18 protein-coding genes (1 of these 18 running past the window's edge) are annotated in these 115,343 nt (G+C 68.7%); 11 read left to right on the forward strand and 7 right to left on the reverse strand.

Going from position 1 to position 115,343, the window contains the following annotated elements:
• Positions 1–14,527: non-ribosomal peptide synthetase (locus tag HH308_RS02470; protein WP_170192597.1), on the forward strand; the 14,527-nt coding region annotated here is incomplete at its 5' end.
• A gap of 518 nt (positions 14,528–15,045) precedes the next feature.
• On the opposite strand, the gene HH308_RS02475 is transcribed toward HH308_RS02470, so the two are convergent.
• The 3 genes from HH308_RS02475 to HH308_RS02485 are packed head-to-tail and all read right to left on the reverse strand — an operon-like array spanning position 15,046 to position 18,021.
• On the reverse strand, positions 15,046–15,885 hold the full coding sequence (locus tag HH308_RS02475) for an ABC transporter permease (protein WP_170192598.1): 840 nt from the start codon (positions 15,883–15,885) through the stop codon (positions 15,046–15,048).
• The gene (locus HH308_RS02480; RefSeq protein WP_312870295.1) at positions 15,882–16,682 is read right to left on the reverse strand and encodes an ABC transporter permease; all 801 of its coding nucleotides are present in this window, start codon (positions 16,680–16,682) and stop codon (positions 15,882–15,884) included. The genes HH308_RS02475 and HH308_RS02480 overlap by 4 nt, the downstream gene beginning before the upstream one ends.
• 7 nt (positions 16,683–16,689) lie before the next feature.
• The gene (locus HH308_RS02485; RefSeq protein WP_376767155.1) at positions 16,690–18,021 is read right to left on the reverse strand and encodes an ATP-binding cassette domain-containing protein; all 1,332 of its coding nucleotides are present in this window, start codon (positions 18,019–18,021) and stop codon (positions 16,690–16,692) included.
• A 1,146-nt stretch (positions 18,022–19,167) separates the two neighbouring features.
• Here HH308_RS02485 and HH308_RS02490 point away from each other — a divergent pair.
• From HH308_RS02490 to HH308_RS02525, 8 genes are all read left to right on the forward strand, one after another.
• Positions 19,168–27,144, forward strand: a complete 7,977-nt coding sequence (locus tag HH308_RS02490; RefSeq protein WP_312870297.1) for a non-ribosomal peptide synthetase — start codon at positions 19,168–19,170, stop codon at positions 27,142–27,144.
• 65 nt (positions 27,145–27,209) lie between these two features.
• The gene (locus HH308_RS02495) at positions 27,210–75,602 is read left to right on the forward strand and encodes a non-ribosomal peptide synthase/polyketide synthase (RefSeq protein ID WP_170192600.1); all 48,393 of its coding nucleotides are present in this window, start codon (positions 27,210–27,212) and stop codon (positions 75,600–75,602) included.
• A gap of 56 nt (positions 75,603–75,658) precedes the next feature.
• Positions 75,659–108,505 carry a non-ribosomal peptide synthase/polyketide synthase gene (locus tag HH308_RS02500; protein WP_170192601.1) on the forward strand — a complete coding sequence of 10,949 codons (32,847 nt, stop codon included), beginning with the start codon at positions 75,659–75,661 and terminating at the stop codon, positions 108,503–108,505.
• 81 nt (positions 108,506–108,586) lie between these two features.
• Positions 108,587–108,820, forward strand: a complete 234-nt coding sequence (locus tag HH308_RS02505) for an MbtH family protein (protein WP_170192602.1) — start codon at positions 108,587–108,589, stop codon at positions 108,818–108,820.
• A 268-nt stretch (positions 108,821–109,088) separates the two neighbouring features.
• Positions 109,089–109,391, forward strand: coding sequence for a hypothetical protein (locus HH308_RS02510; protein ID WP_170192603.1), 303 nt, complete (start codon positions 109,089–109,091; stop codon positions 109,389–109,391).
• Between the two features lie 218 nt (positions 109,392–109,609).
• A complete protein-coding gene (locus HH308_RS02515; protein WP_170192604.1) occupies positions 109,610–109,798 on the forward strand; it encodes a hypothetical protein in 189 nt (62 codons plus the stop codon).
• A 404-nt stretch (positions 109,799–110,202) separates the two neighbouring features.
• Entirely contained in the window at positions 110,203–110,409 is a 207-nt protein-coding gene (locus tag HH308_RS02520) for a hypothetical protein (protein WP_170192605.1), read from the forward strand.
• Positions 110,410–110,543: 134 nt separating this feature from the next.
• Positions 110,544–110,732, forward strand: coding sequence for a hypothetical protein (locus HH308_RS02525; protein WP_170192606.1), 189 nt, complete (start codon positions 110,544–110,546; stop codon positions 110,730–110,732).
• A gap of 48 nt (positions 110,733–110,780) precedes the next feature.
• On the opposite strand, the gene HH308_RS02530 is transcribed toward HH308_RS02525, so the two are convergent.
• The 3 genes from HH308_RS02530 to HH308_RS02540 all read right to left on the reverse strand — a co-directional run bounded on the left by HH308_RS02530 (position 110,781) and on the right by HH308_RS02540 (position 112,960).
• Positions 110,781–111,509, reverse strand: coding sequence for a cutinase family protein (locus tag HH308_RS02530; protein ID WP_170192607.1), 729 nt, complete (start codon positions 111,507–111,509; stop codon positions 110,781–110,783).
• A 307-nt stretch (positions 111,510–111,816) separates the two neighbouring features.
• Positions 111,817–112,308, reverse strand: a complete 492-nt coding sequence (locus HH308_RS02535; protein ID WP_170192608.1) for a DUF4190 domain-containing protein — start codon at positions 112,306–112,308, stop codon at positions 111,817–111,819.
• A gap of 148 nt (positions 112,309–112,456) precedes the next feature.
• Positions 112,457–112,960 carry an MTB12 C-terminal domain-containing protein gene (locus HH308_RS02540; protein WP_170192609.1) on the reverse strand — a complete coding sequence of 168 codons (504 nt, stop codon included), beginning with the start codon at positions 112,958–112,960 and terminating at the stop codon, positions 112,457–112,459.
• A 158-nt stretch (positions 112,961–113,118) separates the two neighbouring features.
• Here HH308_RS02540 and HH308_RS02545 point away from each other — a divergent pair, with 158 nt between their 5' ends.
• Together HH308_RS02545 and HH308_RS02550 are read left to right on the forward strand one after the other, a co-directional pair.
• Complete coding sequence (locus HH308_RS02545; protein ID WP_170192610.1) at positions 113,119–114,216, forward strand: LLM class flavin-dependent oxidoreductase; 1,098 nt, start codon at positions 113,119–113,121, stop codon at positions 114,214–114,216.
• Entirely contained in the window at positions 114,213–114,860 is a 648-nt protein-coding gene (locus tag HH308_RS02550) for an FMN reductase (RefSeq protein WP_170192611.1), read from the forward strand. The genes HH308_RS02545 and HH308_RS02550 overlap by 4 nt, the downstream gene beginning before the upstream one ends.
• Positions 114,861–114,866: 6 nt before the next feature.
• Here the strand turns inward: HH308_RS02550 and HH308_RS02555 are convergent, their stop codons facing one another.
• Positions 114,867–115,343, reverse strand: the 3' portion of a protein-coding gene (locus HH308_RS02555; protein ID WP_170192612.1) for a cutinase family protein. 234 nt of this gene lie beyond the right edge of the window; 477 of the gene's 711 nt are visible here — the last part of the coding sequence; the start codon falls outside the window, past its right edge; the stop codon is at positions 114,867–114,869.

The following is a 115,343-nucleotide window of genomic DNA, read 5'->3' on the forward strand; positions in this document are numbered from 1 at the left end:
CCCGTTCATGGTGGTGCACGCCGCGTTGGCGGTGGTGTTGGCGCGGTTGAGTGCGACCGACGACATCGCGATCGCGACGCCGATCGCCGGTCGCGGCCAGGCGGTGCTCGAGCCGCTCATCGGGATGTTCGTCAACACGCTGGTGCTGCGGACGCACGTAGACCTGTCCGAGTCGTTCGCCGACCTGCTCGCCCGGGTCCGCAGGGTTGATCTAGACGCCTTCGCGCATTCGCAGGTGCCCTTCGAGTCGGTAGTCGACGCCGTGGATCCGGTTCGCTCGCAGGCATTTTCGCCGCTCGCGCAGGTGGCGCTGTCCTTCGACCCGGCTGCGTCGGTCAGCGACGCCGGCACCGTCGCATCGGTGGCAGGCGTCACCTTCGAGTCGGTCTCGGCGCCCGACGTCGCGGCACAGCTGGATCTCACCGTCGTCGTCGCTCCGGGGGCCGACGGAGCGCCGTGGTCCGGCTCGGCGATCTTCGCCACCGACCTGTTCGACGAGACGACGGCAGCGTCGATGATGATCCGATTCGCCCACGTACTCGACGCGCTGACTCGTGATCCAGCCGTCGTCGTCGGCGACGTCGGCCTGCTTCACGACGACGAACGGGCGCAGTTGGCTCGGCGAGCACACGGGCAGCTCGTCGAGTCGGAAATGTCATGCGCCGCAGAGCTGCTCGCCGCCACGGCGTCGAATACGCCGGACGCGGTGGCGATCAGCTTCGAGGGACGACGAGTGTCCTATCGCGAACTCGACATCCGAGTGTCGACGCTCGCGCGGACCCTGTCGTCGATGGGTGTCGGCCCCGACGTCGCCGTCGGACTCGGTGTCCCGCGTTCCATCGAAATGGTCATCGGTCTGCATGCGATCGGGCGTGCCGGTGGACAATTCGTGCCGATCGCCGTCGACGCACCGGCCGAGCGGATCGCCTCCATCGCCGACACCGCCGATCTGCGTGTCATGGTCGTGCGGTCCGGGGCGCCGACTACCGCCGAGGCCGTCGCGCGCGGACGCGGTATCCCGATCGTCGACGTCGACGCGACGGCCGCCGTCGGAGTCGGAGGTGACATCGGCGAGGAGCCCTTGCCGCGGGTTCGGCCGGACAACGCCGCGTACACGATCTTCACGTCGGGCTCGACGGGAACGCCGAAGGGAGTGACCGTATCTCACGGCGCGCTGATGTCGCGGATGTCCGCCGACGCGCGTCGGTACGGCTTCACCGAATCCGATGTATTCCTGCAGATGCTGGAGTACACATTCGATCCCGCGATCCTCGAGTTCCTCCGGCCGGTGATGGTCGGTGCGCCACTCGTGTTGCTCGCGCCCGGTGACAACCGGGATCCACAGCGCATCGTCGGCGTCGTCGAACGCCACCGCGTCACGTCGATTCAACTGGTTCCGTCGATGCTCGCCGCGGTCCTCGACACCGTGTCCGACGCCGCGTGGGCGTCGAGCCTCACGCGTGTGCACACCGGTGGGGAAGCCGTTGCGCGCGCGCTCGCCGACGCGGTGCTCGATGCGTGGCCGCAGGTCGACCTGTACAACCAGTACGGCCCGACGGAGACCGTGATCTATTCGACGCTGGCGCAGATCCGTTCCGGGCGCGGCACCGTCGCGATCGGCGGGCCGGCGGCCAACGCGACGGCGTACGTCCTCGACCGCCGACTCGGGCTGGTGCCCGACGGCGTCACCGGCGAGTTGTACCTCGGCGGCGCAGCGGTCGCACGCGGATACGTCGGGCGACCCGACCTGTCCGCGGAGCGCTTCGTGGCCGATCCGTTCACGGCGGGCGGACGGCTCTACCGGACCGGCGACCTGGTGCGGTGGACGACGGCCGGCGAGTTGGAATACGTGGGGCGCAGCGACTTTCAAGTGAAGGTCCGCGGGCAGCGGATCGAACTCGAAGAAGTCGAGGCCGCCCTGATCGGAGCTCCCGGAGTGACGCGAGCGGCAGCCGCGGTGGCGTCGGCGCCCGGTGGTGTCCAGCATGTGGTGGGCTACGTGTCGCCGGCGTCGACCGATGTCGCGCGGGTGAAAGCTGCTGCGGCGCAATCCTTGCCGGAGTACATGGTGCCTTCGGTATGGGTGGTGCTCGACGCAGTGCCGCTGAATTCGGCGGGCAAGATCGACCGGCGCGCCCTGCCCGCCCCGGACTTCACGACCCGCACTGCCGAGATCGTCGAACCGGTCGGCGAGCGCGAGTCGGCGGTGGCCGAGGTCGTCGCCGCGGTGCTCGGGGTCCCTCGGGTGTCGGCGACCGAATCGTTCTTCGAGCTGGGCGGCAACTCGCTGTCGGCGATGCGCCTGGCGGCCCGAGTGGCAGCGGTGCTCGGGGTGGCCGTATCGGTCCGCGACGTGTTCGACGCGCCGTCGGTGCGCGCCCTGGTCGCGCGTCTCGTCGGGAATGCCCCGGCGACGACGACGGTGAGTTCCGTGGCGCCGCGACCGAGGTGGATTCCACTGTCCTTCGCGCAGCAGCGCATCTGGTTCATCAACCAGTTCGATCCGTACGACGGCGCGTACAACATCCCGGTGGTACTGCGACTGTCGGGGACCGTCGACGTCGATGCGCTGCGGGCGGCCGTCGTCGACGTCGTGATGCGCCACGAGGTGCTGCGGACGACGTTCCCCGCCGACGACGGTGTGCCGCGGCAACTGATCGCCGACGTCGACTTGGTTGCGGCGCAGCTGGATTGGGCGCTGGTGACCTCGGCGGATGAGCTGTCGGCCGCCATCGCTCAGGGCTTCGAGGTCACCGCGCACTGGCCGCTGCGGGTCCGGCTGTGGCCCGCGGCCACCGACGAACTCGTGGTCGCGCTGGTACTTCATCACATCGCCGCCGACGGAGAGTCGCTGCGGCCGTTGGTAGCCGACCTGGTGACGGCGTATTCGGCGCGGCTGGGGGGCTCGGCGCCCGAGTTCGAGCCGCTGCCGGTGCAATTCGCCGACTTCGCCTTGTGGCAGCATGCCGCGCTCGGATCGGTCGCCGACGCGGCCTCGGTCGTCGGTCGGCAAGTGGGCTACTGGGTCGGGCAGCTGTCCGGCGTCCCGGATGTGCTGGAACTGCCCGCTGATCGGCCGCGGCCCGCCGTCGCCTCGCACGACGGCGCAGTCCTGGATTTCACGTTCCCACCGGATACCGGCGCGCGGGTTGCGGCGGTCGCCTCCGCGCACGGGGTGACGTCGTTCATGGTGGTGCACGCGGCGCTCGCGGTCCTGTTGGCTCGGTTGAGCGCGACCGACGACATCGCGATCGCGACGCCGATCGCCGGCCGTGGCGATGCGGCGCTGGAACCGCTGGTCGGAATGTTCGTCAACACGCTGGTGTTGCGGACGCGAGTGGATCCGTCGGCGTCGTTCGCGGAGTTGCTGACGAGAGTACGCGACGTCGACCTGGACGCCTTCGCGCATGCCGACGTACCCTTCGAGTCGGTGGTCGAGGCGGTGGATCCCGCTCGGTCACAGGCATTCTCGCCACTGGCCCAGGTGATGCTGTCCGTCGACCCGATCGGATCGGTGACCGATACGCCGGTCGAGATCGACGGGCTGGGCATCACCGCCGTGCGTTCGTCGAGGGTGCCCGCACAGTCCGATCTGTCCGTCGTCGTCAACACGGCATCGCCCGACGGATGGTCCGGATCGGTGGTGTTCGCCACCGACCTGTTCGACGAGTCCACCGCACAATCGATGGTCGACCGGCTGGTCAACCTCGTGGCTGCGTTCACCGCCGATACTTCGGTGCCGGTCGGCGATGCGCCGATCGTCGGCCCGGCGGAACACACCGCGCTGCACGCCTATTCGGACGGACCCGCGGTCACGGTGCCCGCGGTGACACTCGCGGACCTGCTGACCGGGGGTGGCGTCGGAACCGGGATCGCCGTGATCGACGGCACCCGTGCGGTCTCGCGTACCGAGTTCGCCGCTCGGGTGAATACCCTTGCGCGGGAATTGATTTCGGCGGGGGTGGCGCCGGAGTCGGCGGTGGCGATATGCATCGAGCGCAGCGTCGACATGCTGGTGGCGATCCATGCCGTGGTGGTCGCGGGTGGACAGTACGTGCCGATCGCTGTCGATGCGCCAGCGGATCGGGTCGCCTACCAGCTGGCGACCGCGGGTGTTCGAGTCGTGGTGGTGTCGGCGGCGTCGAATCCGCTCGCCGCCGTCACCGCCGACGGAGTTGTGACGATCGCTGTCGACTCCACCGCCGAGGTGAACCCGGCGACGCCGCCGGTGACCGATGCCGATCGACGCTCGCCGCTGCTGCCCGCACATCCGGCCTACACCTTGTTCACGTCGGGATCGACCGGTAGGCCCAAGGGTGTCACGGTGTCACATGCGGCCGTTGTGAACCGACTGTGGTGGATGCGTGACGATTTCGGGTTGTCCGCCGAGCACGTGTTCCTGCAGAAGACACCGGTGACCTTCGACGTCTCGGTATGGGAATTGTTCGAGCCGTTCGTCATCGGCGCACCGTTGGTAGTGGCCGCACCCCAGCGGCACGGCGACGCGGTCTATCTGGCCGATGTGATTGAGCGCCACTCGGTTTCGGTCGTGCATTTCGTCCCGTCGATGCTTTCCGCATTCACCGACACGGTGGGTGAGCGGCTCGGTGAACTCGGCAGCCTGAAGTTCGTGTTCACCTCGGGCGAGGCTCTGCCGGTTGCACCGGCCGCGGCGATCGCGGCGCTGCCCGGGGTGCGCCTGATCAATATGTACGGCCCGACGGAGGCCGCTGTCGAGGTGAGCGCCTACGAGGTGACCGGACGCGAGTCGCTCATTCCGATCGGTCGAGCCGTGGCGAATACGACCACGCGGGTACTCGATCGACGGTTGCGCCCGGTGCCGGTCGGGGTGCCGGGTGAGTTGTATCTGGGCGGTGTGCAGGTAGCGCGGGGATACGCCGCCGCAGCAGCGTTGACGGCGGAGCGATTCGTCGCTGATCCCGGTGCGGCACAGGCGGGTTCGCGGTTATATCGCACGGGTGATGTGGTGCGGTGGAACTCTGTGGGTGACCTGGAGTACCTCGGGCGGTCGGATTTCCAGGTGAAGTTGCGTGGGCAGCGGGTGGAGTTGGGGGAGGTCGAGGCGGTGCTGGGCAGTGTGCCTGGCGTCGTGCATGCGGCTGCGACGGTGGTGTCGGCGCCGGGTGGGGATCAACATCTGGTGGGTTATGTGGCACCGTCGAGTGTTGACGTGGATCGGGTGAAAGCGATTGTGGCTCAGGCGCTTCCGACCTACATGGTGCCGACGGTGTGGGTACGGCTCGACGATGTCGCGCTGACCGCGTCGGGCAAGCTGGATCGTCGAGCGTTGCCCGCTCCGGATTTCGGCGCGGCAGGAGAATTCGTCGCAGCCGACACCGAGGTCGAACGCGCGCTGGCGGGTGTGTTCGCGGATGTGCTTGGGGTGGACGAGGTTTCGGTTCTCGCGTCGTTCTTCGAGTTGGGCGGCAACTCGTTGTCGGCGATGCGGTTGGCGGCGCGGGCGTCGGCGGTGTTGGGGGTCGAGGTGTCGGTGCGCGAGGTATTCGACGCTCCGTCGGTGCGTGCGCTGGCGGCGACGGACATCGCGTCGGGCGCGAAGCCGGTAGCGGTCGAGGCTGTTCCGCGCCCGGATCGCGTTCCGTTGTCCTTTGCCCAGCAACGCATCTGGTTCATCAGTCAGCTCGATCCGGCGTCGTCGGCGTACAACATTCCGGCGGTCTTGCGGCTGGTCGGCGAGTTGGACGTCGCGGCATTGCGCGCGGCCGTTACCGACGTGGTGACCCGGCACGACATACTGCGGACCACCTTCCCCAACGTCGACGGCGTCGGCTATCAGCTGATCGGCGATAGCACCGAATTCGGTGAGCGAGACGTATGGCGGCTCGTCGCCTCCGAGACGGAGTTGTTCGCCGCGTTGTCCGAGGGTTTCGACGTCACCGTGCAGTGGCCCATCCGGGTCCGGTTGTGGCGGCTCGCCGACGACGAGGTGGTGCTGGCGATCGTGGTCCATCACATCGCCGCCGACGGCGAGTCGTTGGGTCCGCTGGTCGCCGACCTGGTCGGCGCGTACACGGCACGGGCGTCGGGCGGCGTTGCGGACTTCACGCCGCTGCCGGTGCAGTTCGCCGATTACGCGATCTGGCAGCACCACGTGCTCGGCTCCCCAGACGACGCGGATTCCATTGCGGGGCAGCAGCTTTCCTATTGGCGCAGGCAACTGGCCGACGCGCCGCAGGTGCTGGAGCTGCCGACCGATCGGGCACGCCCGCCCATCGCGTCACATCGCGGGGCGGTACACGACTTCGTCTTCCCGGCCGGGGTCGGCGAGCGGGTAGCCACAGTCTCGGCGGCGCACGGTACGACACCCTTCATGGTGCTTCACGCCGCCCTGGCGGTGCTGTTGGCGCGACTGGCCGCGACCACCGACATCGCAATCGCTACGCCGATTGCCGGTCGCGGCGACGCCGCGCTGGAGCCGCTGGTCGGAATGTTCGTCAACACGCTGGTACTGCGGACCCAGATAGCGCCGACCGACACGTTCGGGGACGTCCTGGCGCACGTGCGGGCGATCGACCTGGACGCGTTCGCGCACGCGGAGGTGCCGTTCGAGGCGGTGGTCGAGGCGGTGGATCCGGTCCGGTCGCAGGCCTTCGAACCGCTCGCCCAGGTGATGTTGTCGTTCGCCCCGGGTGCGTCGCTCGCCGGAGTGAACGTCGAGGTCGACGGGCTGACGGTCAGCGGTGTTCCCGTCCCGTACTCGCCCGCACAGCGCGACATCACGGTGACGATTGTTCCGGACGGACCCGAATGGTCGGGCACGGTGAACTACGCCACCGACCTGTTCGACGAGTCCACCGTCGAGTCGATGATGACCCGGTTCGTCGATGTGCTGGCGGCGTTGACGCGCGATCCCGCCATGACGATCGGCGACGCGTCGATCCTCGACCCGGCCGAATATGCGGCGTTGCAGGCGAATTCGACCGGGCCGGTGGTCGCGGTGCCTGCGGTGACGCTTGCTGATCTGATCGGTGGGGTGGGGCGTGGTGATGGTGTTGCGGTGGTGGACGGGGTGCGGGTGGTGTCTCGTCGGGAGTTTGCGGCGCGGGTGAATTGTTTTGCGCGGGAGTTGATTTCGGTTGGGGTGGGGCCGGAGTCGGCGGTTGCGGTGAGTGTTGAGCGTGGCGTGGATATGTTGGTGGCGGTTCATGCGGTGATTGTTGCGGGTGGGCAGTATGTGCCGGTGGCGGTGGATGCGCCGGTGGAGCGGGCGGGGTATCAGGTGGAGTCCGCGGGTGTGCGGGTGGTGGTGGTGTCTGCGGGGGATGTTGTGCCGCAGTGGGTTTCGGCAGTCTCTGGTGTGCGGGTGGTGGTGGTCGATTCGTCGGTGGTGGTGGATGTCGCGGTGGCGCCGGTGGCCGATGTCGAGCGGCGTTCGCGGCTGTTGCCTGGGCATCCGGCGTATACGTTGTTTACTTCGGGGTCGACGGGGCGGCCGAAGGGGGTGACCGTCTCGCATGCTGCGGTGGTGAACCGGCTGCTGTGGATGCGTGACGATTATGCGTTGGGTGCTGATGAGGTGTTTTTGCAGAAGACGCCGGTGACGTTCGATGTGTCGGTGTGGGAGTTGTTTTTGCCGTTTGTGGTGGGTGCGCGTGTGGCGCTGGCTGCGCCGGGTCGTCATGGTGATGCGCGGTATTTGGCGGATGTGATTGTGCGGGAGTCGGTGTCGGTGGTGCATTTCGTGCCGTCGATGCTGTCGGCATTCATCGACGTGGTCGGCGAGCGGCTCGGCGAACTGACCAGTCTGAACTTCGTATTCGCCTCGGGTGAGGCGTTGACGTCCGTACCCGCAGCGGCGGTGCGTTCAGCGCTTCCGTCCACGCGCGTCGTGAACATGTACGGTCCGACGGAGGCCGCCGTCGAGGTGACCGCGTATGAGGTGTGCGGTGGTGAGTCGATCGTTCCGATCGGTGGTCCGGTGGCGAATACGACGACGCGGGTGTTGGATGAGCGCCTGCGTCCGGTGCCGGTCGGGGTGCCGGGTGAGTTGTATCTGGGTGGGGTGCAGGTGGCGCGCGGATATGCCGCCGCAGCAGCGTTGACGGCGGAGCGATTCGTCGCTGATCCCGGTGCGGCACAGGCGGGTTCGCGGCTGTATCGCACGGGTGATGTGGTGCGGTGGAACTCTGTGGGTGACCTGGAGTACCTCGGGCGGTCCGATTTCCAGGTGAAGTTGCGTGGGCAGCGGGTGGAGTTGGGGGAGGTGGAGGCGGTGTTGTCGTCGGCTCCGGGCGTGGTGCATGCGGCCGCGGCGGTGGTGTCGGCGCCGGGTGGGGATCAGCATTTGGTGGGGTATGTGGCACCGTCGAGTGTTGATGTGGATCGGGTGAGAGTGCTTGCGGCTCAGGCGCTTCCGACCTACATGGTGCCGACGGTGTGGGTGGGGCTCGATGATGTGGCGTTGACGGTGTCGGGGAAATTGGATCGTCGGGCGTTGCCGGCTCCGGATTTCGGTTCGGTGGCGGTGGAGTTCGTTGGGGCGGCGTCGGATGCCGAGCGTGCGCTGTCTGCTGTGTTCGCGGGTGTGCTTGGGGTGGAGCGGGTTTCGGTTGTCGAGTCGTTTTTCGAGTTGGGTGGAAACTCGTTGTCGGCGATGCGGTTGGCGGCGCGGGCGTCGTCGGTGTTGGGGGTCGAGGTGTCGGTGCGTGAGGTGTTCGATGCTCCGTCGGTGCGGGCCTTGATTGCGGCGGTTGCGGGTAATGCGGTTGTGTTGGCGCCGATCACGGCTGTCGTGCCGCGTCCGGATCGTGTTCCGTTGTCCTTTGCCCAGCAACGGATGTGGTTCATCAATCAATTCGACGTGTCGTCGCCGGCTTACAACATTCCGACGGTGCTCCGCGTGAGCGGTGACCTCGACGTCGAAGCCCTGCGTTACGCGGTGTCAGACCTGCTGAGCCGCCACGAGGTGCTGCGAACGACGTTCCCGGCCGACGACGGCGTCGCGTTCTGGCAGATCGGCGATCAGAGTGAGATGATCGAGCGCGGCGTGTGGCGGGAGGTGACCTCGCGCGACGAGATCGAGTCGCTCGTGATGGCAGGCTTCGACGTGACCGCGCAATGGCCGATCAGGGTGGTGGTCTGGCGCGACGCGACCGGGCCGACGGAGCACCTGCTCGCGGTGGTCACCCATCACATCGCCGCAGACGGTGAATCGGTCCTGCCGCTGGTGACCGACCTCGTCGGTGCGTACACCGCGCGTGCGGCCGGTCACGCGCCCGAATTCGCTCCGCTGCCAGTGCAATTCGCCGACTACGCAATCTGGCAGCATGACGTGTTGGGCTCGCCGACCGATCCGGAATCGGTCGCCGGGCGGCAGGTGGGCTACTGGGTCGACCAGCTCGCCGGGTTGCCGGACGTGCTGGAACTGCCGGTCGATCGCCCGCGCCCGCACGTGGCGTCGCATCGTGGTGGTGTAGTCGATTTCACGGTCGCGGCTGACGTCGGTGACCGGGTCGGGTCCGTCGCAGCGACATACGGTGTCACGCCGTTCATGGTGGTGCATGCCGCATTCGCGGTGTTGCTGGCTCGGTTGAGCGCGACCGACGACATCGCGATCGCGACGCCGATCGCCGGCCGCGGCCAGGCGGTGCTCGAGCCGCTGATCGGGATGTTCGTCAACACCCTGGTGCTACGGACCGACGTGGATCCGTCGGCGTCCTTCGCCGAGTTGCTGACGCGAGTGCGCGACGTCGACCTGGACGCGTTCGCGCACGCCGACCTACCGTTCGAATCGGTGGTCGAAGCGGTCGATCCCGTTCGGTCGCAGGCATTCTCACCGCTTGCTCAAGTTGCCCTGTCGTTTGACCCGGCGGCGTCGATGGCCGAGTCCGGGCCGGTCTCGGTGGCCGGTGTCTCGTTCGAATCCGTTGCGCCACCAGGAGTTTCAGCTCAGATCGACCTGACCGTCGTCGTATCCCCGGGTGCTGGCGGCGAAGCGTGGACCGGCTCGGCGGTATTCGCCGCCGATCAATTCGACGCCACGACCGTGGCATCGATGATGGACCGGTTCGTGGCGTTGCTGGGGGCATTGACGTCGAATCCGTCGACGTCGCTGGGCGATGTGTCGGTGGTGGATGCCGACGAACGCGAGCGACTGACGCGGTTCGGACGAGGCACAGAGCTGACCGTCGCGCAACCCACCGCCGCGCAGATGCTCGTCGGGGCGGCGCTGCGCACGCCGGATGCGGTCGCGGTGCGCTACGGAAACCGCGTGGTGACCTACCGCGAGCTGGCCGCCCGGGCGTCCGATCTTGCGCGGCAACTGATTTCGCTCGGCGTGGGACCCGACGTCGCGGTCGGCGTGTGCGCCGACCGGTCGGTGGAGATGGTCATCGCGCTGCATGCGGTGGTCCTGGCGGGCGGGCATTTCGTGCCGATCGCCGTCGACGCACCCGCTCGGCGCGTCGGGTACATCACCGATACCGCGGCCTTGCGGGTGATCGTCGTGTCGCCGGGCACCGACGGCGGGATCGGTGCCCAGGTGGCGGGCGAACGCGGCATCCCGGTGGTGCTCGCCGACGCCTCCGACGATGTGGATCCGGCGATGTCGTTGGTCGGCGACGGAGATCGGCTGGGACCGTTGTCGCCCGAGCACGCCGCGTACACGATGTTCACGTCCGGGTCGACGGGGCGGCCGAAGGGCGTGACGGTGCCCCACCGGGCGCTGATGGCGCACATCACCGCCGACGAGGTGTACTACGGATTCTCGGCGTCGGACGTATTTCTGCAGGTGTTGGAGTACACCTTCGACCCGTCGGTGCTGGAGTTCTTCCGCCCGGCGAATGTCGGTGCGGCGCTTGTCCTGCTCGGCCCGGGCGAACATCGGGATCCGCTCCGGATCGCCGACGTCGTCGAGAGTTGCGCGGTGACGTCGGCGATCTTCGTGCCGTCGATGCTGTCGGTGCTGATCGATGTGCTGCGGGCGCGCGGCAGCGCGTGGGCGTCGACGTTGCGCTGGATTCACACCGGTGGCGAGGCGCTGTCGCCGGCACTGGCGGACGCGGTGTGCTCGGCCTGGCCCGACGTCGAGTTGCACAACCAGTACGGTCCGACGGAGACGTCGATCTATTCGACCGTGTCGCACGTGCGGTCGGGACGCGCCGTCGTCCCGATCGGTCGCCCGGTGCCGAACACCTACGCCTACGTGCTCGACGGACGGCTTGGGTTGTCGCCCGTCGGCGTCGTCGGCGAGTTGTACATCGGCGGTGACTTCGTCGCGCGCGGTTACGCATCGCAGCCGGGACTGACCGCGCGGCGGTTCGTGCCGGATCCGTTCGCGCCGGGACATCGGATGTACCGGACCGGTGATCTGGTGCGGTGGAGCGCGGCGGGCGAGTTGGAGTACTTGGGGCGCAGCGACTTTCAAGTCAAGGTGCACGGACAGCGCATCGAGCTCGAAGAGATCGAGGCGGTGCTCGCCGGTGCGCCGGGGGTGGTGCACGAGGCCGCCGCGGTCGCGACCGCCGATGACGGGGCACAGCATCTGGTCGGCTATGTCTCACCCGCGACCGTCGACCTCGAACGAGTGAAAAGTGTTGTGGCGCAGGCCTTACCGGAGTACATGGTGCCGTCGGTGTGGGTGGTGCTCGACGATGTGCCGCTCAGCTCGGCCGGCAAGATCGATCGGCGCGCGTTGCCGGTACCGGATTTCGCGACATCGGCGGGTGAGTTCGTCGAGCCTGCCGGCGATGTCGAGGCGCGAGTCGCGGGAGTCGTCGCGTCGGTGCTCGGTGTGCCGCGAGTGTCGGTGGTCGACTCGTTCTTCGCGTTGGGCGGCAACTCGTTGTCGGCGATGCGGCTGGCGGCGCGAGCGGGCGCGGTGCTCGGCGTCGACGTGTCGGTGCGCGACGTCTTCGACGCGCCGTCGGTGCGGCAGCTGGTCGCCCGGACGTCGACGCGGACCGCGAGGGCGGCGATCCCGGCCGAACGGATTCCGCTTTCCCTTGCGCAGCAACGGATGTGGTTCATCAATCAGTTCGACCCGGCCGATGCGACCCACAACATCGTGCTGACAATGCGTGTCCACGGCGATCTCGACGTCGGTGCGCTTCGCGCGGCGGTACTCGATGTGATTGCGCGCCAACAGGTGCTGCGCACGTCGTTCCCCAGTGAAAACGGTCTCGCTGCCCAGCGGATCGGATCGCCGGACGAGTTCGAGGACCGCGGGGTGTGGCGGGTCGTCGACGCCGAGTCCGACCTGGAGGCCGCCGCGACTCAGGGGTTCGATCTCGCGGCCGCCTGGCCGGTCCGGGTACGACTGCTCGGTGTCTCGCCGTCGGAGTTCCGCGTCGTCGTCGTGCTGCATCACATCGCCGCCGACGGTGAATCACTGCGACCGTTGGTGAACGACCTGGCGAGCGCGTACGCCGCGAGGAGTGCCGGGGTTGCCCCCGAATTCGCCGCGCTGCCACTGCAATTCGCCGACTACGCGGTGTGGCAACGCAGGGCCGTCGACGGTCCGGACGACGGCGACGATGCGCTCGACCCGCTTCCCGACGCGACCGAGGCCATCGGTCGGCAGCGTGACTACTGGCGCGAGCAACTGGCCGGACTGCCGGCGTTGGTGGAGTTGCCCGCCGACCGCCCGCGGCCCGCAGTCGCCGCCCATCGCGGCGCGACGGTGTCGATCGACGTGGCACCGGCACTCGGCGCTCGCGTCGACGAGTTCGCCGCCGCCAACGACGCCACTCCGTTCGCCGTCGTGCACGCCGCGCTCGCGGTGCTCATCGCACGATTGACCGGCGCCGAGGACATCGCCGTCGGCGCGCCCGTCACCGGTCGGCGCCACGGCGGCCTCGAACCACTCGTCGGCCCGCTGATGAACTCACTGATCCTGCGTACTCGGGTCACCGGTGGGATGACGTACGACCAACTCCTGGCAATCGCGCGGAATATCGGCGCCGAGGCACTCGACAACGCCGATGTCCCCTTCGAGGCCGTCGCCGACGCGGCCGGAGTCGCCAGGTCCGCAGCCTACGCGCCGTTCGCGCAGATCTGGCTCGCCTTCGACACCGGACTGCTCGCCGAGTTCGCGGGCAGTCGCGCCGTCGGGGGTGAGATCGCGGGTGTGACGTTCACGCCGATTCCATCGTCGGAGACGGTCGCCGAAGTGGACCTTCTCGTCGCCGTCGACCGCCGCGACGGCGGGGCCTGGACGATGACGCTGCTCTACGCCACCGACCTGTACGACGAATCGACCGTGCAGACCTTCGGCGCGCAGCTGCTCGCCATTCTGAGCGGAGTGCTCGCCGACCCGTCGACGGCCGTCGGCGACGTCGCCATGTCCACCCGGCCGGTGCGACGGGCGTCGACGCTGGTCGCGCGGCCCGTCGTCGACGAAGCCGCAGGCCTGCGCGAGCTGTTCGCCCGCGCGGCCCACAGATGGGGTCCGCGCCAGGTGCTCGTCGACGCGCACGGCGTCGCCATGACCTACGCTCAGCTCGACGCCGCGTCGAATCGATTGGCGCGCTGGCTGATCCGCCGCGGAGTCGGCCCCGAATCGGTGGTCGCGACTCGCCTCTCGCGGTCGTCGTGGCAGGCCGTCGCGATCGTGGCCGTCGCAAAGACCGGCGCAGTGCAGCTGCCGTGCCGCGACGACACCGTGGTCGACGCGGCGGTCCGGCTCACGACTTCGGGGCTGGCCGGGCCGGAATGGTCGGTGCTCGACGCTGCACCGGTTGCCGATGAACTCGAGGCACTGTCGGACGCGCCGCTGACCGACGCCGAACGGCTCGGTCGCGGCTATGCCGACAGCGCCGCCTGCTTGCTCGACGTCGGCACAGGTGGACGGCGGGTCGTGGTGACCAATCGTGCGCTCGCCGACGTCGGCGCGGAACTGGCGCGCCGCGGCGGCGTCGACGAGTACAGCCGCATTCTGTGGCGCGCGCCGTCGGAGAGCTCCACCGCACTCGTCGAATTCCTGACCGCGCTGGGCGCCGGCGGACTGCTCGTCTGCCCGCCCGACGACGTCGTCGGGGGACAGCCGCTGCAAGACCTCATGATGCGGCAGGCGGTCTCGCATCTCATCGCCGACGAGGCGACGCTCGACACGCTCGACCCGTTGGGTGTGCCCGCGCTGCGCACGGTGCTGGTCACCGAGAACCCGCTCGACGACGATGAGAAGGATGGCTGGGCCGCGATCCGCCGCGTGCAGAGCGTCCTCTGCTGGGCCGAGGCGCTCGCGGTCAGCGTCTCCGACCCGCTGCGGGTGGGCGAGCCCGTCGTCGGCGGCATGCCCCTCGACGGTGTCGCGGCGCTCGTGCTCGACGCTGCGCTCAGGCCGGTCGCCGATGGCGAGTTCGGAGCGTTGTACGTGGTCGGAGACGTCGTCGGGCGCGGTTACGTCGGCGACCCGGCGTCGACGTCGGGTGCGTTCGTCGCCAATCCGTATGGGCGTCCGGGCACGGTCATGTTCGCTACCGGGACGTCGGGGCGGTGGACTGTCGATGCGCGTGGACAGCGGGTACTGGAATTGCGGCGCGACTAGGGTCGTTCGGGTCGCCGGCCCCTCGATACACCGAAGCTCGTTCCTCGCTTCGGCACTCGGGGAGCGGGGTGGGCTGTGGGTCGTTCTCGAGCGGGGTTCTTGGGGTCGCCGGCCGCTCGTTACACCGAAGCTCGTTCCTCGCTTTGGCACTCGGGGAGCGGGGTGGGCTGTGGGTGTCGAGGATCCTGGGTCGTGTTGGGTTGTTCGGGTCGCTGGCCCCTCGTTACACCGAAGCTCGTTCCTCGCTTCGGCACTCGGGGAGCGGGGTGGTGGCGTCTGTCGGGGAGCGGGGTGGTCGCGTCTGTCGTGTGGCGGGGTGGTGGCGTCTGTCGGGGAGCGGGGTGGTCGCGTCTGTCGGGGAGCGGGGTGGTCGCGTCTGTCGTGTTGCGGGGTGGTGGCGTCTGTCGGGGAGCGGGGTGGTCGCGTCTGTCGTGTTGCGGGGTGGTGGCGTCTGTCGGGGAGCGGGGTGGTGGCGTCTGTCGTGTGGCGGGTGCCGGGGCGGTCGCGCTACGGCGCCGCTACCGGTCGGTCGCTGCCTTTCGATAACCGCGCAGCGCGGGATAGGTCGTGAGGGCGAGAATCGCGACGGCCCAGCACACGACGATGATGAGGTTCTTCGTCACCGGTCCGCCCATCGACAGCGCCCGCATCACTTCGATCGCCGGTGACATCGGCTGGTACCGAACGATCGGCTGCAGCCAGTCCGGGTACATGTCGACCGGGACGAAACCGGAGTTGAAAAACATCATCAAGCTCGACAGCAGGCCGATGTAGGGCACCAGGGGGGCGCCCGGTTTCGCGCTGACGGCAAGCGCCAACACGAGCATCGAGAACGCCGCGCCGTACAGCAGCGCCACGCCGACCAGGGCGATCGCCGCGATCGGGCCCTGCGTGAACCGGAATCCGATGAGGTGGCCCGCGGCGAGTAGCACCAGGGTGGTGAGCAGGATGCGGACGAGTTCGGCGGAGATGCGCGAGGTGATGTCGGCGCCGCGATTGATCGGCATGACGTACAGCCGACCCAGCAAACCGGAACTGCGTTCCTGATTGAGCCGGACCGCCGCCGCCGTCGAACCGAACATCGCGCCAACGAGAATGACGAGTGGGACGGTTCCGTATGCGCTGTTCTGGCCGGTGGTCGCCGCGATCGACGATCCCAACAGGATCTTGAACAGGATCATCGACAAGGCGGGCATGAGCAGGCTCTGCGTCATGGTCACCGGATCGCGGAACCAGACGAGCAACTGCCGCCCGGTCAGGGGCAGACTCTGGGTGACCCATGCCTTGATGCTTGTTTCGCGGGGCGCGTTGAGCGCGGGGCCGTCGAGCTCGTGCGCGGATCGGTCGATGTCGGTCATCGGCCCGCCTTGCGGACACCGAAGCCCAACGCGATGGCAGCTACGACCGACAGTCCCACGCACCACCACAGCGCGGGTCCGATGGAGTACCAGGAGAAGTCTCCGGCGTCGACGGCACGCAGCGCGTTGGCCCATTGCGAGATCGGCTGGTTTCGGGCGAACGGCTGCAGCCAGGTCGGGAACGACTGCGCGGTGGCGAAGCCGGTGGAGCACATGCCGAGGATCAGCAGCGGCAGCGCAGTTGCCTGGCTGGTCGCCTCGGGGCTGCCCGCGGCCATGCCGAGACCGTCGGCGAGCAGGCTGCCGGCGACGCCGATCAGCAACGACAATCCGTACAGCGCGGCGAGTCCGGCGACCCCGCCGTGCGGACGCCACCCGATGATCAGGCAGATGATGGTGGCGAAGATCACCGAGACGCACAGCAGGGTGGTATTCGTGGCGAGGCGCGCCAGCGGAGGGATGGCCGGATTCATCGGCAGCACCCGGAATCGGGTGTTGATTCCCTTGTCGCCGTCGATCGCCGACCGCATGGCCGCCGACGACGCCGCGAAACCGACCGACTGCAGAACGATGATCGGCATCAGGAACTGGGCGTAGTCGATACCCTGCAGCGCCATCACCTTGCGCAGCGGCAAGTAGAAACAGATGGCCAGGAACAGCGGCGACACGATGGCGAACACGAACTCGCCGTTCTTGACGATATGCACGATGCCGCGCCGGCTCAACGCGAGCCACTGTCCGAAGGCACTGATCGATTCGGGGGTCGTCCCGACTAGCTGGGTGGTCGTCGTAGCCACGCTGTGGTCAGTTCCTATTCCGGTCCGGATCAGTCAGGTGCAGGAAGACTTCGTCGAGGGAGGGGCGGCGCATCGTCACGTCGGACAGTCGGACGCGCGCCTGGGTGGTGCGCTGCACCACCTCGACGAGCGTGTCGGCACCGTCGGGCGCGGGCACCGACACCGTCAGACGGTTGGGTTCGGCGGCGTCGGGCAGCAGATCCGCGAGGACCGAGATCAGTCGGGGCAACTCGGCCGCGTGCTCCGGGGTGACGTCGCAGTAGGCCGACCCGGTACGCGCCTTGAGCTGGTCGGAGGTGCCCTCGGCGATGACGCGGCCGCGGTCGATGACCACGATGTTGTCCGAGAGCATATCGGCCTCTTCGAGATACTGCGTGGTCAGCAGGGTTGTGACACCGGTGGCCTTGAGCCGTTCGACCAGCGTCCACACGTCCTGGCGGCTGCGTGGGTCGAGTCCCGTCGTCGGCTCGTCGAGGAACACGACCTTGGGGGAGGTGACGAGCCCGCAGGCGATGTCGATGCGGCGCCGCATGCCGCCGGAGTACTGGCCCACCCGTTTGCCGCCCGCTTCGACGAGGGAGAAGTAGTCGAGCAGTTCGTCGGCGCGTGCTTTCGCCTCGGTCTTCTTGAGCCCGAGCAACCGGCCGAACAGGATCAGGTTCTCGCGGCCGGTGAGCGATTCGTCAAGCGCTGCGAACTGTCCGGTCAGCATGATCGACTTACGGACGGCGGCCGGGTCGGTGAGGATGTCATGCCCGCCCACCTGCGCGGTTCCACCGTCCGGGCGCAGCAGGGTGCACAGCATGTTGACGGTCGTGGTCTTGCCCGCGCCATTGGGCCCCAGCAGCGCGACGATGCTGCCCGTCGGCACCGAGAAGCTCACGTCCTCGACGGCGACCATGTCTTTGAATCGCTTGTTCAGGTGTACGGCCTCGATGGCCGGCGGAGAGGCGCTGGGGGCCGCACTCGGCGACATCGCCCATCCGGTGCGCGGTGCCGCCGCTACCGGGGAGATCAGGTCAACCGACTGGTCCCCCCGCGGTACCCGGCCGGAGTCGGTGAACGCACCGATCGGGTGTTCGTTGAACTGTGCCTGCGGCTGCCACGGAGACCGCGGCGCCGCGGACCGGGCCATCGGCGGGGGACCCGCGGGCCGCATCGGCGGTGCGGGGGTGGCGGGCCGTGACGTCGGCGCTGGGGTAGCGGGCCCGAAACCGGGCGGCGCGGTAGTCGGGCCGTCTGTCATCGGCGCAGGACGTCCACCGGCCGCCGGTGTGGCCCCGTTGGTCAGCGGCGATTGGGGAGCGACCGGTCGGCCCGGTATGAACGCCGTCGCCATCTGGGCGAAGGTCGGACCGGTGTTGGCCGCGTGCGCGGGCGAGGCGTGCATCGGGGCGTCGATCGGCGGAATTCGATTGATCGCGGCTCCGGTGTGCACCGGCTCGGGGGACGGGTCGGCGACCGCAGACCCGGATGCCGCCGACTCCGCTACGGGGGCTATCCGGGGCCGAACGTTGGGTCCGGTCGCCGGTGGCCGAACATCGGGTGCGGTCGCCGGGGCCCCTGGCTGTGCGTGCCGATGCTGTTGAACCGCATGCCTGCCGCTGGGAAACTGCGTGCCGTTCGGTGCGGGTGCCCCGGTGGCCGTCGGCGACACGCGCGCGTGTCGTTCGTGCTGTTGTGGGCGAACGGGGACGACTGCGGGCTGCTGCTCAGCGGTCGGCGGAGCCGGTCGCGCCGACGGCGTCACCCGGGGCGGCCGGGGCGTTGGCCGCGGTGTGTCGTCGGCCCGCCGAGTCGGCGTCACGGCAGGTCCGGGGACCGCCGAGAGGACCGGACGTGCGATGAAGCCCCCCGACCGTTCGTTGTCGGCGCGCCACAGAGCTAGCTGCGCAACTACCGAATCGGCGCCGTCAGCGGGCTGACGGACGGTCGACGCGGCGTCGGGCATGCGGGCACTGGCCTCGGGCATGGCGCTCCTGACGTCTAGGGAAACCGGAATCGGCGACTTTTCCGAAAGCATACTTGTGCGCACGGCCAGGTGATGGGACCTGCCCGATGCGCGGTTGGTCGATTTGCCTATCGTCGAGTCGGTCCGGAAGGTTACGCAGCGGTAACGACGCCACCGGCCGGTCCGTCGATTGCGAAGTTCGTCCGTTCGGATGACCTGCGCCCCCGGTCGCGGCGCCGAACCGTCGGGCATCGGTGGTGGACTGTACTGTCATACGCGTTGCCGCATGTCAATGCCGAGTTCGGTGAAAGTAGCCCCATCAGTAACGTGCAATAGACTTCTTGCGAAATACTTACGCGGCGGGTTACTGCCGTTAGATCGACCCTGCAGGAACGTCCTTGGAGTAACTGACATGACCTACCGAAGTTCGGTATGGCGCCTGAGATGTCCGGGCGCCGCGAGTAAGGCAGAGTACGTCGGTGGCTGCGGGGCCGCAATGGAAGGTTGTAGTCGATGGTTGGGGCGAACGAGCAAGTGACAGCAGGCGATGGGAAAGACATCCTCCCGCTGACGCCCGCGCAGCGAGGAATGTGGTTCGCGGAGAACCTCTCCGATGACTACTCGGTCAACATCGCCCAGTACGTCGACATCAAGCACGAGCCCGACGGACTCGATTTCGACCTCTTCGTCGAATGCTGCGAAGACACCGGCAAGCTCATCGAATCCCCCTTCGTCCGTCTCACCGAGGTCGACGGCGTGCCCATGCAGTACGTCGACGTCGACTTCGATCAGCATGTCGATCTGCTCGACTTCCGCGCGAAAGCCGATCCGATCGCCGCCGCGATCGAATGGATGCAAGCCGACTACCGCCATCCGGTCGACCTGATCGACGGGCAGTTCATCGTCATCGCGTTCATCCGCGTCGCCGACGATCGGACGTTCTGGTACAACCGCTGCCACCACATCATCCTCGACGGGTATGCCGCGCTGGCCATCATGCGCCGCACCGTCGACCGCTACAACGCATTGCGCCGCGGTGCGCAGCCGGTCGAGAAGGCACCTGCGACGATGGCGCAACTGGTGTCCTACGAGGAGGCCTACCAGACCAGCAGCCGACGCGAGACCGACCGCGAGCACTGGCTCTCCCGGGTTCGAGACCTGCCCGAACGCGTCACCCTGTCGCACATGTCGGCGAATGCGCCGGTCGTGCTGGACAACGTCGTGGTCTCCGAGCGGCTCGACCCGGCGCTGCAGCGCCGCCTGGAAGAGACCGCCAAACAGTGCAACTCGTCGCTGGCCGTACTGCTGACCGCCGCGTTCGGGGCCTTCCTCGCCCGGATGACCGGCACCGACGACATCGTGCTCAGCCTGCCGGTCACCGGCCGCGCCACCGCGCTGATCAAGCGGTCGGCGGGCATGGTGTCCAACATCCTGCCCATCCGGCTGCGTGAGGTGACCAAGCGCAGCGCGCGTGACCTCATCGCCGACGCACAACTGGAATTGACCGGCGCCCTGCGCCATCAGCGCTACCGCTCCGACGACATCAAGCGCGACGCCGGGCTGGACGGGGCCACCTACGGGTTCGGGCCGCGGATCAACATGGTGTTCTTCGACGAGGCGATCAAGATCGACGGCGCCGAGGTGGAATACCGGATTCTGACCTCGGGACTCCTCGAAGACCTGCTGGTCAACCTCTATCAGGCATTCCCCGACGCCCCGCTGGTCGTCGACCTGCACGGCAACCCGCACCTCTACACCCACGCCGAGATGGAGACCCATCATCGGCGGTTCATGCAGTTCGTCGAGACGATGCTCGACGACCTCGACGCGGGCGTCGGCGACATCGATCTGCTGCTCGACGGCGAGCCCGACGAACTGCGTCGACTGCGTAGCGGACCGGTCCGGCAGTGGGAGCCCGGCGAATGGTCGGCGGTCAGCCTCGTCGAGATGTTCGTCGCGCGGGTGGTGGCCGACCCGGGCGCCGTCGCCGTCGTCGACGACGATGCGCAGTGGACCTACGCGCAGTTCGACGAGTTGCGGCGCGCGCTCGCCGCGCAGCTGTTCCGCGACGGTGTCCGCGCCGACGACCACGTCGCCGTCGAACTCGACCGCGGCATCGGGCAACTGGTCGCGATCTACGCCGTGCTGACTCTCGGGGCGGCGTACGTGCCGCTGGATCCGACGGCGCCGTCGGTGCGTCGCACCGCGGTCCTGACTACCGCCCAGCCCCGCCTGGTCGTGGATCAGGCCTATCTCGACGGAATCGGATTCTCCAGTGTGCCAGGCGAATTCGTGGCTCCGGCGATCACGCCGGCGGGACGCGGACGCAGCGCCTACACGATCTTCACCTCCGGCTCCACCGGCGTGCCCAAGGGCGTCGAGGTGTCGGTGCGCGCCGTCGCCAACCGGCTCGCCTGGATGCAGGCGCACCATCCGATCAGCCCCGCCGACGTGGTGCTCTACAAGACGCCGTTCACCTTCGACGTGTCGGTGTGGGAGTTGTTCTGGCCGCTGCAGGTCGGCGCCCGGCTGGTCATCGCCCGCGCCGGCGGCCATCGCGACCCCGACTATCTGCGCAGGCTGATCGTGAGTCGGGGCGTCACCAACGTGCATTTCGTCCCCAGCATGCTCGACGTGTTCGTCGACGCCGTGGCGCCGGGTACGCCCACACTGCCGTCGTCGGTGCGCCGCGTGTTCACTTCCGGCGAGGGGCTGCCGACGCCGTTGGCGCACCGGGTGGTCGGCGGATCCGACGCCGCGCTCATCAACATGTACGGCCCGACCGAAGCAGCGGTCGAGGTCACCGAGTACTCGGTGACCGGTGCGGAGACCAGTATTCCGATCGGTGCGCCGGTACCCAACACGTCTACCTATGTGCTCGATCCGCGGCTGCGCCCGGTGCCGGTCGGGGTCGTCGGTGAGCTGTACCTGGCGGGTGTGCAGTTGGCCGACGGCTACCTGGGCCAGCAGTCGCTGACCGCGGAACGTTTCGTCGCCGACCCGTTCGGCGTCGGCGGACGCATGTATCGCACCGGCGACCTGGTGCGGTGGAACGCCAACGGCGACCTCGACTACCTGGGCCGGTCCGACTTCCAGGTGAAGATCCGCGGCCAGCGCGTCGAACTGGGCGAAATCGAGGCGGCACTGCTCGCCGAGGGCAGCGCCGACAACGCCGTCGCGGTGGTGCGCACCGACGGGGGCTCCCCGTCGATAGTCGCCTACGTGCGCACCGGAGCCGACGACGCCGCCGATCCGCAACTGGTCGACCGGCTCATGCAGTGGTGCCGCCGACAGCTGCCCCGCTACATGGTGCCCTCGGCCGTCGTCGTGCTGGAGCAGTTCCCGGTGAACGCGTCGGGAAAACTCGACCGTGCGGCACTGCCTGCTCCGGTCATCGCGCCGATCGCCGACGTCGAGTACGTCGCACCGGCCACCGACGCCGAGAGCGCGCTGGTGCGCATCCTGTCAGAACTGCTCGACACCGAGCGAATCGGCATGCGCGACAACATCTTCGCCCTCGGTGCGGACTCCCTGTCGGCGGCCCGGCTGGCCGCCCGGATCCGCAACGAACTGTCGCTGGAGGTGTCGCTCAACGACATCTTCGAGAGCGTCGACGTCGCCGAACTCGCGGTCCGGATGGCCGGGGCCACCCCGCTCGGCGAGCGTCTTCCGCTGCGGCCGGTCGTGCGGCCGACGCCGATCCCGGTCGCCTACGCCCAGACCCGACTCTGGTTCATCAACCGGATGGACCCGGCGGCGGCCACCTACAACATGCCCGGCGCCGTGCGTATCGGCCCCGATGTCGACCTCGACGCCCTGCGGGCCGCGGTGATCGACGTCGTCGAGCGGCATGAGACGCTGCGGACCCGATTCCCGGCGGTCGACGGTGAGCCGACCCAGGAGATCTCGCCGGTCGACGAGGTGCGTGCGCAGTTCGCGCTGGAGGTCGACGACGTCGACCCGGCGGATCTGCCCGCGGCGATCGCCGCGCAGTCGATGATCGGTTTCGACCTGACCAGCGAGATTCCGGTGCGGGCCACGTTGTTCCGGTCCGGCGGCGAGCACGTGCTGCTGTTGAATCTGCATCACATCAGCGCCGACGGTGCGTCGCTGCGGCCACTGATCTCGAGTCTGCTCGCCGCCTATTGGGCCCGGCTCGGTGGACTGGCGCCCGCATGGGATCCGCTGCCGATCCAGTACGCGGATTACGCGATCTGGCAGCGCAGAGTCCTCGGCGACGCCGACGACCCGTCGTCGCGGCTGTCGGCCGAGATCGACTACTGGGTCGGTGCCCTCGACGGTCTGCCCGAGGCACTGATGCTCCCCACCGACCGGCCACGTCCGCGGGTGCAATCCGGCCGCGGCGGATTCGTCGACACCGCGCTCACCCCGCCGACCGTGACGAAGATCCGCGCACTGGCCGCGAATCTCGGTGTCACCACCTTCACGATTCTGCACGCCGCGCTGGCGGTCGTGCTGAGCAGACTGACCGACACCGACGACATCGCGATCGGCACGCCCATCGCCGGTCGCGACGAGCCGGAGACCGCCGACCTGGTCGGTATGTTCGTCAACACGGTGGTCCTACGCACGGGCTTCACGCAGTGGGACACCGTCCGCACGGCGATCGCCGCGGCCCATCGCATCCGTACGGCCGCCCTCGAGCATTCCCAGATCCCGTTCGAGCAGGTGGTCGACGCCGTCGCACCGCCGCGGTCCCGGTCGCACAGTCCGCTGTTCCAGGTGAGCCTGAGCCTGCATCGCGATGCGTCGGACGCCTTCGGCGACACCGACGCCATCGGCTTGATCGACGCCCGGGTGCCGGTCGCGAAATACGATCTGGCGGTGGGAGCGGTCGAGACCCAGGATGCCTCCGGTGACCGTATCGACCTCGAATTCTGCTATGCCGCAGACCTTTTCGACGAGTCGACGGTCGCTGCGATCGCCGGCTACTTCGCGCGGGTGATCGACGCGATGGTCGCCGATCCGCAGCAGACGCTCGGTCGCCTCGACATCGTCGACCAGCCGGAGCACGCGCCGTCGCGCGCGCTCGGAAACGGCGGCCGGTCGGTGGGCTTCCACGAGGTCATCGTCGACGGCTATCGCGACGTGGATCCGTCGGCCGCGGTGATCACCGGTGCGGACTCGATCAGCCTCAGCGTCTTCTCGGCGCGGGTCAATCAGGTCGCGCGGGAGCTGATCGACCGGCGGGTGGGTCCCGGGGACGTCGTCGCGGTGAGCATCGCGCGGTCGCATCACTCGGTCATCGCGCTGGCCGCGGTCGCCGCCACCGGTGCCGCCTTCGTGCTCATCGATCCGCGCCACCCCGCGCAGCGCAAGCAGACGATGATCGTCGACTCCGGTGCGGTGATCGGTGTGACGACCGCCGACGTCGCCGACCTGGGCGACGACGTGGACTGGCTGGTACTCGACAGTGAGTGGGCCGAGTTGCAGCTCGCGGGTCACAGCGGCCGGCCGATCACCGAGCGGGACTGGATTCGTCCGGCCCGGCCCGACGACCTCGCCTACCTGCTGTACACGTCGGGTTCGACGGGCAAACCGAAGGCGGCCGCCGTGGCTCGCCGGGGACTCGCCGATTTCGCCCGCAACACGGTCACCGCCTTCGGCACCGATTCCCGCTCACGGGTGCTGCACGTCGCGTCACCGAGCTTCGACGCGACCGTGCTGGAGCTCGCACTGGCGTGGGGTGCGGGAGCAACCATCGCCGTCGCCGATTTCGACACCTTCGCCGGACGCGACCTGGAACTGTTCGTCGCCGAGCACCGCGTGACACACGCCTTCCTCACCCCGGGCACGCTGGCGACGATCGATCCGGTCAACGTACCGACGCTGCAGACCGTGGTCTGCGGCGGTGACACCCTGCCGCCCGAACTCGTGCGCCGCTGGGCGTCGCACAACCGGCAGGTCTTCAACGCCTACGGACCGACCGAGGCCACCGTCTGGGTGACCTCCGACGGCCCCTTCGCAGTCGACGCCGAGGTGACGATCGGGCGGCCCGCGCCGGGCGTCGATGCCCTGGTCCTCGATCGGAGTCTGCAGCCGGTGGCGCCGGGGGTGCAGGGTGAACTGTATGTCCGCTCGGCCCAGGTGGGGCTCGGCTACCTCCACCGCACCGACCTCACCGCCGACCGATTCGTCGCCGACCCGTTCGGGTCGGGGGAACGTCTCTACCGGACCGGTGACCGGGTCACGGTGGGCGCCGACGGCCGGTTGACCTACTTCGGCCGCAACGACTTCCAGCTGAAGATCCGCGGTCAGCGAATCGAGCCGGGCGAGCTCGACGGCGTGCTGCTGGGGCATTCCGACGTCGCCAACGCGCTGAGTCTCGGCGTGCCGGGGCCCACCGGTGACCTGGTGCTCGTCTCCTATGTGACGCTGGTCGACGGCGCGGTACTGGACTCCGAGGAGCTGGCCGACTTCGTCGCCGGCCGGGTGCCGTCGTTCCTGGTGCCGCGAGCGATCACGATTCTCGACGAGTTCACCTACACCGCGGTCGGCAAGGTCGACCGAACGAGTCTGCCGCCGACCGACTTCGGTTCGTCGCAGGCGTTCGTCGCGCCGCGCACGCAGATGGAATCGGTCGTCGCCGACATCTTCGCGCAGGTCCTCGGCGTGGACGCGGTGAGCGTCACCGAGAGCTTCTTCGATTTGGGGGGCAACTCGCTGTCGGCGACCAAGGTGACCGCGCGCATCGGTGTGGCGATCAACCGGCAGGTGCCGGTCGCGGATCTGTTCGAGGCACCCACCGTCGCCAAGTTGGCCGAGCACGTCGCCGGGATGATGGCGGGTCACGTCGTCGTCCCGCTGGGTCCGCGCGCCCGCGCGGAAGTGGTCCCGGTGTCCGGCGTGCAGCGCGGCATGTGGCTGCTCAACCGCGCCGACCCGACGTCGCCCGCCTACAACATCGCGCTCGCGCTACGGCTCGAAGGCGCGCTCGACCTGGGCGCGCTGCGATCGGCGATCGGCGATCTGGTCGGGCGGCACGAGTCGCTGCGCACCAGCTACCCGATGATCAACGGGGAACCGTCGCAGTTGATCGGCACACCGGCCGCGGTCCTGAACCGCCTCACGGTCGACCCGGTACCGGTTCGCGGGTCGCTCGAGCAGGCGATCCGGGAGGTCACCGGCGCCGGATTCGACGTCACTGTCGAGGCGCCGGTCCGGTTGGCGGTGCTGCGGGTGTCGGCGACCGACCACGTCGTGGTGCTGGTCGTGCACCACATCAGCGCCGACGGCGCGTCGATGGCTCCGCTGGGCCGGGATCTGATGACCGCCTACGCCGCTCGCGCGGCCGGCCTGCGGCCCGCCTGGGCGCCGCTGCGCGTCCAGTACGCCGATTTCACGCTGTGGCAGGCCGAACGCCTCGCGGAGAGCGACTCGACGGGCGTCGCCGAGGAACGTCGTCAGCTCGACTATTGGGCGCGCCGGCTCGCCGGTGCACCGGAACTGCTGTCGCTGCCGACCGATCGGCCGCGGCCGCCCGCGCCGAGTTTCGCCGGTGGTGCGGTGGGCTTCGAGATCCCCGTCGACATCGTGCGTAAGCTGGAAAGCATTGCGCACGAACATAATTCGACACTGTTCATGGTCACTCAGGCGGCCTATGCGATTCTGCTCGGCCGCCTGGCGGGTACCACCGACGTGGTGATCGGCACCCCGTATGTCGGCCGCAGCGATCCGGCGCTCGACGACGTGATCGGCATGTTCGTCAACAGTCTCGCGTTGCGGACCGTGCTGCGTCCCGGTGAGGACTTCGCCGGGCTGCTCGCGCGGGTCCGTGCCGACGACCTGGCCGACATGGCCAACACCGACGTCGCGTTCGAGGCGATCACCGCGGTGCTCGGGATTCCGCGCACATCGGCGGTCAATCCGGTGTTCCAGGCGATGTTCTGGTTCCAGAACCTCGAGTTCCCACGGGTGTCACTCGGCGAGTTGACCATCTCCGCGCTCTCCGAACAGCTGATCGCGGCGAAGGTCGACCTGCAGCTGACGCTGTATCCCAATGATCCGGCGGACCTGGGCAGTACCGGCGCGGGCCAGCCGATGCGTGGCGAATTCCTCTATGCCACAGACCTTTTCGATCACGACACGGTCGAGACCTACGCGCAGCGCTATCTGCGGGTACTCGAGCAGATCACCGACGATCCGCAGATCGTGGTCGGCGACGTCTCGATCTCGACCGCGGCCGACCTCACCGCGGTGGCGGGCGAGGGCGAGGTTGCGCGGCCGCTGCCCCAGCTGATCGCGGCCGCCGCGGAATCGGCGGCCGAGGCGATCGCCGTCGGCGGTGATGCGGGGGTGACGTTCGCGTCGCTGGCTGCGATGACGGCCGCCATGTCGGTCGCGCTGCCCGATCCGGACTCGGCGCTGGTGACGGCGCTGATGAGCCTGGTCCCGGGGCTGGCGGCGGAGGGACCCGCGAAGCTCGGCGAGGCGCTCGAGGACATCCGGTCCAACGCCCAAACCGCATTGGCCGCTCACACTGATTTCTAACCGCTCATACTGGTTATTTACGACTGACGAATAACGACTGACGACTAATAGGGGCAAGATCTTTCGTGTCTGATTTTGAAACGCTGGCCGCCGCATTTTCGCGAGTCTGGGGATCGGAGTCGGCGAGCGCCGACTTGATCGCCTTCGCCGCCGCCGCCGACCCGGCGGCGGTCGCCTTCGCGGGGGCCGCCGGCCCGGTGACGTTCGGTCAGCTTCAGACACAGGTCGCCGCACTGGCGGAGGTCTTCGCCGCCCAGGGACTCGACCCCGACGTCGCGGTCGGTGCCGCGGTCACCCCCGCGGTGTCGCCCGGGCGTCAACCGGCGGAGATCGCGGCGGCCACCCAACGGGCCATCGCGGATCTGCGCGCTGCGGCCATAGCGTCAACCGGCACGACAGACTTCGGCTCACTGCCGGGCATCTTCCGGTCTGTCGCGGCGCGGTTGGGCGAGCGGGTCGCGCTGAGCGACATGGCGGGCGCACAACTGACCTACGCCGAACTCGACGAGCGCTCCGACGCCCTCGCCGCGGGGCTCATCGCCGCCGGCGCGGGCGTCGAGACCCTCGTCGGTGTGGCGTTGCCGCGCACCGCGGAGCTGATCGTCGCGCTGCTCGCGGTGGTCAAGACCGGCGCCGCCTATCTGCCGCTGGACCGGTCGCATCCGGTGGATCGGCTGGCGGCCATCGTCGCCGACGCTCGACCGGTTCTCGCCCTCACCGACGCCGAGACGGCAGGCGCGTGGAACGAACTGCCGGTGGCGCTGGCCACCGTCGACGACACGATCGCCCGCGGCACCGACACGACACGCGCCGCGATTCCCAGCCGCGTCGACGGCGCTCATCCCGCGTATGTGATGTACACGTCGGGGTCGACCGGCAAGCCGAAGGGCGTCGTGGTGACCCATGCCGACGTCGTGACGCTGCTCTCGGCGATGGGCCGGGAATACGACTACACCCCCGACGACGTGTGGACGATGTTCCAGTCGTACGCCTTCGACGTGTCCGTCGGCGAGATCTGGGTGGCGCTGTCCTTCGGCGGTCGCCTGGTCGTGCTCGACTACCTCACCACCCGTACCCCCGATCTCTTCGTCGAGGTGCTGCAGCGGGAGTCGGTGACGATCGTCAACCTCACGCCGTCGGCGTTCTACCAGCTCGCCGGTGCCGTCCGCGAACCCGCACCCGGCCGGTTGCCGCAGTCGGTCCGGTCGATGATCTTCGTCGGCGAGGCCCTCGACTTCGAGCAGGTCCGACGCTGGTTCGCCGACCGCCGCCGCTACGACGACAACGACGGTCCTCAGCTCAACAACATGTACGGTCCCACCGAGGCGACCGTCTACATGACCCGACGCATCCTCACGCGCGAGTTCGTCGAGGCGACGGTGGCCAGCGACGTCGGTGTCGCGTTGCCCGGTTCGCAGATGTACGTTCTCGACGCCCGGCTGGCCAAAGCGCCCGACGGCGTGCCCGGCGACCTGTATCTTGCCGGCGATCAACTGGCCCGCGGCTACGCGGGGCGCTTCGCGCTCAACGCCACCCGATTCGTCGCCGACCCGTACGGCGCTCCCGGCGCGCGGATGTACCAGTCCGGCGACGTCGCCATCTTCCGCAACGGCAGCCTGGAGTTCCTCGGCCGCGCCGACGATCAGGTGAAGCTGCGCGGCTACCGCATCGAGCTCGGCGAGGTCGAGGCCGGTCTGCTCGCCGCCGACGGCGTGAACGCCGCGGCCGCCGCGATCAAGTCGCGTCCCGGCTTTCCAGATCAGCTCGTCGGGTACGTCGTCGGTGCCCAGGCCGACGGCGCAGAACTGGACATCGCGGCGATCCGCGCGACCGCGGCCACCAAGGTGCCCGACTACATGGTGCCCGACATCGTGGTGGTGCTCGAGCAGCTGCCGCTGAACGTGAACGGCAAGCTGGATCGAAAAGCGTTGCCGCAGCCGGTGATCACCGCGACGGCCGAGTTCGTCGCACCGGCCACCCCGACCGAGGAAGTGCTCGCCCGGGTCTTCGCCGAGGTGCTCGGACTCGACGAGATCAGCGTCGTCGAGTCGGTCTTCGACGTCGGCGGCAACTCGTTGCTCGCCGCGAAGATCGTCGGGCGGGCGTGTGACGAACTGGGCGTCGAGCTCAACCTGCGCGACCTGTTCGAGGCGCCGACGGTGCGTGCGTTCGCCGAACGGTCCGGGCACGTCGACGCCGGCCTGCCACCTATCGTCAAAGCCGACCCGCGGCCGCAGCGGGTGCCGCTTTCCTTTGCGCAGCAACGCATGTGGTTCATCAACCAATTCGAAACCGAAAGTCGCGACACCGCGGGCGCAGCCGTCGACGCCAGGCCGTCGACCTACAATCTGCCCGCTCTGCTGCGGCTGGACGGCGACCTCGACGTCGACGCCCTGCGCGCCGCCGTCGTCGACGCCGTGGTGCGCCACGAAGTCCTGCGTACGACTTTCCCGGCCCGCGACGGGGTCCCCGAGCAGGTCGTTTCTCCGGCGGATTCGGTTGAGAGCCAACTGGATTGGCGCATCGTCGACACACATGACGAGCTGATCGCCGGTGTCACAACGGGTTTCGACGTCACCAACCGGTGGCCGGTCCGCGCCCGACTGCTGCGTGAGCAGCAGGGCGGCGACGGATATGTCTTCGCGCTCGTCGTCCACCACATCGCCGCCGACGGTGAGTCGATGTTGCCGCTGGTCACCGACATCGTTGCGGCGTACACCGCGCGGGTCGCCGGCACCGCACCCGAATTCGCGCCGCTGGCAGTGCAATTCGCCGACTATGCGCTGTGGCAGCACGAAGTGTTGGGCACGCCGGACGATCCCGACTCGGTGATCGGCAAACAGACCGACTACTGGCGTGGGCAACTGGCCGGGCTGCCCGACGCTCTCGACCTGCCGACCGATCGGCCGCGTCCGCTGGTCGCCAGCCATCGCGGCGACCAGATCGACTTCACGGTTCCCGCCGACGTCGCCGATCGGGTGGGCGCGCTCGCCCGGGAAACCGGCACCACCGCGTTCATGGTGGTCCACGCCGCATTCGCGGTGCTGCTGGCCCGCCTCGCCACCACCGACGACGTCGCGGTGGCGACGCCGATCGCCGGTCGCGGCCAGGCCGCCCTCGATCATCTCGTCGGCATGTTCGTCAACACGCTCGTCCTGCGAACAGCAGTCGACGGCGCGGCGTCGTTCATCGATCTGCTGGCGCAGGTGCGTACCGTCGACCTCGACGCTTTCGCGCACGCCGACGTGCCCTTCGAGTCGGTGGTGGAGACCGTCGACCCGGTGCGCAGCGAGGCGTTCTCCCCACTCGCCCAGGTGATGCTGTCCTTCGACCCGGCGGCGTCGGCGCAGCGTCTCGACGTCGAGGTGGGCGGCGTCGGATTCGGCGTGATCGAGCCGCCGGTGGTACCCGCCCAGCTCGATCTGTCGATGATCCTGCGTTCGGGTCCCGACGGCGCCGACTGGGGCGGCACCGTGATCTTCGCGACCGACCTCTACGACCCGGCGACCGCAGACGGTTTCGCCGCGGCGTTCGTTCGGCTGCTCGACGCGCTGACCGTCGCCCCGTCCCGTCCGGTCGGCGACGCCGCACTGGTCTCCGACGCCGCGCGCGAACTGCTCGCCGCGCGGGAATCGGGCCCGACGGTGCCGGTGGCGACCGCGACGGTGACCGAGGTGATCGCGGCCACCGCGCAGCGCACCCCGGACGCCGTGGCGTTGTGGTTCGAAGGGCGTGAAGTCTCCTACGGCGAGTTCAGCGCTCGCGTCAATACCCTTGCCCGCCAATTGATCTCGCGAGGAGTGGGTCCCGACGTCGCGGTCGGTGTGACGATCGGCCGGTCGGTGGAGATGGTCGTAGCGATCCACGCGATCGTCGCCGCCGGCGGCCAGTACGTGCCGATCGACGCCTCCGCACCCGCCGAGCGGGTGCAGTACATGGTCGACACCGCCGACGTTTCGACCGTGCTGGTGCGGGCCGGAGCACGCCCGGATTGGGTTGCGGCGGTTGATATCTCGGTGATCGACGTCGATGCGACGGCAGCCGTTGCCCAGAGCGTCGAGCCGGTGACCGACGCGCAGCGCCTCGGTCCGATCCGCCCCGAGACGGCGATCTACACACTGTTCACGTCCGGCTCGACCGGCCGACCCAAGGGCGTCACCCTGCCGCACGATGCGGTGCTCAACCGGTTGTGGTGGGGGTTGGACGAGTTGCCGATCGACGCGTCGGATCGCGTGATTCTCAAGACGCCGTACACGTTCGACGTGTCGGTGCCGGAGTTGTTCGCGCCGCTGATGGTCGGTGCGACGATGATCGTGTTGCGCGACGGCGGGCATCTGGAGCCGTTGTACGTCGCCGATGTCATCGAACGGACGGCGGCGACGATGGTGCACTTCGTGCCGTCGATGTTGTCGGTGTTCGTCGAGGTCGTCGGCGTCCAGCGGATGTCGCGGATGTCGTCGGTGCGGATCGTGTCGACGACGGGTGAGGCGTTGCCGCCCGCGGTGGCCGCGGATGTCCGCTCCGCGTGGCCGGCTGCCGCCGCGCGTCGAGGTCGGCATTCCGCGCCCGAAACCGGAGTACTGTTCTACAACCTGTACGGCCCGACCGAGGCCGCCGTGGAGATCACCTATCGGGACATCCGCGAGGTGTCCGCGGCCGAGCCGTCGGTGCCGATCGGTGTGCCGGTGTGGAATTCGTCTGCGGTCGTGCTCGATTCGCGACTGCATCGGGTACCGGACGGAGTCGCGGGCGAGTTGTATCTCGGCGGCGTCCAGCTGGCGCGTGGCTATGCCTCGCGCGGTGACCTGACCGCAGATCGCTTCGTGGCCGATCCGTTCGGGGCGCCGGGCGCTCGGCTCTACCGGACCGGCGACCTCGTGCGCCGTCGGGCCGACGGTGTGCTGGAATACCTGGGCCGCACCGACTTCCAGGTGAAGCTGCGCGGTCAGCGCATCGAGCTCGGCGAGATCGAGGCGGCGATCGCCGCGGCACCCGGCGTGGTACACGCGGCGGCGACGGTGCTCGACACCGCCGACGGCGCCCAGCACTTGGTCGGCTTCGTCTCGCCGTCGTCGGTCGATCCCGATGAGGTGAAAACCTACGTCGCGCAATCCCTTCCGGTGTACATGGTGCCGTCGGTGTGGGTGCGCCTGGACGACGTGGTCCTCAACAGCGCGGGCAAGTTGGATCGCAAGGCACTGCCCGAGCCCGATTTCACCACGGCGGCAAGCGAATTCGTCGAGCCGGCGGGCGACCTCGAGATCCGGCTCGCCGCGGCCTTCGCCGATGTGCTCGGCGTCGAGCGGGTGTCGGCGGTCGCGTCGTTCTTCGACGTCGGCGGCAACTCGCTGTCGGCGATGCGACTGGCGGCCCGCGCCGCCGACGTGCTGGGCGTCGAGGTCTCGGTCCGCGACCTGTTCGCCGCACCGTCGGTGCGGGAGTTGATCCCGGCCGTCGAAGGACACGCGGGTACGTCGGCGCCGATCACGGCCGTCGATCCACGCCCGGCCACGGTGCCGTTGTCCTTTGCGCAGCAACGCATGTGGTTCATCAACCAGTACGATCCCGCGTCGTTCGCCTACAACATCCCGGTCGTCCTGAAACTGTCCGGGCCGCTCGACGTCGCCGCGTTGCGTGCCGCGGTCGGCGACGTCGTCGTACGCCACGAACCGCTGCGCACCACGTTCCCGGCGCGCGACGGCCAACCGTACCAATCGATAGCCGCCGCGGAGACTGCCGTGGCGAACCTCGATTTCGAGGTCGTCGATTCGATCGACCAGCTGCGCGCTAGCGTCACCACCGGATTCGACATCGCACGGGACTACCCGCTGCGGGTGCGGTTGTACGCTGAATCCGCCGATGAACACGTGGTCGCCGTCGTCATGCACCACATCTCCTCCGACGGTGCGTCGACGGCTCCGTTCATCGGTGATCTGATCACCGCCTACCTGGCTCGCCACGACGGTGACGCGCCCGAATTCGCCCCGCTGACAGTGCAATTCGCCGACTACGCGCTGTGGCAACAGCGCGAGCTCGGCAGCACCGACGACGCCACGTCGGTGGTCGGCAAGCAGGTCGCCTACTGGACCTCTCAGCTGGCCGGACTGCCCGACGTCATCGACCTGCCAACCACCTACCCGCGCCCCGCAGTCGCCACCGGTGCGGGTGCCCAGCACCTCTTCGAGTTCCCCGCGGACCTCGGCACCCGAGTGACCGAGTTCGCCCGCGCGGTCGGCGCGACCGATTTCATGGTCGTGCACGCAGCCCTCGCCGTGCTGCTCGCGCGGCTGAGCGCGGGCGATGACATCGCTGTCGGCACTCCCATCGCCGGCCGTGGCCGGGCGGTGCTCGATCCGCTCGTCGGAATGTTCGTCAACACGCTGATCCTGCGTACGCGCATCGACGGACATCGGTCGTTCACCGACCTGCTCGGCGACGTCAAGGCCGTGGACCTGGCCGCTTTCGCCAATGCCGACGTGCCGTTCGACACCGTGGTCGATGCGGTTGATCCCGTGCGCTCCAAGGCGTCTGCGCCGCTCGCGCAGGTGTGGCTGGCCGTCGATCAGTTCACGCTCCCCGAGCTTGCCGCCGCCGGGCTGGCCGGTGGGCACGTGGCAGGCGTCACCGTGCGCCCGGTCGGCGGCGAGGCCGTGCCCGCCCGCGTCGACCTTCTCGTCAACGTGGTGCCGTCAGCCGACGGACCGTGGTCGGGCTCGATCATCTACGCAACCGATCTGTTCGACAGCGACGCGATCGATACCTTCGTCGCCCAATTCTCCACCGTCCTGCGCAGCGTCGTCGACGCCGCCGACGATCCGGTCGGTGACATCGTCCTCGACGCCGGAGTCGGCCTCGCCGGCCTGGCGTCGGCCACGGCGCCGGTGGAACCGGAGCCGATAGTCGTTGCGGGCGACGTAGATTCATACTCCGATGCGGTGGTCGCCGGTGGTCCGGGTACAGCTCCGACGCTCCTGCGTGACCTATTCGCGCGGGTTGTCGCGGCGCATCCCCACCGGCAGGCCGTGACCGACGCCGCCGGGCGGCGCCTCACCTACGCCGAGCTCGACGCACGGTCGAATCAGCTCGCCCGGTGGTTGATCGGACGCGGCGTCGGACCCGAGACCTTGGTGGCGCTCGCACTCGAACGGTCGGTCACGCTGCTCACCGCGATCTGGGCGGTGGCCAAGACCGGCGGCGGATACGTTCCGATCGACCCCGACTATCCGTCCGAACGTGTCGCCGGAATGATCGAAGATTCCTCGGCCGTGATCGGCCTCACCGGTTCCGGCGTCGGCGAACTGCCCGGCGACGGATTCGACTGGGTTCGGCTCGACGACCCGGCGAATACCGCGCAGATCGACGGTCTCTCCGATTCGCCGATCGACGACGCGGAGCTGCTCGCCGCACCGAACACGGCCAACATCGCGTATGTGATCTACACATCCGGGTCAACGGGCCGGCCGAAGGGTGTGGCCGTGACTCACTCAGGCCTCGCGAACTTCGCTGTAGAGGAACTACGGATGTCGGGCGCCGACGAGCAGTCGCGGATCCTCGGATTCGCCTCGCCGAGCTTCGACGCGTCGGTGCTCGAGTACCTGCTCGCAACCGTCTCCGGCGGTGTGCTGATCTACCGGCCGTCCGACGCGGTGGGTGCACAGGCGTTGTCCGATTTCATGATGCGGCAAGCGGTGTCGCACACCTTCCTGACGCCCACCGTCCTCGCGAGCATGGATCCCGCAGAGGTGCCTGCGCTGCGCGTGGTCTACGCCGGCGGCGAGGCGGTTCCGCTGGTGCTGAAGGACGAGTGGGCGCGCGGCCCGCGGATCCAGAACCTGTACGGGCCGACCGAAACGACGATCGGCGTTACGATCAGTGCGCCCATGCAGGTCGGTGCCCCGGTCCGGCTCGGTCCACCGATCGCCGGTGTCGGGCTGTTGGTCCTCGACAATCGCCTGCGGCCGGTCACCGTAGGTGTGCCTGGCGAGCTCTATGTGATCGGTAATGCATTATCCCGCGGATACCTCGGCCGTTTTGGTCTGACCGCTGAGAATTTCGTCGCCAATCCCTTCGGTGCACCCGGTTCCCGGATGTACCGCACCGGCGACGTGGTGCGCTGGCGCCTCGACGACGCACGACGCCCCGAACTGGAGTATTCCGGGCGCAGCGACGACCAGGTCAAGCTGCGCGGGCTGCGTATCGAGCTGGGCGAGATCGAAGCGGTGCTCGCCGAGCATCCCGCGGTGCGCTCATCAGTAGTCGTCGGTGTCGGCGGATCGATCGCGACCGCACTGGCGGCCTACGTGGTGGGTGGCGCGCAGTCGCTAGACGTCGCCGACTTGCGAGCATTCGCGGGCGCGCGTCTGCCCGCTCACATGGTGCCCGGGTCGATCATGGTGCTCGACGCCCTGCCGCTCACCCCGGTGGGCAAGCTGGACAAGGCAGCTCTGCCCGAGCCGGAGTTCGAGGCGGGCGAATACGTCGAACCGGCGACCGCAGCCGAACGAGCTGTCGCCGAGATATTCGCGGATCTGCTCGGAATCACCGAGGTTTCGGCGACGGCATCGTTCTTCGACCTCGGTGGAAACTCGCTCTCCGCGACCAGGTTGACAGCACGTGTAGGCGAAGCCCTCGGCGCGCAGCTGTCGATCCGGGATGTCTTCGACGCGCCGACGGTGCGTGAACTCGCTGCGACCGCACTGTCCGACGACGTCGCCTTCGCGCCGATCGTCGCCGCCGAGCCCCGCCCGGACCGTATCCCACTGTCGTTCGCGCAGCAGCGAATGTGGTTCATCAACCGCTTCGAGCCGGCATCGGCGGTGTACAACATCCCCGCGGTGCTCCGGCTGACCGGCGACCTCGACGTCGAGGCGCTGCGCGCCGCGGTCACCGACGTCGTGGCGCGGCACGAGATCCTGCGTACCCGGTTCCCCGCGGACGGCGGCGAGCCGTTCCAGCAGATCGACGACGTGTCGGCGTTCGACGCCAGCGGTGTCTGGGCGGCGGCGTCGTCGCAGGCTGACATCGAGGCCGCGGTGATGACCGGTTTCGACGTCACCGCGCAGTGGCCGATACGCGTGCGATTGCTCACGGTATCGCCGACCGAGTACGTCCTCGCGGTGGTCACTCATCACATCGGTGCCGACGGTGAATCGATGACACCGCTGGTCGGTGACCTGGTCACGGCGTACGCAGCCCGGGCGGCGGGCGAACTCCCGACCTTTGCGCCGCTCGCGGTGCAGTTCGCCGACTTCGCTGTTTGGCAGCACACCGAGCTGGGGTCGCCCGACGATGCCGACAGCGTCGTCGGAGAGCAACTGCGGTATTGGCAGCGTCAACTCGCGGGTCTGCCCGGCGTGCTGGACCTGCCATCCGATCGACCACGCCCGGCAGTCGCGACTCGGCGCGGCGCGCGCTACTGCGCGCAGATCCCGGCGACCGTCGCATCGAGGATCGGCGAGGTGGCGCGCGAACACGGCGTGACACCGTTCATCGTCCTGCACAGTGCCCTCGCGGTGCTCCTGGCTCGACTGTCGGCCTCGACCGACATCGCCATCGCGACGCCCGTCGCCGGCCGAGGCCAGGCGGTGCTCGACCCGGTCGTCGGAATGTTCGTCAACACGCTGGTGCTGCGTACGCAGGTGGAGCCCGCAACCGACTTCACCGCGTTGCTCGCGGCCGCCCGCACGACGGACCTGGACGCCTTCGGCAATGCCGACGTACCGTTCGAATCGGTCGTCGAACGCGTCAACCCGATCCGGTCCGAAGCATTCGCACCGCTCGCACAGGTGATGCTGTCGCTCGACCCGGCGGCCGGTCTGGGCGACGGCGCCGAACTCACCGGTGTGCGGATCACGCCGCTCGACCCGGGCGTCGTCGGCGCTCAACTCGACCTGACCCTCATCGTCTCCACCGCCTCGGACGCTGCCGCGTGGGAGACCGAGATCGTTTATGCGACAGACCTTTTCGATGAGGCGACGATCGCGGACGTGCACGCCCGGTTCGTCAGTCTCCTCGACCAGTTGCTCGACGCTCCGACGATGTCGATCGGCGACGCCGTGCTCACACTCGCCGGCGAAGACGTCACGATCGAACGTGCCGAACGCGGCGACACCGTCGGTGTCGCGGCGGGTCAGACGCTCTGGGATGCCGTCGCAGCTCAGATCACCGCCACGCCGGACGCACCCGCCCTCGAGTATCAGGGCCGGAGTCTGTCGTATGCGCAATTCGGTGCATCGGTCAGTACGCTTGCGCGGCAACTGGTTTCGGTGGGAATCGGACCGGAATCGGCGGTAGCGGTGGCGATGGAGCGCACCGTCGAAATGGTGGTGGCCGTCCATGCGGTAGTCGCGGCGGGCGGACAGTACGTCCCGGTCGATGTGACCGCACCTGCGGACCGCGTGGCCTACATGTTCGACACGGCGAACGTCGTCGCGCTGCTGGTCGGTGATCGGACGGCGAGCGCCGCCGCGACGGCTACCGCAGCCGACCGAGGCATCCCGGTGGTCGACGTCGACGTCGCACCCGCGGATCCGGCGTCGGCGCTGTTCGGCGATGCCGAACGCAATTCCGTTCTGACCGAAGATAATTCGGCCTACACTCTGTTCACCTCGGGGTCGACCGGACGCCCCAAGGGAGTCACGCTGTCGCACCGCGCTGTGCTGAACAGGTTGTGGTGGGGCCTGCAGGAGTTGCCCATCGACGCGACCGACACCGTGATGCTCAAGACGCCGTACACCTTCGACGTGTCGGTGCCCGAGCTCTTCGCCACGTTGTTCGCCGGTGCGCGGCTCACCATCCTGCCCGCCGACGCTCACCTCGACCCGATCGTCGTCGCACAGGAGATCGAGCGCACCCGCACGACGATGGTGCAGTTCGTGCCGTCGATGTTGTCGGTGTTCATCGAAATCGTCGGACCCGAACGTATCGCGGCGATGTCGTGGATGCGGATCGTCGTGGCCACCGGTGAGGCGTTGCCGCCCGCGGTGGGCGCCGAACTGCTGCGGCTGCTTCCGGTGGCGACCCGAACGCATCAAACCGGCGTGTTGATGCACAACCAGTACGGGCCCACCGAGGCCGCGGTTCAGGTGACCGACATCAGCATCGAAGGTGTGTCGGCCGCCGATTCGTCGGTGCCGATCGGTGTGCCGGTGTGGAACACGTCGACGCTGGTCCTCGATACACGTCTGCACCGCGTTCCCGACGGTGTCGCGGGTGAGCTCTACCTCGGCGGTGTCCAACTGGCACGCGGCTATGCGTCGCGCGGCGATCTGACGGCGGAGCGATTCGTCGCCGACCCGTTCGGTGCGGGTGAACGCCTCTACCGGACCGGCGACTTGGTTCGTCGTCGCGCCGACGGCGTCCTGGAATACCTGGGGCGCACCGACTTCCAGGTGAAGCTGCGCGGGCAGCGCATCGAACTCGGCGAGATCGAGTCCGCGCTCGCCGCGGCGCCCGGGGTGGTGCATGCGGCGGCGACGGTGATCGACACACCGGCCGGCGGGCAACACCTCGTCGGCTACCTCTCGCCGTCGCGAGTCGATCTCGACGCGGTGAAGGAGTCGGTGGCACAGGCGCTGGCAAGCTACATGGTGCCCACCGTCTGGGTGCCCTTCGACGATGTGCAACTCAATTCCGCGGGCAAACTCGATCGCCGGGCCCTGCCTGAACCCGACTTCGGTGCCACGGACGAATTCGTCGCGCCTGCCACGGCTGCCGAGGAAACGCTCGCCGCTGTGGTGGCGGACGTGCTCGGCGTGGAACGGGTATCGGTGACGGCATCGTTCTTCGACGTCGGCGGCAACTCGCTGTCGGCCATGCGGGTGGCCGCCCGTGCGAGCGAAGCCCTCGGAGTCAACCTGTCGGTCCGAGATGTGTTCGAGGCGAACACGATTCGGCACCTGGCGGCGATCGCCCAACGGGGCGAGGCGGCGCTCGCGCCGATCACCGCGGTCCTCCCGCGGCCCGATCGCATCCCGCTGTCCTTCGCTCAGGCGCGGATGTGGTTCATCAACCAGTTCGAGCCCGGCGACTCCACGTACAACATCCCCGCGGTGCTGCGGCTGACCGGACCGCTCGACGTGGCGGCGCTGCGCGCCGCGGTAGTCGACGCGGTGATCCGGCACGAGGTGTTGCGCACCACCTTCCCGTCCGTCGACGGCGGGCCGGTGCAGGTCATCGGTGTTGCCGATTCGGTTGAGCACCAACTGGACTGGCGTAGCGTCGGATCGCGGGACGAACTGTTCGCCGACGTCGTCGAGGGCTTCGACGTCGCGCTGCGCGCGCCGCTGCGCGCACGTCTGTGGTCGGTGAGCGACGACGAGCACGTCTTCGCGCTCGTCGTTCATCACATCGCCACCGACGGTGAGTCGATGCTGCCGCTGGTCACCGACATCGTCGCCGCCTACTCGGCCCGCGCGCAGGGCCGCACCCCCGACTTCGTGCCGCTCGACGTCCAGTTCGCCGACTTCGCGATCTGGCAGCACTCGGTACTCGGTTCGCCCGACGACCCGGAGTCGGTGATCGGGCGCCAGCTCGCCTACTGGAAGACTCAGCTGGCGGGCCTTCCCGACGTTCTGGAACTGCCGACCGACCGCCCGCGCCCGCTGATCGCGTCGCATCACGGCGCCACCGCGTCGTTCGACATTCCCGCCGAGGTCACCACCGCGGTCGCCGATCTCGCCCGCGCTCATGGGGCGACGCCGTTCATGGTGTTTCATGCCGCGCTGGCCGTGCTGCTGTCGCGGCTGTCGGCGACCGATGACATCGCCATCGCCACGCCGGTGGCAGGCCGCGGTCAGCGAGTGCTCGACCCGCTGGTCGGCATGTTCGTCAACACCCTGGTGCTGCGTACCCACGTGGGTGTCGCCGACGATTTCGCCGCCGTACTCGAGCGGGTCCGCACGTCGGACATGGATGGGTTCGCCCATGCCGACGTGCCTTTCGAGGTCGTCGTCGATGCCCTGGATCCTGTTCGCTCCGAAGCGTTTTCGCCGCTCGCGCAGGTGATGCTCTCGCTCGACCCGGCCGCCTCGGCACACTCGGCGGCAACCGTCGTCGACGGCGTCGAGATCAGTGAATACGACGTCGACATCGTTCCCGCTCAGCTGGACCTGTCGGTCGTGGTGCGCTCGTCCGATGCGGGTGAGCGATGGTCGGGAACCGCGATCTACGCCACAGATCTCTTCGACGCCGCCACCGTCGCGGCGATGATGCGGCGATTCGTGAGTCTGCTCACCGAACTGACCGCCGCACCGCACGCGCCGGTCGGCGACGCCGCATGGCTGGGTGACGCCGAGCGCGCCGCCGCCATCGCGCGCTCGACCGGTGACTCGGTGGACGTCGCGTCGGTGACGGTTGCTGATGCGGTTGTTGCGGGGTTGGCTGGGGCTGGTGCGGGGACGGCGTTGTGGTTTGAGGGGCGTGGTGTGTCTGTCGCCGAGTTCGGTGCTCGGGTGAATGTGCTTGCGCGCGGGTTGATTTCGGCGGGTGTGGGGCCGAATGTGGCGGTGGGTGTGGCTGTTGATCGTGGTGTGGAGATGGTTGTCGCGATTCATGCTGTGGTGGCTGCGGGTGGGCAGTATGTGCCGATTGATCCGGCGGTTCCGGTGGATCGGGTGGAGTACATGGTGTCGGTCGCGGACGTCCGGATTGTGGTGACGGCGGCTGGGGTGGTGCCGGAGTCGGTTGCGGCGTTGGGTGATTCGGTGCGCGTGGTGGAGGTGGACGGGTCGGGGGATGTCGATGTGTCGGTGCGGTCGGTGTCGGATGCGGATCGGTTGGCGCCGTTGCGGGCTGATGATGCGGTTTATACGTTGTTCACGTCGGGGTCGACGGGTCGGCCGAAGGGTGTGACGGTGTCGCATCGGTCGGTGTTGAACCGGTTGGTGTGGGGGATTGACACGTTCGGGCTTTCGGCGGCTGATCGGGTGGTGTTGAAGACGCCGTTTACGTTTGATGTGTCGGTGCCGGAGTTGTTCGCTCCGGTGTTGGCGGGTGCGACTGTGGTGATCGCTCGGCCGGGTGGGCATACCGATCCGGAGTATCTCGTCGACCTGTTGGCGGAGTCGGCGGCGACGTCGGTGCATTTTGTGCCGTCGATGTTGTCGGTGTTTTTGGAGGTGGTTGCCTCGGAGCGGTTGTCGGCGTTGACCTCGTTGAAGTGGGTGTTCGCTTCTGGTGAGGCGTTGCCGCCGGCGGTGGTGGGTAAGGCGCATGCGGTGTGGCCGCATGTCGGTATCCACAATTTGTTTGGTCCGACGGAGGCGGCGGTGGAGGTGTCGTGGGCGGATGTGTCTGACGCGCCGGCGGTGGTGTCTATTGGTGCGCCGGTGTGGAATACGGAGACGCTGGTGTTGGATGCGCGGTTGCGTCCGGTGCCGGTGGGGGTTCCGGGTGAGTTGTATCTGGGTGGGGTGCAGATCGCGCGTGGTTATGCGGGGCAGTCCGGCTTGACTGCTGAGCGGTTTGTCGCTGATCCGTTCGGTGTGGTTGGTTCGCGGTTGTATCGTACGGGTGATTTGGTGCGCTGGAATGCCGGTGGTGAGGTCGAGTATTTGGGTCGTACCGATTTTCAGGTGAAGTTGCGTGGTCAGCGGATCGAGTTGGGTGAGATCGAGTCGGTGTTGGCTGGGGCTGCTGGGGTGGTGAAGGCTGCGGTGACGGTGGCGTCGACGCCGTCGGGTGCGCAGCATTTGGTGGCGTATGTGTCGCCGGTGTCGGTGGATGTGGAGGTATTGAGAACTGTTGTGGGGCAGGCGTTGCCGTCGTATATGGTGCCGTCGGTGTGGACGGTGCTCGACGATATCGCGCTCAATAGTGCGGGTAAGATCGACCGCCGCGCCCTACCCGCCCCCGATTTCGGGTCGCTGGACACCGACTACGTCGCCCCCGTCGGCGAACTGGAAGAGCAGTTGGCGACTGTCGTCGCCGGGCTACTGGGACTCGAGCGGGTCAGCGTCACCGAGTCGTTCTTCGCGCTCGGCGGCGACTCGATCATGTCGATCCAGCTCGCCTCGGCGATGCGGGCCGCCGGTCACGGCCTCTCACCACGACAGATCTTCGAGCTGAAGACCGTGCGCGACATGGCGCGCGCGATCGCCGGCGGAGGGCAGGCACTGCCCGCCCTGGCCGAGCTCGACGGCGGCGCGTCCGGTGCCGTCGAACTGCCGCCGGTGGTGTCCTGGATGCTCGAATACTCAGATACGCCAACCGATTTCGCCGACTACTCGCAAGCGGCCGCGCTGATCGCCCCGGCCGAACTCACCGCGGAATCACTGGACGAGGTACTCGGCGTGGTCATCGACCACCACCCGATGCTGTCGGCGCGCCTAGACCGCGACGCCGCAGGCGAATGGGAACTCGTCGCCGGCACACGCCGGACCGGCGAGACGACCGACCAGCGGCCGATCGTCTCGGTCGCGGCGTCGACCGCGACCGTTGGCACCGAGCAGTTCGACGCAGACCTCCTTGCCGCGCACGCCCGCGCGTCGAGCGAACTCGACCCCGCATCGGGCACCCTCGTACACGCGGTGCTCGTCACCGACCCGACCGGCACCGGCCGAATCGTGTTGGCAATCCATCACATCGGCGTCGACGCCGTGTCCTGGCAGACCATCATCGAAGACCTCATCACCGCGTGGGCACAGCGCGGTGCGGGCATCGCATATGCCCTGCGCGACACCGGAACATCGCAGCGCGCCTGGCTCGCCGCACTGGCCGCGACGACGCCGGGCCGTACGGGCGAGGTCGACTACTGGCTGCGAACGCTGCGCGACGCGCCCACCGATTTCGGTGTGGCACTCGACAAGTCGCGCGACCGCGGACACACCGCGCGGACCATCGAGCACCGCGTGGACGCGGACGTCACCGAGTCGCTGCTGACCGCGGTGCCAGAAGCGTTCGGCGGCAACGTGAATGACGCGTTGCTGGCCGGCCTCGCGCGTGCGGTGCGGTCGTGGCAGGCGGCCCGGGGGATCGTCGACGACGATCCGATCGGTGTGCTGCTCGAGGGGCATGGCCGCTACGAGGAGGTGCTGGCCACCGGGCCGAACGCCGCCCGCGCGGATCTGTCCCGGTCGGTCGGCTGGTTCACGTCGATCGCACCGATGCGCCTGGATCCAGGCGCCGACCCGGTCCACGCGGTGAAGGCCGCCAAGGAACAGCGGCTGGGACAACCGGATTCGGGTATCGGCTTCGGCTGGCTGCGCTACCACGCCGACACCGCGCTCGCCGATCGCCCGATGCCGTCGATCGTCTTCAACTATCTCGGCGTGGCGGGCGGCCGCGACACCGCCGACGTCATTCCGTTCACCACCGCCGATGCGCCGTCGTTCCCCGGCTCACCGGCCGGCGGCATGGCCGCGCAGGCGGCGCTGACCATCAACGCCGGCGTGCGCTCCGTCGCGGGAGCACGCCGACTCGTCGCAACGATGACCTTCCCGACCGGGGTGCTCTCCGAACACGACGTCGCCGACATCGCGACGCGGTGGTCGGCCGAACTCGCCGACATCGCCGCATTCGTCGAAGACGGTGGCACACCGGGACTTTCACCGTCCGACGTCCCGGCGAGCGGCATCACGCAGGCCGACCTCGACACCCTCGCGACGCGCTACCCGGGCGCCGACGTCTGGCCGCTGTCGCCGCTGCAGGGCGGTCTGTACTTCCAGTCGGAACTGGCCTCCGAAGTCTCGGGCGCCATCGATGTCTATGTGGCACAAGCGGTTCTGACGCTGGGCAACGGTGTCGACGCCGATCGACTGCGCGCCGCCGGGCAACGGGTTCTCGACGAGCACCGGGTGATGCGGTCCGGCTTCGTCACCACCGCGAGCGGCGCGGCCGTCGCGGTGGTCGCCGACACCGTCGAATTGCCGTGGAGCGTCATCGATCTCGGTGACGTCGACGCGGCGAGCGTCGCCGCGCGAGTCGCCGAGATCACCGACGAGCAGCGCGTACTGCCCTTCGACCTCACGCAACCGCCGCTGCTGCGCTTCGTCCTGGTGCGCCACGGAGATTCGGCGACCCTCATCGCCACCAACCACCACCTGATCCTCGACGGATGGTCGGGCCCGCTGGTCTTGGCCGACGTGCTCGCCGTCTACTCGACGGGAAACACCTACACCTCGCAGGCGGCCGGTCCGGGCGCGGGCGACTTCGGTGACTACCTCAAGCTGGTCGCCGCCCGCGACGACGACGCCGCAGCCGGCGCGTGGAGCAAAGTCCTTGCACCGGTGGAGGGTCCGACGCTGGTGAGCACCGGCGTCGCGGCCACCGACGGACTGCTGCCGCGCGACTACGAGATCTCGCTGCCCGCCGATCTGACCGAGGCACTGGCGGCCGCGGGGCGCAGCCACGGCGCCACCCTGTCGACCGTCCTCCAACTAGGCTGGGCGCTGCTGTTGTCCCGGTTGACCGGAAACCAGGTGGTCACCTTCGGTGAAACCGTCTCCGGTCGTCCCGCCGACCTCGACGGCGTCGAATCGATGATCGGCCTGTTCATCAACACCCTGCCGGCCGTCGTCGACGTCGACCCCGCGGCGAGCATCGGGGAGGTGCTGGGAAAGCTGCAGGCCGACAAGATCGCGGTACTCGATCATCAGCATCTGAGCCTGTCGCAGATCGCCACCGCAACCGGAGTGCCCATCGGGTTCGACACGCTGACCATCCACGAGTCCTATCCGGTCGACGCCTCGTCGTTGGAGAGCGCCGACGCATCCGTGCCCGGCGGCCTCGGCATCACCGACGTCGCGCTGAGCGACTCCACGCACTACCCGCTGAATATGGTGACCGCACCCGAGGGCGACCGGCTGACGGTCCGGCTGAAGTACCTGCCGGGTGCCTTCAGCGATGAGCAGATCGCCGTGTTCGCCGACTGCGTGCTGAGCATTCTCACCGCGATCGCGGCCGACGCGTCCACGCTCATCGCCGACGTGCCGCTGGCCTCCGCGGATCAGATTCGGGCGAGCCTGCGCAACTCCGTCGGCGCCGATGCCACGGTTCCCGCCGGAACGATCGCCGATCAGGTCGCGGCACAGATCGAGCGCACCCCGGACGCCACCGCGTTGTGGTTCGAAGGCCGCGAGGTCTCCTACCGGGAGTTCGGCGCGCGCGTCAATACCCTTGGGCGCCAACTTATTTCGCTCGGCGTAGGACCCGACGTCGCGGTCGCGGTGGCGATCGGCCGGTCGGTGGAGATGATGGTCGCGATTCACGCGATCGTGGCGGCGGGCGGCCAGTACGTCCCGATCGACACCGATGCTCCGAGTGATCGCGTGCAATACATGCTCGAGACCGCGGACGTCGCAGCTGTACTGGTGGCGTCACAGGATAAGCCCACTGGCGCCGTCGATGCGGCGTCGGCTGCCGCGCTGCCGATCATCGGAGTCGATGCGGCGTCGGACGTCGACCTTTCGACGCCACCGATCACCGATGCGCAGCGGCGTGCGCCGGTGTCATCGGACAATGCCGTCTACACACTGTTCACGTCGGGGTCGACGGGGCGGCCGAAGGGTGTGACGTTGTCGCATCGCGCGGTGGTCAACCGATTGTGGTGGGGCTTGGACGAGCTGCCGATCGACGGTTCGGACGTGGTGGTGCAGAAGACTCCGTACACGTTCGACTGTTCGGTGCCGGAGTTGTTCGCGCCGTTGATGATCGGCGCCCGGCTGGTGGTGTTGCGAGCGGGTGGTCATACCGATCCGCTGTATGTCGCCGATGTGATCGAGCGGACCGGGGCCACGATGGTCCACTTCGTGCCGTCGATGCTGTCGGTGTTCACCGAAATCGTAGGGCGCGAACGTATTTCGGCGATGTCGTCGGTGCGGATCGTGTCGACCACCGGTGAGGCGCTGCCGCCCGCGGTGGCCGCCGAACTCCGCGCCGCGCTGCCACGGGTGCTGTTCTACAACCTTTACGGTCCCACCGAGGCGGCCGTCGAGATCACCTTCGAGCGCATCGACACCGTCGCACCGCACGATACGTCGGTGCCGATCGGTGTGCCAGTGTGGAATTCGTCGACCGAGGTGCTCGACGCTCGGCTGCGTCGAGTGCCGGCCGGGGTTCCCGGCGAGTTGTATCTCGGCGGTGTCCAACTGGCGCGCGGGTATGCCTCGCGTGGCGATCTGACCGCCGACCGGTTCATCGCCGATCCGTTCGGTGTGGGGGAGCGGTTGTACCGGACGGGTGACCTGGTGCGGCGAACCGTCGACGGCAACATCGAATACCTCGGCCGCACCGACTTCCAGGTGAAGCTGCGCGGTCAGCGGATCGAGTTGGGTGAGATCGAATCGGTGCTGGCGTCGGCGCCGGGTGTGGTGCATGCGGCCGCGACGGTCGCCGACGGTCCGGGCGGGTCGCAGCATCTGGTCGGCTACGTCGCACCGTCGTCGGTCGATCTGGTGGCGGTGAAAGATGCGGTGGCGCAGGCGTTGCCGGGCTACATGGTGCCGTCGATCTGGATGGTCCTCGACGACATCGCGTTGAACACGGCGGGCAAACTGGACCGGAAGGCGTTGCCGGAGCCCGATTTCGGTGCGGTGGCCGACGAGTTCGTCGAGGCCGGGTCGGCGCAGGAGCAAGCACTGGCCGAGGTGTTCGCCGACGTGCTCGGCGTCGAGCGGGTCAGTGTCACCGAGTCGTTCTTCGATCTCGGCGGCAACTCGCTGTCGGCGATGCGGGTGGCCGCGCGGGCCGGCGAGGCGCTCGGCGTCGAGGTGTCGGTGCGCGAGCTGTTCGAGGCGCCGAGTGTGCGCGCGTTGATCGCGGCGTCGGCGGGGAACTCCGCCGCGGTGGCGCCGGTCACCGCGCTGGTGCCGCGGCCGGATCCGGTTCCGCTGTCGTTCGCCCAGCAGCGGATGTGGTTCATCAACCAGTTCACCGCGTCCGCGTCGGCGGCCTACAACCTGCCGATTGTCGTGCGTCTCGCTGCGTCGGATCCGTCGCGTCGCGTCGATCCGGTTGTCGTCTGGGAATCGATCATCGACGTCCTGGGCCGGCACGAGGCCTTGCGCACTGTTTTCGAACAGGCGGCTGACGGCGAGCCGGTCGCCCGGCTGCAGAGTCTGAACACCGCCCGGTCCGAGCTGGACTGGACTCACACGTCGGTCGCCGACGACTCGGCGGCCCGCGAGGTGATTGTCGAGTTGGTCACCAGGCCGTTCGATGTGTCACGGCAATTGCCCGTGCGCGCAGCGCTGCTCGACGTCGAGTCGGGCGATCAGTTGCTCGTCGTGGTCTTGCATCACGTCGCGGCTGACGGAGAATCGTTCACACCGTTGCTGGCGGACGTCTTGACGGCCTACGCGGCCCGCGCCGCCGGGCATGTGCCCGGATGGGCGGCGCTGCCCGTGCAGTACGCCGACTTCGCGCTGTGGCAGCGTGACGTGCTGGGCGATGTCGCCGACAGCGGGTCGCTCGCCGGACGGCAGGTCGACTACTGGCGTCGCCAGCTGACCGCGTTGCCGGACGTGCTGGGGTTGCCGACCGATTTCACCCGTCCGCCGGTCGCGTCGATGGCGGGCGGCTCGGTGCCGTTGGCGATCTCGGCGAAGGTACGGTCTGCGGTCGCGGAATTGGCCAAGCGGCATGGCACCACCGAGTTCGTCGTGGTTCATGCGGCGATCGCCGCGCTGTTGGCGCGGTTGTCGGGGACGTCGGACATCGCGGTCGCGATTCCGATCGCCGGACGCAGTCAGCCGGTGCTCGAGCCGCTTATCGGCATGTTCGTCAACACCCTGGTACTGCGCACCGACATCAGCAGTGCGATGTCGTTCGACGACCTGATCGTGCACGTCGCCGACGTCGATCTCGCCGCCCTGAGCAACGCCGATGTGCCGTTCGAGGCGGTCGTCGACGCGGTGAATCCGGTGCGATCGGAAGCGTTTGTGCCACTTGCCCAGACGCTGTTCACTTTCGACCAGCACGAACCCGCGGCCGTCGAGTTGGACGGACTCACCGTCACGCCCGTAGATCCGGGTGCGGTATCGGCGAAGGCCGATCTGAATTTCGTGATCGGCCGCGCCGCGGACGGCGGCTACCGTGGTGAGCTGATTTTCGCCACCGATCTGTTCACCGTCGCGACGGCGGAGTCGATCGCAGCCCGAATGGTCACCTTGATCTCCGATGCCGCGGCGGCACCGCAGCGGCCGATCGGCGACGTCGACCTGGTATCGAGTGCCGAGCGGGCCGCCCTGGCCGCGTTGCCCGCGCCGATCGTCGACACCGTGAACGCCGGGCGCTCACTCGGTGAGCTGTTCGCGGAATCGGCGAGCGCGCACCTCGGCTCGCCTGCCGTCTCGGCGCTGGACGTGACGCTGTCCTACGCCGAACTCGATCGTCGGTCGTCGGCGATCGCCGCGGCACTCATCGCACGTGGCGTGCGACCCGGTGATCTGGTCGCGGTGGCAACCGCACGATCGGTCGATCTCGTCGCCGGCATCCTGGGTGTCCTCAAGTCCGGTGCCGGCTATCTTCCGCTCGATATGTCGAACCCGATCGAACGGTTGGCGTTCATCGTGGGCGATGCGGCGCCGGCCGCGGTCATCGCCGATGCATCGACCGCGGAATCGGCGTTGTGGGATCGGCTTACCGCCGCGACCGACTTGCTGACCGTGGATCAGCTGGTCGACGGCGATGCGAATGCGGCTGCGCGGCTGCCGAGGGTTCCCGCGGATTCGCGAGCCTATGTGATCTACACGTCGGGGTCGACCGGGCAGCCGAAGGGTGTCGAGGTGACGCACCGCGACGTGGTGACGTTGATGGACGCGGCGTCGGGCGAATTCGACTTCCGCGCCGACGACGTGTGGACGATGTTCCATTCGTACGCGTTCGACTTCACCGTGTGGGAACTCTGGGGGCCGCTGCTGCATGGCGGGCGTCTGCTGGTGGTTGATCGCGACGTGGCGCGTGACGTCGATTCATTCTTGGAGCTGATCGCGACCGAGCGGGTGACGGTGTTGTCGCAGACTCCGTCGGCGTTCTACCAGTTGGCGCAGGCACGTCGCCGGGCGCCGCGGGAATTGTCGTTGCGCTACATCGTGTTCGGCGGCGAGCAGCTGGGCTTCGAGCACGTACGCCGCTGGTATGACGATTTCCCGGCCGATACGACCGCACTCGTCAACATGTACGGCATCACCGAGACAACTGTGCACGTCACGTTCCGGGCGCTGGATCCGACGGTGGTGTCGTCCGACGACGCCAGCTTCATCGGGCGGCCGCTGTCGTCGCTGGCGATCCATATTCTGGACGACCGGCTGGCGCCCGTTCCGTTCGGTGTTCCCGGTGAGATGTATGTCGCAGGCGGTCAGCTGGCGCAGGGGTACTTGAATCGGGCCGGACTGTCGGCGACACGATTCGTCGCCGATCCGTTCGGTGGCCCGGGGTCTCGGTTGTACCGGACCGGCGATCTGGCGCGCCGGGTCCTGACGAGCGGAGCGACGGGGGATCTGCCCGGAGAGCCCGGATACCTGCCGCCGACCGACATCGAGTACCTCGGCCGCGGTGATGCGCAGGTTCAGTTGCGCGGCTTCCGCATCGAGTACGGCGAGATCGAGGCCGCATTGCTCGGTTCGGCGGGTGTCATCGGTGCCGCCGCTCGCGTGATCGACGTCGCGGGACGCGGTGAACAGTTGGTCGGCTACGTGGTGGGCGAGGCGGGAATCGAACTCGATACCGCCGTGGTGCGCTCGGCGACCGGATCGGTCGTGCCGGGGTACATGGTGCCCGATGTGGTGATGGTTCTCGATCGGCTGCCGCTGACGGCGAACGGCAAGCTCGATCGGGGCGCGCTGCCGCTGCCGACGTTCGTGGGTGCCGGCACCGAAATGGTGTCCGCAGCCACCGACGTGGAATCCGCAATCGCCGACGTCTTCGCCGATGTGCTTGGGCTGGAGCAGGTTTCGGTTGTCGAGTCGTTCTTCGATCTCGGCGGCAACTCGTTGTCGGCGACTCGGGTGACCGCACGTATCGGCCAGGAACTGCGGGCCGATGTGTCCGTGCGTGACTTGTTCGACAACCCGTCGGTCCGCGAGTTGGCAGCCGCGGTCGTCGCGGGGAGCGGCAATCTCGCGCCGGTGGTCGCGGTGGTGCCCCGGCCCGACCGGGTGCCGCTGTCCTTCGCGCAGCAGCGACTGTGGTTCCTCAACCGACTCGATCCCAGCGACGCCACCTACAACGTGCCGATCGTGCTCCGCCTGACCGGCCGTCTCGATGAGCCGGCCATGCGCGCGGCGTTGGCCGACGTGGTGGCCCGCCACGAAGTCCTTCGCACGACGTTCCCCGAGTACGACGGCGAGCCGCACCAGTACGTCCACGCAGTATCGGAGATCGCCGCCGGTCTGGGGTGGCGCGCGGTCTCCTCGCTCGATGAGATCACCGCCGAGGTGGGCCGCGGATTCGATCTGACGATCCAGTGGCCGCTGCGAATCGCATTGTGGCGAATCAGTTCTGATGAGCACATGTTGGCCGTCATCGGTCATCACATCGCGATGGACGGTGAGTCCCTGCGGCCACTGGTGACCGACGTCGTGACGGCCTACGCGCAGCGTTGCATCGGCGTGGAGCCGCAGTGGGCGCCGTTGGAGATCCAGTTCGCCGACTTCGCGCTGTGGCAGCATCGCGAACTGGGCAGCCCGAACGACCCCGATTCGGTGGTCAGCAGGCAGCTGTCGTATTGGACCCGGCGCTTGGCCGGGCTGCCCGGCGTGCTGGACTTCCCGACCGACCGTCCGCGGCCGCTGGTGGCGTCGAGCCGCGGCGCCCTGGTTCGCGGCGAACTGCCTGCCGAGCTGGGTGCGCAACTGCGCCGCTACGCTTCGACGCGTCGGGTCACCCCCTTCATGGTGATGCACGCCGCCTGGGCGGCGGTGATGGGCCGGGTCGCCAACGCCGCGGATGTGGCCATCGCGACACCCGTCGCGGGCCGCGGTACCGCAGCCCTCGACCCGCTCGTCGGCATGTTCGTCAACACGCTGGTGCTCCGCGCCACCGTCGACGGCGGGGATTCGTTCGACGCATTGGTCCGCCAGGTGGCCACCGGCGACCTGGACGCGTTCGCGCACGCCGACGTTCCGTTCGAGGCGGTCGTCGACGCGGTCAAGCCCGTCCGTTCGGAGGCTTTCGCACCTCTCGCGCAGGTGGCGCTCAACTTCAACCCGGGCGCCGGCGCAGAAGAAGGCGTCGACATCGCCGAATTGCGCTTGGACCTCGTCGATCCGGGCGTGGTCAACGCGCAACTGGATCTGTACCTCACCGTGCAGACCGCTCCGGACGGCGACGACTGGGATCTGGGGCTCAGCTATGCGACCGATATCTTCGATGAGTCGACGGTGCGCAGCTTGCTCGGCTGCCTCGTCCGGGTGCTCGGTCAGGTACTGGCCGACCCGTCGACGCAGATCGGCGACCTGTCGATTCTGGACGAGTCTCAGGAACGCGAACTCGTAGCATTCGAGCACGGCCCACAGGTCGATGTCCGCCAGCAGTTGATGGTGGATGTCATCGCCGAGCAGACCGTGGCGACCCCGGACGCGGTCGCCCTGGCCTACCTCGATCGCGAGCTGACCTACCGCGAGTTCGCGGCGCGTGTCGCGACCATGGGCCGGGAGCTGATCGCACTCGGTGTGGGGCCGGAAGTGACTGTGGCACTGTGTATTCCGCGCTCGATCGAGATGGTGCTGGCGATCCACGCGGTCGTCGCGGCGGGCGGGCAGTACATGCCGATCGCGACCGACGCCCCGGAGGATCGGGCCGGTTACATGCTCGACGTCACCAGCTCGGCGCTGCTGTTGGTGTCCGATCCGCAGGTGGGCGCACACGTCGCGGCCCTCGCCGTCGAACGCGGGCTGCCGGTGATCACCGTCGACGCGTCGACGCCGGTCGACGAGTCGGTCGCGCCGATCACAGACGTGGAACGCATTGCGCCGCTGCGGCTGGACAACCCGATGTACACACTGTTCACGTCGGGGTCGACGGGCCGGCCCAAGGGCGTGACGACACCGCACCGGGGTATCAACAACCGCCTGTGGTGGGGTGTCGGCGCGATGCCGATCGACGGCGCCGACCGGGTGCTGTTGAAGTCGCCGTACACCTTCGACGTGTCGCTGGCCGAGCTGTTCGCGCCGCTGATGGTCGGTGCACGGATCGCGATCCTGGAACCGGGCGTACACACCGAGCCGCTTACGCTGGCCGCGGAGATCGCGCGCCTGGGCGCCACCACCGCGCACTTCGTGCCGTCGATGGCGTCGGTGTTCTTGGACATCGTCGGCGAGGAAGGTGTCTCGGCGCTGACGTCGCTGCGGATCATCTCGATGACGGGTGAGGCGCTGCCGCCGACGATGGCCTCGACGATTCGCCGGTGGCTGCCGAACATCCAGTTGGTGAACCTGTACGGGCCGACCGAGGCGTCGGTGGAGATCTCCGGAAAGGACGTCGTCGAGATCACGCCGAACGATCCGACCGTGCCGATCGGGCCGGTGGTGTCCAACGGCGCGGTCGCGGTGCTGGACCGACGGTTGCGCCGGGTGCCGGTCGGCACCGCGGGTGAGCTGTACATCGGCGGCGTCCAGGTGGGCCGCGGCTACGCGGGACGCGCCGATCTGACGTCGGACCGCTACGTCGCCGACCTGTACGGCGAGCCCGGCGCGCGGATGTATCGCACCGGTGACCTGGTGCGCTGGAACGCGCGCGGCGAACTGGAATACCTGGGGCGCACCGACTTCCAGGTGAAGTTGCGCGGCCAGCGCGTCGAACTCGGCGAGGTCGAGACGGTCATCGGTTCGGTGCCCGGCGTCGTGCATACCGCGGCGACGGTGCTGCCGTCGGCGACCGGTGATCAGCTGGTCGCCTGGGTCGCACCGGCCTCGTCGGTGGACATGGCCGCGATCGAGTCGACCCTGGCGCACGCACTGCCGGTATACATGCGGCCGACGGCCTGGGTGGTGCTCGACGAGATGCCGCTCAACCCGTCCGGCAAGGTCAACCGCGGTGTGTTGCCCGCGCCGGTGTTCGAGGTCGCCGAGTATGTGGCCCCCGTCGGTGAAGCCGAAGAGCTGGTCGTCGGTGTCTTCGCCGATGTGCTTGGCGCCGAACAGGTTTCGGTAGTCGAGTCGTTCTTCGATCTGGGTGGTAACTCGCTCTCGGCGACACGCGTCGCCGCTCGCGTCGGTCAGGTGCTGGGCCGCAGCGTATCGGTGCGCGACCTGTTCGACGCGCCCTCGGTGCGTGCGCTGGTCGTCGCCGTCGCGACGCATGGTGCCGCGTTGGCGCCGATCACGGCGGTCGTGCCGCGCCCCGATCGCATTCCGTTGTCGTTCGCTCAGCAGCGGATGTGGTTCATCAACCGGTTCGAACCGGAGTCCCCGGTGTACAACCTCCCGACCGTGTTGCGGGTATCCGGATCGCTGGATGTCGCGGCGGTGGGCGCGGCGGTCGCCGACGTCGTCGCGCGGCACGAGGTGCTGCGGACGTCGTTCCCGGCCGTCGACGGGGTTGCGCACCAGTTGGTGGGCGCGGTCTCGGAGCTGGTCGACCGGCCGGTGTGGCAGGTGGTGTCGTCGCAGGCGGAGGTCACCGCCGCAGTGCTGTCCGGCTTCGACGTCACCCGCGAGTGGCCGATCCGGGTGCGGCTGTGGGCCGACGCCTTCGGGCCGGGCGAGCACGTGCTCGCGGTCGTGGCTCACCACATCGCGTTCGACGGCGAATCCCGTCTGCCGATGGTGTCCGATCTGGTGACCGCGTATGTGGCCCGGGCCGGCGGGGCTGCGCCCGAGTTCGCGCCGTTGGCCGTGCAGTTCGCCGATTTCGCGATGTGGCAGCACCGGGTGCTGGGCTCGCCCGACGACCCCGAGTCGGTTGCCGGCCGGCAGTTGGGCTACTGGCGCACACAGCTGGCCGGAGCTCCCGATGTGCTCGAGCTGCCCGCGGATCGGTCGCGGGGGGTCGCCGCGTCGCATCGCGGCGGTGTCGTCGAGTTCGAGATCCCGGCCGCGGTGGCCGAGCGTGTCGCGGACGTCGCGCAGGCCGAGGGTGTCACGCCGTTCATGGTGGTGCATGCGGCGCTGGCGGTGCTGTTGGCGCGTCTGTCGGCGTCGCAGGACATCACCGTGGCGACGCCGGTGGCCGGCCGTGGCCAAGCCGTGCTCGACCCACTGGTCGGCATGTTCGTCAACACGTTGGTGCTGCGGACCCAGATCGATTCGGCAGCCTCGGTCGCCTCCCTGCTGGGCGAGGTGCGTTCGGTGGATCTGGGCGCCTTCGCGCATGCGGACGTGCCGTTCGAGACGGTGGTCGACGCCCTCGATCCGGTTAGGTCGGAGGCGTTCGCGCCCCTGGCGCAGGTGCTGCTGTCCTTCGACCCGGCCGCCTCGGCCGGCGACGCCGACGTCGCGGTGGGCGACCTGCGGATCGCGCCGGTGAGCTTCGAGGAAGCGCCCGCGCAACTGGATCTCTACATCACGGTGTCGACGAGCGGAGCGGATGCCGCGTGGTCGGGTTCGGTGATCTTCGAACGAGATCTGTTCGACGCGGACACGGTTGAGACGATGATGCGCCGCTTTGTCGCCATGCTCGACGCGATGACCGGCGATCTGACGCGCAGTATCGGCGATCTGCCGCTGCTGGGCGCGGACGAGGCGACCCGAGCGGTCGGCTCCGAACACGGTGCCGTGGTCGACATTCCGGCCGGGACTCTCGCGGATGTGGTTGCCGTGCAGGCGATCCGGACCCCGGATGCGACCGCCCTGGAGTTCCAGGGGCGTGGTGTCTCCTACGCCGAGTTCGCGGCTCGGGTGAATTCCCTTGCCCGGGAATTGATTTCGCTCGGCGTCGGCCCGAATGTCGCGGTGGCGCTCGCGTTGGGTCGCTCGGTGGAGATGGTGGTGGCGATTCACGCCGTCGTCGTCGCCGGTGGACAGTACGTGCCGATCGACACCTCGGCGCCGGCCGAACGCGCCGCCTACATGATGGACACCGCCGCGGTGGCCGTATTGCTGGTCACGGATCGAACAGCGGTGGCCGACGTGGTCGCCGCCGCCGATCAGCGCGCGCTGCCGGTGCTGACGGTCGACTCGTCTGGCGCGGTGGACATGTCGGTGCCGCCGGTGTCCGACGCCGATCGCAACGCGCCGTTGCGTCTTGATGATGCGGTGTACACGTTGTTTACGTCGGGGTCGACGGGTCGGCCGAAGGGTGTGACGTTGTCGCATCGTGCGGTGGTGAATCGGTTGTGGTGGGGGTTGGATGAGTTGCCGATCGATTCGTTGGATCGGGTGGTGTTGAAGACGCCGTATACGTTCGATGTGTCGGTGCCGGAGTTGTTCGCGCCGTTGATGGTGGGTGCGACGATGATCGTGTTGCGTGATGGTGGGCATTTGGAGCCGTTGTATGTGGCTGAGGTGATCGAGCGGTCGGCGGCGACGATGGTGCATTTCGTGCCGTCGATGTTGTCGGTGTTTGTTGAGGTTGTCGGGGTGGAGCGGATGTCGCGGATGTCGTCGGTGCGGATTGTGTCGACGACGGGTGAGGCGTTGCCGCCTGCGGTGGCGGCTGATGTGCGGTCGGCGTGGCCGGCGCCGGGAGCGCAGCGAGCGGGCCGGGATTCGGCTCAGCCGGACGTTCTGTTCTACAACTTGTATGGTCCGACGGAGGCGGCGGTGGAGATCACTGCGGAGCGGATCGGGGCGGTTGATGCGGGTGCGTCGTCGGTGCCGATTGGTGTGCCGGTGTGGAATTCGTCGTCGCTGGTGTTGGATTCGCGGTTGCATCGGGTGCCTGATGGTGTGGCGGGTGAGTTGTATTTGGGTGGTGATCAGTTGGCGCGTGGGTATGCGGCGCGGCCGGATTTGACGGCGGAGCGGTTTGTGGCTGATCCGTTCGCTTCGGGGGCGCGGTTGTATCGGACCGGTGATTTGGTGCGGCGTCGGGGTGATGGTGTGTTGGAGTATTTGGGTCGCACTGATTTCCAGGTGAAGTTGCGTGGTCAGCGGATTGAGTTGGGGGAGATTGAGTCGGTGTTGGCGTCGGCGCCGGGTGTGGTGCATGCGGCGGCGACGGTGGTCGACTCCGCCGACGGCGGGCAGCATCTGGTGGGTTATGTGTCGCCGTCGTCGGTGGATGTGGAGGCGGTGAAAGCTGTTGTGGCGCAGTCGTTGCCGGTGTATATGGTGCCGACGGCGTGGGTGGCGTTCGATGATGTGACGCTCAACAGTGCGGGCAAACTCGACCGCAAGGCGCTGCCCGCACCGCAATTCGGTTCGACGGCAACGGAATTCGTCGCACCTGCCTCGACTGAGGAGCAGGCGTTGGCGGATGTGTTCGCCGACGTGCTCGGCGTCGAGCGAATCGGCGTGACCGAGTCGTTCTTCGACCTGGGCGGTAACTCGCTGTCGGCTATGCGGGTTGCGGCGCGGGCCGCCGAGGTGCTGGGTGTCGAGGTGTCGGTGCGCGACCTGTTCGAAGCGCCGACCGTGCGTGGTCTGCTCGCGTCGGTCGCGGGCAACGCTGCCGCGTTGCCGCCGGTGACCGCGGTGGTGCCGCGGCCGGATCGCGTGCCGTTGTCGTTCGCTCAGCAGCGGATGTGGTTCATCAACCAGTTCACCCGGAGTGCGGCCGCCGCGTACAACCTTCCGTTCGCGGTGCGGCTGGTGTCGTCGGATTCGTCGCGGCGGGTGGACCCCGCGGCGGTACGCGCGGCGCTCATCGACGTGATCGAGCGGCACGAGACGTTGCGCACCAGGTTCGTCCAAGACGTCGCCGGAGATGTTGCGGCGCATGCTGTTTCGGCCGATGAGGCGCGGTCGGCGCTGGAGTGGGCCGAGCCCGTCGCGGCTGACTCGGCACAGGCGTATCAGCTGGTGGTGCAGTGGGCGACGCGGCCGTTCGACGTGTCGGTGGATCTGCCGTTGCGGGGCGGGTTCATCGACGTGGGCGGGAACGAGCAGATTCTGGTGCTGGTCGCCCATCACATCGCGGCCGACGGTGAATCGTTCGGGCCGCTGCTCGCCGACGTGTTGACCGCATACGCGGCGCGCGCCGCGGGGGTCGCCCCCGAGTGGCAGCCGCTGAGCGTGCAGTACGCCGACTTCGCGTTGTGGCAGCGGTCGGCGCTCGGCGACGTCGCCGATGCCGACTCGATCGCCGGTCGTCAATTGGCCTACTGGCGAGACCAGTTGGCCGGTCTGCCGGATGTACTGGCGTTGCCGACCGATCGGCCGCGGCCCGCGGTCGCGACGATGGCCGGCGGTGCAGTCGAGTTCACCGTTCCCACGGTGGTGCGTAGCGCGGTTGCCGAGCTGGCACGCCGGCATGGAACCACGGAGTTCGTGGTGGTTCACGCGGCGATCGCCACGTTGCTGGCGCGGTTGTCGTCGACGTCGGATATCGCCGTCGGCACGCCGATCGCCGGTCGTGGGCAGGCGGTGCTCGACCCGATCGTCGGCATGTTCGTCAACACCCTGGTGCTGCGCACGCAGATCGGTGCCGCGATGTCGTTCGACGACGTCGTCGCCGACGCCGCGCGGGTCGACATGGCGGCACTGGGCCATGCGGACGTCCCGTTCGAGGCGGTGGTGGAGGCGGTGAATCCGGTGCGCTCGGAGGCGTTCGTGCCGCTGGCGCAGACTCTGTTCACCTTCGACCAGAACGACCCGCAGCCGATCACCGTCGACGGGCTGTTGGTGGAGCCGATCGATCCGGGTGCGGTTGCGGCGAAGGCCGATCTGAACTTCGTGGTGGGACGCGGCGCCGACGGTGACTACGTCGGATCGTTGATCTACGCCACCGATCTCTTCGACGAGTCGACCGCGGCGTCGATCACGAGCCGGTTCGTCACGTTGATCTCGGCGCTGGCGCAGGCGTCGTCGACGGCGGTCGGTGACGTCGATGTGCTGAGCGACGCCGAGCACGCGGCGCTGGCGGCTCTGCCCGCGCCTCGGTCCGCTACCGTGCACGCGGGTCGGGTGCTGACCGACCTGTTCGCGGATTCGGTTGCGGTGCATGCCGATTCGGTTGCGGTGTCGGCGGCCGGTCAGTCCTTGTCGTATGCCGAACTGGATCGTCGGTCGGCTGCGGTGGCGGCGGGGCTGGCGGCACGTGGCGTCGGAGCGGGCGATCTGGTCGGCGTGGCGACGTCGCGGTCGGTCGATCTGATCGCGGCGATCGTCGGCACGTTGCGGGCGGGCGCGGCGTATGTCCCGCTGGACACCACCAACCCCGAGCAGCGGCTGGCGTTCATCGTCTCCGACGCGGCTCCGGCGGTGGTGCTGGTCGACGAAGTCACCGCGGGCCTGCCGATGTGGCAGCGCGTGGGTGACGAGGTCAACGTCGTCGACGTCGCGGAGCTGGCCGCCGCGGGCGCGGGTTCACCCGCCCCGACCGGTGTGATTCGGCCCGACTCGCGGGCGTACGTGATCTATACGTCGGGATCGACCGGGCAGCCCAAGGGCGTCGAGGTGACCCATCGCGATGTGGTGACGTTGATGGACGCGGCCGCCGAGGACTTCGAGTTCCACGCCGACGACGTGTGGACGATGTTCCACTCGTATGCGTTCGACTTCTCCGTCTGGGAGTTGTGGGGGCCGCTGTCCGGCGGTGCGCGGCTGGTGGTCGTCGACCGTGAGTTGGCCCGTGACCCGGACGCGTTCGTCGAGCTGTTGGCCGACGAAGGTGTGACGGTGCTGTCGCAGACGCCGTCGGCGTTCTACCAGCTCGCGGACGCGCGGCGGCGGGCCGATCGGCGACTGTCGTTGCGCTACATCGTGTTCGGTGGCGAGCAGCTGGGCTTCGAGCAGGTCCGGCGGTGGTTCGACGACTTCGCGTCGGATACGGCGCAGCTGGTCAACATGTACGGCATCACCGAGACGACGGTGCACGTGTCGTTCCGGTCGTTGGACCGGGCGGTGGTGTCCGCCGGTGATGCGAGCTTCATCGGGCGGCCGTTGTCGTCGTTGGCGATTCACATCCTCGATGAGCGGTTGCGTCCGGTCCCGCCGGGCGTCGCAGGCGAGATGTACGTCGCCGGTGGACAGTTGGCGCAGGGCTATCTGAATCGGGCAGGTCTGTCGGCCACCAGGTTCGTGGCCGATCCGTACGGTCCGGCGGGGTCGCGGTTGTACCGGACCGGTGACCTGGCACGGCGTGTAGCGGTGACGGGGGATGTGTTCGGGGCGAGCGAAGCGACGGGGAATGTCTTCGCCGATATCGAGTACCTGGGTCGCGGTGACGCACAGGTTCAGTTGCGTGGCTTCCGTATCGAGTACGGCGAGGTCGAGGCCGCGCTGCTCGGTGCGGCCGGAGTGGTCGGTGCGGCCGCGCAGGTGATCGAGGTGGCCGGTCGGGGTGAGCAGTTGGTCGGCTACGTCGTCGCCGACGAGGATGTCGAACTCGATGTGCAGGATGTGCGGTCCGCCGCCGGACTGTCGGTGCCGGGCTACATGGTGCCCGACGTGGTCACCGTGGTAGCGCGGCTGCCGCTGACGGCGAACGGCAAGCTGGATCGGGATGCGTTGCCGGTACCCGAATTCGACGGTGCGACAGTCGATTTCGTGGAACCGTCCACCGATGCGGAGGTCGCGGTGGCGGCGGTGTTCGCCGAGGTGCTCGGCGTCGACCAGGTGTCGGTGGTCGAGTCGTTCTTCGACCTGGGCGGTAACTCGCTGTCGGCGACGCGGGTGGCTGCCCGGGTCGGCCAGGCGCTCGGGGTGAGTGTGTCGGTGCGCGAGCTGTTCGACGCGCCGTCGGTGCGGGAGTTGGCGGCGGCCGTCGCGGGGAACGCGGCGGCGTTGCCGCCGGTCACCGCGATCGTGCCGCGGCCGGATCGGGTTCCGTTGTCGTTTGCGCAGCAGCGGATGTGGTTCATCAACCAATTCGAGCCGGACTCACCGGTGTACAACGTGCCTACAGTTCTGCAGGTATCCGGAGCGCTCGACCGTGCGGCGCTGGCCGCAGCGGTCGCCGACGTCCTCGGCCGGCACGAAGTGCTCCGCACCACGTTCGGCGAGGACGACGGCGTTCCGTTCCAGCGCGTGGGTGATATCGAGGAGATGACTTCCCGCGGTATCTGGTCGGTCGTGGATTCCCAGGGCGCGATCGAAGAAGCCGTCATGGCCGGCTTCGACGTCGCACGGGACTGGCCGTTCCGAGTCCGCCTCTGGGAGGTGTCGCCGTCGCAGTTCGTACTGGCCGTGATCAGCCATCACATTGCGTTCGACGGCGAATCGACGCTGCCGATGGTGACCGACCTGGTAACCGCGTACTCGGCACGTCTTCACGGTCGGACACCCGAATTCGCGCCGTTGGCAGTGCAATTCGCCGACTACGCGCTCTGGCAACGGTCCGTGCTCGGCTCGCCTGATGATTCCCGGTCTGTGGTCGGTCGTCAGCTCGGGTACTGGCGCGAACAGTTGGCGGGGCTGCCCGATGTGCTCGAACTGCCGGCCGATCGGCCGCGCGGAAATCGGGCTTCCCATCGTGGCGGCGCCGTGCGGTTCGAGATTCCCGCCGACGTCGCCGAGCGGATCGGCGCGGTGGCCGGCGCACAGGGTGTCACCCCGTTCATGGTGGTGCACGCCGCGCTGGCGGTGCTGCTGGCACGATTGTCGGCATCGTCCGACGTAGCCGTAGCCACCCCGATCGCCGGCCGAGGTGACGCCGCACTCGATTCGTTGATCGGCATGTTTGTCAACACCCTGGTCCTGCGCACGGCGGTCGATCCGGGCGCCACGATGCGCGAACTCCTCGCTCAGGTGCGCTCGGTCGATCTCGGTGCATTCGCTCACGCAGACGTACCGTTCGAGACAGTGGTCGACGCGCTCGATCCGGTCCGTTCCGAATCGTTCGCCCCATTGGCGCAGGTGTTGCTGTCGTTCGATCCGGGCGCGTCGGTCGAGACCGCGGAAGTCTCGATCGACGACCTTCGGATATCGCCGGTGAACTCCGAGCACGTCCCCGCACAGCTGGATCTGTATGTCACGGTGTCGACGGCGAACGCCGGTGACCCGTGGCTCGGATCTGTGGTGTTCGAGACGGATCTGTTCGACGCGGGCACGGTCCAGACGATGATGGCGAGATTCGTCGCATTGCTTGCCGGGCTGACAGTCGATGTCGACGTTCCCGTGGGTGACGTGTCTCTGGTGACGGCCGACGAAACAACTGCTCTGAGTGCTCGTGAATCGGGACCGATGCGTGTCCTCCCGTCGTCGGCACTGGTCACTGAGGTCATCGCAGCGCAGATCAGTGCGACCCCGAACGCGCAGGCCCTGATGTTCGAGGGGCGTGGTGTCTCTTACGCCGAGTTCGGTGCACGTGTGAATTCCCTTGCGCGCGAATTGATTTCCGTTGGCGTAGGCCCGGACGCGGCGGTCGGCGTGTCGATGGGGCGTTCGGTCGAGATGGTGGTTGCGATTCACGCGATCGTGGCCGCGGGTGGCCAGTACGTCCCCATTTCGCCGGAGACTCCGCTTGAGCGGGTCGAGTACATGCTCGAGACCGCGGGCGTCGGCATTGTTCTCGTCCAGCGCGGCGACGCCCCGCAATGGGTTGACGGGCTCAATGTCCGAACCGTCGAGGTAGATGCATCGTCGCAGATCGATTCGGGCGCCACGCCAGTGACCGACGAAGATCGGCTAGGACCCCTGCGACCAGATTCGGCGATCTACACCCTGTTCACCTCCGGGTCGACCGGGCGGCCGAAGGGCGTGACGCTGAGTCATCAGGCAGTGCTCAACCGGTTGTGGTGGGGACTGTACGCTCTGCCGATCGATGCCTCGGATCGAGTGGTACTCAAGACGCCGTACACCTTTGATGTCTCGGTGCCGGAACTGTTCGCTCCGTTGATGATCGGAGCGACGATGATCGTGCTCCGCGACGGCGGGCATCTTGATCCGCAGTACGTCGCGGACACGATCGAACAGAGTCAAGCAACGATGGTGCACTTCGTGCCCTCGATGCTGTCGGTGTTCACCGAGGTGGTCGGCGTGGAACGTATCGCGCGGATGACAACCGTACGGATCGTGTCGGCGACCGGGGAGGCGCTGCCGCCAGCGGTCGCCGCGGACCTACGAATGGCGCTTCCGGATGCGCTGTTCTACAACCTGTATGGTCCCACCGAGGCCGCAGTGGAGATAACCGCTGAGCGGATCGAGCAGGTCGACCCGGCCGCCTCGTCGGTGGCTATCGGTGTGCCCGTGTGGAATTCATCCTCACTGGTGCTCGACGGGCGACTCCGGCGAGTGCCCGACGGCGTGGCAGGCGAGTTGTATCTGGGCGGTGTGCAGTTGGCGCGCGGGTACGCCGCACGCGGTGATCTGACTGCGGAAAGATTCGTCGCCGACCCGTTCGGCCGTTCGGGTGAGCGGTTGTACCGGACTGGTGACCTGGTGCGGCGCCGGACCGACGGTGTGCTGGAATACCTGGGCCGCACCGACTTCCAGGTGAAGCTGCGCGGTCAGCGGATCGAACTCGGTGAGATCGAGTCGGCGATCGCCGCAGCTCCGCGTGTGGTGCACGCCGCGGCCACCGTGCTCGACGCCGCGGACGGCGGGCAGCACCTCGTGGGTTATGTGTCGCCGTCCTCGGTGAACGTCGATGACGTGAAAGCGGCTGTGGCGCAATCCTTGCCGGTGTACATGGTGCCCACGACCTGGGTGCTGTTCGACGATGTGGTGCTCAACAGCGCAGGAAAACTGGACCGCAAGGCACTGCCCGCACCCGACTTCACCGTGACCGCGCAGGAATACATCGCCCCCATCGGGGAAGCCGAGACCTCGCTCGCCGCCGTCTTCGCCGAGGTGCTCGGCGTCGAGCGGGTCGGCGTGACCGAGTCGTTCTTCGACGTCGGCGGCAACTCGCTGTCGGCGATGCGCGTCGCCGCGCGCGCCGCCGATGCGCTCGGTGTCCAGATCAGCGTGCGCGACCTGTTCGACGCGCCCAGTGTGCGGGAACTGATCGCCGCGACGGCGGGCCGCGCCCGGGCGCTGGCGCCGATCACCGCCGTGCAACCGCGCCCGGAACGTATCCCGCTGTCGTTCGCTCAGCAGCGGATGTGGTTCATCAACCAGTTCGACACGGCGTCGTCGAGCTACAATATTCCGCTGCCGCTGAGATTGCGCGGGGGATTCGATCTCGACGTACTGCGACTGGCGGTGCGCGATCTGCTGGCGCGGCACGAGGTGTTGCGTACCCGCTACCCGTCGGTGCAGGGAACGCCGGTGCAATCGATCTGCGACATCGACACCGCCGATCAACTGCTCGACTGGCGTGTCGTGGCCGACCGTGCGGACTTGCTGGCCGCAGTGGAGGGCGGCTTCGATGTCAGTGTTGCACTGCCGGTGCGCGTGGCGGCGTGGGTGTCGACAACCGACGTGGACACCGTCGAGGTGGTACTCGTCGCCCATCACATCGCATTCGACGGTTCGTCGACGCCGGTGCTCGCACGCGATCTGGTCGCGGCCTACATGGCGCGAGCGGCCGGCACGTCGCCCGCCTTCGCGCCGCTACCGGTGCAGTACGCCGACTTCGCCATCTGGCAGCACGCGGAACTGGGTGATCCGCGCGACCCCGATACACATCTCGGCAGGCAGTTGAGTACCTGGCTGTCGCGCCTCGACGGGCTTCCCCGGGTCACCGACCTCCCGATGGACCGACCACGGCCCGCGGTACTCGGCGCGGCTGCGGCGGTCGTTCAGAGCAACGTCGCGCTCGACGTCGTCGAGCGGCTGGCCGACGTCGCCCGGGAGCACCAGGTGACGCCGTTCATGATCTTCCATGCCGCGCTGGCGGTCACCGTCGCACGGCTCGGCTCGACTTCCGACGTGGTGATCGGCGCCCCGATCGCGGGCCGGTCGGACGCGGCGCTCGAAGACCTGATCGGGATGTTCGTCAACACCCTGGTGCTGCGGACCGCGATCGACGTCGGCGCGACCGGCAGCGAGGTGCTGCGCGGCGTGCGATCGGTGGATCTCGAGGCGTTCGCCAATCCGGATGTGCAGTTCGAACAACTGGTGGAGCAACTGGCGCCCGAGCGGTCGACGTCGTACGCGCCGCTGTTCCAGATCGCGCTCGGCCACGAGGTCGGCGGCGTCGAGGTGGCGCCGGTCGTCCTCGACGAGGCCGGCGTGGTCATCGAGCCCATCGACGTCGGGCTCATCGAAGGCAAGGTCGACCTGACGGTGACCGTCGCCGAGGCCGGGCCCGGCGGCGACGGAACGATCAACGTCGCGTTCACGTATCTGACGGACCTCTTCGATGAGGCGACGATCACGCGGGCGGTCGATGTCTGGCAGCGCGTGCTGCGCGCGCTCGTCCTCACCCCGGACCTCGCGGTCGGCGATATCGTCCTGGCGGATGCACCGCGCGAACGCGCTGCACGAGTAGACCTCACCGCACGTGGCCTGCTGAGCGCGCGCGGCACCGACTCCGGAACTCTGATCGATCTGCTCGACCGGCGCGATCTCGACCCGACACATCCGGCGTTGATCTGCGACGGCGTGGAAGTGCTCTACGAGGAGTTCGAGCGGCGCACCGACGCGGTCGCGCACGCGTTGATCTCCCGTGGCGTGCGACCCGAGGACGCCGTGGGCGTCGCACTGGCACGATCGGTCGAGTCGGTGATCGCGGTCTGGGGCATCATCAAATCCGGCGCGGCCTACGTGCCGATCGATCCGACCTATCCGATCGACCGGATCGCCTACATGGTCGGCGACTCGGCGATCGCGGTAGGTATCAGCGACAGTTCCACCCGATCGCGACTCGGCGACGGTGCCTGTGAATGGCTGGAATTGAGCGAGCTGGAGGCCGGGCTGTCGCGTCCGGTGACTGCAGCGGACCGTCATGGTCCGGTGCGACTGCGCAACCTCGCCTGGATCATTTACACGTCGGGTTCCACCGGTCGGCCGAAGGGCGTGGGTGTGTCCAACACCGGTGTTGCCGACTTCGCCGCTGCGGTAACGCGCTTCGTCGGCACCCGCGAGGACGACCCCGACACCAGGATCCTGCACGTCGCCTCGTTGAGTTTCGACGCTAGCCTGATCGAGATGTGCGGGGCGGTGCTGGCGGGGCACACGCTGGTCATCGCACCGCAGTCGTCCTACGCGGGGGATCCCCTGGCCGAGGTGATCGACCGGGATGAGGTGACCCACGCGCTGATCACGCCGACGGTCTTGGCGACGGTCGACCCGCAGCGCACCACCACTTTGCGCAACCTGGCGACCGGCGGCGAGGCGTGCCCGCCGGAGTTGGTCACGCGGTGGGCGGCGCGCGGTCGTCGGTTGTTCAACTTCTACGGGCCGGCCGAGACGACCGTGTGGGCCACGCGGGCCCGCGTACTGCCGGACAAACCGGTCACGATCGGCCGTGCGATTTCCGGACTCACAGCCTATGTGCTCGACTCCCGGCTCCACGAGGTTCCCCAGGGTGTCGTCGGCGAGCTCTACATCTCCGGCGCGGGACTGGCGCGCGGATACCTGGGCAAGGCGCAATTGACGGTGGGACGGTTCGTCGCCGACCCGCTCGGCGCGCCCGGAACGCGCATGTACGCCACCGGTGACCTCGTTCGTCGCACCGCCTCGGGCGATCTGGAATTCGCCGGCCGAGCAGACTTCCAGGTCAAGATCAACGGGCAGCGCATCGAGCTGGGTGAAGTCGAGGCGGTGCTGTCCGATCTGCCGGGAATCACGCAGGCGGTCGTGTTGGGCACCGATGAGGGTGCGGCTCGCGCTCGCCTGATCGGGTACGTCGTCGCGCCCGACGGTGACGTTGACGCGGAGTCGATCCTCTCGGCGGCGCAGCAGCGGCTCGCGGCGCACATGGTGCCGCACGACATCGTCGTGCTGTCCGAACTTCCGTTGGCGCCCACCGGCAAACTCGACCGTGCGGCATTGCCCGCGCCGACTGAACGGGCCGCGGCGGAAGTCGTCGCACCCGCCGACGACGCCGAGCGGCGGCTGGCCGAGATCGTCGCCGCACTACTGGGACGCAGCGAAGTCGGCGTCACCGAATCGTTCTTCGCGCTCGGTGGCGACTCGATCATGTCGATCCAGCTCGCGTCGGCAGCACATGCCGCCGGACTGCCGCTGACTCCACGGGAGATCTTCGAGCACAAGACGATTCGAGCGATGGCGCGCGCGGCCGGAGAAGTCCACACCGTGCCGATGCTCGCCGAGGTACCGGGCGGTGCCGTCGGTGAGATTCCGCTGCCGCCGATGGTCTCGTGGATGATCGAACACACCACCGAGCCGGGCGACTATGCGGACTTCTCGCAGTCCAACGTGCTGCGGGTGCCTGCCGACGCGACACTGCAGCAGGTGCGGGCCATCGTCGCTGCGGTGGTTGCCGCGCATCCGATGCTCAGCGCGCGTCTGCTGCGCACCGCCGACGCCGCGACACTGGTCGCCGGCGGAGCGTTCGACGTCGACGCGGCCGTGACGCAAGTGCACACCACCGTCGACCGGTTGACCGAGACGATCCATTCGGCGCACGCCGATGCACTCGCCACACTCGACCCCGCAACGGGTTCGCTCGTGCGGGCGGTCCTGGTGTCGGCGGGTGCGCAGAGTCGAATCGTGGTGGCGATCCACCACCTCGTCGTCGATATCGTGTCCTGGCCGATCCTCCTGGAAGACCTCGCCACCGCTTGGGCACAGCACCGCGCCGGCGCAGCCATCGCGGTGCGCGCCGAGGAGACGTCGGTCCGAGCCTGGTTCAGCGACATCGCCGGACAAGCACCCCGCAGGCTTGCCGAACTCGACTATTGGCTCGCCCGGTCACCCGAGAACCCGACCGTGCTGCGCGACGCGCTCGATCCCGCCCGGGACCGGGGTATCACTTCGGCCTCGCACGTCGCGACCGTCGACGCGGCAACCACCGAAACGGTGCTCGGCCGGCTCCCGCAACTGTTCGGTGGCACGGTCAACGACGTACTGCTGGGCGCACTCGCGCGGGCGGTACGCGGATGGCAGCAGGCCGGCGCCATCGCCGACAGCGCCCCGGTGACGGTCCTGCTGGAGGGACACGGCCGAGACGAATCGATAGTGTCTACCGTCGATCGGCCGCAACGCGCTGACCTGTCGCGCACCGTCGGCTGGTTCACCACCATCGCCCCGGTGTCGATCGAACCGGGCACCGACATCGTGCACGCGATGAAGGCCGCGAAGGAAGAACGCCTCGGGCAACCCGGGGGCGGCGCCGGATTCGGCGTGCTGCGCTACTTCGGCGACACCGAGCTGACTCGGCGGCCGCTGCCGACGATCAGCTTCAACTTCGCCGGAGCGGGCGCGGCCACGATGTCCGCGCAACCGGCGGAGGGCCCGAACCCGGAGACCGACGCTCAGCTGGCGCAGGCACTGCTCCCCGCCGCCGACGCGCCGCATCTGCCCGGCACCCTCAGTGGCGCGATGGCGGTGCTGGCCGGATTGGGCATCAACGCCTCGACCGTGCCGACTGCGTCGGGACGCGAGTTCGTCGCCGAATTCAGTGCTCCGGTCGCCGTCCTGTCCACCGATGACGTCGCCGACATCGCTGCGCGCTGGGTCGCCGAGCTCACCGCGGCTGCCGCCCTCGCCGACCGTGGTACCTCGGTGGGGCTGTCACCGTCCGACGTCCCGGGCACTGGGCTCACCCAGGTCGACCTCGACGACCTCGCCGAACGCTTCCCCGGCGCCGCGGTGTGGCCGCTCGCCCCGCTGCAGCAGGGCCTGTATTTCCAGGCTGAACTCGTCTCCGGACCGATGGCGGACGCGATCGACGTCTACGTCACCCAGGCTGTCGTCGAACTGGCCGGTGAACTGGACGCCGTGCGACTCGAACGTGCCGCGGAAGCGTTGCTGGCCGAGCATCGAGTCCTGCGTTCGGGCTTCGTGCGGATGCCAAGCGGCGCGGTGGCGACCGTGGTTCCCGACACCGTCGAACTCCCGTGGACTCGGATCGATCTGTCCGAGGTCGACGACGCGGAGATCGCCGAGCGGGTCGCCGCGATCGCCGAGCGGGAGAATCTCGCACCGTTCGACATGACGGTGCCGCCGCTGATCCGATTCGTGCTCGTGCAGCACGCGCGGGGCGCGAGCCTGATCGTCACCAACCATCACATCCTGCTCGACGGATGGTCGGGTCCGCTGGTCCTGGCCGACATGGTGGCGCTGTACGCCACCGGCAATTCGTTCACCGGATTGACCGAGTTGCCCGACGGCGACTACGGCGACTACGTCCGCGCTATCGCGGAGTTGGATCATCGGGCGGGACTCGACGCGTGGCGGCGGGTGCTGGAACCGCTGGAAGAGCCGACGCTGGTGGCCCCCGAGGTCATCGACGCGCAGGCATTGCCCGCATTCACCACCGTGTCGCTGAGCGCCGAACTCACCGAGGCATTGTCGGCGCGCACCCGTGAATTCGGCGTCACCGCCGCGACGGTTTTGCAGTTCAGTTGGGCCGTCCTGCTGTCTCGACTGACCGGCAACCGTGTCGTCGCGTTCGGTGAGACGGTGTCGGGACGTCCGGCGGACCTGGCCGGGGTCGAAGCGATGGTCGGGCTGTTCATCAACACCCTGCCGTCGGTGGTCGACATCGACCCGGCGGCAACGGTCCGCGAGGTCCTCGAAGCCATGCAGGCGGGCAAGGTCGATGTGCTGGACTACCAGTTCCTCGGCCTCGCCGAGATCCTGCGTTCCGCCGGCCGCGGGGCGATATTCGACACGCTGACCGTGCATGAGTCCTATCCGGTGAACACCGACTCTCTTGCCGGTGCCGGGGCGGACACGGCCGGCGGTCTGACTATCGTCGACGTGATCGCACTCGATGCGACGCATTACCCGCTCACCATGATCACCGCGCCGGCCGGCGACCGGATCGACATCAAGGTCGCTTATCGGTCGACCGCGTTCACCGAAGCGCAGATCGCGACGCTGGTCCAGGCGTTGCTGTCGGTCATCGCGCAGATCGCCGCAGAGCCGGAGCGCAAGGTCGGACAGCTGTCGCTCCTGGCGCCCGATGCCCGGGCGATCGCCGGAGCGCAGTCGGTGGGGCGCGCGGTGGAATTCGCCGCGCCCGACACGCTCGCGGCGGCAGTCGCCGAACGCGTCTCCGCCACGCCACAGCGGGTCGCACTGGTCGCCGGTGACCGTCGAATGACGTATCACAGCTTCGGCGCAAGTGTGAATTCTCTTGCCCGGCAACTCATTTCGAAGGGAGTCGGCCCAGACGTCGCGGTTGCCGTCGCGATCGATCGGTCGGTCGAGATGGTCGTCGCGATTCACGCGGTCATCGCTGCCGGTGGTCAGTACATCCCCGTCGACCCGGCGGTACCCGCCGATCGGGCGGCGTACATGTTCGACACCGCGGGCGTGCAAGTGGTGCTCGCGGCCGATCACGCTGTCGCGGCAGACGTGCTCGCGCTCGCCGTCGACGCGGGCATGGCGGTGGTGGACGTCGACGCCTGGGCGCCGGTTGACGCACACGGTGCCGGGCCGATCACCGACGCCGACCGAATCGCTCCGCTACGTCCCGACCACGCGGCGTACACCCTGTTCACGTCGGGGTCGACCGGGCGTCCCAAGGGAGTCACGGTGTCGCATCGGTCGGTGCTCAACCGACTGCGCTGGGGCATCGACGAGCTCGGTATCACCGCGGCCGACATCGTGATGCTCAAGACGCCGTTCACGTTCGACGTCTCGGTGCCCGAGCTATTCGCCCCGCTGATGCTCGGCGCCCAACTGGTAGTGCTGCCCGCGGGCGCCCATCTCGATCCGATGGCCGTCGCAGCGGAGATCGAGCGGTCCGCGGCCACGATGGTGCACTTCGTTCCATCGATGCTGTCGGTGTTCCACGAGGTGATCGGGGAGCAGCGCATCTCCGCGATGACGTCGCTGCGGGTTCTGTCGTACTCCGGTGAGGCGTTGCCGCCCGCGGTGGTCGCCGACATGCGTCGCGCCCTGCCGACGGTGCTGCAATTCAACCTCTTCGGTCCCACCGAGGCTGCCGTCGAGATCGTGTACGCCAAAGTGGCGCCGCTGCAGACGGATCTGTCGACGATTCCGATCGGCACACCGGTGTGGAACTGCGCCGCCTACGTCCTCGACGCCGGGCTGAACCTGGCCCCCGACGGGATCGCCGGCGAGCTGTACCTCGGCGGCGTGCAGGTGGCCCGCGGGTACGCCGGCCGCCCCGATCTGACCGCCGAGCGGTTCGTCGCCGATCCGTTCACCGCGGGCGCGCGACTGTACCGCACCGGAGACCTGGTCCGACGCAATGCGGACGGCACGATCGACTACCTCGGCCGCACCGACTTCCAGGTCAAACTGCGCGGACAGCGCGTGGAACTCGGCGAGATCGAATCCGCGTTGGTCGCCGCGCCGGGAGTCGTGAAGGCCGCGGCGACCGTCGTGTCCGCGCCAACCGGAGCAGAGCATCTGGTGGCGTACGTGTCACCGTCGTCGGTCGACGTCGAGCAGACCAGATTCGCTGTGTCGCAAGCGCTTCCGTCGTACATGGTGCCGACGGTGTGGACCGTCCTCGACGACATCGCGCTCAACTCCGCGGGCAAGATCGACCGCCGCGCATTGCCCGCACCCGTTTTCGACGAGGTGCCGGGCGAGTTCGTGGAGCCGCATGGGGATCGGGAGATCGCGGTCGCCGCGGTCTTCGCTGACGTGCTCGGTGTCGACCGAGTGTCGGCGACCGCCGACTTCTTCGAACTCGGCGGCGACTCGCTCTCGGCGATGCGCCTGGCCGCCCGCGTCGCGGACGCGCTGGGCATCGCCGTCGGCGTGCGGGATCTGTTCGATGCGCGGACGGTACGGACCATCGCCGCGCTAGCCGACACGGCCGCCGCCGCTCGTGCGCCGATCGCGGCGGTCGCGGACCGGCCCGCGCGTATCCCGCTGTCGTTCGCCCAGCAGCGCATCTGGTTCATCAACCAGCTCGACGTGACCTCGCCGGTGTTCAATATCCCGGCCGTCCTGCGGTTGACCGGAGCACTCGACGTCGCCGCGCTGACCGTGGGCGTCGGCGATGTGGTGGCGCGGCATGAGATCCTGCGTACGACGTTCCCGAGTGATGATCTGGGTGGATTCCAATCGGTGGCGAACACCGTCGACGGTGCCCGGGTTGTCGCGACGGCCGGTTCCGAGGCCGATCTCTATCAGTCGGTGACGGCGGGCTTCGACGTCACCGTCGATCTGCCGATTCGGGTGAGGCTATGGGAAGTGGCACCCGACGAGCATGTGCTCGCCGTGGTGTTGCACCACATCGCCGCGGACGGTGAGTCGATGCTGCCGTTGGTCACTGACCTGGTCACGGCGTACTCCGCGCGGGTCGCCGGAGCAGCACCCGAGTTCGCGCCGCTCGACGTCCAGTTCGCGGATTACGCCATCTGGCAGCACGCGACGCTCGGGTCGCCGGGGGATCCGACCTCGGCGGTGGGCCGCCAACTCGGCTACTGGCGAAGCCGGCTCGCCGGTCTTCCGGACGTACTAGACCTGCCCGCGGACCGTCCCCGCCCGACGGTGGCGACAGGCCGCGGCGGTCAGTTCGGCTTCGTGATCCCGGCCGACGTCGCGGACCGGATCGGCGACGTCGCTCGAGCGCATCAGGCCACGCCGTTCATGGTCGTCCATGCCGCGTTGGCGGTCGCGCTGGCCCGGCTGAGTTCGACCGAGGACATCGCGATCGCGACGCCGATCGCCGGCCGCGGCGAGCCCGTCCTCGAATCGCTGGTCGGCATGTTCGTCAACACGCTGGTGCTGCGGACCGAGGTGCGTCCGGCGGACACCTTCGCCGACGTCGTCGATCGCGTCCGCACCACCGATCTGGACGGATTCGCCCACGCCGACGTTCCGTTCGAGGTGGTAGTCGACGCCGTCGATCCGGTGCGTTCGGAGGCGTTTGAGCCACTCGCTCAGGTCATGCTGTCGTTCGACCCCGGCGCGTCGGTCGCCGATGCGAATGTGAACGTTGCCGGATTGACGATCACCTCGCTGCCGCGTCCGGACGTGCCCGCGCCGCGGGATCTCACCTTCGAGGTGATGTCGGGCGGCGATGACTGGTCGGTCACGGTGACCTACGCGACGGACCTGTTCGACGAGGCCACAGTCGCGTCGATGTCGGCCCGTTTCGGCGCCGTGCTAGCGGCGCTGACCCAGCATCCGGCGGGAGCTGTCGGCGACGCGCCGTGGTTGACCGGCGACGAGCGCGCGGCGCTCATCGCCGCGGCGGACGGCGGGACGATGCCGGTGCCCGCGGGCACGCTGGCAACCGTGCTCACCGAGCGCGCGGCATTGGTACCCGACGCACCGGCGCTTTGGTTCGACGGTCGAACGGTCAGCTACGCCGAGTTCGCCTCGCGGGTGAACATGCTTGCGCGCCGTCTCATCGCGCTCGGCGTCGGCCCCGACGTGACGGTGGCGATCAGCATCGACCGTTCGGTAGAGCTGTTGATCGCGGTGCATGCGGTGATAGCCGCCGGCGGACAGTATCTGCCGGTGGATACCGCGGCGCCCGCCGAGCGGTCGTCGTATGTCCTCGCCACCGCCGGTGCGCGGGCGATGGTGGTCGCCGCCGGGCGGCGCGGATCCGTCGTCGACGATCTCGACGGCGAGATCGTCGAGGTCGACAGCACGATCCCTATCGTCGACGACGCGCCCCTCGCCGACGGCGACCGTCGAGCGCCGCTTCGGCTGGCCGCCGCGGCCTACACCCTGTTCACCTCCGGCTCGACCGGTCGCCCCAAGGGTGTCGTCGTCTCGCACGAGGCGGTTCTCAATCGGCTCGCGTGGATGCGCGACGAGTTCGAACTGTCCGATCGGCAGGTGTTCGTGCAGAAGACGCCGATCACCTTCGACGTATCGGTGTGGGAGTTGTTCCTGCCGTTCCTCATCGGAGCACCGCTGGTCATCGCCGAACCCGGACGACACGGCGACGCCGACTACCTGGCCGCGCTGATCGCGCAGCGCGAGGTGTCGGTGGTGCATTTCGTTCCGTCGATGCTGTCGGCGTTCGTCGACGTCCTCGGACCGCGACTGAACGGGCTGACCTCGCTGCAGCAGGTGTTCACTTCGGGCGAGGCGCTCACCGCGGGAGCGGGACGTGCGTTGCTGGCAGCGACGTCGACGCGACTGATCAACCTGTACGGGCCGACCGAGGCCGCGGTCGACGTCACCGCCTACGTCGTCCGCTCCACCGATGCGGTCATCCCGATCGGGCAGCCGATGCCGAATGTGACGTCGTACGTGCTGGATTCGCGGTTGCGTCCGGTGCCCACCGGGGTACCCGGCGAGCTGTACCTCGGCGGCATCCAGGTGGCCCGGGGCTATGCGGCGCGGGCCGACCTCACCGCGGACCGCTTCATCGCCGATCCGTTCGGTGCGCCCGGCTCGCGTCTGTACCGCACCGGCGACCTGGTGAAGTGGAACGCCGACGGTGACATCGACTACCTCGGCCGCACCGACTTCCAGGTGAAGCTGCGCGGTCAGCGGATCGAACTGGGGGAGATCGAGGCGGTCTTGTCGACGGCGCCGGGGGTGGTGCATGCCGCCGCGGCGGTCGCTCATGCTCCCGACGGCAGTGATCACCTCATCGCCTACCTAGCCGGCGGCCCGGCCGGTCGACCCGACGTCGAGGTGGTCAAAACGATTGCCGCGCAATCACTTCCTGCCTACATGGTGCCGACGAGGTGGATGGTGCTCGACGAGATCACCCTCAATCCCTCCGGCAAACTCGACCGCAAAGCCCTACCCGCACCGCAATTCGGCACCGCCGAGGACGACTACGTCGCCCCGCAGACCGGCACCGAGCAGATCCTCGCGGCGGTCTTCGCCGATGTACTGGAACTGTCGTCGGTAAGTGCGACGGCGTCGTTCTTCGAGCTGGGCGGCAACTCGCTGTCGGCGACCAGGCTCGCCGCGCGGGCCGCCGACGCGTTGGCGCGCCCGGTGTCGATCCGCGACGTCTTCGACGCGCCGACGGTCCGCGACCTGGCCGCCGCGGTCGCCGACCGCAGCGGGACGTCGGCGCCGATCACCGCGGTGTCGCCGCGGCCGGAACGCATTCCGCTGTCGTTCGCTCAGCAGCGGATGTGGTTCATCAACCAGTTCGAGCCGATGGCACCGACCTACAACATCCCGATCGGGGTGCGGCTCACCGGCGACCTCGACGTCGCCGCACTGCGGCAGGCCGTCGTCGACGTCGTGGAGCGCCACGAGATTCTGCGCACCACTTTCCCGGCGATCGACGGCGAGCCGATCCAGCAGGTCGGAACGATGGCCTGGGCGCACGACCATCTCGACGTCGACGTGGTGCACAGCCAGGACGAGGTGATCAGCGCGGCAGGCGTCGGCTTCGAACTGGCCACCCGCCCCGGATTCCGGGTCCGCCTGTGGCAGCGCGCCGAGAACGAGTGGGTGTTCCTGGCGGTCATCCACCACATCGTCGGCGACGGCGAATCGATGCGGCCGCTGATGGGTGACCTGGTGGCGGCCTATGCCGCGCGGGTCGCGGGCTCGGCGCCGGTGTTCGCGCCGCTGCCGGTACAGTTCGCCGACTACGCGATCTGGCAGCACACGATGCTCGGCGATCCGCGGGACCCGCAGTCGGTCGCCGGCGAGCAGCTGGCGTATTGGACCGACCGGCTGGCCGGGGTGCCCGAGGTGATCGACCTGCCCGCCGACCGCCCGCGTCCGCTGGTCGCGTCGTCGGCCGGTGCGACGCTGCCGTTCACGATTCCGGCGTCGACCGTCCGTCGGGTCGAGGAGCTGGCCGGCGAGCAGGGAGCCACCGCGTTCATGGTCCTGCACGCGGCGCTGGGGGTGCTGCTGGCCCGGTTGAGCGCCACCGACGACATCGCCGTGGCCACGCCGATCGCCGGTCGCGGCGACCGGGTCCTCGACCCACTCGTCGGCATGTTCGTCAACACGCTGGTGCTGCGGTCGGCGATCGACCCGCTGGAGACGTTCACCGACCTGCTCGATCAGGTGCGTCAGACCGATCTCGACGCCTTCGCCCAGGCCGACGTCCCGTTCGAGGCCGTCGTGGAAGCCGTCAACCCGACGCGGTCGCAGGCATTCGCCCCGCTCGCGCAGGTGATGCTGACAATCGAATACGCGGCACCGGTCGCCGGCGAGGTGATGGTCGGCGAAGTCGGCGTGTCACCGCTGGATGCGGGCGTGGTGTTCGCCCAGCGCGACCTGTCGGTCGGCGTCACGGTGAGCCCGGAGGCCGACTGGTCGGGCTCGGTCGTGTACGCGACCGACCTGTTCGACGCCGCGACTGTCGAGACCTTCGTCACCCGGTTCCTGCGGGTGCTCGACGGTCTGACGGCGGATCCGCGGGGTGCGGTCGGCCTCGTCGCCATCACCGACGACGCTGAACTGGGGCGGATCGCCACCTGGTCGCGAGGTGCGACGACGACCGCCGAGACGACGCGCATCGTGGACTCCTCGGTCATCCTCCGGTCGAACGGCAACGGTAACGGACATTCCGACATCGGCGATGACTAACCTGGTGTGTCGGCGGTGTCGACGAGTGAACATGAGTGCGAAGGGGTAGCAACACTGTGGCTGAGATAGTTCGGGTACCTGCGGTTTCGGATCGAGCAGCACTGGTATTCGGTGACCGGGAGGTCAGCTACCCGGAATTCTCGGCCCGCGTCGCGGAGTTGGGCCGCCGGCTCATCGAGTACGGAGTCGGCCCCGACACCGCGGTCGCAGTCTGCATCGACCGTTCGGTGGAACTGCTCGTCGCGATCCACGGCGTGATCGCCGCGGGCGGACAGTACGTGCCGCTCGACGCCGCGCTGCCGGCCGAGCGCGTCGCCTACATGGTCGACACGGCGTCGGCCACGGTGGTGCTGGTGCGCTCCGGTGAGCTGCCCGACGTCGTCGCCGCGCTCGGCGACGCCGTGCGGGTGGTGGAGGTCGACGCCGACACCGACGTCGACGAGTCCACGGAACCGATCACCGACGCGCAGCGGCGCTCGGCCATTCACCCCGACACCGCGCTCTACACCCTGTTCACCTCCGGCTCGACCGGCCGGCCGAAGGGCGTTACCGTCAGCCATCGGGCGGTCGCCAACCGGCTGGAATGGATGCGCGACTGGTACGACCTCACCGGCGAGCGCGTCTTCCTGCAGAAGACGCCGGTCACCTTCGACGTCTCGGTGTGGGAACTGTTTCTGCCGTTCATGGTGGGCGCCACGCTGGTGATCGCCGAGCCGGAGCGCCACGGCGATCCCGACTACCTCCGTGCGGTCATCTCGTCGGCCGGCGTCGACACCATCCACTTCGTGCCGTCGATGCTGGCGGCCTTCCTCGACGTGTTGGGCGAGACCACCGCGACGCTGCAGTCGCTGCGCTATGTGTTCACCTCGGGCGAGGCGCTGCCCGCGGCGGTCGCGAACACCCTCACCGAACTTCTGCCGGCCGCGCGGCTGATCAATCTCTACGGTCCCACCGAGGCCGCGGTCGACGTGACCGCCTACGAAGTGCGCCATGGCGACACCCGGATCCCGATCGGTGTGCCGGTCCCCAACACCAGCACCCTGGTACTCGACAGCACGTTGCAGGCGGTCCCCGCCGGGGTGCCCGGCGAGCTGTACCTGGGCGGTGTGCAGTTGGCCCGCGGCTACGCCACCCGCGCCGACCTGACCTCGGAACGCTTCGTCGCCGACCCCTTCGGCCGCGGCGGCGAGCGGCTCTATCGCACCGGCGACCTGGTTCGCTGGAGCGCCGCCGGCGACCTGGAATACCTGGGCCGCACCGACTTCCAGGTGAAGCTGCGCGGTCAGCGGATGGAGCTCGGCGAGATCGAAGCGGTGCTGGCCGCAGCACCCGGGGTGGTGCACGCCGCGGCCGCGGTCGTCGAGCTGGCCGGCGGTGCCCACCTGGTCGGCTACGTGTCCGGGGTCACCGATCTTCGGGCAGTCAAAGATACTGTCGCGCAACAACTTCCGGAGTACATGCGCCCGACGCTGTGGGTCGACATGGACGCGATGCCGCTGAACAGCTCGGGCAAGGTCGATCGGCGGCGGCTGCCCGCACCGCAGATCGCGGCGGCGGTGTACGTCGAACCGGCCTCCGACGCCGAAGCCGCCGTGGCCGCGGTATTCGCCGATGTGCTCGGCGTCGACCGGGTGTCGGTGGTCGAGTCGTTCTTCGACCTCGGCGGCAACTCGTTGTCGGCGACCCGGGTCGCGGCGCGGGCGGGACAGGCGCTGGGCCGCGACATCGCGGTACGGGACGTCTTCGACGCGCCGTCGGTGCGCGAGCTGGTACTGGTCGGGCAGGGCCGGGGCGCGGCGGTGGCGCCGATCGTCGCCGTCGCCACCCGCCCCGAACGCATCCCGCTGTCGTTCGCGCAGCAACGGATGTGGTTCATCAACCGCTTCGAACCGGCGTCGCCGGTGTACAACCTGCCGACGATTCTGCGCGTCACCGGCGAGCTGGATCCGACCGCGCTACGGGCCGCCTTCGCCGACCTGATCGCCCGGCACGAGATACTGCGCACCACCTACCCGTCGGCCGACGGCGTGCCGTACCAGGCCGTCGGCGACGCCGCCGAACTGGGCGATCGCGACGCCTGGGCACAGGTGTCCTCGCAGGACGAGATCGCGGCCGCGGTGATGGCCGGCTTCGACGTCGCGGTGGACTGGCCGATCCGCGCCCGGGTGTGGCTCGACGCGACCGGCCCCGGCGAGCACGTGCTGGCGCTGGTCACCCATCACATCGCGTCCGACGGCGAGTCGATGCTGCCGCTGGTCACCGACCTGGTCACGGCCTACCTGGCGCGGGCCGCCGGAACCGAACCCGACTTCACCCCGCTGCCCGTGCAGTTCGCCGATTTCGCGATCTGGCAGCACGAGGTGCTGGGCTCGCCGAGTGACCCGACGTCGATCGCCGGCCGCCAGCTGGACTACTGGCGGGACCAACTCGACGGGCTGCCCGGAGTGTTGGAGCTGCCGACCGACCGGCCGCGCAAGCGTGCCGCGTCGCATCGGGGCGGCGCGGTCACCTTCACCATCCCGGCCGACGTCGCGGCCCGCATCGCCGAGGTCGCACAGGCCGAATCGGTGACGCCGTTCATGGTGGTGCACGGCGCGCTGGCGGTGCTGCTGGCCCGGTTGAGCGCATCGGCGGATATCGCGGTGGCGACACCCGTCGCCGGGCGCGGACAGGCGGTGCTCGACCCGCTGATCGGCATGTTCGTCAACACCTTGATCCTGCGGACCGAGGTCGACGGCGCACAGACGTTCCGGTCGCTGCTGGCGCAGGTGCGCACCGCCGACCTCGGTGCCTTCGCGCACGCCGACGTCCCGTTCGAGACCGTCGTCGACGCACTCGACCCGGTCCGGTCGGAGGCGTTCGCACCGCTCGCACAGGTGCTGCTGTCCTTCGATCCGAGCGCCTCGGCCGCCGCTGCCGACATCACCGTGGACCAGCTGTCGATCGCCGCGATGACGCCCGACGAGATCCCCGCGCAGCTCGACCTGTACCTCACCGTCGCCACCGCGGGCCCCGGCTCGCCGTGGACGGCCTCGGCGGTCTTCGAGACCGACCTGTTCGACGCAGCGACCGTCGCCGCCATGATGGATCGCTTCGTCGCACTCCTCGACGCGCTGTCGGCCGACGTGGCCGCGCCCGTCGGCGACGCCGCGCTGCTGCGCGCCGACGACGTCATCACGATCGAAGCGGGCGAATGGGGCGCGCACACCGAGCTGCCGTCGACCGGCACCGTGGCGGATGTGATCGCCGCCGGGGTGGCCGCATACCCCGAGGCGACCGCGCTGCTGTTCGACGGCCGGTCGGTCACCTACCGCGAATTCGGTGCGCGGGTGAATGTGCTCGCCCGGGAACTGATCTCGTACGGACTCGGACCGGAGAGCGCGATCGCCCTGGTGCTGCCGCGCTCGATCGAACTGATGGTCGCGGTACACGCCGTCGTCGCCGCGGGCGGCCAGTACGTCCCGATGGACATCGGTGCGCCGGCCGAACGCGTCGGGTACATGGTCGACACCGCGCGGGTGCGGGCGGTGCTGGTGTCCGCCGCGACCGCCGACAGCGTCGCCGCCACGACCGCCGCGGCCGCGGGAGCACGGCTGATCGTGGTGGACGCGTCGACGCGGGTGGACCTGTCCGCGCCGCCGATCACCGACGCCGAACGGACGAGTCCGCTCCGGGACGACTCGGCGGTGTACACGCTGTTCACCTCCGGCTCCACCGGCCGCCCCAAGGGGGTCACGCTGACCCATCGAGCGGTGGTCAACCGGCTGTGGTGGGGGCTGCGCGAACTGCCGATCGACACCTGCGACCGGGTGATGCTCAAGACCCCGTACACCTTCGACGTGTCGGTACCCGAGTTGTTCGCGCCGCTGATGGTGGGGGCGTCGATCGTGGTGCTGCGCGACGGCGGGCATCTCGAACCCGCCTACGTCGCCGACGTCGTCGACGACGCCCGTGTCACGATGATTCACTTCGTGCCGTCGATGCTGGCGGTGTTCACCGAGGTCGTCGGCGTCGAGCGCATGTCGCGGATGGATTCGGTGCGGATCGTGTCCGCGACCGGCGAGGCGCTGCCGCCCGCGGTGGCGGCCGACCTGCGCTCGGCGTTGCCGGAGGCGTTGTTCTACAACCTGTACGGCCCTACCGAGGCGGCGATCGAGATCACCGCCGAGCGAGTCGAGCAGGTCGACCCGACCGCGTCGTCGGTGCCGATCGGTGTGCCGGTGTGGAATTCGTCGGCCATCGTCCTCGACGGCCGACTGCACCGCGTGCCCGACGGCGTCCCCGGCGAGCTGTACCTGGGCGGCGTTCAGCTGGCCCGCGGCTACGCCTCCCGCGGCGACCTGACGGCCGACCGATTCGTCGCCGACCCCTTCGGGGCACCCGGCACCCGCCTGTACCGCACCGGTGACCTGGTGCGGCGGCGCGCCGACGGTGTGCTGGAATACCTGGGCCGCACCGACTTCCAGGTGAAGCTGCGCGGCCAGCGGATCGAACTCGGCGAGATCGAGTCCGCACTCGCGGCCGCGCCCGGCGTGGTGCACGCCGCGGCGACGGTGCTCGTCGCACCCGACGGCGGGCAACACCTCGTCGGCTATGTGGCACCCTCGTCGGTGCCCGTCGACGCCGTGAAAGCCGCTGTGACACAGTCACTTCCGGGTTACATGGTGCCCACGGTGTGGGTGTCGCTCGACGACGTCGCGCTCAACAGCGCGGGCAAGCTGGACCGCAAGGCGCTGCCGCAGCCCGACTTCGGCGGAGCCCGCGAGGAGTATGTCGCGCCGGCGTCGGCCGCCGAGGAAGCCCTGGCCGCCGTCTTCGCCGAGATCCTCGGCATCGAGCGCGTCTCGGTCACCGAATCGTTCTTCGACCTCGGCGGCAACTCGCTGTCGGCGATGCGACTGGCCGCCCGCGCGGCCGCGGTGCTCGATGCCGACCTCGGTATCCGTGACCTGTTCGAGGCGCCGTCGGTACGCGCGCTGGCCGCCGCGAGCATCGGGCGGGGCGCGAACCTCGCCCCGATCGTCGCCGTCGACCCTCGGCCGGCCCGCATTCCGCTCTCGTTCGCGCAGCAGCGGATGTGGTTCATCAACCAGGCCGACCACACGTCGTCGACCTACAACATCCCGGCGGTCCTGCGTCTGTCCGGATCCCTCGACCTCGACGCGCTGCATGCCGCGGTGGTCGACGTGGTCGCCCGGCACGAGAGCCTGCGCACCACCTTTCCGTCCAAAGACGGTGCGCCGGAACAGAAGATCGGCCGCGCGTCGACGATCGGCGCCCAGCTCGACTGGGACGTGGTCGACGACCTCGACGACCTGGGTGACGCCGTCACCCGCGGTTTCGACGTCACCCGCAGCCGGCCCATCCGGGTGCGGGTCTTCGAGGCCGCGCCCGACGATCACGTGCTTGCCGTGGTCACCCACCACATCGCCTCCGACGGCGAATCGATCGCCCCGCTGATCACCGACCTGGTGCTCGCCTATACCGCCCGGGTCGACGACCGCGACCCCGAATTCGCCCCGCTGGCAGTGCAATTCGCCGACTACGCGATCTGGCAGCACGAGGTGCTGGGCAGCGTCGACGACGCCGAGAGCGTCGTCGGGCGTCAACTCGACTACTGGCGCACCCATCTAGCGGGCCTGCCGGAGCTGGTCGAACTGCCCGCCGACCGCCCGCGTCCGGCGATCGCGTCCCAGCGCGGCGCCGCCGTCGAATTCACTCTTCCGGCCGATCTGGTCGGGCAGCTCACCGCGTACGCGAGTGCCACCGGCTCGACACCGTTCATGGTCGTGCACGCCGCGCTGGCGATCCTCATCGCCCGCCTCGCCGGCACCGACGACGTCGCGGTCGCGACGCCGATCGCGGGCCGCGGGCAAGCGGTGCTCGATCCGCTGGTCGGCATGTTCGTCAACACGCTGACGCTGCGGACCCCGGTCGAGTCCGCGACGACCTTCGCCGGGATCGTCGACGCCGCGCGCGCCGCCGACCTCGACGCATTCGCCAACGCCGACGTCCCGTTCGACGTCGTCGCCGACGCGCTCGGCGCGGCCCGCTCGTCGGCGTACGCGCCGTTCTCCCAGGTGTGGCTCACGCTGAGTCAGTCGGTGCTGCCGGAGCTGGCCGGTTCCGACATCGCCGCCGGTGAGATCGCCGGACTGCGCGTCGAGCCGGTCGAGGCGCCCGACGTCGCGGCCAAGGTGGACCTGGTGGTCTCGATCGGCCGCAACGACGCAGGTGACTGGCCGTCGTCGTTGATCTACGCCACCGATCTCTTCGACGAGTCGACCGTGCGCGTCTTCGCCGACCAGTTCGTCGCGATCCTGACCGCGGGCCTGGCGGCCCCCGACGTCGCCGTCGGCGACATCGCGCTGGGTACAAGTGCGCTGGGCCGCACGGCGGCCGTGACGCCGCGACCGGTCGCCGCGCCGGTGCGCAAGGACGTCGCCGACTCCGACGCGGTCGTCTCCGGCGGACCGGGGGCCGAACCGATCTCGCTCGGCGAGGTCTTTGCGCAGGCGGCGCAGCTGTGGGGTCCGCGACCGGCCGTCGTCGACGCCGACGGCGCCGCCCTCACCTACGCGCAGTTCGACGCGGAGTCCAATCGCCTGGCGCGCTGGCTCATTGCCCGCGGCATCGGCCCCGAATCGCTGGTCGGCGTGTCGATGAACCGCTCGGCCCGGCTGCTGACCACCATCGCCGCCGTCGCCAAGACCGGTGCGGGTTACGTCCCCATCGACCCCGCCTACCCCGACGACCGACGTCGGGCGATGCTGATCGACGCGAACGCGCCGCTGTGCATCGTCGACGCCGGGACCGAACCGGTATCGGGGGTCAGCCTCTCCTGGGTGTCGCTCGACGACCCCACCGTCGCCGCCGAGGTCGCCGCGCAATCGGATTCGGCGATCACCGACGCCGACCGGGTGCGCCCGGTCCGGCCGCACAACATCGCCTACGTCATCTTCACCTCCGGGTCGACCGGCCGGCCCAAGGGCGTGGCCGTCACCAACTGGGGTGTGCACAACTTCGGGCGCGAACTGGTCGCACGCTCCGGCGTCGACGAGTACACCCGGATGCTGGGCTTCGCCTCACCGAGCTTCGACGCGTCGATTCTGGAATACCTGATGTCGGTCGTCGCGGGCGGCACCCTGATCTACCGCCCGCAGGACGCCGTCGGCGGCCCAGCGCTCGCCGATTTCGTGATGCGCCAAGCGATTTCGCACATGTTCCTGACGCCGACGGTGCTCGCCACGCTCGATCCGGCGACGCTGCCCGCGCTGCGTGCGGTCTACGTCGGCGGTGAGGCGATCAGCGCGGCCCTCAAAGACCAGTGGTCGCAGTTCCGCCGCATCCAGAACTTCTACGGGCCGTCGGAGGCGACGGTCGCGGTCACCGGTTCGGCACCCATGCAGATGGGGGAGCAGGTCACCCTCGGCAGCGTGCTCGCCGGCGTCGGGCTGATGGTGCTCGACGCCCGGCTGCACCCGGTCCCGGCCGGTGCGGTGGGCGAACTGTACGCCACCGGTGGGGCACTCGCCCGCGGTTATCTGGGCCGCCCGGAGCTGACGGCGGGCGCGTTCGTCGCCAACCCGTTCGGCAATCCGGGCGATGTCATGTACCGCACCGGTGACCTGGTGCGCTGGCGGCTCGACGCCGCGGGCACCGCGGTACTGGAGTACTCCGGCCGCGCCGACGATCAGGTCAAGCTGCGCGGTCTGCGCATCGAACTCGGCGAGATCGAGGCCGTGTTCACCGACCACACAAGCGTGCACTCGGCAGTGGTGATCGGCGTCGGCGGCTCGGTCGCGACGGCGCTGGCCGCCTACGTGGTGGGGCAACCCGGCGTCGAGATCGATACGGCCGAACTGAAGTCCTTTGCCGCACAACGCCTTCCGTCGTACATGCTGCCCGCGTCGATCACCGTCCTGGCGGCGCTGCCGCTGACGCCGGTCGGCAAACTCGACAAGGCCGCACTGCCCGAGCCGGTCATCGAGGCCGGTGAATACGTCGCCCCGGAGACCTCCGAGGAAGAGGCCGTGGCGAAGATCTTCGCCGAAGTCCTCGACGCGGACCGGGTCTCGGTCACCGACTCCTACTTCGACCTCGGCGGCAACTCGCTGTCGGCGACGAGGGTGGCCGCCCGGGTCGGCGAGGCCCTCGGGGTGGAGGTGTCGCTGCGCGACATGTTCGAGGCGCCGTCGGTGCGGGCACTCGTCGCGGCCGTCGCCGGTCACGACGCCGCGCTCGCGCCCATCGTCGCGGTGGATCCGCGTCCGGCGCTCGTGCCGTTGTCGTTCGCCCAGCAGCGCATGTGGGTGCTCAATCGGCTCGACCCGGCCTCGGCCGCCTACAACATCCCCACCGTGGTGCGCCTGACCGGAGCGCTCGACCAGTCCGCGCTGCGTGCCGCGATGGTGGACGTCATCACCCGCCACGAGGTGCTGCGAACGACCTTCCCGGAGGGCCCGCGCGGATCGAGCCAGCTCATCGGGGCCACCGCGGACATCGAACGGAACCTGGACTGGGCGGTGGTGAGCACCGCGGCCGAGTTGGGCGAGCAGGTGCACCGCGGCTTCGACCTCACCGTCGAACAGCCGATCCGGGTGCGGCTGTGGCAGGCGGCGCCGGAGGAGACGGTGCTCGCCGTCGTGCTGCATCACATCGCCTCCGACGGCGAGTCGACCACCCCGCTGCTGACCGATCTGCTCACCGCCTACGCTGCGCGCCGCGAGGGCGTCGCGCCGCAGTTCGAGGCGATGCCGGTGCAGTTCGCCGACTTCGCCATCTGGCAGCACGAGACGCTCGGCGCACCCGACGACCCCGATTCGGTCGTCGGCCGCCAGCTCGCGTACTGGACGACGCAGCTCGCCGGGCTGCCCGACGTCCTGGAGCTGCCCGCCGACCGCCCGCGCCCGCGCATCGCCACCGGCGACGGCGCGATCACGCCGTTCACCGTGCCCGCGGCGGTCGCCGAGCGGATCGTGTCGACCGCGGCGGCCTACGACGTCACCCCGTTCATGGTGGTCCACGCCGGGCTGTCGGTCCTGCTCGCGCGTCTGGGCAGCATCGACGACATCGCGATCGCCACGCCCATCGCCGGTCGTGGACAGAGTGTGCTCGACCCGGTGGTCGGCATGTTCGTCAACGCCCTGGTGCTGCGTGCCCGGGTGGACACCGCGATGGGTTTCGGCGCCCTGATCGAACAGGTGCGCGGCACCGATCTGGACGCCTACGCCCACGCCGACGTCCCGTTCGAGACGCTCGTCGACGCCCTCGACCCGGTCCGGTCACAGGCGTTCGAACCGCTCGCGCAGATCATGCTCTCCTTCAACCCGGCGGCGTCGCTCGCCGGAGTCGAGATCAATGTCGCCGGCCTGGAGATCTCCGGCGTCGAGGCGCCGGAGGTGGCGGCCCAACGCGACCTCACCATCACCGTCAGCCAGGGGCCCGACGACTGGGCGGGGTCGGTCATCTATGCCACCGATCTGTTCGACGAGGCCACCGTCGCGTCGATGATGCAACGGTTCGTCGACCTGCTCGACGCGCTGACCACCGCGCCGGAGCGGCCGGTGGGCGACGCCGAGATCGTCGGCGCCGACGAGTCGGCCGCGTTGAGCGGTATCGCCAACGGTCCGGCCGTGGCGGTGCAACCCGCCACCGCCGACGTCCTGTTCGCCGACCGCGTCGCGGCGTCGGGCGCCGCCGCGGCGATCCTGTTCGACGACCGCACCGTGACCTATGCCGAACTCGGTGCCCGGGTCGCGACGCTGAGCCGGGAACTCACCGCTCTCGGCGTCGGCCCCGACGTCGCCGTCGGCATCTGCCTGCCGCGCTCGGTCGAGATGATCGTCGCCATCCACGCGGTGCTGGCCGCGGGCGGCCAGTTCGTGCCGATCGGCCTCGACGCCCCCGCCGACCGCGTCGACTACATGCTCGAAACAGCCGGTGCGGCAGTGCTGTTGGTCGCCGTGAACGCGGTCGGATCGACGATCGCCGCGTCCGCGGCCGGGCGTGGAATCCCCGTGCTCGCCGTCGATGCCGATACAACCGATGCAGATACACCCGACGCCGAGGCACCCGCCGATGCGCGGCCGCTCACCGAGACCCGGTCGGGTGCACGCCCCGACGACGCCGCGTACACGATCTTCACCTCCGGATCGACCGGACGGCCCAAGGGCGTGACGGTGTCGCATCGGTCCCTGATGGCGCACCTGCTCGGCGACCGCGACTACTACGGCTTCACCGCCGCCGACGTCGTGCTGCAGGTACTCGAATACACCTTCGATCCGTCGGTGCTGGAATTCCTGCGCCCGATCGTCACCGGTGCGCCGCTGGTGCTGCTGCATCCCGGCGACCACCGCGACCCGGAGAAGATCGCCGACGCGGTCGCGCGATTCGGCGTCACCTCCGCGGTGATCGTGCCGTCGATGCTCGCCGCGATGGTGGACGTCCTCGACGGACCCGACCAGTCGTGGGCGGCGACGCTGAGCAGGCTGCACACCGGTGGTGAGGCGCTGTCGCCGGTGGTCGCCGACGCCGTCACCGCGAAGTGGCCGCAGGCCGCCATGTTCAACCAGTACGGCCCCACCGAGACGACGATCTACTCGACGGTGGCGCGGGTGCAGCCCGGCCGCCGCTCCCAGCCGATCGGCGTGCCGGTGGCCAACACCTCGGCATATGTGCTCGACAACAGGTTGCGGCGCACGCCGATCGGCGTAGCCGGCGAACTCTACATCGCCGGTGACCTGGTCGCGCGCGGCTACGCGGGGCAGTCGGCACTGACCGCGGACCGATTCGTCGCGAACCCGTTCACGACCGACCCGGCCGGCGCGGGCAGCCGGATGTATCGCACCGGCGACCTGGTCCGCTGGAACGCCGACGGCGAACTGCTCTACCTGGGCCGCACCGACTTCCAGGTGAAACTGCGCGGCCAGCGCATCGAACTCGAAGAGATCGACGCGGTGCTCGCCGGCGCGCCGGGCGTCGTGCACGCCGCGTCGGCGATCGGCCGTTCCGGGCAGGCCGAATACCTGATCGGCTACGTGTCGCCGGCAACGGTCGATCTCGACGCCGTGCAGGCGGCCGCGGCCGCCGGGCTGCCCGAATACATGGTGCCCTCGGTGTGGGTGCGGCTGGCGGAGCTGCCGCTCAACTCGGCCGGCAAGATCGACCGCAAGTCGTTGCCCGCGGCCGATCCGGCGGCCTCGACGCACGACTACGTGGCACCGGTCGGGACGGTCGAAGAACACCTCGCCGGCGTGGTCGCGAGCCTGCTCGGGCTGGAGCGGGTGAGCGTCACCGAATCGTTCTTCGCCCTCGGCGGCGACTCGATCATGTCGATCCAGGTCGCCTCGGCGATGCGTGCCGCCGGGCTGGCGCTGTCGCCCAAGCAGATCTTCGAGCACAAGACCGTGCGGGCGATGGCCCGCGCGATGGCCGAGCACGACGTTGTGCTGCCCGACCTGGCGGAACTGCCCGGCGGTGCGAGCGGTCCGGTCACGGTGCCGCCGGTGATGGCGTGGATGCTGGAATCGGCCGACACGCCCGCCGACGTCGCCGACTTCTCACAGGCCGTCGTGCTCGTCGCCCCGGACGGATTGACCACCGACGCACTCGGCGAGGTCCTCGCCGTGGTGGCACAGGCACACCCGATGCTCACCGCGGCACTCGCCGAGGTCGATTCGGTGTGGACACTGACCGCGGGCAGCCCGTTCGACGCCGCGGCCGCGGTGTCGGCGACCACGTCGTCGAGTACCGTCGGCTCGGCCGAATTCGATGCGGACCTCGTCGCGGCGCATCGCGCGGCGTCGGCGCGGCTGAACCCGGCGGTCGGCGCGCTGATGGCGGCGGTGCACGTCGTCGACCCGGCCGGAGCCGGACGGATCGTGCTGGTCGTGCACCACGTCGGCGTCGACGCGGTGTCCTGGAACATCATCGTCGAAGATCTGGTGACGGTGTGGGCGCAGCGGTCGGCGGGACATGGCATCGCCGTGCGCGCGGTGACGTCGTCGCAGCGGGCATGGTCGGGTGCACTGGCTGCCCAGGGCTCCCGTTGGGCCGCCGACACCGACTACTGGCTCGATCGACTTCCGTTGCGGCACAACGACTTCGGCGTACAGCTCGACCGGCCCCGGGATCGGATGGCGACCGCCGAGACGGTTCGCGCCCTCCTCGCCGCCGAGCCGACCGAGTCGTTGTTGACCACCGTCCCGGACGCCTTCGGCGGCAGCGTCAACGACGTCCTGCTGGCCACCCTGGCGCGCGCGGTACGCGGTTGGCAGGGCGCCCGCGGCATCGACGCGAGCGGCCCGGTGTCGATTCTCGTCGAGGGCCACGGCCGCTACGAAGAGGTGCTCGCCACCGGTGCGACGCCGGTCCGGGCGGATCTGTCGCGCTCGGTCGGATGGTTCACCTCGGTGGCACCGGTCGGCGTCGATCCCGGCGCCGACGTCGTGCACGCGGTGAAGTCGGCCAAGGAGGAACGTCTCGGCCAGCCCGACGACGGTGTCGGATTCGGCTGGCTGCGCTGGCACGGCGAGTCGGAGGTGTCGACCCGCCCGCTGCCACCCATCGTGTTCAACTACTTCGGCGCCGTGGCCGCCGGCGGCGCGGGCGAATCGGGCGCGACGGCGCTGCCGTTCGGCCCGGCCGCCGCTCCCGCGTTCCCAGCGTCGCCGACCGGCGCGATGGCCGCCCAGGCGCTGCTGACGGTCACCGCAGGCGTGAGGGTCGTCGACGGCGGCCGCAGCCTCTCCATGTCGGTGCTGTTCCCGTCCGGCGCGTTCGCCTCGGCCGAGATCGACGATCTGCTCACGCGGTGGTCGACCGAGCTGACCGAGTTGGCAGGCGTCGTCGTCGACGGTGCGTCGGTGGGCCTGTCCCCGTCGGACGTTCCCGGTGTCGCGGTGACCCAAGCCGATCTGGACGCCCTCGCGGTGGCCTATCCGGGCGCCGACGTCTGGCCGCTCTCGCCGCTGCAGGGGGGCCTGTTCTTCCAGTCGCAGCTCGCCGCCGAATCCGACGACGCCGTCGACGTCTACGTGGCGCAGGCCGTGCTCACCCTCGGCGAGGGCGTCGACCCGGTCCGGCTGCGGGCCGCGGCCCAGTCGGTCGTCGACGAGCACCGCATCCTACGGTCCGGTTTCGTCGAGACCGGGTCGGGCGCGTTGGTGTCGGTGGTGCCCGGTCGGGCCGAGCTGGGCTGGTCGGAGATCGACCTCGGCGCCGTCGACGACGCCGAGGCGGCCGCGCGCGTCGCGCAGATCGCCACCGAACAGCGAGTGCTGCCGTTCGACCTCGCCACGCCGCCGCTGCTGCGATTCGTGTTCGTCCGCCACGGTGGGTCAGCGACGCTGATCTCGACGAATCACCACATCATCCTCGACGGTTGGTCGGGACCGCTGGTCCTGGCCGACGTGCTGGCCGTCTACGCGACCGGCTCCACCTACACCGGACAGGTGTCCGCGGGGACCGGCGACTTCGGCGACTACCTGCGGTTGATCGCCACCCGCGACGCTCACGAAGGCGCCGCGGCATGGCGCGACGTGCTCGCGGCCGTGGAGGGACCCACCCTGGTGGCGCCCGGCCGGGTGACGGTGTCGCAGGACTCGCTGCCGCGGGACCTGGAGACGCCGATCTCCGCCGAGCTGGTCGCCGAGCTGGAATCGGTGGGCCGCGCGCACGGCGCAACACTGGCGACGGTGCTGCAACTGGCCTGGGCGGTACTGCTGTCCCGGCTGACCGGCAATCGCGTCGTCACCTTCGGTGAGACGGTCTCCGGGCGTCCGGCCGACCTGCCCGGCGTCGAATCGATGGTCGGACTGTTCATCAACACCCTGCCCACCGCGGTCGACGTCGACCCGGACGCCACCGTCGGCGAGGTGCTCGCCCGGCTGCAGGCCGACAAGGTCGCCGTCCTCGACTACCAGCACCTGAGTCTGGCCGACGTCGTCGCGGCGGCGTCGACGCCGATCGGCTTCGACACGCTGACGGTGCACGAGTCGTTCCCGGTGGACGCCGGTTCGCTGGAATCGGCCGACGCGTCGGTGACCGGCGGGCTGACCATCGCGCGCGCCGACCTCAGCGACTCCACGCATTACCCGCTGAACATGGTCACCGTCCCGGCCGCGGACGCTCTGGTGGTGCGGCTCAAGTACCTGCCGTCGGCGTTCTCCGACGAGCAGATCGCCGAGTTCGCCTCCGCCGTCACGCAGATCCTGCGGGCCATCGCACACGCGCCGGACACGAAGACCGCCGACATCTCGCTGCTCGACGCCGGCCACCGTGAGGCGGTGCTGGCACGTTCGGCCGGTGCCCGCGTCGACGTGGTTCCCACGACGCAGGCCGCTGCCCTCGCCGCGCGGGTCGCTGCCGCCCCCGATGCGCCCGCACTGTGGTTCGACGGCCGCACCGTCACCTACGGCGAATTCGGCGCACGGGTAAATACCCTTGCGCGCGAACTGATCTCGCGCGGCATCGGCGCGAACGCCGCGGTCGGCGTCGCGATCGACCGAAGCGTCGAGATGATGGTCGCCATCCACGCGGTCGTCGCCGCGGGCGGCCAGTACGTGCCGATCGCCGTCGACGCACCCGCCGATCGCGTGGAGTACATGACCGCGACGTCGGGGGCCCGCATGGTCCTCGTCGCGGCCGGCCAGGTGCCCGACGCCCTCGCCGCGGTGGACACCGATCTCGTCGTGGTCGACGCGTCGAGGGCGATCGACGAGTCGGTCGCGCCGATCGCGGACACCGAACGGCGCGCGCCGGTCTCGCCGGACGACGCGCTGTACACGCTGTTCACCTCCGGGTCGACGGGCCGGCCGAAGGGCGTGACGGTGACCCACCGCGCGCTCGCGAACCGGCTGGACTGGATGCGCACGTGGTACTCGCTGTCGGCCGACGAGGTCTTCGTGCAGAAGACGCCGACCACCTTCGACGTGTCGGTCTGGGAGCTGTTCCTGCCGCTGACACTCGGTGCCGAACTGGTCGTCGCGGCGCCCGGTGCGCATGCCGATCCCGAGGCGCTGGCCGCGCTGATCGCCGAGCGCCGCGTCTCGGTGATTCACTTCGTGCCGTCGATGCTGTCGGTATTCGTCGATGTACTTGCGCCGCAAACGCTTTCCGCGCTGTCGTCGCTCAACTGGATCTTCGCCTCGGGTGAGGCGCTCACCGCGGGACCCGCGCACGCCGTGCTCGGCGCCCTCGACGGGGTACGCCTGGTCAACCTTTACGGCCCCACCGAAGCCGCCGTCGACGTCACCGCCTACGAACTCACCGGTGACGAGACCACGGTGCCCATCGGCGTGCCGGTGAGCAACACCGAGGCCTATGTGCTCGACGCTCGTCTGCGTCCGGTGCCGGTCGGCGTCCCGGGCGAGCTGTACCTCGGCGGCGTGCAGTTGGCCCGCGGATACGCCGGACAGCTCGGCTTGACCGCCGAACGGTTCGTCGCCGACCCGTTCGGGACCGCCGAACGGCTCTATCGCACCGGTGACCTGGTGCGGTGGAACACCGCGGGTGCGATCGAATACCTCGGCCGCACCGACTTCCAGGTGAAACTGCGTGGACAGCGCATCGAGCTCGGCGAAATCGAGTCGGTGCTCGCGAGTGCACCGGGAGTGGTGAAGGCCGCGGTCACCGTGGCCGCCGCACCCACCGGCGCCGACCACCTCGTGGCCTACCTCTCGCCCGCGACGCTCGACGTCGCCGCGGTGAAAACTGCTGTGGAGCAAGCACTTCCGTCGTACATGGTGCCGACGGTCTGGACGGTGCTCGACGACATCGGGCTCAACTCGGCGGGCAAGATCGACCGCCGGGGGCTGCCCGCCCCCGACTTCGGCTCCCTCGACGCCGACTACGTCGCGCCGCGCGGCGAGGTGGAAACCCAACTCGCCGCGGTGATCGCCGGACTTCTCGGCGTCGAACGGGTCAGCGTCGTCGAATCGTTCTTCGCCATGGGCGGCGACTCCATCATGTCGATTCAGCTCGCCTCGGCGATGCGCGCCGCCGGGCACACGTTGTCGCCGCGGCAGGTCTTCGAACTCAAGACCATCCGGGAGATGGCGCGCGCCATCGCGAGCGTGGGGGAGCGGCTGCCCGACCTCGCCGAACTGCCCGGCGGCGCCGCGGGCACCTTCCCGCTGCCGCCGGTGGTCGCGTGGATGCTCGAATTCTCGCAGCAGCCGACAGATTTCATCGGAAACGTGCAAGCCGTGGTACTTGCCGCACCGACCGGCGCCGGCTCGGCCGACATCGCCGACGTGCTCAGCGTCGTCGTCGGGGCGCACGCGATGGCCTCCGCGCGGCTGTATCAGGCCGACGGCACCTGGGGGATCGAGGCGGGCACGCCGTTCGACGCCGAGCGTGCGGTGACGGTCACCGCTTCGACCGGCGCCGTCGGCTCGGAGCAGTTCGACGCCGATCTCGTCGCGGCGCACAACGCCGCCGTCCGGCGACTCAACCCGGCCACCGGCGAGCTGGTGCGGGCCGCGCTGGTGACCGATCCGTCCGGAGCCGGCCGCATCGCGCTGGTGATCCATCACCTCGGCGTCGACACGGTGTCGTGGAACATCCTCGTCGAAGACCTGATCACGGTGTGGGCGCAACGCAGCGCCGGTCACCCGATGCAGGTGCGCGCCGTCACGAACTCACAGCGCGCCTGGTCGACGGCGCTCGCCGCGCAGCTGCCGGCCCGCGACGTCGAACTGCCGCGATGGCTCGCGCGGATGCCGCTGCGCCAGAACGACTTCGGGGTGCAGCTCGACCCGGTTCTCGACCGGGTGCCCACCATGGAGTCGGTCAGCGTCGCCGTCGATGCGCACGACACCGAGGTACTGCTGGCGGCGGCACCGGAAGCATTCGGCGGCACCGTCAACGACGTACTGCTCGCCGCCCTGGCGCGGGCCCTGCGCGGCTGGCAGCGGGCACGCGGCATCGACGACGATGCGCCGATCGGAGTGCTGCTGGAGGGACACGGGCGCTACGAGGAAGTGCTGGCGACCGGAGCCGACGCGGTGCGGGCCGATCTGTCGCGGACGGTCGGCTGGTTCACCACCATCGCGCCGATCGCAATCGATCCGGGCGACGACGCGGTGCACGCGGTCAAGGCCGCCAAGGAGGAGCGACTCGCGACCCCCGACTCCGGCATCGGATTCGGCTGGCTGCGTTATCACGGCGACACCGAGTTGGCCGCCCGGCCGCTGCCCGCGGTTCTGTTCAACTATCTCGGCGCCGCCTCCGGAGCAGGTGGCTCGGGCAGCTCGCAGGGCTCGGACGGCTCGGAGGGCGGTGCGATCCAGGCGCCGCTGGCGTTCACCGCGGTCGCCGGTCCGGACTTCGGTCCGCCGCCCGCCCTGGACATGGCCGCGCAGGCGGTGTTCACCGTCAATGCCGGAGCACGGTTCGTCGACGGTCGCCGCGAACTGTCGGCGTCGATCCGCTACCCCGCGCGGCAACTCGCCGCGGCCGACGTGGCCGAGCTGGGCCGGCGGTGGTCGGCGGAGCTGTCGTCGATCGCCGACGTCGTGCGCAGCGGCGCACCCATCGGACTGTCGCCGTCGGACGTGCCGGGCGTGTCGATCTCGCAGCGCGAGCTCGATCTGCTGGCCGCGCGCTACCCGGGCGCCGCGGTGTGGCCGTTGTCCCCGCTGCAGGGCGGTCTGTTCCTGCAGGCGCAGTTGGCCGCCGACCTCCCCGACGGCGTCGATGTCTATGTGGCACAAGCGATCCTGACACTGGGTTCGGGTGTCGACGAGCAGCGGCTCGCGCGCGCGGCCCAGTCGGTCCTCGATCACCATCGGGTGCTCCGCTCGGGCTTCGTGGAGACCGAGTCCGGTGCGGTGCTCGCGGTGGTCCCCGGCGCCGTCGAGGTGCCGTGGTCGGTGATCGATCTCGGCGATGCCGAGCCGGACGAAGTGACCGCGCGGGTGGCGCAGATCGCCGACGCGCAGCGGGTGCTGCCGTTCGACCTGGGCACCCCGCCGCTGCTGCGGTTCGTGTTCGTGCGCCACGGCGAGTCGGCGACGCTGATCTCGACGAATCACCACATCATCCTCGACGGTTGGTCGGGGCCGCTGGTGATGGCCGACGTGCTGGCGCTCTACGCGACCGGCAACACCTACACCGATCAGGTCGCGGCCGCGGCGGGCGGAGATGTCGCGGCGAGCGGCGACTTCGGCGACTACCTGCGGCTGATCGCGTCGCGTGACGCGCAGGCGGGCCGCGCGGCATGGCGCACACTGCTGGAGCCGGTCGACGGGCCGACGCTGGTGGCGCCGGCTCTCCCGCCGATCTCGGCCGACTCGCTTCCGCGCGACGTCGACGTCCTGGTCGATCCGGAACTCGTCGCCGCGCTCGAAGCCGTGGGCCGCGCCCACGATGCGACGCTCGCGACTGTTCTGCAGCTCGTCTGGGCGGTGCTGGTGTCCCGGCTGACCGGCAACCGCGTGGTCACCTTCGGTGAGACGGTGTCGGGCCGGCCGGCCGATCTGGCCGGCGTCGAATCGATGATCGGGTTGTTCATCAACACCCTGCCCGTCGTCGTCGACGTCGACCCGCAGGCCCCGATCGCCGACATCCTGCGGCGTTTGCAGGCCGACAAGGTCGCCGTGCTCGACTACCAGTTCCTGACGCTGGCGGAGATCGCGGCGGCCGCCGACCGGCCGGTCGTATTCGACACGCTGACGATCCACGAGTCCTATCCGGTCGACGAGAGCTCGCTGGCGAGCGCCGACACCAGCGCCGTCGGCGGACTGGCGGTCGCCGGCGCGCAGATGTCGGACTCGACGCACTACCCGCTGAACATGGGCACCCTGCCGTCGGGCGACGGTCTGTTGCTGCGGTTGAAGTATCTGCCCGCGGCGTTCTCCGAGCAGCAGGTCACCGAGTTCTCGGCCGCGCTGGTGGCCATCATGCGCACCGTCGCGGCTGCCCCGCAGACCACGGCGGGAGAGCTGTCCCTGCTCGACGAGTCGCGTCGCGCACAGGTGCTCGCGGCGTCGACGGGTCCCGACCTCGAGGTGACCGCGCCGCACCTGGCGACGATCCTCGCTGCCCGCGTGGCGGCCACGCCGCATGTGCCCGCGGTGATCTTCGCCGATCGCACGCTGACCTACGCCGAATTCGGCGCACGCGTCAATACGCTTGCACGCGAACTGATTTCGCTCGGCGTCGGCCCCGACGCCGCCGTCGGGATCTGCATCGAGCGCAGTGTCGAGATGGTGGTGGCGATCCACGCGATCGCCGCCGCGGGCGGGCAGTACGTGCCGATCGAAACCGCTGCACCCGCCGAACGGGTGCAGTACATGATGGCTACCGCCGCCGCGTCGACGGTGCTCGTCGCCGCGGGCGCACCGGTGCCCGACGCGGTGGCCGCACTCGGCTCGGTGACCGTCGTCGCGGTCGACTCCGCGGCGGAGATCGACCTGGATTCCGCTGCGGCGCAACCGGTTTCCGATGCCGACCGGATCTCGCCGGTTCGGCCGTCCTCGGCTGCGTACACCATCTTCACCTCGGGCTCCACGGGACGACCGAAGGGTGTGACGGTGTCGCACCGCGCGGTGATGTCGCATCTGCTGTTCGACCGCGGCTACTACGGATTCACCGAAGCCGACGTCGTGCTGCAGGTCCTGGAGTACACCTTCGACCCCTCGGTACTGGAATTCTTCCGGTCGATGCTCGCCGGCGGCACGCTGGTCCTGCTGGCACCCGGCGATCACCGCGATCCGCAGAAGATCGCCGACACCGTGGCGCGCCATGGCGTCACCACCGCGATCATCGTACCGTCGATGCTGGCGGCGATGACCGACGCCCTGGAGGAGCGGGGGAACGCGTGGGCGGCGACGCTCACCCGGATCCACACCGGCGGCGAGGCACTCGTGCCCGCCGTGGCGGACGCGGTGTACGCCAGTTGGCCGCAGGTGACGCTGTACAACCAGTACGGGCCCACCGAGGCGACCATCTTCTCGACGGTGGCGCAGGTGCGCCCGGGACACCAGACGCAACCGATCGGCGTGCCGGTCGCCAACACCGGGAACTACGTGCTCGACGCGCACCTGCAGTTGGTGCCCGCGGGCGTCGCGGGCGAGTTGTACATCGGCGGAGCCCAGGTCGCGCGCGGCTACGCGTCGCGTACCGTGCTGACCGCCGAGCGATTCGTCGCCGATCCGTTCGGCTCGGGTGAACGGCTGTACCGTACCGGTGACCTGGTCCGCTGGAACGATGGCGGAGAGCTGGAATATCTGGGCCGCACCGACTTCCAGGTGAAACTGCGCGGCCAGCGCATCGAGCTGGGAGAGATCGAATCCGCACTGGCGGCGGCGCCCGGCGTGGTGCACGTGGCCGCCGCCGTCGCACAGTCGGGCCGTGCTGCGCATCTCGTCGGCTATCTGACGCCGGCGTCGGTCGACGTGGCCGCGGTGGCGGCCTTCGCCGAACGCAGGCTGCCGTCGTACATGGTGCCGACGGTGTGGATGGCGCTCGACGAGCTCGCGCTGAATTCGGCGGGCAAGATCGATCGGCGGGCGTTGCCCGAACCGGATTTCACCGCGCTCGACGCCGATTACGTTGCGCCGGTGGGCGATTTGGAGCAGCAACTCGCGACGGTCGTCGCGGCGTTGCTCGGCCTGGACCGGGTGTCGGTCACCGAGTCGTTCTTCGCGCTCGGCGGCGATTCGATCATGTCGATTCAGCTCGCGTCGGCCGCACGTGCCACCGGGCTAACGCTGTCGCCGCGGGAGATCTTCGAACGCAAGACGGTGCGGGCGATGGCCGCGGCGATGCTGGACTCGTCGGCCGTACTGCCCGCTCTGCCGGAGCTGCCGGGTGGACCCGCGGGTGTGGTGACGCTCCCGCCGGTGGTGTCCTGGATGCTCGAATACTCCGACACCGCAGCTGATTTCGCCGGTTTCGTGCAGGGTGTCGTGCTCGCCGCACCGGCTGAGCTGACTCCAGACACGCAGGCGGAGCCGGCCCGAGACACGCAGGCGGAGCCGGCCCTCGACGCGCTGGCGGAGCCGGCCCTCGACGCGCTGGCCGAGGTGCTCGGCGTCGTCGTGGCCGCACACGCCATGCTGTCGGCGCGGTTGGCGCAGGTCGACGGCCAGTGGGAGTTGACCGCCGGAGCTCGGTTCGACGCGCGTGCCGCGGTGTCGCGGCACAGTTCCGCCGGACCTGTCGGATCGGACGTGTTCGACGCGGATCTCGTTGCGGCGCACAAGTTCGCGGCCGAACAACTGGACCCGACGGTGGGCGCGCTCGTTCACGCGGTGTGGGTCACCGACTCGGCCGGTGCCGGACGGATCGTGCTCGTCGTTCATCACCTCGGCGTCGACGCCGTGTCCTGGCGGATCATCGTCGAAGACCTGGTCACCGTCTGGGCGCAGCGCAGTGCGGGTCACCCGCAGCACGTACGAGAGGTGACGTCGTCGCAGCGTGCGTGGTCGGCGGCACTGGCCGCGCAGACCGCGCGGCGACACGGCGAACTGGGCTACTGGCTGGAGCGACTTCCCGTTCGGCCGACGCCCCTGGGCGCCGAATTGGTGCGGTCGCGCGACCGCGTGAGCACCCTGGACCTCGTGACGCACGTCGTCGACGCCGACGTCACCGAGGCCTTGCTGACCCGGGTACCCGAAGCGTTCACCGGCACAGCGAGCGACGCGTTGCTCGCGGCGCTGGCGCGGGCGGTGCGCACCTGGCAACGGGCCCGCGGTATCGACGACGACGCACCGGTGGTGGTGCTCGCCGAAGGCCACGGCCGCTACGAGGACGTGGTCGAGACCGGCCCCGAGCCGGTGCGCGCCGACCTGTCGCGGTCGGTCGGCTGGTTCACCTCGGTGGCTCCGCTGGCTCTGGACCCGGCCGACGACGCCGTGCATGCGGTGAAGGCGGCGAAGGAAGAGCGTCTGGGACAACCGGATTCGGGTATCGGGTTCGGTTGGCTGCGCTACCGGGACGACTCCGAGTTGGCGCGGCGGCCGATGCCGTCGATCGTGTTCAACTACCTGGGCGCGGCTGCCGCGGGCGGCGGCGACACGAGCGACACGCCGGTCGACGCCACGGCGTCGCTGCTGGCCTTCGGAACCGTCGACGGCCCCGAATTCGGGATACCCGCGAACTTGACGATGGCGGCGCAGGCCGTGCTGACGATCAATGCGAGCGCGCGCAATGTCGGTGGCCGACGACAGTTGGTGGCCGCGGTGAGCTTCCCGCCCGCCGTCGTGTCGGCACCCGACGTCGCCGAGCTGGCCGAGTACTTCTCGACGGAGCTGGCCGCGATCGCCGACGTCGCGAACAGTGAAGTGCCGGTAGGACTCTCACCGTCGGATGTGCCCGGTGTGACGCTCACCCAGGCCGATCTGGACGCGGTGGACCGCAGCTACCCCGGCGCCGACGTCTGGCCGCTCTCCCCGCTGCAGGGCGGGCTGTTCTTCCAGTCGGAGATGGTCGCCGGTATCTCCGGCGAGGTGGACGTGTATGTCGCACAGGCGGTTCTGTCGCTGGGTGCTGGTGTCGACGAAGATCGGTTGCGCCGCGCGGCGCAGGCGGTCGTCGCACAGCATCGGGTGCTGCGCGCCGGATTCGTGACGACGGCGTCGGGTGCCGTGGTCTCGGTGGTGCCGTCCTCCGTCGAGTTGCCGTGGACCGTCGTCGACCTGGGTGCGGTCGACGAGTCGACGGCGACGCAGCGAGTGCAGGAGGTCGTGGCCGCACAGCGCGTGCTGCCGTTCGATCTCGCTGCGCCGCCACTGCTGCGATTCGTCCTTGTGCGCCACGGGGATACGTCGACGCTGGTGTCGACCAATCACCATCTGATCCTGGACGGCTGGTCGGGGCCGCTGGTGATGGCCGACGTGCTCGCGGTCTACGCGACCGGCGCCACGTACACCGGCCAGGTATCCGGCGGCGCGGCGGGCGACTTCGGTGACTACTTGCGGCTGATCGCGACGCGGGACATCGATGCCGGATTGGCCGCCTGGCGATCGGTGCTGGCGCCGGTCGAGGGACCGACACTCGTCGCGTCGGGCGAAGCGGTGTCGGACACCCAACTGCCGCAGGACTGTGAGGTCCCGATCAGCGGCGAGTTGGTTGCGGCTCTCGAGTCGGTGGGTAGAGAGCACGGCGCGACGCTGGCGACGGTGCTCCAATTGGCGTGGGCCGTGTTGTTGTCGCGGCTGACCGGCAACCAGGTCGTCACTTTCGGTGAGACGGTGTCAGGGCGGCCGGCCGACCTCGACGGTGTCGAATCGATGGTCGGTCTGTTCATCAACACCCTGCCCGGGGTGGTCGACGTGGACCCGGCGGCGTCGGTGGTGGCGGTGTTGGAGAAGTTGCAGGCCGACAAGGTCGCGGTGCTGGACTACCAGTACTTGAGCCTGCCGGAAATCACCGCCGCGGCAGACGTTCCCATCGGCTTCGACACGCTCACGGTGCACGAGTCCTATCCCGTCGACGCCTCGTCGCTGGAATCGACCGACGCCAGCGCGGTCGGCGGTCTGGCGATCACCGGTGCGCAGCTCAGCGATTCGACGCACTACCCGCTGAACATGATCACCCTGCCCGCGGCCGACGGCCTGGTCGTGCGCGTGAAGTACCTGCCGGGCGTGTTCAGCGCACGCGAAGTGCAGGGCTTCGCGGCCGCCATTGCGCAGATCCTCACATCGATTGCGGCACAGCCGTATTCATCGATCGCCGAGATCGACATCACCGCCCCCGACGAGCGCGCCGCAGTGGTGGCCCAATCGTTCGGCCCGGCGGTGCGGGTCGCGTCGGTGACGGTTGCTGATGCGGTTGTTGCGGGGTTGGCTGGGGCTGGTGCGGGGACGGCGTTGTGGTTTGAGGGGCGTGGTGTGTCCGTCGCCGAGTTCGGTGCGCGGGTGAATACGCTTGCGCGCGGGTTGATTTCGGCGGGTGTGGGGCCGAATGTGGCGGTGGGTGTGGCTGTCGATCGCAGTGTGGAGATGGTTGTCGCCATTCATGCTGTGGTGGCTGCGGGTGGGCAGTATGTGCCGATCGATCCGGCGGTTCCGGTGGATCGGGTGGAGTACATGGTGTCGGTCGCGGACGTCCGGATCGTGGTGACGGCGGCTGGGGTGGTGCCGGAGTCGGTGGTGGCGCTGGGTGATTCGGTGCGCGTGGTGGAGGTGGACGGGTCGGGGGATGTCGATCTGTCGGTGCGGTCGGTGTCGGATGCGGATCGGTTGGCGCCGTTGCGGGCTGATGATGCGGTTTATACGTTGTTCACGTCGGGGTCGACGGGTCGGCCGAAGGGTGTGACGGTGTCGCATCGGTCGGTGTTGAACCGGTTGGTGTGGGGGATTGACACGTTCGGGCTGGCGGCTGACGATCGCGTCATCCTCAAGACGCCGTTCACCTTCGATGTGTCGGTGCCGGAGTTGTTCGCTCCGGTGCTGGCGGGTGCGACTGTGGTGATCGCTCGGCCGGGTGGGCATACCGATCCGGAGTATCTCGTCGACCTGTTGGCGGAGTCGGCGGCGACGTCGGTGCATTTTGTGCCGTCGATGTTGTCGGTGTTTTTGGATGTGGTTGCCTCGGAGCGGTTGTCGGCGTTGACCTCGTTGAAGTGGGTGTTCGCTTCTGGTGAGGCGTTGCCGCCGGCGGTGGTGGGTAAGGCGCATGCGGTGTGGCCGCACGTTGGTATCCACAATTTGTTTGGTCCGACGGAGGCGGCGGTGGAGGTGTCGTGGGCGGATGTGTCTGATGCCCCGGCGGTGGTGTCTATTGGTGCGCCGGTGTGGAATACGGAGACGCTGGTGTTGGATGCGCGGTTGCGTCCGGTGCCGGTGGGGGTTCCGGGTGAGTTGTATCTGGGTGGGGTGCAGATCGCGCGTGGTTATGCGGGGCAGTCCGGCTTGACTGCTGAGCGGTTTGTCGCTGATCCGTTCGGTGTGGTTGGTTCGCGGTTGTATCGTACGGGTGATTTGGTGCGGTGGAATGCTGGCGGTGAGGTCGAGTATTTGGGTCGTACCGATTTTCAGGTGAAGTTGCGTGGTCAGCGGATCGAGTTGGGTGAGATCGAGTCGGTGTTGGCTGGGGCTGCTGGGGTGGTGAAGGCTGCGGTGACGGTGGCGTCGACGCCGTCGGGTGCGCAGCATTTGGTGGCGTATGTGTCGCCGGTGTCGGTGGATGTGGAGGTATTGAGAGCTGTTGTGGGGCAGGCGTTGCCGTCGTATATGGTGCCGTCGGTGTGGACGGTGCTCGACGATATCGCGCTCAATAGTGCGGGTAAGATCGACCGCCGGGCCCTGCCCGCCCCCGATTTCGGCTCCCTGGAGCGCGACTACGTCGCCCCCGTCGGCGACGTCGAGGAGCGACTGGCGGCAGCCTTCGCCGACGTGCTCGGCGTCGAGCGGGTCAGCGTCGTCGACTCCTTCTTCGACATCGGCGGCAACTCGCTGTCGGCGATGCGCCTGGCAGCGCGAGCCGGTGACGTCCTCGACGCGGCGATCTCGGTCCGCGACATCTTCGACGCACATACGGTCCGCCACCTCGCCGAGTCGAGCGGTGAGCGCGCTCGTGCGCTGCCCGCGATCACGCCTGCGCAGCCGCGCCCGGACCGCATCCCGCTGACTTTCGCTCAGCAACGCATGTGGTTCATCAACCGGTTCGAACCGGCGTCGCCCGTCTACAACATCCCAGCCGTCTTGCGGCTGACCGGCGACCTCGACGTCGCCGCGTTGCGCGCGGCGGTGATCGATGTCGTCGCCCGGCACGAGGTCCTGCGGACCACGTTCGGAGCCGTAGACGGTGAACCGTTCCAGTCGATCGGCGACGTCGACGAATTCGACGCCCGCGACGTCTGGCGGGTCGTGTCGGACCTGCCGGAGATCGAGGCCGCGGTGATGACCGGCTTCGACGTCACCGAGCAGTGGCCGCTGCGAGTTCGGTTGTGGGAAGCCAAAACTCCCGCGCATGCAGCTGTTGAGGCGCAACGGGAACACGTCCTGGCCGTCGTGACCCATCACATCGCGGCCGACGGCGAGTCGCTGACACCACTGGTCGCCGACCTCGCGTCGGCGTATGTGGCGCGCGCGTCGGGATCGGCGCCGGCCTTCTCGCCACTGCCGGTCCAGCTCGCCGACTTCGCGGTGTGGCAGCACCGGGTGCTGGGGTCGGCCGACCACCCGTCGTCGGTCATCGGCACGCAGCTCGCCTACTGGCGTGAGCAGTTGGCCGGATTGCCCGACGTGCTCGAGCTCCCCGCAGACCGACCCCGGCCGAGCGTCGCCTCACGCGCCGGTGCACTATCGGCGACGGCCATTCCGGCTGTCGTCGCCACCCGCATCGGGGAGGTCGCGAAGGCCAACGGCGTCACACCGTTCATGGTGCTCCACGCGGCGCTGGCCGTCGTGCTCGCGCGACTCGCCGGACGCGACGACATCGCGATCGCCACCCCGGTCGCCGGGCGCGGTCAGCAGGTGCTCGACGCGGTGGTCGGCATGTTCGTCAACACCCTGGTGCTGCGTACGCAGATCGAGCAATCCGCCGACTTCGCCGGTCTGCTCGCCACCGTGCGGACCGTCGACCTGGATGCCTTCGCCCACGCCGACGTTCCGTTCGAGACCGTCGTCGAGGCGGTGGATCCGGTGCGTTCGGAAGCGTTCGCGCCGCTCGCCCAGGTCCTGTTGTCATTGAACCCGGGTGCCGGAGCGGGCGCGGGCGTCGACGTCGGCGACCTGCGCATCGAACCCGTCGATCCGGGTGTCGTCGGCGCACAGCTCGACCTGTACTTCACGGTGTCGACGGCGCCGACCGGCGATTGGACGCTCGGCGTCGTCTATGCGACCGAGCTGTTCGACGCGCCGCGGGTGGCGGCACTGCTCGATCGGTTCGTCACGGTGCTCGATCAGCTGACCGCGGCTCCGACGACCCCGCTGGGCGATGTCAGCATCTTCGTCGGTGCGGAGGATGCCGCGCAGGCGCGGATGGAACTGGGGCCCGACGTCACGCTGCCGGCCGCCGCGACGCTCTGGGATGCGGTCGCCCCCCGGATCGAGGCGACGCCGACCGCTGCGGCACTGGAGTTCGCCGGCCGAACGGTGACCTACCGGGAGTTCGGCGCCCGAGTCAGTCTGCTCGCGCGCGAACTGGTCGCGGCGGGCGTCGGTCCCGACGTGGCGGTCGCCGTCAGTCTGCACCGCTCGGTGGAGATGGTCGTCGCCATCCACGCGATCGTCGCCGCCGGTGGCCAGTACGTGCCGGTGGACACCTCCGCGCCGGCCGACCGCGCGTCGTACATGTTCGACACCGCCGATGTCTCGGCACTCGTCGTCGACGACCCGCTGCGGGCGAAAGACGTTGTGGCAAGCGCACAATCGCGGGGCGCGACGATCGTCGTCGTCGACGCGGCAGGTCCGGTCGACGAGACGGTCGCGTTGTTCACCGCGGGCGAGCGCTCGGCTCGGTTGCTTCCGGATCACGCCGCGTACACGTTGTTCACGTCGGGGTCGACGGGTCGGCCGAAGGGTGTGACGCTGTCGCATTCGGCCGTGCTGAACCGGTTGTGGTGGGGTCTGGACGAACTGCCGATCGACGCGGGCGACACGGTGATGCTCAAGACGCCGTACACGTTCGACGTGTCGGTGCCGGAGTTGTTCGCGCCGTTGATGATCGGCGCGCGAATCACGATCCTCCCGGCGGACGGCCACCTGAATCCGGTCGTCGTCGCCGACGAGATCGAGCGCACGTCGACGACGATGGTGCATTTCGTACCGTCGATGTTGTCGGTGTTCGTCGAGGTCGTCGGCGTCCAGCGGATGTCGCGGATGTCGTCGGTGCGGATCGTGTCGACGACGGGTGAGGCGTTGCCGCCTGCGGTGGCGGCTGATGTGCGGTCGGCGTGGCCGGCGTCGGGAGCGCAGCGAGCGGGCCGGGGGTCGGCTCAGCCCGACGTTCTCTTCTACAACCTGTACGGTCCGACCGAGGCGGCGGTGGAGATCACGTTCGAGAAGATCGACGCCGTGTCCGCGGGCGATGGGTCGGTGCCGATCGGTGTGCCGGTGTGGAATTCGTCTGCGGTGGTGCTGGATTCGCGGTTGCATCGAGTTCCCGACGGCGTTGCGGGCGAACTGTACCTCGGTGGGGTGCAGCTGGCGCGCGGCTATGCGTCGCGCGGCGATTTGACGGCGGACCGGTTTGTGGCCGATCCGTTCGGTGCCCCGGGTGCGCGTCTGTATCGCACCGGTGACCTGGTGCGCCGCCGAGCCGACGGTGTGCTGGAGTATCTGGGCCGCACCGACTTCCAGGTCAAGCTCCGCGGCCAGCGGATCGAGCTGGGGGAGATCGAGGCCGCGATCGCCGCTGCCCCGGGTGTGGTGCATGCGGCGGCGACCGTGGTGGCCGCGCCGTCGGGCGATCAGCAGTTGGTCGGCTTCGTCGCGCCGTCGTCGGTGGACGTCGACGCGGTGAAAGCAGCTGTGGCGCAGTCGCTTCCGGTGTACATGGTGCCGACGTCCTGGGTCGCGTTCGACGAGGTCGTGCTGAACTCGGCGGGCAAGCTGGACCGCAAGGCCCTGCCGGAACCGGACTTCGGCTCGGTCGAGAGCGAGTTCGTGGCGCCCGACGGTGACGTCGAGACGCGGTTGGCCGCGGTGTTCGCCGATGTGTTGGGTGCGGATCGGGTGTCGGTGGTCGAGTCGTTCTTCGACCTGGGCGGCAACTCGCTCTCGGCGATGCGGTTGGCGGCTCGCGCCGGTGACGTGCTCGGTGTCGAGGTGTCGGTGCGCGATCTGTTCGAGGCGCCGACCGTGCGCGGGTTGATCGCCGCGGCGTCGTCGAACTCCGTTGTGGTCGAACCGGTTTCGGCGGTCATCCCGCGACCGGACCGCATCCCGCTGTCGTTCGCGCAGCAGCGCATGTGGTTCATCAACCAGTTCGACGCCGCGTCGCCCGCGTACAACCTGCCTGCCGTGCTGCGGCTGACCGGTGACCTCGACGTCGCGGCTCTGCGTGCGGCCGTCGTGGATGTGGTGATCCGCCACGAGGTACTGCGCACGACCTATCCGTTGGTCGACGGCGAGCCGGTCCAGGTGATCGCCGCGGCAGACGACGTCGAACGTGGAATCGATTGGCGCACGGTGGATTCCGGCGAGGACATCCTCGCCGCGGTGACCGCGGGCTTCGACGTGACGCGCGACTGGCCGGTCCGGGTGCGCCTGTTCGAGGCGAGCGATGGGGTAGCTGACCACCGCGAGTACGTGCTCGGCGTCGTGCTGCATCACATCGCGGCCGACGGTGAGTCGATGCTGCCGCTGCTCGGTGATCTGCTGACCGCATATGCGGCACGGGCGGAACAGCGCTCGCCCCGATTCACCCCGCTCGCGGTGCAATTCGCCGACTACGCGTTGTGGCAGCATCGCGTCCTCGGCGCGCCGGACGATCCCGGCTCGATCGTCGGCGCCCAGCTCGACTACTGGAAGCGGCAACTGGCCGGCCTGCCCGACGTCCTGGAACTGCCGACCGACCGGCCCCGCCCGGCGGTCGCCAGCCAGCGCGGCGGCAGCGTCGAGTTCGATATTCCGGCCGATCTCGCCGAACAGATCCGGGAGGTGGCCACGGCGACGCGAACCACGCCGTTCATGGTGGTCCACGGTGCGCTGGCGGTGCTGTTGGCCCGCTTGAGCGCGTCGGGTGACATCGCGATCGGCACGCCGATCGCCGGGCGCGGGCAGGCGGTCCTCGACCCGCTCGTCGGCATGTTCGTCAACACGCTGGTACTGCGCACCGACGTCGGGTCGCGGCAGAGTTTCGCCGAGCTGCTCGAGCAGGTGCGCGGCGTCGACCTGGAAGCCTTCGGTCACGCGGTGGTTCCGTTCGAAGCCGTCGTCGATGCGCTCAATCCCGTTCGCTCCGAAGCCTTCTCGCCGCTCATCCAGGTGTGGTTGTCGGTGCGACAGGACGGCGGAACCGGAACCGGATTCGACGGTGCGACACGTGCCGGCGAGACGTTGACGGTCACTCCGGTCACTCTCGATCAGACGCCGGTGCAGGTCGACCTCGTCGTCGACGTGAACGCGCCTGCCGCCGGATCGTGGAGCGCCAAGGCGTCGTTCGCGACCGATCTGTTCGACGCCGCAACGATCGAGGCGATGATGGCGCGGTTGGTGCACGTGCTCGGTCAGGTCGTCGGAGACGCCTCGCTCGCGGTGGGCGACGTCGAGTTGCTCGGTGCGGCCGAGCGCGACACCGTCGATGCATGGTCGCACGGTCGCGACCTGGTGGCACCGGCCGAGACGACGCTGGCCGGACTGTTCGTCGACCGTGTCGCGGCTTCGGCGACGCGGACCGCGATCGTCACGCCGTCGGTCACTCTCACCTACGGGGAGCTCGGCAGCGTCGTCGCGGCGTTGGCCGCACATCTACTCGACCTCGGCGCGGGCCCGCAGGCTCCGGTCGCCGTGTGCCTGCCGCGGTCGGTGTCGTTGGTGGCAGCCGTGCACGCCGCCGGTGTCGCCGGATCGTCGTTCATCACGATCGATCCGGAGGCACCCGCCGATCGGGTCCGCTACCTCCTGGAGACGTCGGGCGCGCGGATCATGCTGGTACCGGCGATCGTGTCCGCGGAGACCACCGCGGCCGCCCGTGATCTCGGCGTGCAGGTCGACACCGTCGACGACGCGCGCGTGCTCGCACCCGCCCAGGATCCGACGTCGGTGAGCCTCTCCGACGTCGTGCGCAGGGTCGGTGTGATCCATCCCGACTCGGCGGCCTACACGATGTTCACCTCCGGCTCGACCGGACAGCCCAAGGGCGTCGTCGTCGGGCATCGGGCGATCACCGCGCACATGCGCCACGACGCCGCCGCGCACGCCTACACCGTCGACGACGTCTTCGTGCAGGTCGCGGCCAGCACGTTCGACGCGTTGCTGCTCGACGTCCTGCGACCGATCGTGTCCGGCGGGTCGCTGGTGTTGCTGCGATCGTGGGACCACCGCGATCCGCGGGCCATCGCCGCGACCATGGCGCAGCGCGGGGTCACCGCGGCGCTGCTGGTGCCGTCGATGCTGTCGACGATGCTCGACGTGCTGTCCGACGACGAACTGGCGGCGGTGCGCCTGCGCGCGCTCGACGTCGGCGGTGAGGCGCTGTCGCGGGCACTGGCCGACCAGGTCCGTGCGGTGTGGCCGAGCGTCGAACTGCGCAATATGTACGGGCCGACCGAAGCTGCCATCTGTTCGACCTCCGCTCCCATCGACGCGGATACGCCGATCACCATCGGTGCGCCGGTCACTCGGACGACCACACGGGTGCTCGACGCTCGGTTGCATCCGGTACCGCGCGGCGTCGCGGGCGAGCTCTACCTCGGTGGGGTGCAACTGGCCCGCGGGTACGCGAGCCGCGGTGACCTGACGGCGGACCGGTTCGTCGCCGATCCGTTCGGTGCGCCCGGCGAGCGGCTGTACCGGACCGGCGACCTGGTGCGGTGGAGCGCCACCGGCGATCTGGACTACGTCGGCCGCACCGACTTCCAGGTCAAGCTGCGGGGTCAGCGCATCGAGCTCGGTGAGATCGAAGCGGCCATCGCCGCGGCACCGGGCGTCGTGCACGCGGCGGCGGCCGTGGCGACCTCACCGACCGGCGGCGAATACCTCGCTGCCTACGTGTCGCCGAGCAGCGTCGACCTGCCACAGGTCACCGCGGCGGTCCGGCAGTCGCTGGCCGCCTACATGGTGCCCGCGGTGTGGACGGTTCTCGACGAGCTGCCGCTCAACAGTGCGGGCAAGATCGATCGCCTCGCGTTGCCGGCTCCCGCGCCCGCAGCCGAGGCACAATATGTGGCCCCCGAGGGGCTGCGCGAGACGATGATCGCGCAGATCTTCGCCGACGTCCTCGGCGTCGAACGGGTCTCGGCTACGGCGTCGTTCTTCGATCTGGGCGGCAACTCGCTGTCGGCGGTACGGATCGTCGAACAGATCCGGCGCACGCTGCACAGCGAGATCGAGCTGGCCGCGATGTTTGCCGCACCGTCGGTGCGCGCGATCGCCGAGCATCTCACCTCGCAAGCACAGGCCGGTAGCGGCGTGCTTCTCCCGCTGCGGACCGACGGCAGTCTGCCGCCGTTGTTCTGTGTGCACCCGGCGGGCGGTCTCGCGTGGTTCTACGGCGGGTTCGCGCCGTACATCGAGGACCGGCCGATCTACGGTCTGCAGGATCCGCACGTCGTGGCGGACGAGCCGATCGAAGACGATGCCGTGGCGGTGGCCCGGCGCTACGTCGACGAGATCCGGCGCGTGCAGCCGGACGGGCCGTACCATCTGCTGGGGTGGTCGGTCGGTGGCGTGATCGCACAGGCGATGGCGACGCTCATTCAGGACGAGGGCGGAGTCGTCGGGTATCTCGGCATCATGGACTCGGCGCCGGTACCGGAGATCGAGTTGCCGGTGACCGAGCCGGGCGAGTCGGTGTCGGCGCACGCCGAGGCGTTCGGGGCCCAGGTCGAGGACGCGGGGACCGAGGATACGAGCGAGGAGACCGACGGATCACAGATGGCCGACCTGCTCGGCGGTTGGCGTGATCTGTTCGACCTCGGCGATGATCTGCATGCGACGACGCCGGAGGAGGTCGTCGCGATCGTGCGTGAACAGATCGCCGGCATGGGACTGTTCGCGGCCGACCAGGTGGAACGCATCATGGAGAGCTTCGGCGCCGCCCAAGAGGTGGTTGCCGGATTCACGCCGCGGCCGTACTACGGTGACGTGCAGGTATTCGTGGCGACCGCGGACAAAGAGGATCCCGACGTGGTGGCTCAAGCGTGGCGTCCGTACGTGGACGGCCGATTGACGGAGATCCACGTGGACACCCATCACCTCGGGATGGCGAATGCGGATGCACTCGCTGTCGTCGGGCCCCGGATTGCGGCTGCACTCGCTGCGGGAGACCCGAGTTCCGACTAGACCCGCAGGGCCGTCGTACCAGGCGGCGGCCCGCAATGAGAAGATAAGGCGATCGTCGCCTTGGTATGAAAGGACAACCCAATGACCAATCCGTTTGACGATGAAAACGGCCGCTTCTATGTGCTGGTGAATCACGAGAACCAGCACTCCCTGTGGCCGACCTTCGCCGACATCCCCGAAGGCTGGACCAAGGTGTTCGGCGAGGACAGCCGCGCGGCCTGCCTGGAGTACGTGGAGAAGAACTGGACCGATCTGCGACCGCAGAGCCTGATCGACGCGATGGAAGCGGACAAGGCCGCCGCCGAGGGCAAGTAGGAAACGCAAGCGTAGATCTCAGGGATGTGGCTGTGGAGGCACAGGTTCATCACAGCCACATCCTGTTGACTATGGGTGACTTCCGCATCTGCAGTCTCAGCGGTAACGTTCCAGGGTGTGATTCTGGTCACAAAGTTAGCTGGACTGAACAAATTTGCCACCACAGGATCGCGCTCTGCGCGTATTCATGGCAAGCTTGAGTGGTAGTCGTCATCCGAACGAAGGACAACTAGTCGGGACGTCGGGAAGCCGTCATCCGGAGGTAACAATGAACCAATTGCTCGAGCACATCCAGCAACGCGCTGAGATCACGCCGACGCTCACTGCCGTCCGCCACAGTGGCGAAGCGGTGACTTTTGGTCGCCTCGATAGTGCTATCGCCGACTACTCACCGGTTGTTACCGCCAGCGGCATGAGCGATCAGTCGGCCGTCGTAGCAGGGCTCTTGCACTCGTTGCCGACGGTCACGCGCCTGTCGGCCGCCCAGATCGGCGCCGCCATGCACGACATGCTCGCTTGGCTCTCGCGCGACCTCGACGGTGGCGCTGGTCGTCAGCTGCGCGCGGTCTGACACTGGGGCGAACACTCTCTACTCGACTCAAAGCGGTTCCCGGGCCTAGGCGGTCCGGGAGCCGCTTTTTTGGGCATGTCGGCCGCCGTCGGATCACTTCTGCGTGCGCGGGCGGCTGTTTCGGGTAGTCGACTACTCGCGCCGCGGGGCACACGTGACACTAGTGTCCTCTGAAGGGTCGATACCGCCCCGCTGACCTGAGTGAGAGTGTGAGTGACATGAGAATTCGCCGCCGGATGGCAGCCGCCATCGTCTTCGCTTCGCTGTCGGTGCTCGCGGGTCAGGGCGTCGCGGCCGCCGCACCGCTCCCCGGTGCGCACCAGGTCGTGTACGGGCTCGACAGTCCGCACTGCTTCCCGGTCTTCGCTCAGTTCGGGCCGTTCTTCGGCGTGGCTTGCTACGTTTAGCCACTATCGCTTACTGGATCGATTTCGTCGTCGAATGACATGAGATCCGATGACATTATTGTTGCGTTGATACTGGTGAATTCTGGAGACCAGTCGTGGGCCCCCGCTAATCTGAAGTCGACTGTTTCGGAATAAGAGATCGTCATAATGCTGCGTAGTTCCACCTCTCGTTCCTATTCGCATTACAAGGCGGATATCGTCGCGAGTGGATCCGTCAGCGCCTCGTCGATTTCCATCGGACGTACAACCTGCTATCGGAAGAACTGACAAGAACGGAATTCGGTTGGGAGGACTGACAATGGTCGGGTGCTTGTCTGCGCCCGAGGTCTGCCACGGGAAGAAACACTTGCATTGCGCGGGACGATAGACGAATTAGGCGGCGTGGATTCACGAGAGGAAAGATCATGCGACGTACAAGGATTGCGGCATCGGTATGCGCGGTCGGGATGGCGGTGGGGATCGGTGTCGCCGGTGCGGGGGCCGCATCTGCGGCGCCGATTCAGGGCCTGCAGCCGCACAATGTGATGTTCGGTGGCGGCAACAAGTACTGCCGCGGCTATCAGCCGGCGCCCCTTCTCGGTCCGCTGCTGGTCATCGTGTGTTACGTCTAGCGTAACTACGCGGTCGGCCACAAGTGACTGGAGTGATTCGAGTAGGCGATCACTCGTGCCGGTCGTTGGGCGCGGCGTACCGTGAAAGTGGCCGAATATCGATGCCGTTGCGGCATGGGGAGATTGGAAAACCGATGAATCGTAAGAACCTCGCAGCCGGCGTGGCTGCCATCTCGATCGCGTCCGGACTAGCCGTGATGACACCTTCGGTAGCGTCTGCCGCGCCGTCGACCTTTCGTCACGAAGTCTCGCAGTCGTGCGTGTTCGATTTCACGTTCCCGATCATCGGCGGTCGAGTGAAGTTCCTGTGCTACGACTCGTGAACGTCGATGCCTGCGGATGCAGGCATCGATCCACCTCGGTAGTCGTTGCTATGACCCGTTGCTGATGAGATCCGCCGTACCGACCGCGGCCTGAGCGGTCGCGCCGTCGATTGCGTAGAGCACGTGCACGATGTCGGGCATTCGGAACTGGGCGCCGTTGCACACGTTGTCGCCGGGCGCGCAGTAGACGAACGTTCGGCCTTGATACTCACGGCCGACGACCATCTCGGGGCCGCCCGCGCTGCGCAGATACTGCGACGACGGTGGCGCGAACATGACGATCGCCGCGATGTGCGAAACCGTCTGGGGGGCAATGGAAGTGAGCGTCGGTGCGCTGAGTCGCCCGCTCGGAGTCGGTGCGGGAAGCGCGGGGTTGACGGCGTAGGCGGTCACCATCGCGCCCTGTGAATATCCGCCGAGGACGATCCTGGTTCGGGGACAGGCCACGGCCAGTCGATCTGCGGCTCGTGCCATACTCCGTGCGCCGGCCAGGACCGTTCGCGCGAACTGAAACCGATTGATGAACCCGACGCTCGCCGGGTAGTTGACGCCGATCGGTTCGACCGACTTCCCGGGCAGGAGCGCGCTCAGTGCGGTGGTGAAGGTCAAGCCGGTGACGCCGATGGGTGCGCCGATCTCGTTGGTACCGCGCGCGAACAGGACGGTGACGTCACTGCATCGTGGGCTGGCCGACGCCTCCGTCGATGGTGACATCACCGCGAGACCGCATAGCGTCGCCACTGCGCAGAAGAACGTGGCCAGTAGTCTTGTCCGCACTGGTCGATGATACAGAAGTGAAAGAATGCAATCTCTGTGACTGGAGTGGCTGCTTGAATCGCCTTCCAACTGTGATCGATCGGTGATCTCGCAGTTCGGGCACCAAGTCGCCCTGATGCCCGCGGTCGTCCCGAAGGCGGTGACGTTGCCAGATTCGAGTAGTTCGCGCGCGCCGCAACGCCACGAAGTTGCCTTCGGTTCCAGTGAGCCGTGGTGCCCGGAGTATGGCCGTGTCCGGATAGTCCTGTTCGGCATCTACCTCGGGACTGCTTGTCTGGGGTGAACTCGTCGAGGGAAGTCGGCCGGGTTACAGCATTCCCAGCACGGCCCAGGTCAACATCAGCACCGGTGTCCCCACCAGGGCGGTGGACAATCCGATCGCGATCGACGCCGCGGCCCGCCCGGATCCCTTGTAGTGGTCCGACCCGTTGACCTGCACTAGCCCGACCACGCCGAGGATCGCCGCCAGCACGCCGAACACCGCCCCGAAACCGAACAGGATGAGCAGCGGCATCGAGATCAACGCGGACGTGAACGCCCAGGACACCACGGGCGCCGTCTTGCGAACCGGAATGTAGACCGGAACGTACGGAGCCGGAGCGACGATTCGGCGTCGAACAAGCGGGGCGGGAGCGTGCCGATCGATCGGTGCCGGCACGACGATGGGATCGAGACGCTGCACGCCCCAGAAGTCGCCGACGGCGGGAAGCGGATCGTCGGGCACGGCCGAATACGCGTAGGGGAGCGTTGAGGGGCGCGGCGGCAGAATGAACGTTTCCGGGGAGGTGTCAGACTTCACGAACGTTCCCTTTCGCTCCCGCGGGCCGGTGGGCGCGCAACATCGCCTCCGATGCTACGCGCCGAAAATGGGCAAACCCCCTGGCCGCGGCCGCGACCAGGGGGTTTGTCGGTAGAACTCAGGGAAAAATCAGGGCTGCCCCCGACGCTCAGTGGCCGGTGTGATCACCGGCCAGCGATGTCAGCTGCGACACGGCGTCGGCTGACAACTTCCAGGTGCCGTCGACGTCGACGTAGCTCAGTTTGATGTCGACCGGTTGTGGTGCATGCGGGCTGGCGACCGAAACCGTGGCTACCGCCTTGTCCTTGCCGTCGCCCTTGACCGACTTCACGGTGAAGACATCGGGGGTGTACCCGCCCATCGACGCGCCCTTGGCGAATGCCTGCAGCGCGGTCTTGGTGGCGGCACTGTCGGTGTCGACGACGGCGTCGAGTTCTGCGGCCGTGGTCTTCGGGTCGATCGCCTTGCGCAGCGCGGTCTGAGCGTCGCTGACGCTCAGGTCGACGGCGGCGTTCTCCAGCGGCGAATCGCTGACCACACTCGGGGTGGTGCCGGTGGTGTTGCTGGCGACCTCGCCGTTGCTGCAGGCCGCTACACCGAAGACCGCCGCTCCGACGATCGCGGCTGCGGCGGCAGTCTTGCGCAAGTTCATATGAAGCTCCTCGTTCGGTAAGTAAGTCCAGCCTAATAGGCTGAGCGGAGCACGGTTGAGTGGGGCTTGGAAACGCCGGGACGGCGGGGAATTATTCGGACCGCAGTCCGGTTGATATCGATGTCCCTCAGATTTGAGCAATATAGAAGGAGCTAGACATGCAGTTCGGCATCTTCACTGTCGGCGACGTCACCACCGACCCCACCAACGGCACCACGCCCACCGAGCACGAGCGAATCAAAGCCACGGTGGCCATCGCCCGTAAGGCCGAGGAAGTCGGACTCGACGTCTTCGCCACCGGTGAACATCACAACCCACCGTTCATCCCGTCGTCGCCGACGACGACCCTCGCCTACATCGCCGCACAGACCGACACCCTGCTGCTGTCGACGTCGACGACACTCATCACCACCAACGACCCGGTGAAGATCGCGGAAGACTACGCAACGTTGCAGCATCTGGCTGACGGTCGCGTGGACTTGATGATGGGGCGCGGCAACACCGGACCGGTGTACCCCTGGTTCGGCAAAGACATCCGTCAGGGCATCCCACTGGCCATCGAGAACTACGCGCTGCTGCGGCGGCTGTGGACCGAGGACGTCGTCGACTGGGAAGGCAAATTCCGTACCCCGCTGTCGTCGTTCACGGCTACTCCGCGCCCGCTCGACGACGTCGCGCCGTTCGTCTGGCACGGATCCATCCGCTCGCCGGAGATCGCCGAGCAGGCCGCCTACTATGGCGACGGATTCTTCGCGAACCACATCTTCTGGCCCAAGGAGCATTTCCAGCGGCTGGTCGACTTCTACCGCGAGCGCTACGAGCACTACGGTCACGGCAACGCCAACCAGGCGATCGTCGGGCTCGGCGGCCAATTCTTCATCCGCAAGAACAGTCAGGACGCCGTGCGCGAATTCCGGCCGTACTTCGACAACGCCCCCGTCTACGGCCACGGCCCGACGCTCGAGCAATTCACCTCCGAGACGCCGCTGACCGTCGGCAGTCCGCAGGAGTTCATCGACAAGACCCTGAGCTTCCGCGACACTTTCGGCGACTACCAGCGCCAACTGTTCCTCGTCGATCACGCGGGTCTGCCGCTGAAGACGGTCCTCGAACAACTCGACGAGCTGGGTGAAGTGTTGCCGGAACTGCGCAAGGGGTTCGCCGAGGGCCGGCCCGCCGACGTTCCCGATGCACCCACCCACGCGTCGCTGGTCGCGGCACGCGATGCCGCCGTACAGGAAAAGGTGAACGCATGAAACTCGTCGTCGTCAACGCCGGGCTGTCCAACCCGTCGTCGACCCGGCTGCTCGCCGACCGGCTCGCCGCCGACGTCGTCGAAGCCGTTGCCGCACAAGGAGATCTGACGTCGACGACAGTGCTGGAGCTGCGCGACCTCGCGGTCGACATCGCCAATTCGCTGACGTCCGGATTCGGCGTCGGGCAGGTCAAGAACGCTCTCGACGCCGTGTACGGCGCCGACGCGCTGATCGTCGCCACGCCGGTTTTCAACGCGTCCTACAGCGGACTGTTCAAGTCGTTCTTCGATCTGGTCGACGTCGATCGGATGGCCGGCAAGCCGGTGCTCATCGCGGCGACCGGGGGCAGCGAACGGCATTCGATGGTCCTCGACCACGCGCTGCGGCCGTTGTTCAGCTATCTGCGTGCCGTGGTCATGCCCACCGGCGTCTATGCGGCGTCGCAGGACTGGGCGGGCAACACCGGCGACACCGCGTTGCTCAGCGATCGAATCCGGCGTGCCGCAACCGAATTGGCGCGCGCGGTGGGGATGGGAGACACCGACACCGCATCGATCGCACCGTCGGCGAACGAAGCGGCGTCGTATGACTCCGCCGTCGAGTCCGCGGGGATCAGCAACTTCGCGAAGCTGCTCGGGGGCTGATCCGAGCTATACCCGGGCGGCGGTGAATCGCGCGGCGTCGATCGTGTTGCCGTTGACCGAGTAGAGCACGTGCAGACCGTTGGGGCTGCCGACCGGCGCGCCGTCGCAGACCACGTCACCGGAGATGCAGTATCGGACCGTACGCGACTGATACTTCGGGGCCACGTGGATCGACGGTGCGCCGACATCGTGGATCCAGCGATCCGACGGCGGGGCGAACAGCACGACGGCGGCGACGTGGCGGCCGACGTCGTCGGGCAGTGGCACGGGCACCATGTGTGCGTACTCGTGGTACCTCGAGGGGACGTCGATGCCGCCGGTCATCGCGTAACTCGCGACCACCGCGCCCTGCGAATACCCGCCGACGACGATATGGGTCTGCGGGCACATCCGTGCGAGCGACGTGACGCGCGCCTGCGTGGCCCGCACACCTTTCACGACGTCGTAGGCGAAGGCCATCCGTTTGTTGAAGTTGCTGCCCGC

The organism is Gordonia asplenii (assembly GCF_012933505.1).
Classification (GTDB): Bacteria; Actinomycetota; Actinomycetes; order Mycobacteriales; family Mycobacteriaceae; genus Gordonia; species Gordonia asplenii.

What these genes read in the sequence shown, in the direction of transcription:
- HH308_RS02505 (WP_170192602.1), top strand. Translation starts at nt 108,587, where the DNA reads ATGACCAATCCGTTTGACGATGAAAACGGCCGCTTCTATGTGCTGGTG.
- HH308_RS02545 (WP_170192610.1), top strand. Translation starts at nt 113,119, where the DNA reads ATGCAGTTCGGCATCTTCACTGTCGGCGACGTCACCACCGACCCCACC.
- HH308_RS02485 (WP_376767155.1), bottom strand. Translation starts at nt 18,021, where the DNA reads ATGGCGACGGCGTTCATACCGGGCCGACCGGTCGCTCCCCAATCGCCG.
- HH308_RS02515 (WP_170192604.1), top strand. Translation starts at nt 109,610, where the DNA reads ATGAGAATTCGCCGCCGGATGGCAGCCGCCATCGTCTTCGCTTCGCTG.
- HH308_RS02540 (WP_170192609.1), bottom strand. Translation starts at nt 112,960, where the DNA reads ATGAACTTGCGCAAGACTGCCGCCGCAGCCGCGATCGTCGGAGCGGCG.
- HH308_RS02525 (WP_170192606.1), top strand. Translation starts at nt 110,544, where the DNA reads ATGAATCGTAAGAACCTCGCAGCCGGCGTGGCTGCCATCTCGATCGCG.
- HH308_RS02520 (WP_170192605.1), top strand. Translation starts at nt 110,203, where the DNA reads ATGCGACGTACAAGGATTGCGGCATCGGTATGCGCGGTCGGGATGGCG.
- HH308_RS02550 (WP_170192611.1), top strand. Translation starts at nt 114,213, where the DNA reads ATGAAACTCGTCGTCGTCAACGCCGGGCTGTCCAACCCGTCGTCGACC.
- HH308_RS02475 (WP_170192598.1), bottom strand. Translation starts at nt 15,885, where the DNA reads ATGACCGACATCGACCGATCCGCGCACGAGCTCGACGGCCCCGCGCTC.
- HH308_RS02510 (WP_170192603.1), top strand. Translation starts at nt 109,089, where the DNA reads ATGAACCAATTGCTCGAGCACATCCAGCAACGCGCTGAGATCACGCCG.